Raw genomic sequence first — 114,535 nt, 5'->3', positions numbered from 1 at the left:
AAATTCTGGATGGCGGCAAGGCGGGAACGCTCGTTGCTGCAGGCGACGCCAGAGCGCTCGCAGCCGCCCTGTTACGCTTCCTTGAAAACCGTAAGCCCTTTGGCGAAAAGGCGACGGTCGGAAAGCAGCGCGTCAACGCCGTCTACGACATCGTCACCATGCGGCAGACCGTGTCCCGCATCGTGGCAAAGGTTGCGGCGGCATGACGGCCATGAGGATGGATGTGTCCGGCGGGCTGCATGGAAAAAACTGGGGCAGAATTCCCGGCTGGCTCACCGCGCTGGCGTTGATCGGCCTATTCGCGGTCATCGGCAATTTTACCGGCGGGCTTGGCAGGCCGCTGTTCGTTGCCGGTTGCATCGGCGTGGCAATCCTTGCCTGGCGCAACGGCATTGCCTCGCATTTCCAGGCAAGCCTCGTGCTGTTTGCCTTTGCGCCGTTCGTCAGGCGGGTCATCGACAACGGCGCCGGCTACGATGAACTCGGCCTGGTGCTGATCGGACCACTGATGGCGCTTCTCGTGCCCGTCGTCGAACTGCGCCATATCGTCAACCGCAAGGAAAGCTTCGACAGCCGTCTCGGTCCTCTCGTGCTTGTCTGTGGCTGCATCGTCTATGCCGGCGTGCTGTCTCTCCTGCAGGGCAAGATGAACGATGCGGCGAGCGGCCTGCTGAAATGGATGACACCGGTGCTTTACGCAGCCGTGCTGACAATCCGCGCAGACCGCGACGAGATCCTGGATGCCGCCGTGCGCGCCTTTTTCGTCATCCTGCCGATCACCGGCCTCTACGGCATTCTCCAATATGTCGATCCCCAGCCGTGGGACCGCTACTGGATGCAGTTCGCGCCCATCCTGTCCATCGGCGATCCCGTGCCCTATGGCGTCCGGGTATTCTCGACGATGAACAGCCCGGCGAGTTTCGCAAGTTTTACGGCGGCAGGCCTCCTGCTCGTTGCCTTCCTGCGCACAGGGTGGATTTCGTTGTTCGTCGCCGCGCCGTCGATCCTCGCCTTGTTGCTGACGCTCTACCGCACCGCTTGGCTGTCGCTGATCCTGGCCCTGATCTTCTGCCTGGCCTTTACCAGCACGCGCCTGAAGGCGCAGGCGATCGCCATCTTCCTGGTTCTGGCCGGCGCCATTGCCGTGACCATTCCGCCCTTTTCGGATGTCATCGGAGAGCGCCTGGCAACACTCGGTCAAGGCAGCCAGGACGGCTCGTTCCAGGAGCGCCTGATGCAATATTATACCCTTTGGATGCAGCCGGACAGTTCGGTGATCGGCAACGGCTTTACCGTCACCGATGTCGGCTCGGCCGGCCAGATGCCGATCGACGGCATGATCATTGCCTGCTGGATAACGATGGGGATCGTCGTCGGCATTCTGTGCCTCTGCAGCTTCGGCTGGGCGATATCGAACGCCGTCATGCGGTCCCTCGTGCAGCGCTCGCGCCAGGCGGTCATGATCGGGGCAATGGCGATGGGCAGCCTGCTGCAGATCCCTTTGGCCAATATCACGGCGGCCGAGGCGGGGTTCCTGTTCTGGAGCTTCGTCGTCCTGATGCCGCTCGATCCGCGCCCCGGCGAAACGCGCAGTGGCCCAGCTTCATGACGAAAACAGAACAGGAAAACGAGCCAGCACCGGCGGCAGAGCCTTCGATCAAGAAGGTCGCAGCGAGGCTCTCGAGCGGTGCCTTGTTCAGCAAGACCCTCGGCTTCGTACGCGAGGTCTTCATGGCGCATGTGGTCGGTGTCGCAGCACTCGCCGACAGCTTCCGAAGCTCGATGACGATCATTCTGCTGCCGCTCGCCTTCCTGCAGAACGAGAGCGTTCCCGCAATCCTCATTCCGCGCATGCAGGAGGCGGGGCGCAATGGCGAAGCCGCCCGCCGTCTGGCAGCGATGACCGTCGCTCTCTCCGCCATCGGTGCACTGCTGATGGTGCTCACCATCGTTATCGCCGATTTCCTGGTGGATACGATGATGGCAGGCGTTTCGGCTGCAGATCAGCAGGAGACGATCTATTTCGTGCGGATCATGGCGTTCTCGATGCCGGCCTCCGTGGCGATCAATTGCCTGGCAGCGGGCGAAATCGCCTTCGGCAAGACACGCGTGACCAATGCGCGTGCCGCCATGCTCAACATCGGCGTGATGCTCGGCCTCTGCATGCTGGTGCTTACCGGCAAGGGCCAGATGCTTGCCATCGCCTTCACCTTGTCTTTCAACGGCCTTGCGATCTGGGCGATCTGGGCTTTGTGGCGCGAGGGGAACCTTGCCCTTCGCGAGCTCAGCGTCGCCGACATCCGGACCGAGACAAACATCTTCCTCGGCCGCCTCGTGCCGTTCCTGCCGCTGCCGGCGGCCGAACAGACGAGCATCTGGCTCGAGCGGCTGCTTGCCTCAAGGCTGACGACCGGCGCCATCGCATCCATGGATTATGCGCGTACACTGACCGACAGCGCGCTGCTGCTCGTCAGCCAGCCCATAGGGCTCGCGGTCCTTTCCCACGGTGGAGACGGCAAGCTGAAGGAGCAGGCGGAGGCGATTACGCGTTTCGTCGCCATCGTGATGATGCCGGCCTCGGCTTTCATCTTCGTCTTTGCGCCCGATATCGTCCGCATGATCTTCCAGCGCGGCGCCTTCAATGCGCTTGGCGTCGAATTGACCAGCGAGGCATTGCGCGGCATTTCCATCGGACTATGGGCATCGACGCTTGGATGGATCCTGCTGCGGCTGTTGAACCGGGCCAACCGCAGCACGCTTGCCGCCGGCATCCTCGTCGCCTCCTACCTTGCCAATATCGGCATCAATGCCACCTCGGCGGCGCTGCAGCACACGCATACCTACGGGACCTTCTTCCTGGGGCTCGGCGAGACTGTCCGCAGCCTCGTCATGTGCACTACCGTCATCATCGCACTCGGCACGCCGATGTCGCTGTTCAAGCTGCTGGCACGGGGGCTCCTGCCGGTCGCGCTGATGGCCTTTGCGGGCAAGGAGATCATCGGCTTTTTCGACGGCGGACTTGCGCGACTTGCCTGCGGTATCGGGGTCTATCTCGTCGCGGTCGTGTTTGCTGCCGCCTTGCTCGCCCCGGAAATATTCGGGAAGCTCTACCGTTCGATAATGTCAAGGAAAGGAACGCCGCCTGATGCCTGACAGCGCTTTGTCGCCTCCATCGTTTTCCTCGTCCATGCTGGCTGCCATGGCGCGGTGGATCGATGCCATGCGCAGTGCGCGGGGCTGTTTCTTCACCTTTCACCGGGGCGCGCCCGCCGCGATGTGGCCAACCCTGCCAAACCGCAACTTCTATCTCGATCTCGATTTTCTCGATGCGTTGCTGAGCTATCTGGCAGCCAGCCGACGCAAGGTGGTGACGATCGAGGAAGGGTTGACGCTGGCGAGAGACCCTCTGACACGCAATAGCTTCGTCAATTTCTCCATCGACGATTGCTACCGCGACACCTACGAGACGGTTGTCCCGCTGTTTCGCCGGCACGGCGTGCCGATAACGCTGTTCGTGACGACCGGAATTCCGGACGGGACCCTCCCGATGTGGTGGATCGGTCTCGAGGAGACGATCCAGCAGAGGGATTACATCATCGTAGACGGCAGCCGTGTTGCGACGGAGACGGCACAGTGCAAAGTCTTGGTGTTCGAGGACTTGCAGAACAGCTGGAGTGGCCGCGAGGCCAACACCCGCTACGAGACGTTCTGCCATGAGAACGATGTCGACGTCGCGGCGGTGCATCGGCGGCATGCGATCACCTGGGACATGCTGTCGGAGCTGGCGAAGGATCCGCTGGTGGAAATCGGCTCGCACACTCTGTCCCATCCCCGGGTTTCCGCACTTTCGCCAGAGGATGCACGGCGCGAACTGGCGGAAAGCCGCACGCGCCTGCGCGAAAAGCTCGGCGTTCCCGTTGCCCATTTCGCATTCCCCTATGGGCGCGTGAACGACTGCGGTCCGCGCGATTTCGAGATTGCCCGCATGTCAGGCTACGAGAGCGTCGCGACGACCACGAAGGGCGTGCTCAAGGCTGGCGACGTTCCATATGCCTATCCGCGCGTCACCCTGAATGGCGCTCACCGCAACCTGTTGATACCGGAGCTTCATATCGCCGGCGCGTCGGCAGCCGCCGCGAGGATGCTCGGTCGTGTCTAAGGAGAAACTGAGGGTCATCTCTATCGCCCATACCGGCGTTTCGCGCGCGGCCGGCCGCTTGCGTTATGCACCGTTCGAAGGTCGAAGCGATCTCGACGTCCACCTGGTCGTGCCGAGCCGCTGGAAGCAGTTCGGTCGCAGCCTGTCCGCCGATCCCGGTGGCGACCCCGGCGTGACCACGCATGTCCTGCCGATCCTGTTCCCTCATGCCGGGCCGTTCAGCTGGTACCTGCACGTCTATCGCGGCCTCGGTCGTCTCATCCGGGAAACGCAGCCTCACGTCATCCACCTCTGGGAGGAGCCCTGGAGTTTCATCGCGCTACAGGCCCGCATACTGAAGGGCGATGCCGCGCTCGTACTTGAGGTTGACCAGAACATCCTCAAGCGGCTGCCGCCGCCCTTCGAGGCGATCCGCAAGGATGTGCTTGGCCACACCGCCCATCTCCTGTCCCGCAGCAGCGACGCCACCGTGGTGGCCCAGGCAAGGGGCTATCGCGGGCCGGTGAGCACGATCGGCTACGGTGTCGACCAGCAGGTCTTCAGGCCGATGCCCGCAACAGGCGATGCCTCCGGATCGTCGCGGCTGGTCCTCGGCTATGTCGGCCGCCTGATCGAGGAAAAAGGCATTCACGATGTTCTTGATGCCATGGCCCTGACGAAAGCTCCGGTTTTACTGAAACTGATGGGCGAGGGGCCCTTCGAAGGCGAATTGCGCGCACGGGCAGAGCGGCTCGGTCTCAGCGACCGCCTGACTATCCGCCCATGGGACAATCCCGAAGGCGTTGCCGACTTCATCCGTTCGCTGGATGCACTTGTGCTCATGACGCATATGACCCCGGCGGTGAAGGAACAGTTCGGGCGAGTCATCATCGAGGCGCAGAGCTGCGGGGTTCCGGTGATCGGCGCGCGCTCGGGAGCCATTCCGGATGTTGTCGGCAAAGGCGGATGGATCGTGCCTGAGCGGGATCCCGGTGCGATTGCCGAGCTTTTGACGCATATCCATCAAAACCCGCAGGCCAGGTTCGACAAAGCGGTTGCGGGGCTCGAAAATGTGCGCAACTCGTTCACCTACGAGGCAATCGCCGACCAGCTCCATTCCGCCTGGAAAGCTGCAGCGGCAGCCCGCCGCCATCGCTGAAGCCTTCAGCGCGTGACAAGTGCCATGTATGTCTCGCCACCGGGAAGGGCTTCGAAGACGTAGCGGTCACCGGAAACTTCGTGGGTCTCCCGAAGACCGTCCCAGCCCCAAAGCTCGATCCGGCGCGCGCCTTGTGGCAGGTCGATGGTCCAGCGACCACCCGAGATATCCGTCCATCCGCGCAGGTTGTGCCATACGAACAGATCCGACTTCGGTCCGGTCAGATGCATCGTTCCGCTGTGGTAGGGATCGGAGGCAACGATGGTCATGTCGCCGGCAATGCCGAGAACACGCTGCATCACCTTGGAGCGCTCCTCCGGCCGCCAGGGTGACTCGCTTGCCGCCATCGCGTAGCCTGGCCCATCGACGCGCGCGGTATCGCCGATATTCCACGGGAATGCGAAGACGGTGACGGGCTGGCCCTTCGCGCCGACGACCCCAAAATTGTCCCAGAAAGCCGTCAGGAAGAGTTTGGCCGAGAGTTTCTCATCCCCCCAGCCTTCACTGCGGGAGATGTTGAATTCCGTAGCGTAGAAATTGATATCGCGCTTCAGGCCCATGTTGGACTTGATCTTGTCGAAGCAGGTCTGCGCGGAAAATTGACGGCCTTCCGTCAGGGGGTACCAGCGGTCGTTGTAATAGGTGTGCAGGTCGAGGCCATCCAGCTTGCCGTTCTCCAGCAGGTCGGCGATGGCCGGACCGTAGCCCCTGAGCGTGGCGTCGCCGTCGATATTGCAGGCGGCAAACCCTCCGGGAACGACTTTGAGCGTCCTGTCGATCGAATGGATGCCGTCGGCCAGTCCTGCGAGCGCGTCGTGATAGTCCTTCTTCGGGATGGTGTTCTGCACATCCGGTTCGTTAATGGCGGCAAAGATCGTTGCGCCGAAATCCTTGATGCCGTTTTCGCGGCCCCAATCGCCGTTCGGACGGAACCGCCGGGCATACTCGGCGCCGGCACGGAACCAGTCGCTGTAGGCGCCGACCGGCTGCGGCGGATCGATGTACTGGTAACTGCCCTCGTATTCCAGAAGCATCACCGGCGTTATGCCCTTGTGAAAGGCTTCCATCATGGCGGCGTCGAAGTCGTGCGGCGTGGGAATGCGCTTAAGATCCCGCCAGCCGTAGGAGTTCATCCGCCCAAGGCGGGCACCGATCGCATGCAGGCCCTCGTAAAGCGGGGCCGTCGCCTCTCCTGTCAGATGCGTGACGATGTTGCCGCTTCCCGTTCGCCACCGCAGCGTTCCCTCGGCGGCAAAAGCTTGCCCGGCGATAGACGCCAGGACGAGGCTGACGCAGCCTGCCCAGCAGAGGAAAGCCCGAGGCAATCGGCTCATGCATATTTCTCCCGGAGCACGTCTTCGGCAAGGCTCACATAGCGCCGGCTTATCTCATTCCAGCTGTAGCTGTCTGCCGTGGCAATTGCACCTGCCTTGAGTGTCTGGAGGCCGCTTTCGCCGGAAAAAACGAGGGCAAGCTTCCTGGCGATGTCGTCCCGGTCGCGGTCGATGCCGTAGCCGTTGACACCGTCCTTCAGATACTCCTCGATACCACCGACACGGGTTGCCAATACGGGCACGCCACAGGCCATTGCCTCCATGCAGACCAACGAGAAAGTCTCGTAGGCCGTGGGCAGGACGAAGGCGTCGGCAGCGGGGTAGATGCGCTCCATATCACGGCGTTCGCCGGCAAAAACGATACGGGATGCGAGGGACCCTGCCATGGCGACATAGGGTTTGCGATTGTCAGAGCCGACAACGAGGAGCCACAGGGTCGGATCGTTCAGCGTCTGCATGGCCTGTATGACGTAGGCGAGGCCCTTGCGGCTGAATTCGTGGCCGACGAACAGCAACAGTCTGGCGTTATCCGGAATTCCGAACTCGGCACGCAGCGCATGGCCGCCTCTCGGTTCCGCCCTGAACTTGGACAGGTCTATCCCGTTCGGAATGATGGCGATACGGTCCGATGGAACCCTGTAATTGTCCATCAGCTCGTGCTTGACGCGGCCCGACACGGCCACATAGCGGCGATACCTGAGGCCGCCGATCATCAGCCTGTCGCGGACGGCAACCCAGGCATGGATCGGGTTGAGGAGCCAGCTCCACTGCCCGGCACGTCGCTTTTCCTTCAGGTTCTCGGCATTGACGGCGTGCACCACCAGGATGTCGCCATAAAACGTATCGCCATGGCTGATCAGCACGCTTTCTCTTTTGGGCAGGTTCGCAAAATTGGCCGCGATCGTGAAGATCGGCACGACCACCATCCGCCCGGCATGGCGAAACAGCCCCCGCTTCGGGAGGCGTGCGAGCCAGGGCACAATCGGCCGGAGCTTGACATTGGCAGGGGGAAATTGCGGCGTCGTCGATGCCACGACCGAGTTTACCTGGCCGAGCTGGCCAAAGGCGATCGACAGGTCCCAAGCGACCCGTTCTGCACCCCCCACGGTGTTGAATTCCTGGATGATTTGGACAATCTCGAAGGTCATGGGTGTGGTGGTGCCTGTCGTTTGTCAACGCTTTATTGAGGATAACGTAATAGAAGCCTTATCTAATCATTAACCTTCTCAGATCGCTTGTCGACAGCTTAAGTCATTGATGGTTAATGCCAAAATTTTTTCCCGACATGATACATTTCGGGCTATCCACTGTATTTCTGTTGTATTTTTGCATCGATAGGCAGTCGTAATGTTCACTTTCGGCACGCCTCCAGTTCGTCCGAAGTCATTTCTGGCAAGGTGGCGGTGATCTCTTTCGCCGCCCTAGATTGTTTTGGCGCCGTATCACAGAGTTTTGATCGGGGCTCTCATTTTTGCAGCGATGGCGGCGCTCGGACGTTGGCGATAGGGTATGCACGCATCGTCGCCAGCAGGCCGGTGTCCTTTGCATTCCGTCGCGTGTGCCATCGACAAGGATGCAACTGTCGGCGTTGTCATTGGTTCAGTTGGTGCGGAATTGACCGGCGAGTGCTGCCGGCGCGAAAATGGGAGAGAGAAATGGAATATCGGCAACTCGGCCGTTCGGGCCTGAAAGTCTCGACGATCACGATGGGCACCATGACCTTTGGCGGTGTCGGCTGGGCGAAGACCGTCGGTGATCTCGGCGTCAACGAGGCGCGGCGCCTCGTCGATATCTGCGTCGATGCCGGCGTCAACCTGATCGACACGGCCGACGCCTATTCGCAAGGTGTCTGCGAGGAAATTCTCGGCGAGATCATCGGTGGGCCCCGCAAGAACGATGTTCTGGTCGCCACCAAAGTGCGCTTCCCGATGGGCGACGGCCCGAACAGCAGCGGCCTCTCCCGCCAGCACCTGATCGCCGGTTGCGAAGCCAGCCTCAAGCGCATGAAGACCGATGTCATCGACCTCTATCAGGTCCACGAATGGGACGGGACGACGCCGGTCGAGGAAACCATGGAGGCGCTGGATACGCTCGTGCGTCAGGGCAAGGTCCGCTATATCGGCTGCTCCAACTTTTCCGGCTGGCACATCATGAAGGCGCTTGGCGTTGCCGAGCGTGATCGTTACCAGCGCTTTGTCAGCCAGCAGATCCACTACACGCTGGAAAGCCGAGACGCTGAAAACGAACTCATCCCGATCAGCATCGACCAGGGTCTCGGTATCCTGATCTGGAGCCCGATTTCCGGCGGTCTTCTGTCAGGCAAGCATCGCCGCAATCAGGCAGCTCCCGAAGGTACGCGCCAGTTTGCCGGCTGGACCGAACCGCCGATCCGCGACGAAGACCGCCTCTGGAATATCGTCGACGCGCTGGTCGAAATCGGCGACAGCCGTGGCGTGTCTGCCGCCCAGGTGGCTCTTGCCTGGTTGATCGGCCGCAAGGGCGTGACCTCCGTCATCATCGGCGGCCGCACGGAAGCGCAGTTCAGGGACAACCTTGCTGCTGCCGAACTCAAGCTTACCGACGAGGAGCGGGCAGGGCTCGACAAGGTCAGCCAACCCTGGCTGCAATACCCCTACTGGCACCAGAAAAACACCGCCACCGATCGCCTGAGCGAAGCCGACCTCAGCCTGATCGCGCCCTATCTGCAGGACGCATGATGATCACGACATCAGACCCCGGATAGGGTCTGCGCAAACTGCCGGTCAGGCGGGCTCGTCGAGCCGCACGAGGTGACCGGCAGATACTTCGCGGTAGCTGCGTACAGGCGGCTCATAGCCGATGGCACGGATCGGGCTTCTGAGCTCATCCGTCGACATATCCCGCTTGATGCCCCGGCGCGAGGGATCGGGGACTGGAACCGCCGCGATGAGTTTCTTCGTATAGGGATGCTGCGGGTTTTCGAACACCGCCGCGCGCGGTCCGATCTCGACGATCTCACCCAGATACATCACGGCGACGCGGTGACTGACGCGCTCGACAACCGCCATGTCGTGGGAGATGAACAGGAAGGCGAGGTGCAGGCTCTGCTGCAGGTCCATCAGCAGATTGCAGACCTGCGCCTTGATGGAGACATCGAGCGCCGAGACGCTCTCGTCGGCGACGATGACCTTCGGATCGAGCGCCAGGGCACGGGCGATGCAGATGCGCTGACGCTGGCCGCCGGAAAACTCGTGCGGGTAGCGGCTCATCATGTCGGCCTTCAGGCCGACACGTTCCAGCAGGTCGGCCGCCTTGTCGCGCGCCTGGGCGCGGGTAGCGAGGCCGTGCTCGATCACGGGCTCAGCGACGGCAAAGCCGATGGTCAGCCGGGGATTGAGGCTGGCGAACGGGTCCTGGAAGATCATCTGGATGCTGCGACGCATCTGGCGAAGGGCCAGTGAATCCAGCTTCATCACGTCGTAGCCGTCGAGATGCACCTCTCCGCCATCGGGCTCTATGAGACGCATGATGGAGCGCCCGGTGGTCGACTTGCCGCAACCGCTTTCGCCGACAAGCGACAGAGTTTCGCCCTGAAAGAGATCGAACGAGACGTTTTCCACCGCATGGATGGCGCCGGTCTTTCGCCCCAGCAGGCCGCCATGGATATCGAAGCGGGTGGTGAGGTTCTTGACGTCGAGGATCGGCGTCTGGCGGCGATCGACGGTGTCTGCCACCTCGCCCGGTTGCTGGAGGACACCGGTGGCCGCATCGACGACGGGGAAACGCAGCGGCCAGGCCTTGTCCGTCATCGAACCGAGGCGGGGGACGGCGGAGAGGAGAGCCCGGGTATAGGGATGCTTGCCGCGATGGAAGATATCGTCGGTCGCGCCGCTCTCGACCGCTTCGCCGCGATACATGACGATGGTGCGGTCGGAAATTTCGGCGACGACGCCCATGTCGTGGGTGATGAAGAGGACGGACATGCCTTCCTCCTCCTGCAGGATCTTGATGAGGTCTAGGATCTGCCCCTGGATCGTCACGTCGAGCGCGGTGGTAGGCTCGTCGGCGATCAATAGCTTCGGCCTCGAGGCCAGCGCCATGGCAATCATCACTCGCTGGCGCATGCCACCAGAGAACTGGTGCGGATACTCATTGAAGCGCGAGGCGGCGTTGGGAATGCGCACCTTTTCGAGGAGGCGAATGGTCTCTGCCTTTGCCTCGGCCTTCGAAATATCGCCGTGGCAGGTGAGTGCTTCCGAGATCTGGCGGCCGATGGTGAAGATCGGATTGAGCGAGGTCATCGGCTCCTGGAAGATCATCGCGACGTCCTTGCCGCGAACGCCTCTCATTTCCTTGTCGGACAGTGAAAGGATATCGCGGCCTCCAAGCAGGATGCTGCCCTCGATCCGGCTGCTGTTGGCAGCAAGCAGGCGCATGATCGACAGCGAGGTCACACTCTTGCCCGACCCGCTTTCCCCGACAATCGCCACGGTTTCACCGGGCATGACATCGAAGGAGATGTCGCGGACGACCGAACGCCACTGGCCATCGACGCGAAAAGAGGTCGTCAGATGGGAGACTGACAGCACCGGCACTGCACCGGTCATGGTCTTCTCAGCGGCTGTATCGGTCATGGAGTACCTCGATATCTGCTATGGGCGGCCGAGTTTCAAACGGATTTCGGCGAGGTGGCAAAGGAGGCCGACGATAGCCCGGCGGCCTTGCGCTCGGCCTCCATCCGCGCAATTTCCGCATCGATTGCGCTGCGGTCGATCATGCCGCTCGGGTTCTCCCGGGTTGGCGCGGTTTCGGCGACGGGCAGGTAGCGCTCCTTTGCCACGGCGTAGAGACGCCGCAGTTCGGCGAGCGGTTCGGCGTGGTCGTCGACGCGGATGTTGAGCCAGGCATAGTCCTGGTCGCGGTAAATCACGAGCGCTGCAGATTGCTGCCCGCGCTTGTCGCCGCCGGCGTCTTCGCCGGCCTGCATCGCTTCCAGCAGCCCTTCGGCCAACGGCGCTCCGGACGTCTTCTTGAATGTCTCAAGCGTTTTGGCGATCACCTGCGGGCCGGACAGCATGTTGCCGGCAACGGAAACGTTCTCGTCGACGAGATGGCCGGCCCAATCGATGCATTTTCCCCCGGTAAAGGCTGCGTTGCGGCCCTTGCCGTCGATCAGGTGCAATTGACGCTGCTCGTGGCCGTCGTCGCGATTTGTGAGTGCAGCAATGGTCTGCTGCGGCGTCTTGCCCTCGGCCAGCATGATCAGGCCGTCCGTTCCATAGAGCGGGCTCGAGAAAGCCTGCGTCGCGATGGCGCCGACACCCCCGCGTATATGAGGCACGATGCTGCCGACCGCGAAAAAACGCGTGGCGACGGCGATGGCGAGGTGGCCGGTTTCGGGATCGCGGGTAACGATGGACCAGGTCATATCAACGCCCCACTGCATAGGCTTGCATTAGCCGCGGTGTGGCCGCTGCCCGGAGCAAGCCGCAGGCGTCGCGTCCGGCCGCAGTCAGCCGGCCAACGGTCCACTCGTCCGCAACCGTCAACCGGTGACCCTTGGCGCGCAGGGCTTCCAGCACCTCCGACCCGAAATTCGCCTCCACCGTCAAACCGCCTGGCTCGCGGGTGCGGGGATAGAACGAGCTCGGAAAATGGGTCGTGTGGAACAGCGGCGTGTCGATCGCCTGCTGCAGGTTCATCTTGTGGTGGACGTAGTGCAGGAAGAACACCAGCTGCCACTGGTCTTGCTGGTCGCCACCGGGCGTTCCGAAAGACAGAGCCGGGCGGCCCTCGTGGAGTGCTATCGACGGCGTCAGGGTGGTCCTCGGCCGCTTGCCGGGTGCAAGCGACGAGGGCAGCCCAGGCTTCAGCCAGAACATCTGGGCCCGGGAATTGAGGCAGAAGCCGAGGCCCGGAATGGTCGGAGACGATTGCAGCCAGCCGCCCGAGGGTGTCACGGACACCATGTTGCCCTCGCGGTCGATCACGTCGATATGCACGGTGTCGCCGCGCTTTTCGGTCAGATGCGACATGGTCGGCTCGTAGACGGCGCCCGACTTGGCAGCCGAGTTATCCAGCATGGCCATCGTCGCGTCCCACTGGGCCTCGAAACCCACAAGCTTGCCGGGGCGCAGGTCGATCGAGGCTTCGGGTGCGATCAGCTTGCGACGTTCCGCAGCATAGGCTTCCGACAGGAGGTGGTCGAGCGGTACGTCGCAGAAATCGGGATCGCCGTAGTAGACCTCGCGGTCGGCAAAGGCGAGCTTCATCGCCTCGGTGACGGTGTGGACGAAATCGGCGCCCGCCGGGTCCATCGCGGCGATATCGAAGCCTTTCAACAGCGACAGCGCCTGCAGGAAGACGGGTCCCTGACCCCAGGTGTCGGTCTTTGCCACCGTCCAGCCATGATAGTCGAACGTCTGCGGCGCCTCGACGGTCGCCGACCAGCCGGCCATGTCTTCGCCGGTCAGTACGCCCTTGTGCCTTGTTCCGCTCGCGTCCATCACCGCATTGTTGCGCACGTAGCCATCGATCGCCTCGGCAATGAACCCTTTGTAGAATGCGTCTCGGGCAGCATCGACCTGCGCCTCGCGGCCGCGCTTGCTTTCCGCCTCGGCGATAACCCGGCGCCATGTTTCGGCCAGTGCCGGCTGTCGAAAATTCGAATGTGGCTCCGGATGAGAACCGCCGGGAAGCCAGTGGGCATGGGATGTAGGCCACTCCGTTTCGAAGAATTGGGAAAGGCCCTTGATGGTTGCCGAAACCCGGGGAAGGACTGGATGGCCATTTTCGGCGTAATAAATAGCCGGCTCAAGAACATCGCGGACGGTCATCGTGCCATAGTCGCGCAGCATTAGCATCCAGCCGTCGAAGGCGCCCGGAATGACGGTCGATAGCAGCCCATCGCCGGGAATGAGCGTCAGGCCTTCACTCGTGTAGTGCTCGATGGTGGCGCCGGCCGGGGCGGGACCCTGGGCGCAGATCACCTCCACCTTGCCCTTCTTCTTCGAATAGATCAGCGCCGGCAGATCGCCGCCTGGACCGCACAGATGCGGTTCTATGATCTGCAGGACGAAACCGGTAGCAACAGCGGCGTCGAATGCATTGCCACCCTTTTCCAGGATGCTCATACCGACCGCCGAGGCGATCCAGTGGGTGGATGTGACAACACCGAAGGTGCCGAGGATCTCGGGGCGCGTGGTAAAAGCGTTCATGGCAAAGTCCTTTGAGAGTAATCAGGAGTCGCGCGGGTCGAGGGCATCGCGAAGTCCGTCGCCGAGAAGATTGAAACCGATAACGACGAGGAAGATCGCCGCTCCAGGCCACATGGCCATCCACGGCGCCTGGCCGAGAAAGTTCTTGGCGACGTTGAGCATGGAGCCCCAGCTCGGTGCCGGCGGCTGCTGGCCGAGGCCGAGGAATGAGAGGCTCGCCTCGGCAATGATTGCCGTCGCGATGGTTAGGGTGGCCTGTACGAGGATCGGGGCGAGCACGTTGGGCAGGATGTAGCGGGTGATGATGCTGAAGTGACGAAGACCGATCGAGCGGGCGCCTTCGACATATTCCTCGGTCTTGACGGCCATCACCTGGCCGCGCGTCAGGCGGATGAAGACGGGCATGGCGGAGAGGCCGATGGCAATCATGGCGTTGGTGAGGCTTGGTCCGAGGAAGGCGGCAAGCGCGATGGCCATGATCAGGAAAGGCATGGCGAGAAACGCTTCCGTCACACGCGAGATGATCATGTCGATCCAGCCGCCGAAATAGCCGGAGATAAGGCCGAGCGGCACGCCGATGACGACTGCGATGGCCACCGAGAAGATGCCGGCCATCAGCGACGCCCGCGCGCCCCAGATCATGCGCGAAAGGATGTCGCGACCGATGTCGTCGGTGCCCAGCCAATGGGCCGCTGAGGGTGCCTTGCGGATGGAAGACCAGCTGGTGGCGATAGGATTGGGGATGGGCAGGAGGGGTGCTGCAATCGCCATGACGACAAAGAACAGGATGATGACAAGCCCAATGAGCGCGCCCTTGTTGGCTTTGAGCTTGCGCCATGCGCGGTTGGTCGAGCGCGGGCTGGCGGTTGAAACCGGGATGGAAGCGACGGGGTTGATCGTGCTCATAGGGCGGCCCTTAGTCTCGGATTGAGAAGGACGGAAAACACGTCGGCAACGAGGTTCATGAAAATGAAGCCCACGGCGGTGCAGAGCACCACGCCCTGGACGACCGCATAGTCGCGGTTGAAGACGGCATCGACGATCAGCTTGCCGAAGCCGGGAATGGTGAAGATCTGCTCGGTCAGCACCGCGCCCGCCAGCAGTTCGCCGAACAGCAGGGCACTGACGGTGATGATCGGCAGCAGCGCATTGCGAAACGTATGCTGCAATACCACGGCAGATTCCTTGAGACCCTTGGCGCGCGCCGTTCGGATGTAATCGGCGCTGAGCACGCTCAGCATGGAGGATCGTGTGTGGCGCATCAGGGTTGCCGCCAGCGCATTGCCCAGCACGAAGGCGGGCATCAGCATCGTCTTGATCGATTGCAGCGGATCGTCGAAGAAGGGCTGGTAGCCGGAGGCCGGCAGCCAGCCGAGCTTTACCGAAATCAGCAGGATCAACATGATGCCGAGCCAGAAATTCGGGATCGACAGGCCGCACAACGCGACGATGTTGGCGAAAAAGTCGATGATCGTGTTGCGCTTGACGGCCGCGAGGATGCCCATCGGAATGCCGATGACGACGGCAAAAATCATCGACATGACGGCCAGCTGCAAGGTCACCGGCAGTTTCTGGGCGACCAGGGTGAGGACGGGCTGGTTGGTGCGCAGCGAGATGCCAAGGTCGCCCTTGAGCACCGCGCCCAGCCAGTACCCGTATTGATAGACGACGGGATCGTTCAGCCGGTATTTCTCACGCAGGAATTCTATGACCTGCGGGTCCCGCTCTTCGCCCGCCATGGCAAGGACGGGATCGCCGGGCAAAAGCTTCTGCAGCGAAAAGACGAAGATCGAGATGATGATGAGCGTCGGTATGGCGACGAGCAGTCTCTTTCCGATGTAGGTGTACATGGCCGATCCCAACCTTTTGCATCGGCCGCGCGAGAGTTCCCCGCGCGGCTGGCTCGATTAGCCGCTCTTCTTGACGCCGACCATGCGGATCATGCCATCAGGCGAGGGGACAAAGCCGGTGACGGCCTTGTTGTAGGCCCAGATCCAGGCGGAATGGCCGAGATAGATGATCGGCAATTCATCGTTGAGGATGGCGAGCGCCGCATTGTATTTTTGCTTGCGGACTGCGGCGTCTTGCGACTGGCGAGCTTCGACCAGCAGCTTGTCGACCTCGGGGTTGCTGTACTTGGAATCGTTCAGTCCGGCGCCGGTGGTAACGAACTGCTGGATGTTACCATCCGGATCGGCCCGTCCCGACCAGTCGGAGCGGCTGAGCTGATAGTTTCCGGCCGTCTGGGCATCGAGCAGGGTGGCGAATTCCGTCGGCTTCAGCGTTACGTCGAAGCCGGCTTCGGCGACCATCGACTGGATGATCTGCATCATCTGCAGGGTGACGGGATCGTTGGTGACGGCGATTTCTACGGGCACGCGCTCAAAGCCGGCCGCCTTGATCAGGGCTTTGGCCTTGTCCACATCGCGGGCGGGCACCGGGATATCCTTGTCGAACCAGGGGCTATTGGGCGAAAACGGCTGGTTTCCGGCCAGCGCCGTGCCGTCAAAGACGATCTGCATTGCCGCCTCCCGGTCGATGGCAAGCGAGAATGCCTGGCGCAACCGCTTGTCCTCACCCATCGGGTTCTTGGCGCGCGGACCGTTGCCGATGTTGGCGTAGATGCCGAGCCAGCCCGTGCCGACGGCGTCGGCATAGGCGAGCTTGGGGTCGCCCTTGACCGTCGCCACATCGGTGGCTGAAACGCGCTCGATCATGTCGAGATCGCCCGAGCGCAGATTGGCGAGGCGCACTGTCGTGTCCGGGATCGGAAGATAGGTAATCTTGTCGATGAAGATATTGTCCTTGTTCCAGTAGTCCTGGAACTTCTCAAGCACGATGCGGTCCTGTTGCACCCGCTCGACGAACTTGAACGGGCCGGAGCAGACGGGATGATCTCCGAATTTTGCACCGGCGGCCTTGGCGGCTGTGGGCGACACCATCATGCCGGCGCGGTCGGAGAGCTGGGCAAGCAGTGTCACATCCGGCGCTTTCAGCGTGAACTTCACCTCGTATTCGCTGGTTGCCTCGATGTTGGTGACGGAGGAGAGTTCGCTCTTACGTCGCGATTCCGGCATCGTCTTGTTGCGCTGGATATCGTCTACGACAGCCTGGGCGTTGAAGGGTGTGCCGTCGTGGAACTTGACGCCCTGGCGTAGCGTCATCGTCAGCTCCTTGCCATCAGCCGACCACTTCCAGGCTGTCGCCAGCTGCGGAACGAACTCGAGCTTCGCCGTCACATCGACCAGCTTGTCGCACAAGGCCGTATAGACGATGCGGCCGACGAAGGTACGGGATTGGGCGGGGTCGAGCACATCGGCGTCGTCCTGCAGCCCGATTTTTAGCTCGGCACCGAGCGCCGGCAGGGCGCAGAGGGTGCCGATGGAGAGGAGCGATAGAAATTTGGCGATTTTCATTTTTGTTTCCCCTGTTTATGGCGCGGTCCGGTCAAGGCCGGATCCATCTGTGGTATTCTCAATGCTGCCTCAGGCATCCTCTTGCCGCAGTGCCGGCAGTTGGGCGTCGAAGGAGGTGACGCGGATCAGGCTTTCCTGCAGCAGCAGAAGGTGCTGTCGCATCGCTTCGGCAGCGCCCATCGGGTCGCGTGCCGCGATCGCGTCGATGATGGCCCGATGCTGATCGTGGGTCCGCTCCCGCGTGCGGCTGTTGCTGCGGGCCAATTCGCGAATGGTTTGCCACGCTTCGTCCTGGCGAACGTGATTGATAAAGTCGAAAATTGTCAGGAAGAACTGGTTACCGGCGCTCTGGGCGATCAGCCGGTGCAGGGCGCCGTCCCACAATTCCCGACCGTCCGCATCGTCGCTGCGGTAGATCTTTTCCGCCAGTTCGTACATGCGCCTGATCGAAATGTCCTTGGCGCGGATCGCCGCAAGCTGGGCCAATTGCGGTTCGATCCGCAAGCGGACTTCCATGATTTCCGTAATATCGGTGCTGGCGACGATCGAGCCGACGTGCTCGCTCCAGCCATCGGGGCGCGGTCCGGCATAGGTGCCGGATCCCTGCTTGCGCCAGATCAAACCCTCTGCCTCCAGCACCTCGAGAGCCCTGCGCAGGGCGCGACGGCTGACGTCGAACTGTTCCGACAGCGCCCGCTCGGTGGGCAGCTTGCCGTCTGCATCGAGCTCGCCCGAGTGCAGCAGGCCTCTCAGCCGTTCCAGAGCATAGGTCGAATTTTCCGGCAGGTTGCTTACGGTCATATTCCAGCTCAAGGCGAACCAATGTTTGATTGGTTCCATTCAAGCCACGTTGCAGCGAGGCGTCAAGCGCTTTTTTGTGCATCCATGAAATTGCATAATTATTGGGCTAAGCGCTTAGGCCGCAAATGTGCCCGAGCCGGGTCGGCTCAAGCGTGCTGCCGGGATCGGCTGCCCCGGCAGATGCTGCAGCGCGCTTGGATGGGCGCACGGTGCAAATGACTATTTGTTTTAAAAGACCGAGCCTACTTCCAGCTCTTGCCGTCGGCAGCGGCGCAGCCGTATGGGGGCAGGTTGTTGGAAAACGTCGTCTTCAGGCGCGCGCAGCCCCAGGCGTTGATCGGGGCGGGCATGGAGGAATTGAGCGTGATGCCGACTTCATCATAGGGGCTGTCGGTGTTGGTGACGTAGCGATACCAGCGAAAACCGACCGTCGCGACCAGTGCGATGACGATGACGAGGATCAGGCGAACCAGCATTTTCATAATCTTTTCCTTGCTTCAAAACGCCGCCCTCTAGCAGCCTTGTCGGCAAAGCAAAAGCGTTTGTATCGAACATCGAGGGAACGGCGGCTCCGGCGCCGACAGGCCGGAGCAAGGCCAATAGGCGATGAAATGCTTGGAATTGCCGGTGAAGCGCCTCATCTGGCACATTGTTAAAATAAGATATGCTTTCTTCTGTAATCGATAATCGACAGGTGTTAGCTTGTGATCAGACGCATTGGAGCGTCAGCTTGAACAGATTTCCCATGACAAACTCAACAGAGCAAGAGCGCCTCGAGGCGCTATACAATCTCGGGCTTCTCGATACGCCAGCCAGTGAAAATTTTGATCGCATAACGCGAATGGCAAGCAAAATTTTCAACCTACCGATCGCTGCCGTATCACTGACAGACGTCGATCGGCAATGGTTCAAATCCCGCGTCGGCGTCGATCACGACTCCATTCCTCGGGATCGCGCGCCGTGCGCGCAAGTGGCGGAATCCAAGGACCTGTTGGTCATTCCGGATATGGCAGGGGACAGTTGCTACCGGGAAAGCGTTCTTGGCAAAAGCGGCATTCGCTTCTATGCCGGCGCCCCTTTGATAACGCGCGAGGGGCACGGCCTCGGCGCCCTCTGCGTCCTTGGAACGGAGCCGCGCACCGCGACGGAGGAAGAGCTTTCGGGCTTGCGGGACCTCGCCGCGATGGTAATGTCGCAAATCGAACTGCAGCATTCCATCGGCCGGATCGACCCGATCAGCGGTCTGCCAAACCGGGTGCAGTTCTTCGACGACCTTTCCGACCTCGTACTGGACGATGCCAGCGGGCTTCAACGTTTTGCCGTTCTGGTCGATCTTGCCGATAGCGCGCAGATCGATACGCTCGCGCGGGTGATGGGTCCGGCCCATGTCGACACCTGCATTCGGGAGGCCGGACGGATCATCCGGTTGTCCCTCGGCCACGCAAGAACCACCTATCACGTGTCATCGACGCAATTCGCTTTCATCGCTCCGAAAGCGGTCCGAAAACAAAAATATCTTGCCAGACTTGGCGTTATGCTGGCGCAGATCGAAGCTGGATTGAGCCTCAGGTTCGTGATGACGCCGGTGATGGGTGTTGCGCCGTTTATCGCCAGAAAAATCATCCCGGCGGAACTTTTGCAGCAATTGAACAGTGCCGCCCAGGATGCACGTAGCACCGAGGCCCGGGTCAGCCTTTTTTCGGCCTCCAGCCACGCCAAGCACGAACGCGCCTTCCGGTTGCTGGAGGATTTCGGCACGGCTCTCGATTCAGACAATCAATTGTCGGTCGTGTTCCAGCCGCGCATAGATCTTGCAAGTGGTCGCTGCGTGGCGGCCGAAGTGCTGTTGCGCTGGCGCCACCCGGACTTTGGCGCCGTCTCGCCCGGCGAGTTTGTGGCGATCGTCGAGCATTCGCCGCATGTGCGGAAAATGACAGCCTGGGTTCTGGATGCCGCCCTTCGCCAGACAAGGGCCTGGAAGGACACCGGCCTGCATATGCCGCTGTCCGTCAACGTCTCTGCAGCCAATCTGGAAGAGGAAGACTTTGCCGAGCAGGTCGGTCTTGCTTTGCGTCGCCACGAAATTTCGGTTGAGATGCTGGAGCTGGAGGTGACGGAAAGCTCGATCATGAAGGACGCGGCAAAGGCAATGGAAAAGCTGCGCTCTCTGGCGGAGGCCGGCATCCGTCTCTCCATCGATGATTTCGGCACCGGCTACAGCAGCTTGTCCTATCTCCAGCTGCTGCCGGCAACCGTCGTCAAGATCGACCGGTCCTTCATCAGAAACCTGGAAGACGGAACGCGCGAGCGCAACCTCGTGCGATCGATGATTTCCCTCAGCCACGACCTCGGCTACCGCGTCGTCGCCGAGGGTGTGGAAACCAGGAAAGCCCGGGACATTCTTGCCGGCATCCATTGCGACGAGGCGCAGGGCTATCTCTTTGCAAAGCCGCTGAAGCCTCGCGAGTTCGAACGCTGGCATGATTCGCAGCAGAAGAGTCTGGCTGCCACCGGCGACACTTATCGGTCGGCTTGAGGCAAGTCCCTGATGTCAATTGCACCCTTGGATGGCGCGGCGCCGCGCCGGTGTTTCTGCCATGGTTGTGACGCGATCCCTAAGGGCGCCCGGATCGTCACGGAGGCCGCTAAGTGTTTGTGTTTTCACTTCTTGTCAATTTACGATATTCCACCACTTTGGAGGTTCTGCTAATTTCTGCAGGGCTGGCTCCGACGGGGCCATGTGACAGAGTGGGGATCAAGGGTGACGGCTTCGTTCGAAGGTATTTCTGGGCTGGCTCTGGAAAAGATGGATGACACGACGTTCGACAGCCTCGCATTCGGGGTGGTCGGCCTCAATGCAGACGGTATCGTCGAACGCTATAATGCGACGGAATCATCTCTTGCCGGACTTCGTCGGGAAACCGTCCTGGGTTCGGACTTTTTCGATGAAATTGCCCAGTGCATGAATAATTTTCTGGTCGCGCAACGGTTCGAGGACGAAGATCAGATCGACGACATCATTCCTTATGTCCTGACATTGCGTATGCGTCCCACCCCTGTTCGGCTTCGCCTGCTGAAAGGGTCGGATTTGGCGCTGAGATACATTCTGATACTGCGCTGATCGGGCACCGTCATGGAACAGTCGCAAGAGATCGAATACGAAAAGCTTCTGCAATTCGTCTACGCATGTCCCGTCGGCCTTGTCGACATGGCGCGCGACGGCGCGATAAACCTGATGAACCCGCTTGCCATGAAACTCGTCATACCGCTGGCGACAGACGGCATCATGACAAACTTGCTGACGGTGTTTGAAAACACGGCTCCCGAATTGCGCTCGCTGATCCAGGATTTTGCCGGCAGGCGGGGAACGATTTGCGATAACCACCGCATTTACGCTGGGCCGATAGCCGCCGACAAGCCCGACGAGCAGCGCATCCTGAACTGCACCATCGTCAAGCTGAAGGACGAGCGTTACGTGGTGACGCTAACCGATGTGTCGCTTCAGGTCCGCCAGGAGCGACGGCTGAGGGAAGCCGAGACGTGGTTCGGGTCGTTGCTGGAGGGTGTCAAGGATTTCGGCGTCGCATCGCTTGGTACGGATGGCGTGATCGATGCGGTAAATTCCACCCTTCTGGAGCAGACCGGCTTTGACGCGTTCGAGTTGGAGGGGATGCCGATTGGCGATCTGGTCGAGCCGCAGCCGGGCGGACAGGGGGCCTATATGGACCGTCGCCTCGAACACGCACGAAGGGACGGCTGGCATATCGACGAAGGCTGGGGCCTGCGACGCGACGGCGAGCGTTACTGGTGCCAGAGCCTCATCGCCGTATGCGCCGACAAAACGGCTGGCAGCGACACGTCGATCCAGGGATACACCGTCATCATGCGCAAGGTGGAGCGGCGTGACACGGATATGCTGGAACTCAAGCGGCTGTTGCGAACCGACCACCTCACCGGCGCCTACAACCGCGGTGCGTTCTTCGAAGCTGCCGAAAAAGAGTATGTGCTAAGTCGCGGCTCCGGACGATCCTTCGCCATCCTCATGTTCGACATAGACCACTTCAAGCTGATCAACGACAGCTACGGCCACAGCGTCGGCGACGATGTGCTGCGTTCGGTGGCCAACGCATGCCAGACAATGATGCGGCCCGGCGACACGTTTGCGCGCATCGGCGGCGAGGAATTCACAATCCTCCTGCCCGACACGTCTCTGGAGGAATCGGTCGAAATCGCCGAGCGCGTCCGGATCGCCATTGCCTCCGTGCCCGTGAGTGTCGGAGATTCGCTGCTGAAGGTTACGGCAAGCTTCGGCTGTGCAGCCGGTCCCTTGTCAGTCGGAAGTGCGGCAGCACTGCTTGCCGCTGCCGACGGAGCGCTCTACAGGGCCAAGCGCGCGGGCCGCAACCGGACGGAATCCGCACCTATGAAAACCGTGTTGGCCTGATCCTCATGCTCAGCCGCGCTGCGACTGCCCGCGTTCTGCAAAGCCTGATCGAGGCGGAGGTGAAGAGCGCGAGAAACCGGTCAAGCGGAGCCCGCAGCGTGAGAGCCTCCACTGCGGGGTCATGGTCCGAGGACCTGTCCATGGGGCGCGACGACAACGCAGGCCTTGGCTTGGATTCGCTGGAAATGATGATGGTCGGGTCTGCCATCAACGAGATGTTTCACCTCTACGAAGGCGAGCAGGATCTCGATCCGACCGCAATGGACACGTTCGGCGATTGGCTCGATGCTATCGAGGCCGCCTGGGCGGACGGTGTTTCGAAGATGACCTTCCTGACGTCGGGCTCGACAGGCCTGCCGAAGAGATGCGTGCATGGCGCTGCTGTGCTGAACGGGGAGGCTGGATTTCTTGCCGGCCTTTTCACCTCGCGCCGCCGCATCATTGCGCTCGCACCGGCGCATCACATCTACGGTTGCCTGCTGACTGCCTTCCTCGCCGACCGGCTTTCTGTGGATGTCATCTCCGGCGCGACCGCATCTCCACGATTTCTGAACAACGGGCTGTTGCCGGGAGACCTTGTCGTCTCCTTCCCAGACAGGTGGGCGGCAATCGATCGCACTGTCTCCACCTGGGTCGCCGACGTCGAAGGTGTCGTGTCTACCGCGCCATGCCCCGCTCCGCTGATGACGTCCCTGATCGATCGCGGGCTTGGCGGCATGACCGAACTCTACGGATCGAGCGAGACGGCGGGGATCGGCTGGCGCCGGCATCCATCCGACCGATACACCTTGATGCCGCACTGGAGTTTCGAAAATGACCGCGGGGAAGTCGCTGCGGGCGTGAGGCTGCGCGGTTTGGACGGAGCGGTCCATGATGTTCCCGACACCATCGAGAGGATAACCGACCGGGCGTTTACCGTCGGCAGCAGGCGCGATGGCGGCTTTCAGATCGGTGGAATAAATGTCTGGCCGCAGCGTATCGCGGCCGTGCTGGAGCAGCATCCCAAGGTACAGGCGGCGTCGGTGCGCGTCGCGCAGATGCCGGCCGGCGCTCGCCTGAAGGCGTTCGTCGTGCCCGTTTCGAGCTGTGCCGAAGAGGAACTTTCATCCGATCTCGAGACGTGGTGCAGGCAGCGGCTTTCAGAAGTGGAATGCCCACGCATCTGGACGTTCGGCGCCACGCTGCCCGTTAATGAATTCGGCAAGGCGGCGGACTGGCGCAACTAGGGCCGGTGGCTGAGAGGAAGATGCTTCTCTCGTGCCCGGTAGAGACTCTCGCAGCAATCCCGTGACGAATTCACGGATTGGTCGCGGCGTGCGTGCCTGATGCAGCGGTGTCGGCGGGCGGCGCGGTGGCGAGGATCTGCGAGGCATTGTTGTCGTCCGATGTCGGTCCTGCGAGCCACCATCCGATGGCGGCTGATGCCACCATCAAGGTGCCCGCAACCAACCATTTCGATTTTCGCCTATCGTTTTCGGGCTTTGCGCCCTTGCCGGTGTCCATGGGGTCGTCCTTTCCAGAATTTAGATGCTGATGATAACGGGGCTGCTTGCCAGCGGCTGATTGCGCCCGCTGAGCGCTTCGACGGATACCCGCAATAAGGGGCGTTCATCGATGCCTTTATCACTGACGAAAGAGCTGTGGTCGCCTGAGGCTATGCTGCCGCCGACCCATAGCGACCACATCACTTTCGTCAAGAGAACATCCGTCAGTGCCGCAGCTTTCTTGAGGACGTCAAGCAACATCGGTGCCGGGAACAAGACAGCGCCGGCCACGGCAGCGACAATCACGGTGCTCAACAGGATCCGCGCCGAACTGCGCTTGCGGTTACGCGGCGCTGCCCCGTTGTTGCGCCGCAGACCGCACTTGGTCATTGCCATCGGTTGGTCCTTTGCAGATCTTAACAGCCGGGTCTGTCGCTGGCAGAGGCGTTGGCCGTCGGGTGGGGAGGGACATGCCTCAGCACTTCGCCGAGCGATTTCGCCAAGCCCTTCAAGATATCGGGCGGGACATCCTGGAGGGCATCGACATAGGCGCTGGTGGTGGAGGCCTGCAGATGCCGCAGGTTTTCAGCGCCCTTTTCGGTGAGCGAAAGCCGGCCGTTCTCATCGGCAATGCTGCCGCCGTCGCACAGCGACCACATGACTTCAGTCAACAACTCGTCCGTGACCGACGCCGTTCTCTTCAGCGCATCAAAGGTCGTGCGGCCAGAGATGACGAGATGGCGGAGCACGCTGAGTTCGACAAATGTGAATTTGTCGTCCGAGAAGGCCGACGGGATGGTGTCGCAGACAACGCCGGCAACCAACGCGGTTATCCGGTCAAGGCCGATGGCGACGTCAAGCACGGTTCCTTGGTCCAGTTCAGTCATGGTTGGCTCCTGCAAAAGCGGTCGTCTATGTCCGCGGGCCCTTGTCGGTACCCGCATATCCCGCGCCGATTGCAACGTTCAAAGACACGTAATCGGTGGCGCTCTGCTGGATTGCGGCAGCCAGGCTTTCCTTTGCGGTCGCAAGCGAAAGCTGGGCGTCGATGACGTTCAACAGAGACGACGCGCCGTCCTTATAGCTATCGGTCGAGAGTTGCAGAGCCTCCTGGTAGGAATTGACCTGGGCACGCAGGGCGGAGATCGTCTGTGCATCGCGACGAACAGCCGAAAGTGCATTCTCCACGTCTTCGACGGCGGTCAGCACGGTGGACTTCCATGTCAAATAGTCGGCTCGAGCGTTGGATTCGGCGATCTTGACATTGGCGCGTAGCGAACCGCCGTCGAGGATCGGAAGATTGAGCGTCGGCCCGAACGACCATGAGGTCAGGCTGCCATGCGATCCGCTGGATGTGACATAGGAGGGCGAAATCGAGCCGCTGAGCGAGATGCTCGGATAGAGCTTGGCTTCGGCGACGCCGATCTGGGCCGTCGCTGCTGCGAGGTCCCGTTCTGCCTTACGGATGTCCGGGCGGTTGCGGATGAGGTCGGCGGGAACGCCGGTGGCGACATTGCCGCGGAAGACAGGTTGCCTGCCCCCACTGCGCATGTCGGCAATGACGGTTGCCGGGGGCATGTTCAGCAATGTCGCGATGTGATGGACCTGCTGTCGGTAGCTGATTTCGAGGCCCGGCGCTTCGGAAAGCGTCGAATTGACGAGACCTTCGGCCTGTACCACGTCCAGGCGCGAGGCCGCTCCCGCAACCATCTGGAACTTTGTCAGCTCCAGCGTCTTGCGGCGGGAGGCGAGACTATCGGCAGCGATGGAAATGCGCGCCTGATAATAGCGGGCATTGATATAGCTTGTCACCAGATCCTGGAGATAGGTCAGCCGCGTGACGTCGACCGTGGCGTAGGCGGCGTCGAGCGAGTCGAGTGCCCCTTCGCGGGCGCGGCGATACTGGCCGAAAAGATCGAGCAACCAGGATGCCGTCAGGTCGCCGGCAGTCGAGTTCGTGGTGGCCAGCTGGGTGCGTAGCTTGCCTTTTTCGCCGCTGGTGGTGTTCGACCCATCGGCCGAAAGGCTGGGAAGGGCGCCGGCACCGGCAACCGTGACGTCACCCTGGGCGGCGACCGTGGCCTCGATCGACGACAGGATCGATACGTTCTGGGCGAGGCCGGTGGCGACAAGGCTCTCGAGCTTCTTGTCGTGATAGGCCGACCACCACTGGCGGCCGGCGATGTCTTCGTTGGCCTTCGTGGTCCCTTCCGAGAAAGTAGGAGGCAGCGGCATCACCGGCGGCTTGTGATCAGGACCGCTCACGCAGCCGGCGAGAAGAAGGAGGATGGCGGGGGAGGCCGCGCGGGGAAAAATCATGAAGCTATCTCACGAATTGATCGAACCGAACCGTTCGGTTCGACTCTCGAGTATAGAGTTTGGTTTGATCCGACAAGGTCGGCGCGTTGGCATTTTCCGCCCGTGCGTCTGGTGTCTGGGTTAGCGGGGCAGCAATCCGTTGAAAATCATGTCGAAATGCGCCGCGAGAGAGGTCTCCCTGTCGAATGCGCGTCGATCGTCGAAGATCAGCCTGAAAACCATGGCCAGCATGATGGGAGACATCACGACTTCGGCCGTCGAGGCAGGTCCGGTCTTGAACTCGCCGTTGCGCTGGCCCTCATCGATGATGGACTGGGCAAAGCTTATCAGCGGTTCGATGAACCGCCTGTGATTCTCGTCGATCACGTGGGGAAAGCGCGTGCCTTCTGCAATCACAAAGCGCAGGAGTTCCCGCATCCGCCGGCTCCCGAGAAAATTGTCGTAGAGGATCTCGATCAGCGTCCGCAGGCGATTTTCACAGTTTCCCTCGAGCTTCCTACCGCTTGTCAGTATATCTTCAAAAGGCGTGGAGATGTGGTTGATCATGGCTGAGAACAACTCCTCCTTCGTTTCAAAATAGACGTATATCGTCCCCTTCGTAACTCCGACGCGTTCCGCAATGTCTTCAACCCGCGTGGCAACATAGCCGCGCTCGACAAACTCTTCGAAAGCAGCATCGAGAATTTGCTTCGGCCGCCGTGCTTTTTGCTCGGCACGGGTGATTTTTACTTCATTAGTCATTTGTATGTCTCTCTGCTTAACTGTCTGTGGAAATTTGGTGCAAAAATCCATTGACTGTTGAGTCAGTCAATTATATCAAGCGGAGACTGATAACAAGAGGCCACTTCATGAAAAGCGTTTTTAGCATCGCGCTGCTGGCTTCGGCTGCCGCCGTGCTGTGCTCCTGCGACAAGCAGCAGAGCAGCGAGGCCAAACCGAAGCTGGTGGAGACGGTCGTCGCTTCAACCGCGCCAATTGCCGCGAGCAATTCCATTACCGGCGAGATAGACGCACGCGTCCAGAGCGACCTTTCGTTCCGGGTGAGCGGACAGATTATCGAGCGGCTCGTCGACGTCGGTTCGGCCGTCAAGGCTGGACAGGTTTTGGCAAGGATCGATCCCGCCGAGCAGAAGGCCGATCTGGCGGTGGCAAAGGCCACCCTTGAATCGGCGCAGGCCGTAGAGACGCAAGCTCAGCTCGCCTACCAGCGCCAGCTCAACCTCTTCAAGACGCAGGTGACCACCAAGGCCTCGCTCGACCAGGCGCAGGAGACGCTACTGACGGCACAGGGGACCACCAAGTCCGACCAGGCCTCGCTCGAGACAGCGCAGGACGCTCTCTCCTATACAGAGTTGCGGGCTGACTCCGATGGCGTGATCACCGCAAGGAATGCCGAAGTTGGTCAGGTCGCCCAGGCAGCATCCGCGGTCTTCACGCTTGCGCATGACGGGCCGCGCGATGCCGTGTTCAACGTCTACGAGTCGCTTTTCCTGAAGAACAAGCCCGTCGACAAGGTCACCATCACGCTGCTCTCCGACCCGACCCGCCATGTCGAGGCATCGATACGCGAGATCTCGCCTACGATCGATTCCACGACGGGGACCATCAAGGTCAAGGTTGGCCTCGAAAATGCTCCGACGATGCCACTGGGAGCACCGGTTGCAGGAACGTTCCGCTCACAGGCCGAGCCGATGATCGAGCTTCCATGGTCTGCAATGGCCTCCAAGGCCGGGCATACGGCTGTCTGGGTGGTCGACCCCGCATCCTCGAAAGTTTCCATCCGTCCCGTCGATGTCTCCACTTATGGAACGGGGAAATTCGGCGTCATCAAGGGCGTCGCGCCCGGCGACATCATCGTCGTCGATGGCACCAAGTTCCTGCGTCCCGACCAGGTCGTTTCCTACGGTAAAGGCGCCGCCCAATGAATTTCCGTCATTACGTCTTACCCATTCTCGGGCTGGCCATGCTGACCTCCTGCGAAAAGCAGGAAGCCCACCAGGAGCCCATCCGTCCGGTGCTCTCCATCGTCGCCAAGTCCTCGGAGGCGTCCACGCTTTCGCTGCCGGGCACGGTGGAAGCCAGGATCGAGACGCAGCTCGCCTTTCGCGTGCTCGGCCGGGTCATCGCCCGCAACGTCAGCGTCGGCGACCTCGTCAAAAAGGGTGATGTCGTCGCCGCGATCGATCCGATTTCGCTCGAACTTGCGGTCAGGAGCGCCCAGTCCGATCTGGCAAACAGCCAGGCAACGCTTGCCAACGCCGCGTCCAGCCAGGAGCGCCAGCGCGCTCTTGCGGCCAGCAAGTCGGGAAGCCAGGAATCGCTCGACGAGGCGGTTCAGGCCTATAAGAGCGCCATTGCCGGTGTCGGTAAATCGCAGGCCAGTCTCGACAAGGCGCAGGAACAACTCGGCTACGCCAAGCTGCATGCCGAGTTCGATGGCGTCGTGACGGCAACCTCGGCCGAAGTCGGCCAGGTGGTTTCCGCCGGATCGAGCGTCGTGACGATCGCTCGCCCCGACCAGCGCGATGCGGTGATCGATATCCCGGAAGCAAGCTTCGGCAAGCTCACCGTGGGAGCCCCGTTCCAAGTGGCGCTGCAGCTCGATCCGACCGTGGTCGCCAAAGGCGTGATCCGCGAGGTCGCCCCAGAGGCCGAGTCGCTGACCCGCACAAGCCGAACGAAAATCACGCTCATCGACCCGCCCGACGCATTTCGCATCGGCTCGGTGATCACGGCGTCGGCGACCATTCCTTCCCAGCCGTTCATCGTGCTGCCGTCCTCGGCCATTCTGCTGAAAGACGACAAGCCGAATGTCTGGCTCGTCGATACGGCTGCGGCCAAGGTCTCCCTTCATCCGGTGACGCTTGACGGACCTGTCGTCGACGGCGGCTCCGTGAAGGTCACGGGCGGCATCAATCCTGGCGCACGCGTTGTCGTCGCCGGAGTTCATAAACTGAGCGACGGCCAGGCTGTCCGGATCGATCAAGGTGAAAATCCGTGAAAAAATTCAATCTTTCCGACTGGGCGCTCGAGCACCGTTCGCTCGTCTGGTATTTCATGATCGTCTTCGTGATCGCCGGTGTGTTTTCCTACATCAATCTCGGCCGCGAGGAAGATCCGAACTTCACGATCAAGACGATGATCATCCAGGCCCAGTGGCCGGGTGCATCGGCCGACGAGATGAGCCGGCAGGTCACCGACCGCATCGAGAAGAAACTCGAGGAACTGGATGCGCTCGACGTCACGCGTAGCGAGACCACAGCCGGGCAAAGCACCGTCTTCGTGGATCTGCTCGATACCACCAAGGCCAAGGATGTTGCGGGGATCTGGGTCAAGGTTCGCAACATGATCGCCGACATCAAGGGCGATTTCCCTTCCGGTGTCACGGGACCGACCTTCAACGATACATTTGGCGACGTTTACGGCAACATGTACGCCTTCATGGGCGACGGCCTGACCCAGAGGCAGCTGCGCGATCTCGTCGAGACCGCCCGCTCCAGGATCCTGACCGTCCCGAACGTCGGAAAGGTCGATGTCATCGGGGCGCAGGACGAAGTCGTCTACCTGGAGTTCTCGACCCGCAAGATCGCAGCATTGGGGATCGATCGCCAGTCGATCATCGATACGCTTTCCAACCAGAACGCCGTCACCCAGTCCGGCTTCGTCGATGCCGGGCCGGAGCGGATCGCGTTGCGCGTCGGTGGCCAGTTCACGTCTGAAGAGAGTCTGAAATCCATCAATCTTCGTGTCAACAACCGCTTCTTCCCACTCTCGGACGTTGCCACGATCAAGCGCGGCTATGTCGACCCACCCTCGGCCCTGTTCCGCTACAACGGACAGCCGGCAATCGGCCTCTCGATCGGCATGCGCGCCGGCTCCAACCTCCTGGAGTTCGGCAAGGGTCTCGATCAGAAGATGGATGCCATCATCGCCGACTTGCCAATCGGCGTGGACGTGGCACGCGTTTCCGATCAGCCGGCAGTCGTCGACGAAGCGGTATCGGGCTTCACACGTGCGCTGTTTGAAGCCATCGTCATCGTTCTTGCCATCAGCTTCATCAGCCTTGGCGCCCGCGCGGGCCTGGTGGTGGCGATCTCGATCCCTCTGGTGCTGGCGATCACCTTCCTCGTCATGTCCTACAGCGGCATCTCGCTGCAGCGAATTTCGCTCGGCGCGCTGATCATCGCCCTCGGATTGCTGGTGGACGATGCGATGATCGCGGTGGAAATGATGGTTGCCCGCCTCGAGGAGGGCGACGACCTGAAGACGGCCGCGACCTATGTCTACACTTCGACGGCTTTCCCGATGCTGACCGGGACATTGGTGACTGTGTCCGGATTCATTCCGGTGGGCTTGAACAGCAGTGCTGCCGGCGAATTCACCTTCACCCTGTTTGTCGTCATTGCAGTTTCCCTGGTGGTCTCCTGGATCGTCGCCGTGGTGTTCACGCCGCTCCTCGGCGTCACATTCCTGCCAAAGACCTTGAAGTCCCACCACGACAACAAAGGTCGCGTCGCACGCACGTTTTCCTGGTTGCTGCGGCTCGCCATGCGCTTCCGCTGGATCACCATCGGCCTGACCGTGATTGCCTTTGCACTCTCCGTCGGCGGCATGGGCATCGTGCAGCAGCAATTCTTTCCGTCGTCAGACCGCCCGGAACTCGTCGTCGACTGGAACCTGCCGCATAACAGCTCGATCTCCGAGACCAACAGGCAGATGGCGCAGTTCGAGAAGGAAGCGCTTGTCGGCAACACCGATATCTCGCACTGGACCAGCTACGTCGGCCAGGGCGCACCGCGCTTCATCCTGTCCTTTGACGTCCAGACCCCCGACGTGTCGTTCGGCCAGATGGTGATCGTGACCAAGAGCGTCGAGGTGCGCGACCAGGTGCGCACCAAGCTGCAGGCCTATCTGAACAAGACGTTCCCAGGCACCGACGCATTCGTCAAGCTGCTCGACATCGGGCCTCCCGTCGGAAAGCCTGTCCAGTATCGTGTCAGCGGCCCGGACATCCAGCAGCTGCGCGACATCACCCAACGGTTTGCCAGCATCGTCGGCAACCACCCGCTGCTGAGCAACATGACCTTTGACTGGAACGAACCCTCGCGCGTGGTGAAGGTTGACGTTCTCCAGGACAAGGCCCGCCAGTTGGGCGTGACATCCGCCGATATCGCCACTGCGCTGAACAGCGTCGTGCAGGGGTCTTCGGCCACGCAGATCAGGGACGATATCTACCTGATCGACGTCATCGGCAGGGCTCAGGGTGCTGATCGCGGCTCGATCGAGACGTTGAAAAATCTTCAGCTCCCCGGTACCAGCGGCAACTCCGTTCCCCTGTCGGCGGTTGCCAACTTCCACTATGAGCTGGAACAGCCGGAGATATGGAGGCGCGACCGTGTGCCGACAATCATCATCAAGGCAGCGGTGGTCGGTCCGACGCAACCTGCGACCATCGTCCAGGATCTGAAGGGGAAGGTCGACGAATTCCGCAAGACGCTCCCTCCCGGCTACAGCATCGTCGATGGCGGCGCCGTCGAGCAGAGCGCAAAATCGCAAGGGCCGATCGTTGCCGTTGGACCGCTCATGCTGTTTGCCATGGCGACTATCCTGATGCTCCAGTTGCAGAGCTTCAGCCGGCTGTTCCTGGTGTTTGCTGTCGCTCCGACCGCATTGATCGGCGTGGCATCGGCACTGCTCATCAGCAACTCGCCCATGGGCTTCGTGGCGATCCTTGGCATCCTGGCGCTGATCGGCATCCTTATCCGCAACTCAGTCATCCTGGTGGTGCAGATCGAGCACCTCAGAAGCGAGGGGCGGCCTCCATGGTTTGCCGTCATCGAGGCGACCGAACATCGTATGCGGCCGATCATGTTGACGGCGGCGGCGGCCACCCTAGCTCTCATCCCGATCTCCCGCGAGATCTTCTGGGGACCGATGGCTTACGCCATGATGGGCGGCATCGTCGTCGGCACCGTCCTGACGCTGCTGTTCCTGCCGGCACTCTATGTGGCCTGGTTCCGCATCCGTCGGGAAGAAGAGCCGGCCAGGCACGAGCCCGCCGCCGGATAACCGACTTGTCTGCGAGCGCCGGTGTTTTCGTCGGCGCTCACCTATCTCACGAATGATGCCGTTGAGAACGGTGTCGCGCCAACAAGGGCCGTGCCTTCATGATGTTTCCAGACAGATCGTACCGCCGCGCGGTACAATTGACGGTCGTAATGGCTATAGGCCTTTCCGGCTGTGCGTCCCGGCCATCCGCCGCCGTTCTCGACCCAGCCCGGCTGACCAATCTTCCGCAGAAACGCATCGTTCTCTTGACTGCGACAAACCGCAACGCGCTCGGGCCTTCAAAGGGTTACGGGGTCAACTGGTCCGAGACCGTCGCCTATCAGAGCTATGAGATGTCGGTGCCGCCAGCCCATAAGGTCTCGGCGATCGAGTACCCCACGGATCGCCCGGATCCGCAGAAGCAATTCGTGGTGACGAAACGTCAAGACCTGTCCGAGGGCGATTTCACCGCCGCTGCGGCTCGTTCCGTCGGCAGCGACGGAAGCGTCGAAGTCTATGTTCATGGCTACAATAATTCTTTCCAGGAAGCGCTTTATCGGGAAGCACAAATGATTACCGATTCAGGGCTCGACAGTCCCATCATGTTTTCTTGGCCGTCGCAGGCATCGGTCGTCGGATATGTGGCTGACAAGGACGCTGTGCTCTATTCCCGGCATGATCTTGAAACTGTCGTCAAAGCCCTTTCATCGGCAGACAAAGTCAAGCGCATCGTTCTTTTCGGCCACAGCATGGGCGGCTTTCTCGTCATGGAGGTTGTGCGCCAATTGAGGCTCGAGCATCGTGAGGACGTCATCGCCAAGTTGCAGGTGGTGCTTGCCTCGCCCGACATCGACCTCGACGTCTTCAAGTCGCAGATGAAGGAGATCGGCAAACTGCCTTCTCCGCTCACCCTGCTGATCTCCAAGGACGACCGCGCCCTTGAGGTATCCAGCCTTCTGGGTGCTGAGCGACCGCGGATCGGACGGCTGGATATCAGCGATCCGATTATTCAGCAGGAGGCCGTCAAGAACCACATCCGGGTCGTCGACCTGAGCTCCCTGAAGGCCACCGACGGCGTGGGACATGACAGGTTTGCATCGCTTGCCCGATTCGGTCGGCAGCTTGAAATGCTGGACAGAAAGCCATCGGCTGCGCGGGTTGGCGCATTCGTCTTCGACGCGGCAGGCTTTGCGGTATCGAGCCCGTTCAAACTGGCCTCGAGCGTCGTGACGCCGCGGTAACGTCGCTGCGGGCGGGCACCTCATTTGAATAGGAGGTCCTTGTGGACGCTGCTTATGTTTCGGCCTTTTTCGGCCTGGCTGGTGCATTGGTGGGTTCTGTCACGTCATTCACCACGTCCTGGATCACCCTGTCGTCACAGGTGAAAGAGAAACGGCGCGAGGCCAATCGCACCCGTCGTGAGGCGCTTTTCGAAGGGTTTTTGTCGGAGGCTGCCAGATTATATGGTGATGCTCTCAGTCACGAGAAGGACGATATAGGCGATATCGTCATGATCTATGCGATCCTCGCCCGCATGCACCTGGTGGCGTCAAAGGCTGTCACCGACGCCGGCGAGCGGGTCATGGACGCCATCGTCGGCGAGTACATGACGCCGAACCGGAGCCTGTCAGAGCTCCGTCTTCTTGCTCGCAGCGGTCATATGAACGTCCTCGAAGAGTTCGCTGCCGCGTGTCGCAAGGAGCTGGATGCTTTCTAGGGCCGCAAATCCGAAAACGCGATTGCGAGGCCGCCTATGCTTCAAGCAGCGCGACATGCGGAGCGGCAGTTTTCGGTATCGAGCCTGAAAGCCGCGGATCGGCGATGATTTCGACCATAAATTGAAACGGCTTAAAACCAGACCTACAGTAAAATGCGTAAGCTGATGGATGATCGAAGTGGCAGGTATGCAACCATAGGCGATCGATGTCCCTCGACCAGGCGGCGTTCAGCGCACTGGCCATCAGGTATCGTCCGCCACCTCGGCCGATAGCGCTGGCCACAAGCCCGCAATAGACGATTTCGCACTGGCCCGCTTCGCGAAAGTCGAGTTCAAGGAAGCCGATCTTCTGCGAACCGGCTTCGAGATAGTAGGTCTCGACATCGCGATCCGCGAGGGTTGCGGTGAGTTCGTCGTCCGGCATCTCGAGACGCGATACCCACAGCCAGTTTTCGCCGACCGCTCGGTATAGTGCACGATATTCGCCGAGGGACGGCGATTTCCAGCGCTGAAATGACATGCCGTCTTGCTCCGGGACGCTGATTTCCGGGCGCTGGCGCATCTCCAGACACGTGACGACGCTTGCAATCTGGCCAGGCGATACGGTCGAGTAGCCAGGCGGCAGCGGCGGCTTCAGTTCCATCAGTCATATTCCTTGTCGCGTACGGGGTAGAATGCGCTGCCCGTTAAAATTAACCTTAATTGATGATGAACAAAGTTTTGGCTAAGTCCCATGGATACCATAGGGCATTATAGGAAGTGATCACCGGGACGCCAGCGCGTTTCCAACAGCATCGAGGTCTCCATGAGCCGCCGTGCAAATCATTATGCCGAACTGTCAGGCCGCATCGTGTCGGCAGCGAAATTTTGCGAATTCCTTGACGCGGGGGGACGGGTGATGACGGGGGAGGACAGCAGCGGCTGGCGCGATGTCACGGCTGATGTCTTGCACAAGGAACGCATCAAGGTGCGAGAGCTCGAACGTATCCGCTCGCTTCTCTACTCCGACATGGTCCGAAAGGACAATGAGCCGAGCTTTATGATGCACTGACGTTGACAGACGCAAGCCCCCAGTGAATGGGGGCTCGGAACGAGCATGCGGCTGGGACGTCGCATTATTGTCCGGTTGCACCCAGCTGCGATCTGAACCGGGTTCCCGAATGTCCGGTCCTGGCGCGCGCGCGAAACTGCAGAATCTCTGCTCCGTCAACTGATGCCCGCGTTTTCATCATCATTTCGTATTCCGCAACAGCCTTGCACCACGTTTCGTGATCCCTGCCGTTCGGTCTGCCGGCCTCCTCCCAGAGGGCGTAAGCGCGTTTGCTGATCCATCCGTCCCTGTCGATATTCATCCTCTCCTCCTCCTTGGCCAGAATCAACCAGCAACTGTGGTTTCAGTTCCCGGAGGACTGGGGAACCATTGGGCAGAACACAGGTTGGAGCTGTGTAATTGCTGTGGACACGATGGAGGTAAGAGATGGCCAACCCGGACAACCCAAGCAAAGCCAAGGCTGCCGATGTCGAAAAAGACGCCGCCGGCCAATACCGCAAGCTCATCAAATCAAGCGACAACAATGGTGTCGCAAGTGCCAAGCCGCGTGTCCTCACGGGCTCGGACGACGCCACGGTCAACAAGGCACCCGATGGCAAGGAGCGGAAGAAAGACTGGGAGCTGAACTATGACCCCGCCGACATGAACGAAGGTAAGTTCAGGGGTTAACGGCTGGGTTTGGGGCGCTTGCATTCGCCAAGTTGCCCGGACCGGACGGAGGCAGCGATGCGTTCGATTGCGCACACTGGTATTCACCCGGTTACAATATTGACCCGGTTTCGGCCGCTAGCCTTGGCGAGGTACAAGTGTTGGTCCGCAATGGAAAACAGTTCGTCGTACGAAGCGGGGCGTTGGAAGGTGACGCCTCCGACGCTCACCGAAAGCGGGTTTGTGTCGTTTCCGGCGGGAAACTGGGCGTTTCGGATTGTCGACCGAATACGCTCGGCGATCTTGGATGCCTCCGTCACCGCCGCACCTGGCAGAAAAACGCCGAACTCCTCGCCGCCAACCCTGCCGACAAGGTCCGCTGGTCCGAGGCAAAGCTTAATGCTCTGCGAGATGATCTTCAGAGCTTCGTCGCCCTTTTGATGCCCGAAAGTATCGTTGATAGCTTTGAAATGGTCGGCGTCTATCAAGAGGAGTGAACCGGAACGCAGCGTAACCTGCTCCTCGGCTCTTGCCAGATAGCTTTCGACCAGAAGAGTGAATGCGCCTCGGTTTAGGACCGCTGTTAAGCTGTCTGTCGATGCTGTGATGGTCAGTTCGCGGTGGGAGATTGCGAGTTGCTGAACTTTCCTCAACAAGAGAAAAAGCAATGGGCCAGCCAAGCATACGGGCAGAAGGATATCCACGACAAGCGAGCGGTTTATTGCCTCGTCCGTCAAGTTCACGAAATTGAACGAGTCAACGAACACCGAAATGCCTACGCACGCCAGTGTGATGGAGATCGTGCCAGCGATGACCCGCGTCCAGCCGGTTGGCGTCCAGTCCAGTTTCATTCAGAAGTCCTAGTACAATTTCGGCAAGGCGGCATTTATTCGGCAAGGATATATGCATCATAGCTTTAATTCATTAAGCAAATTTGCAGGCCGACGTTGAGCTATGCCCGCCATCACGGTGTGGCTGCGTGCGTCAGAGGGATTATCGAGCGACCGCAGCACCAGAGTTTTTTTAAACATCAGAAGCAATGGGAACAGTCGGCATCCCTTCTATCCGTCAGCATCAATCCGCATTCAAAAAGTCGAGGAGTTTGCTCGCTCGGTGGTGTTTGTAACACTGGCCAATCACAGCGCTAGTGGCAACGTCCAACGTAGCAAACAGCTGCGACGTGCCACTACGAACATCGTGTCCCATGTTGTGGTGTAGCTCCGGCTGTCGCCGTGCCTTCCGGACAGAGCCGGGAATGGATCAGCTTGCGTCTGGCAGGCTGATGAGCGGATCATCGCTCATTGTGGCGATGGTCTCAAGTGACATGTATCGGGATCGCTGAACGACCCACTCGTCATTCTGCTCAAGCAGTAAGGGCACCGACCAATCTGACGATGGCATCGTGTTGGGGAAGATGCCGACGACCTCAGTGCGCCGTTTGATCTCACCATTGAGGCGCTCGATCGGGTTTGTCGAATGAAGCTTTGCCCAATGCTGTCTGGGAAAGGTCATGTAGGCGAGCCACGTCATGCTCAGCGCTATCGATGATATTGGACATTTTCGACACCTTCGACCTGATCTGGTCGGCGACATTGCGCCACTGGTGCTTGCAGCTTCGGGAGTGTCGTGGGCAAGGGCCGTTGCGATGAAGGCGGACACGACACGCCGTCCGCTCTTTCCGGCATTGGCCAGGGCGTTACGCACGAAGTGGAAGACGGCACCTCTGCCAAGTGGCGGAGAGCACCTTCGACGCGGCTGCCTTGATACCCTCGTGCGCATCGGAGACGGCCAGCTTCACGCCCCGCAGGCCCATCAGTGGTATCCTTCAGGTTGGCTGTAAGCAACCCGACCCTAACGGAAAATACTGGCGCCTCGTCAGCGGCACCACGGTGGGGGACACGATCGCTACGAATGTGGGTGTGGGTTCGCGCCTCAGCGACGCCCGTCAGCGCAAGTGCTTTAAAATGCCATGGTGATCCCCCGCATCCACGCGGGGCGTGATAAATTCCTCCCAATATTGGTCTGCTTCCGGTGGGTCCAAGCCCTCGTCTCTGCTTATTGTTTCACCATCTTCCATTAATCGGCCTACGCCGCCTCGCGATCTGTATTCTTTTGCAATTTCTAGGTCTCGTTCTTCGGACATCTGAATCTGCTCCGCAATGATGGAATTTCCGCCTTGTCGAGCGAACGCTCGGCACGTGGTAGAGTGATGAAGGCCGTTCGGCGAGTGCATCGCGCTCGGCTCAACGTCTAGAACGCGCTAAGCCCAACGGGCGAAGGTCTGATGGGTTCCGGCTTAAATACAAAAACAAGCCCGGCCGTAGAGGTAGCCAAAACACCGAGCTTTCGGGTCGGCTAGCACTATGGGCGCCATCCAAACAGCGATCGTGCCCGATTTCTGTCCTGGTGATAAGAAAATTCAACACGGCCTTTCAGGTGGATCATCCTCCTTCGGTTCAGTGCGTGTCACCTCTCCGGCATCGATCTGAAGCGAATGAGGTGTTTGTGTCCACGAATCTGAGATTCAAGAACGTTTGCATCTTCCTGCTCAGCGTCACCCTCGGCATGAGGAGGCGATCACCTGTCTGAGGCGCCCCGTCTGGAAGTCACATGTCGATACCGAACCCGGGATCGAAGGTCTGGTAGCATTCCTGGACGAGGTAACCATGGGGGTTGGCCAGAATCCGCGTCGATCCCACGACGTGGTCCCGCCTGCTATGCAGGCGACGTGGAGCTAAATTTCGGGTCGCGGCCGGCTGCCTTCATGTATCCCAAGTTCCAGGCGTCAGCCGCCGATAGCGGGTCTGCCCGCTGCCGGTCCTCGCCCGAACGCTGGCTCGGCGCGTTGAGAGGCAAGAGCACGAGGCTGCCGTCGCCGCCCTTGCAAACGCTGTCTTCGAGGAACCGTCGGCTGACACCGTGCTTCTGGACCGTGTGAACCGGATGCAAGGGATTGAACGGCAGCTTGGAATCCTTAGGCAGCCTGTACTCGTCAAGCTCCGCCGCCTTGTCCTCCAGAGTATGCAAGTTTTCGCTTCCCTTGTCGTGACGGCAATCTCGATGCTAACCCCGCAGGAAGGCGCGGCAGGACGCGTGGTTCCCGGCGCAGAAGCCGACCGGCATGCGGAGTGCCACGTTCCCGTCCAGAAGTCGAAGACTTGGAAGGGCGCCGATTGTCAAAACGTCCCCAGCGACCACACAGGACCGGGCAAGCCCTTCGACAGAAGACTTCAGCTAAGGGCCAAATGCTCCGCGTGCAGGATGACATTTGTGAACGCCTATTGAGAAGAAGCACGCCGCGCGGCGGCGCAAGAGCGATTTGTTGCACAGCACAACATTTCATAACTTTACAAAAAAATATAAATATGTGAAGTAAACGCGGTCGATAACGATGCGAGCGTAGTCCAGTGACCCAGTTGAAATTCGCCACCCGCCTCAATTCATTTGCTTCCCGGCCGCAGGCGGAATGGCCGGACCTTTCCGGCAAGCCAACCGTTTCGCAGATGGTCGCCCGGGCCGCGAAGGTGAAGGGCCTGACGGATCTGGATCTCAACTACCCCGACCACGTTTCGGAAAATCCCCGCGAGCTGGCCAAAAAGATCAACGATCTCGGCCTTTCCATCAACGGCTTTGCTATGCGCTACTATACCAACCCGGCTTTCAAGATCGGCGCTTTCACCAATCCTGACGCTGCGGTCCGTCGTGAAGCGATCGAACTGACCAAAAAAGGCATCGACGCAACGCGTGAAGCCGGTAGCAACCTGATGACCATCTGGCTTGGCCAGGACGGTTTCGACTACGCGTTCCAGGCCGACTACGCCACGCTGTGGAAATACGAATTGGACGGTATTCGTGAAGTCTGCGAGCATGACAAGGATTGCCTGATCAGCATCGAGTACAAGCCGAACGAGCCCCGTTCCTATAGCTTGATGCCCGACTGCGCGACGACGCTGCTGGCGATCAAGGACGTCGACATGCCAAACCTCGGCGTCACGCTCGACTTCGCCCACGTGCTCTATGCCGACGAGCAGCCGGCCTTCGCGGCAGCATTGATCGCCCGCTACAGCCGCGTGCTCGGTGTGCACCTGAACGATGGCTACGCCAAGCGCGACGACGGCCTGATGGTGGGCGCGGTACATACGCTGCAGACCATCGAGCTGCTGCGCCAGATCCGCAAGGACGGATATGACGGCGCCATCTATTTCGACACGTTCCCAGACATGACCGGGCTCGATCCGGTTCACGAATGCGAGGTGAATATCCAGACCGTGCAGCGGATGCTGAAGGTCGTGGATCGCCTCGAGCAGGACAATCGCCTGTCCGGCGCGATTGACCGACAGGATGCTGTTTCCGCTCAAGCCGTCATCCAGGAATTGATGTTCGGCGCGGGAGCATAACGCAATCTCCGCAGCGCAGACGCTGCTGTTTCCATTTCATATTCGGGAGGAACCGATGAAGACTTTTCTGAAAACCACGCTTGCCGGCGGTTTGGCGGCGACCTTGCTGTTCAGCGCCGCCATGGCACAGGAACTGGCGCCCTTGAATTCGGACACCGAGAAGGACCGCATCGACTGGTCGCAGCTCGATGCGAAGCTAGGCCCGCTGCCCAAGCCAGCCGCTGGCACCAAGGCTGGCGCCGTCTCCAAGACGCTGACCAACGAATACTGGCGCTCGCTCGGCGATGGCTACAAGAAGTTCGGCGAAAAGATGGGCGTTTCCGTCGCCTACCAGGCAGCCCAGAGCGAGGGTGACCAGCTCGGCCAGTTGACGATTGCCGAAGGCTTGATTACGCAGGGCTTCAACGTGCTGCTGGTATCGCCCCAGACCGATGCCAACCTGCAGCCGGTAATGGAGCAGGCAAAAGCGGCCAATGTTCCAGTGGTCAACGTCAACGATGCCGTCATTCCACAGGCGGAACACTATGTCGGCAACGTCCAGCGCGATAACGGCGCCCGCGTCGCCAAGTGGTTCATCGAGAACCGCCCTGAAGGTGGCAAGGTTGCCATCGTCGAAGGCCAGGCCGGTGTCTACGCTGCCGTGCAGCGCACCGACGGCTTCAAGTCGACGATCACCCAGAACGGCAAGTTCCAGGTGGTTGCCAGCGTTCCAGGCAACTGGGATCGCCAGACGTCCTACGACGCTGCCACCAACATCCTGCAGCAGCATCCCGATCTGATCGGCTTTTATGCCAACAATGACGGCATGGCGCTCGGCATCGTCGAGGCCGTCAAGTCGGCCGGTCTCCAAGGCAAGGTCGCAGTCTTCGGCACCGACGGCATTTCAGACGCCTACAAGTCGATCAAGGCCGGTGAACTCACCGGAACTGTCGACAGCTTCCCGGTTCTGACCGGCGAAGTCGCGCTGGAAACCGCGCTGCGGCTCGTTGCCGGCCAGAAGGTTCCGCGCGTCGTCGCGACGCCCCAGGCCCTGATCACCAAGGACAACATCGCACGCTACCAGGGTGACGACACCGCCATCCGCGCCGTCCTGATGGAAGACGCGGCCAAGGCTCCCTGACATTCAGCAGCCAGTTATCCGACGCCGGCCAGCAATGGCCGGCGTCTCCGAGTACAAGAGGTGCCGAGACATGACGCAGACGCCCAGACTAAGATTTGAATCCATATCCAAGTCGTTCCCCGGCGTCCTTGCCCTGTCGGACATATGCTTCGATGTTCCGCCGGGCGAAATCCACGGGCTTCTCGGGGAAAACGGCGCCGGCAAATCCACGCTTCTTCGTATCCTGTCCGGCGTGTTCCGGCCAACCAGCGGCAGCGTGTTCGTTGATGGCGAGGCGGTCTCCTTCCGTAACCCTTCCGACGCCCGCCTGGCCGGCATTGCCATGATCCACCAGGAACTGCAGCAGGTGCCGCATCTCAGCGTCGCCCAGAACATGTTCCTCGGTCATCCCCTGACCTCGGCCGGCGGCATTTTCGTCGCACGGCACGAGCAGGAGCGCAGAGCCGCGGAAGCGCTGGCGATGATCGACCCGACCATCGATCCGGCAGCGCCGATATCCACGCTGAAGGTCGCCCAGCGCCAGATCGTCGAGATCGGTCGTGCGCTGCTCGACCGCGCCAAGATCATCGCAATGGACGAACCGACTTCGAGCCTGACACCCAGCGAGTTCGAAAAGCTCGCCGAGGTCATCGCCAATCTTGCCGCGACCGGCGTCTCGATCATCTACGTCTCGCACAAGATGGACGAAGTGTTCCAGATCTGCCAGGGCGCCAGCGTCATGCGCGACGGCAAGCTGGTCGGTCGCGTCGATATCCGCACGGCATCCCACCAGGATGTCATCACCATGATGGTCGGCCGCCAGCTGATGCAGGAAAAGCATGTGTCGCATGCCACGACCACGGTGAAGCTCGAGGCCAAGAGCCTGTCTTCGGCGACCAAGATTAGCGATGCCTCGTTTCGGTTGCACCGCGGCGAAGTGCTCGGCGTGGCCGGGCTCGTCGGCTCCGGACGCACCGAACTGCTGCGCCTGCTCGCCGGCGTTGACCGTATCATCTCGGGCTCGGTCGAAATCGACGGGAAGCCGCTTCCTCTGCGCAGCCCGCGCGACGCCATCGCTGCCGGCATCGGCCTTGTGCCGGAAGAGCGCAAGCGCGAAGGCATCATTCCCGGTCGCTCGGTGACCAACAATATGGCGCTTGCGTCCTTGGGCAGCTTTTCAAAGGCGGGTATCATCCGCAATGGCAAGCTTCGGGCGACCGCGACCGACCTGCTGCGCCGTGTCAACCTGCGGCCTTTCCAGCTGGACCGGCCCATTCGGCTATTCAGCGGCGGCAACCAGCAAAAGGCGATTATTGCGCGCTGGCTGGCGGCCAAATCGCAGATATTGTTGTTCGACGAACCCACGCGCGGCATCGATGTCGGGGCGAAGTCGGAAATCTACCAGCTGATCGAGGCCCTGGCCGCCGACGGTCACTCGATCATCGTTGTCTCCTCCGAGCTGCCAGAAGTCATTCGTCTCTCCGACCGGGTGCTTGTCATGCGCGAGGGGCGGATTGCCGCCGAGATCGAGCGCGCCGATCTGTCCGAAAGCGCCATCGTCGCCCATGCCATTCCCGGCGTCAGTCAATCCCCCATGTCAGCTCCGGCTGCGTGAGCGCTGAAAAGTATAGGAGCTCATCATGAACCATACGTCACCCGCCGATGCGACAAAGCTTTCCTCCGGTTTCGGCCGCTTCTCCTTTTCGCTGCGTGACGCCGGCACCCTAATCGGACTGATCGTCATTCTGGCGGTGTTTGCAGCGATCGTCCCGGGCTTCATCTCCGAACGCAACCTCGTCAATATCCTGCAGCAGTCCAGCATCAATGCCTGCCTCGCGCTCGGCATGACCCTGGTCATCATCTCTGGCGGCATCGATCTTTCGGTGGGCCCGACGGCTGCCATCGCGGCTGTGATATCGGCAACAATGCTGCTTTCGGGCGTTCCGATCCCGCTGGCGATCCTTGCCGGCATCGGCATCGGCGCCGTCTGCGGTTTCATCAACGGCGTGCTTGTCGCCTATGTCGGGCTGCAGCCGTTCATCGTCACGCTGGGTACGCTCAGCACCTACAGGGCGATTGCGTTGATCTACACGGGCGGCAATCCCGTGCTCGGCATTCCTGTCGGCTTCCGCAGCCTGTTCAATGGCAACCTCCTGGGCTTGCCGACGCCTGTCTGGATCGTCGCAGTCGTGGCAGTTGCGGCATGGATCCTGTTGAAGAAGACGCCGATCGGCGAATATCTCCTGGCCGTTGGCGGCAACGAGGAAGCAGCCTACGTCGCCGGCGTCCCCATCGCCCGCACCAAGATCACCGCCTATGTCATCTCCGGCGCGCTTGCGGCCCTGGCTGCCCTGATCCTTGTCGGCCGCCTCGGTGCTGCCGAACCGATCCTCGGCAATCTCTGGGAACTCGACGCGATTGCGGCCTCTGCCATTGGCGGCGCTTCGCTGATGGGCGGCAAGGGGAGCGTGCTTGGGACAATCCTCGGGGCGATCATCCTCGGCGCGATGCGCAACGGTCTTACCCTGATGAATGTGCAGGCCTTCTATCAACTGCTCGCCACTGGCCTTATAATCCTTGTCGCAATGATGATCGATCGCGCCACAAGGGGACGAGGATGAATACCGAAAGCTTCGATACTAAGGCTGTTGGCCCACGCATCCGAATGATGATGCCGCTGCTGACGCCACTCGAAGCAAAGGTCGTCGATACCGTCTTTGCCCTCCGTGACTTCAGCGACAGCACGTCGCTGAAGCAGATCGCCGACGATGCCGGCGTCTCGGAAGCCATGGTGGTGAAAATCACCAAGAAGCTCGGATTTGCAGGGTACCGTGATTTCCGCACCGCCGTTAGCCAGTACAACCGCCAGCCGACGGCGGAGATGCATCAGGAACTGTCGGCAGACGATACGTCTCAGGAAATTGTCCAGAAGGTGTTCCGAACATCCATCAATGCGCTTGAGGAAACGCTGTCGATCCTCGACATGGAGGCGTTCGATCGGGCCTCCGACCTCATACACCGCGCAAGGCAGCGCGATTTCTACGGCGTCGGCGGATCGGCACAGATTGCCCGGGATGTTGCGCACAAATTCCTGCGGATCGGCGTGCGGGCGAATATGTTCGACGACAGCCACATGATGCTGATGTCGGCCTCGTTGCTCGGCGACGGCGATATCGCCATCGGGTTTTCCCATTCGGGAAATACGACGGCAGTGATCGAGGCGATCCAGCTTGCGCGCCGCAACGGCGCGCGGACGATTGCCATCACCAACTACAATTCTTCTGCCCTGGCGCAATCTGCAGACGTGGTGCTGTGTTCGACCGCCCAGGGTTCGCCGCTGATGGGTGAAAATGCTGCAGCCCGCATAGCGCAGCTGAATATCCTCGACGCCATCTTCGTGTCGGTCGCCCAACGCGATTATCAGGCTGCCGAACGAAACCTCGACCGGACCATGTCCGCAGTTACATCCAAACGGAAAGAGCGACCTTTATGACGTCTTTGCCCCTCGTGACCGTGTTCGGAAGCCTGCATTACGATATCGCCGTCAATGGACCTGCGCGACCGCGCAAGGGCGAAACCATCACAGGCGTATCGTGGCACCCGAAGAGCGGCGGTAAAGGGGGCAACCAGGCAGTGTCTGCCGCCCGCACCGGCGTTGCGACCGCCATGATCGGCGCTGTCGCCGATGACGATTTCGGCCATGCGCTGCTTGCCAACCTCGAGCGTAAAAAGGTCGACGCCCGGTTCGTACGGCGAAAAGCGTCGCTGTCCACCGGCATGAGTGTCGCGATCTTCGACGCCGAGGGCGACTACGGTGCCGTCATCGTATCCGGCAGCAATCTGACGCTGGGCGATGACGATATCGCCGCTGCTGCAAACGTGCTGCAAAAGACAACGGTCCTTGTCCTCCAGAACGAGGTGCCGGATGCGGCCAACGTCGCTGCAGCGCGGGCCGTCAGCAATGCGGGCGGCCTGGTGCTTCTCAATGCAGCCCCGGCGCGCGCCCTGTCGGACGAGCTCCAGTCTCTTGTCGATGTCATCGTCGTCAACGGGATCGAGGCGGAAATGCTGGCAGGCGTGCCGGTGGTCGAGACGCTGGAAGGCGCTCTCGCCGCCGCGCGGCTCTTGTCGAAAAGCTTCCGGCAGGCGGTGGTGACCGCCGGCGGAGCAGGGGTTGCCTATGCCGACGCCGATGGCAAGGAGGCTTTCATGGCCGCCCTGCCGATCAAGGTCGAGAGCACCCACGGTGCGGGCGACGAATTCATCGGCGTGCTGGCCGCAGGCATGGCGTCGGGCAATGACATCGAGATCGCGCTGCGTCACGCCAACGAGGCGGCCGCTTTGCTGGTCTCGACGCCTGAGAGCGAGCGGGGCTAGATGACGCCCTTGGTCAGGATGAAGCAGCCGTAAGGTCCGGGATCGGACGTCCTGACGATGGCAAAGGCGCGCTTGGCGACATCATAGAACGCAAATCGCTCCAGCGCCTCGACGGTGATGGGTCGGCCTTCCGCCGCATCGAAGACTGCCTGCATCGCCGGAAAGATCGGCATCTGACCGTCGGGATCGCCGACCACCTGCATGCGCTTGACGGGGGCATCGACGAAAGTATCCAGCGGCATCAGCGTCAAAATTGCTTCAGTCGCCCGCGCCAGACCGCATCCCGATATGTTCAGCAACTGGCCATGGGTCGTCTGCCGTGCGATCGTCTGGGCCGGATGGTTGATATCGCAGACGACAAGCGTATCGCCGTGACCCATCAGCATCAAAACGTGGATGAGTTCCGCGCTGATGACCGGATCTATGCCTTTGAGCATGGCTGTTCCCTCCCGAAAAAGCTTTCCATGACTTCACGAAGTACACAATAATCGTGATGCATGCAATCCGGCCCCAGTGTGCACCGCAGTGAAATCCAGTTTATCCATTTTCCTGCATCTGCAATGAGGTTATGATCGAAAAAAGAACCTTTTCAATAGAGATATTTAGGCAATAAACTCAAGTCACCAAAACTTTACACTTTACAGTTCGAATTTTACATGTGAAGTTTTTACCATGTGATTGAGCCTCCCAGGGCAGACTGCACGGGGCGGGTGTCGGTGATCCGGCACTCGCCACCGCAGGTAGCGGAGGCCGATAGCATGCTGCGGGGAGAGCGCGGGCGCAATGGGCAGGAGATTTGTTTTTGGCATCGATGAATATCGTCAATGTCGGTAAGGCCTACGGTAGCCTGAAGGTTATCCACGGCGTTTCCGTTGAAATCCCGGACGGCGAATTCGTCGTTCTGGTCGGGCCGTCCGGCTGCGGAAAATCGACCTTGCTGCGCATGGTCGCTGGCCTTGAGCCCATCAGCTTCGGTGACATCGAGATCGACGGGAAGGTGGTGAACAATCTGCCACCCAAGGATCGCGACATCGCCATGGTGTTCCAGAGCTACGCGCTCTATCCCCACAAGACCGTGGCCGACAATATGGGTTTCGCGCTGAAGATGCGCGGCGAGCGCAAGGTAGATATCGACGCCCGCGTCCGCAAAGCAGCCGAAATCCTCGATCTTGTGCCCTATCTTTCCCGCTATCCGCGCCAGCTTTCCGGCGGCCAGCGGCAGCGTGTGGCCATGGGACGCGCCATCGTGCGGGATCCCAAGGTGTTTTTGTTCGACGAGCCGCTCTCCAACCTCGATGCCAAGCTGCGCGTCCAGATGCGCGCCGAGATCAAGGAACTGCAGCGCCGCCTTGCGACGACGATGATCTACGTGACCCACGACCAGGTGGAGGCCATGACCATGGCCGACCGCATCGTCGTCCTCCGGGATGGCAGGGTCGAGCAGATCGGCTCGCCGCTGACGCTTTACGACAAGCCAGCCAACACTTTCGTTGCCGGCTTCATCGGCTCGCCGTCGATGAACCTCGTCAAGGGCCATATCCGCTCGGGCGCAGCGCCGTTCTTCGAAACCGACGAGGGCATCCGGCTGCCGCTCTCCGGGGCACCGGCAGCGTCCGATGGAAAGCCTGCCTATTACGGGATCCGACCGGAGCATTTCGTGCTCGGCGGCGACGTCAGGGCTGATCTCACCATTGTTGAATCAACCGGCTCCGAAACGCAGGTCTTTGCACGGCTCGGGCAGCAGAAGATCATCGGCGTCTTTCGCGACCGCGTTGAGGCTGCACACGGCCAGCCCTTTGCGATGACGCCCAATCCGGCGATGGTGCATCTTTTCGATGCGCAGAGCGGCTTGCGTCTCGACTGAGTTTTCAGGAATGCGCTCCGAGGGGGGAGCGCCAGACGCCACGATGCGTGGCAACTTCACGGGAGGAGAGAGAAATGAAAGTTGGCGATTACGAGCGAATGATGGCCATGGCGCTGAGCCGCCGCGCCATTTTGAAAACCAGCGCGGGCCTTGGGGCACTTGCTGCCGCTGGCAGCGTGCTTGCACCATTCGGCAATGCCTTTGCGGCCGACGCGTCGCTGCGCTCGCAGATCCTGCAGGTGCCGGGTGTCGGCAAGGGGTCGCCGACCGATGCCGACTGGCAGAAGGTCGGCCAGATGTGCCTCGATGCGACCAAGGCCAACGTCAAGCAGGGTGAGTTCGCCGGTGTCCAGCTCTCCTTCATGGGGCTCAACAACCAGAACCTCCACAACCTCCTCTTCCGCGGCTTCCTGAAGCCCTGGGAAGACTATACCGGCGCCAAGATCACCTGGATCGACCTTGCGCAGGCCGACTATAATCCGCGCCTGCAGCAGGCGATTGCCACCGGCACCGTTGACTTCGACATTCTCGAAATGGGCGCACCGTTCGAGGGTGACGTCTGCGGCAAGGGCCTTGCCTCCGTCATGCCCGACTGGGTCAAGGCGCAGATCGACATGGACGATTACGTCGACTATCTAAAGGCGCCGGTTGGCACCTGGGATGGCAAGACCTACCGCGTCTCCGTCGACGGCGACTGCCACAACTTCAACTACCGCACCGACTATTTCACCGACGCCGACCTTGCCAAGGCTTGGAAGAGCGAAGGCCATGAAGGCGAGTGGGGCGTGCCGAAGACCTGGCAGAAGGTCCAAGAAGTCACCAAGTTCCTGAAGGGCAAGAAGATCGCCGGCGCCGATGCCATCGGCTACCTCGATGCGCCCAAGGCCTGGGGCGGTTTCGGCTTCTACTTCCTCGGCAGCCGCGCCACCGCCTATGCCAAGCACCCGGACGACAAGGCCTGGCTGTTCGACATCGACACGATGAAGCCACGCATCAACAACCCGGCCTGGGTGCGCGCAATCCAGGACGTGGTCGATGCGTTGCCGTCCGAATCGGGCGACCAGCTGAACGCCGATCCAGGCACGACGGCCTTCCAGCAGTTCCTTGCCGGCACCGGCTCGATGATCTCCTGGTGGGGCGACGTCGGCCAGAGCGCGCAGACCAGCGACAGTTCCGTTGTCGGCACGACGGTCGCCTTCGACATCCTGCCCGGATCGGACGATGTCTACAACGCCAAGACCGGCACATGGGACAAACTCGCCAGCGGGCCGAACTATGCGCCGAACATGGCCTATCTCGGCTGGGGCGTCTACGTGATGGCCCGGGTGGACAGCGACGAGAAGAAGAAGAAGGCCGCCTGGAGCGCTGCTGCCCATCTCGGCGGCAAGGACTTGGCACTCTGGACCGCCGCCTATCCTTCCGGCTTCCAGTGCTACCGCAAGAGTCAGTTCGACATCAAGGAATGGGTCGCGGCCGGCTACGAGGAGGCCTACATCTCCAACTACCTCGCCTCGCAGTCGAAGTCCTACAACCACCCGAATGCGGCAATCGAACCCCGCATTCCCGGCATCTTCCAGTACTACAGCGTTGCGGAAGATGAGCTGGCCAAGGTGTTCGCCGGTCAGGTGAAGCCTCAGGACGGCGCCGATGCGATCGCGGCGGCGTGGGAGAAGATCACCGACCAGCTCGGGCGCGAAAAACAGATCGCGCTCTACAAGGCCTCGCTCGGCGTCTGATTTCGCCGGAGAATCCTACCCCGTCAGGCGCCGCTGCGTGCGTTGCCTGACGGACTGCCGGACCGGAGTCCGGCCGGCTGCAGAATTTGTCCGGGTTAGCCAGGGATGTGCTTATGTCGCATGCGAATATGCCGGTTATCGGCACGATCGAGCCGGTGGGGGCGCCAAGCCCGTCCGCGCGGCAGGGCCGCCTTCTGCTGATCGGGGCGAGCGTCCTGCTTGTGGCCGTGCTCCTCCTGCAGATCCTCGATGCGTCCGGCGTGACGGCCATTGGGCTCGTCAGCTGGCGACCGCTGGTCTATGCCTATGTCGTCTGGTCGGTGGCGCTCTGTGCAGCCCAGGTGATGATCCGTGGCGAAGCCGGACAACGGGCCGCATTCGTGCTTCCGGCCGTCCTGTTCACCGTGGCGATGGTGATCTTCCCGACGGTTTTCGGGCTCTACATCGCCTTCACCGACTGGAACCTCAGCGCTGCGAACGGCAGACAGTTCAACGGCCTCGACAACCTCCGCACCCTGTTTGCGGATGCCTATTTCTGGAATGCGCTGCTGAACATGGTCTACTATGTTCTCTCCGTGCTGGTGCAGTACACGATCGCCTTCGGACTGGCGCTGCTGCTCAATGCCGAGATCCGGGCTCGCAAGTTTTTCCGCGTCGCGTTCCTGCTGCCACTGATGCTGAGCCCGGTTGCCGTCAGTTGGATGATCGGCAAATCGCTGATGGAATATCGCTTTGGCCCGGCGGCAACGCTGGCGCGTCATCTCGGCTGGGAAAATCCCGCCTTCTTCTCGACCCCGGCGCTGGCCCGCGCCTCGATCATGGCGATGGATGGATGGGTTTCCATCCCGTTCATGATGATCCTGCTTTTGGCTGGCCTCCAGGCCCTGCCATCCGAGGTCAAGGAAGCGGCCAAGGTGGATGGCGCCTCGGGCTGGCAAAGCTTCAAGGAAATTACCTTTCCGCTAATGCTGCCGGTCAGCCTGACGGTCGTCATCCTGCGCGTCATCTTCGAACTCAAGCTCGCCGATATCGTCATCAATGTCACCGCGGGCGGGCCGGGCGGCGCCACCGATACGGTCTCGAGCTTCATCTTCCGCGAATACCGGGATCGCTCGAATGTGGGCTACGGCACGATGCTCGCGGAATTCTACCTCGTCGTCATCATCATCTTCGTCTCGCTGATCCTGAAATTGGCGAGCCGGTGGATGCAACGTGCAAATTGAGGGCAGACCGATGTCGACAAGCCAACCCCTTCACGCGCCCACCGAAAGGCAGCCCGGCCTCTGGGCCCGGCGCCCGGCGTATCTTACCAGCAGCCTTCTGATCTATGCCGCACTGGTGTTCTGGGCATTCATCTCACTCTTTCCGATCTACTGGACCATCACCACGTCGTTCAAGACAGCTGTGAATGTGACGCAGGGCAATATGATCCCCTTCGTCGACTTCACCCCGGACTGGAAAGGCTGGCGCTCGCTCGGCCTGTCGCCGGACACGATCTTCGTGCAGTCGACCGTGCGCGACGAGTTCATGATGCGGTTCCTGAACAGCATCATCGCATCGTCCGGCGGGGCACTGCTTGCGGTCATCATCGGCTCGCTCGCCGCCTATGGGCTCAGCCGGTTTTCCTACCGGTTTCTCTGGATGCGCAACAAGGATATCTCCTTCTTCTTCCTGTCGCAGCTGATCCTGCCGCCGGTGGTTCTCGCCATGCCTTTCCTCGTGCTCTACAAGCACCTGATGCTGCTCGACACGCTGGTCGGCCTCATCCTCATCTATACGCTGATGGTGCTGCCGATCGTCATCTGGATCATGCGCGACCAGTTCGACACGATCCCGGTCGAGCTGGAACAGGCAGCCCTGGTCGACGGCTGCTCCATCTGGGGCGCCTTCGTGCGCATCGTCCTGCCGATTGCGTTGCCCGGCATGGTGGCGGCTTTCATCCTGTCCGTCATTCTCTGCTGGAACGAATATTTCTTTGCAGCCCTGCTGACCAGTTCCAGCGCCAAGACCCTGCCGGTCATGGTGGCGAGCCAGACGGGGTCGCAGGGGATCAACTGGTGGTCGATGGCCGCCATCTCGACCGCCGCGATCCTGCCGCTGATCCTCATCGGTATTTTCCTCGAGCGCTACATCGTCAAGGGCCTGACGGCAGGTGCCGTCAAGTAACCGGTTTGCGTCGAAGCTGGCAGTTGCGAGACGGGCGATAGGACGGATATGATCCGGCGCAGACACTGAACGTCGACAAGGGGTGGTCATGGTGGGAACAGGCGTTACGATCCTCGGCATCTTTGTGGCCGACACAGCTTATCTGGCACACCGGATGCCGGATGTCGGCGAAACCATCAAGGGCAGCGGCTTTGCCGTCGGCCCCGGCGGAAAAGGCTCGAACCAGGCGGTCGCGGCCGCCAAGGCCGGTGCCGAGGTCTCGTTCATCTCCAAGATCGGCCGCGATACATTCGGCGATCTTGCGCAGAAAACCTATGCCGATGCCGGGGTTAAGCCGCTGCTGGTGATCATGGACGACGAGCCGACGGGCGCGGCCTTCATCTATGTCAACGACAGCACCGGCGACAACGCCATCATCGTCTATCCGGGCGCTGCCGGGACCATCGGGGTCGATGATGTCGAGGCGGCGCGCGAGGCGATCCGCCAGTCGGCCGTGTTTGTCACGCAACTCGAGCAGCCGGCCGTCGCCGCCTTGCATGCCCTTGCGATTGCCCGCGCTGCCCGCGTCACAACGATCTTCAATCCGGCACCCGCCGAAACTTTTCCCGAGGCGATGCTCGACCTGTGCGACTATATCATCCCGAACGAGACGGAGGCTGCAGCCCTCGTCGGCTTTTCCATCGACACGATCGCGGATGCGAAGCGGGCCGGCGAAGCGCTGGTCGCGCGCGGTGTCGGTGCCGCCGTCATTACGCTCGGCGGGCGTGGCGTCTATTACCATGACGCAGGCACATCCGTGCATGTTCCGGCCATGAACTACGGACCGGTGATCGACACAACGGGCGCAGGCGATGCGTTCGTCGGCGGTTTTGCTGCCGCGATATCGCGCGGTTCGGCGCCGCTCGATGCCGTCAGCTTCGGCTGCGCCACCGCCGGCATCGCGGTGACGCGACGCGGAACGGCGCCCGCCATGCCGACGCGCAGCGAGATCGAGGCGCTGCTTGCTTCGACAAAGTAGATGCTGGTGTAACGTCCCGTAGTCCAGGCCGCAGCCTCAGGATCTGACTGTGGGCCCAGTCCACTGCGCGCGGGAAAACTCGCGCGTGAAATGCTCGATCACGGCCTTGACCCTGAGAGGCCGCAAGGGGCTGGGCGGAGTGACGAGGTAGAGACCCAGCGATGTCGCCGACCACTCCGGCAGGCCTGTTTCGAGCTTGCCCGCCTCGAGGTCGCGCCACACCATGAAATCCGGCTGCAGGGCGAGGCCTTGGCCGGCCAGCAAGGCGGGGTTCAAGATGTCGACATTATCCGTCCACATGGAGACCGGCGGCGCGACGATCTGCTCGCCAAGGACGGGATGCGTGAATTTCCAAACCCCTCTGGAGGGGCCGCCCGTATAGGCAAGCGCCCGATGGTCTGCAAGCTCGCCGGGAGTTTTGGGGCGTCCGTATCTGTCGAAATAGTCCGGCGACCCCACCAAAAGGATCCGAACGGTGGCAAGGCGTCTGGCAAGCAGCGACGAATCCTCCAGGCTGGCGATGCGAAGTGCGAGATCGTAGCCCTCGGCAATCAGATCGACCTTGCGATCGCTCAGTGAGAATTCCAGCGTGATCTCCGGATAGGCTTTTAGAAGGGGCGGCAAGGTCGCCCCGAGATACGCCGTGCCGAACGACAGCGGTGCGCTGACCCGCACGAGGCCGCGCGGCATATCCGTCTGCTCCGACGCCTCTTCTTCCAGCGCCCGGGCCTCATGAAGGATGCGGGTCGCACGTTCGAGCGACGACCGCCCGGCCTGGGTGACCGAAAGGCGCCTGGACGTGCGGGCGAACAGCGAGAAACCCAGCCGCTGTTCCAGCCGGGAAATCGCCTTTGAGACGGTCGGGTTCGACAGGCCCAGCTCTTCCGCCGCCCGCGAAAATGAACCGAGTTCGGCGACTTTGGCGAAGATGGCCCAGGCTTCAAGATCGGGGAGTCGCGTTTTCATTGTCATTTCAGGAAACAATATGTTTCCAATGTTTCTATTTCGTCAAGTCGAAATCAAGGTCATCTTCAGGGTGTCGGAAAAACGCGGTTCCTAACCAGCCGCCCGGCCGCCAACGACCCGAGCACATCATCATCTGAAACCCCAACATTGGAGACGACCATGCCCACGATCACCACACAGGACGGAACCGAAATCTTCTACAAGGACTGGGGTTCTCGGGATGCCCAAGTCATCATGTTCCACCACGGCTGGCCGCTCTCCTCAGACGACTGGGATGGGCAGATGATGTTCTTCCTCGACAAGGGATACCGGGTCATCGCCCACGACCGCCGCGGCCATGGACGCTCCTCGCAGATCGGCACCGGCCACACTATGGACACCTATGTTGCCGACGTCATGGCGCTCACCGATGCCCTCGACCTACAAGATGCCATCCATGTCGGCCATTCCACGGGTGGCGGCGAGGTTGCCCGCTATGTGGCCAATGCCAAGGCCGGGCGCGTCTCCAAGGCTGTCCTTATCAGCGCTGTTGCGCCGATCATGGTCAAGACGGACCGCAATCCGGATGGCGTGCCCATGGATGTCTTCGACTTCGTTCGCGACCAGACGGCCACCAATCGTTCGCAGTTCTTCTACGATTTCACGATGCAGTTTTTCGGCTACAATCGCGAGGGTGCCGATGTGAAGGAAGGCGTCCGTCGCAACTGGTGGCGGCAGGGCATGATGGGAAGCGTGCTCGCCCACTACCAGGGCATTGCGGCCTTCTCGGAGACCGATTTCACCGAAGACCTAAAGAAGATGGCAGTGCCGACGTTGGTGATGCATGGCGAGGACGACCAGGTCGTGCCGTTTGCTACGACCGGCAAGATCTCGGCTTCGATCGTTCGGGGCGCCGTCCTCAAATCCTATGCCGGTTATCCGCACGGCATGCCAACGACCCATGCCGATGTCATCAATGCCGATCTGCTGGCCTTCGTCCGGAGCTGATCCCCGATGCCATCTTGGGTCCTTCTGAGCCACGATGGCATTCCAATCCTATCAAGGAAATTTCCCATGTGCATGCAAACGACAAGAGCTCGGGCCCTGCGACTGACTGTGGCTGTGGCAATGCTTGCCTTGCCGCCCTTAGCGGCTTTTGCTGACGACGCCGGCGTTGCCGTAGGTCCGCAATACGACACGACCCACGTCTATCTCGACGTTGGTGACGTCGATCGTTTCATTGCCAGCTTCACGGCGACATTTGGCGGCACATCGACGAAGCAGGTGGTCGCGACGGTAACGCCGACGCCGAGCTCCACGACATCGCAGCTGATCCAGACACCGGCAGGGCTGGTTTCTCTTTTCGGCTTCAAGACGCCGATACCCTATCCATTCGGCACCGAGCGGACCGGCTATCTGGTCAAGGATCTCGACAGCGCCATTGCCGCGGCCCGGAAAGCAGGCGCCGCCGTCGTTGTCGACAGTTATCCCGATCCGATTGGCCGGGATGCCATCGTTCAATGGCCGGGTGGCGTCAACATGCAGCTTTACTGGCATACCAAGGCACCTGCCTATGCGCCGCTTCAAACCGTTCCCGAAAATCGCGTCTACCTGTCTCCAGACGTTGCGGATGTCTTTGTCGCGGATTTCGTAAAATTCTCGCAAGGCAGGGTAGTGTCCGATACCAGTGACGCGGCGGGTACCGACATCGGCCGTGACCGCGCCGGCACGTATCGCCGCATCCAGCTGGAATCGGCCTTTGGAACAGTGACGGTGCTGGTGACCGATGGTCATCTGCCTTACCCCTTCGGCCGGGAGACGACAGGCTACGAGGTGACCGACCTTGAGGCAACGCTTGGGAAAGCGACGGCATCGGGTGCGACAATCCTCGTGCCGCCATTCGCAGCCAACGGACGGGAGGCAGCGATGGTGGAGTTTCCAGGAGGCTATATCAGTGAAATACACAGCGTTGCAGAACGATAGGTTCGACCGGTTAAGAAAGCCTCCGCACGAGCACGGACACCGGCCCGCAGCGCTTCTCCGAAAGCGAGATCAGCAAGCTCATGATCGACAAGTTCGAGCAGCTCGGTAGGCGGCTTTCGAAAAGCACATGCGAGACGAGGACATCCGCCTCGGCCGCGTTCAGGAGCTCACCAGGTCGCTAAAGGGTCCTGCCGAAGAGCAGCCGGTCTGCGACCCGGTCTCGAAGCAGAGCAGGTCCGAAAGGGTCGATTGCGTGCGCTCGATCTGGGACGAGAGGGCCGCGTCCTTCCTCACATACATATAGAGGAACAGCTCCTGGCGCGGGAGCAGCATGGTGATGCCGTCCAGACCCCCCAAGGCGTGCTCCGCCAGGCTCACGAGGGCGCGCACCATGTCGCCCGCAACGGGCAAGTTCCAGGCTCAGACCGAACCCTTACTATAAAGATCCTGTCATTGCAAAACCGAGGGTCAAAGGAGGGGGTATGTCAGAAAAGGTAACCCGTGCCGTGAAGGGCAGGGCGTGCCTATGGCCATTGTCCGGCGAGGAGAGGCTCAAACGCGCTGCTTCCTTTCCAACCCGCTATCTGCCTCTCGATCGGTACCCTTTTCTGCTCCCCAGTGTAATTATGTTGAAAGTTTATGGGCCATCCTTAGGCTGACCAGCCGAGTCGTCTGTTTTGAAATTTTTTGGAGGAGGTTTTCATGCGGTTGCTTTTGCCTGTTCTCTCGATTGCCGGATGCCTGATCGGCATACCCGCGTCTGCTGTCGATCTGCCGGCGGCGGCGCCCTCGGACCGTCCGTTGAAAGAGTTCGTGACCTCGGTCGAGAAAGACGGATCGATCATCTTCCGCTTGTATGCGCCGTCGGCCAAATCCGTGTCTGTGGTGCTGGGGACCGGCGATCCAATGCCAATGCAGCGTAGCGACACCGGCGTGTGGTCTATGCAAAGCGAACCGCTGAAGCCCAATCTCTATGAATACTACTTTAACGTCGACGGGTTCCGCAGCATCGATACCGGCAGCAATGCGCCCAAGCCGCAGCGGCAAGTCAATAGCAGCCTCATTCTGGTGCCCGGCAGTATTCTCGACACCCGCAATGTCGCACACGGCGATCTAAGGCTCGTAACGCTGCATTCGAAGGCTCTGAACTCCGAGCGGCAGATGTATGTCTATACGCCGCCCGGCTACAGCGACGCCTCCAAGCGGCTCCCCGTGCTCTATCTTTATCACGGCTTCGGCGACACCGCCGCGTCCTGGATTAGCCAGGGCAGGGCGCCGCAGATCCTCGACAATCTCATGGCGGAAAACAAGATCCGGCCGATGATCGTCGTTATTCCGGACACGGAGACCGATGTGGATGAGGCCATCGCCGAGAATTTCCCCGCCGCAGACCGGCGCAAGACATTCTATCCCGTCAATGCTGAGGCAGCGGACCGCGAGCTGATGGAAGACCTCATTCCCTATATGAAAAGCCATTACCGGCTTCGCAACGACGCCGACGGCCGGGCCGTGGCCGGTCTGTCGCAGGGCGGATACCAGGCGCTTGTCTCGGGCTTTTCGCATCTCGGCACCTTCGGCTGGGTGGCGACCTTCAGCGGCGTGTCGACCACGACTGTGCCTAACAAGGCCGTTGACGATGCCTTGAACGATCCTGCCAGGATCAACAGGAACCTGCGCAATTTCACCGTCACGGTCGGCACCAAGGATCAGGTGACCGGCAAGGACATCGCCGGCCTCAAAGCGACATTGGACAAGAACAAGATCGCTTATGAATACCACGAATATCCTGGCCTGCAGCACGAGATGGATGTGTGGCGGCCGTCATTCGTGACGTTCCTGGAGAGGCTGTTCAGGAAATAACGACCTGCAGACTTTCGGGCACGAATATCGAAACGGAGGGCATTGTCCGGCGGATGACGGAATGTTGAACGAGATACCTCGCTTTGCGGTGCGAGGAAAAATGCAAATGTCTGCTGCGTAAAGATCGCATTCAGTCTTTTTTGCTAATCTGGCGTTAGTAATTGGCGCCGGCGCGGTCATTCGCCCGTCTCCATGGGCGATTGTCTTGCGTACGGGTTCTCATGCGTTCATTCATTTTGTCAGCAATCGTCTCGGCCTGCGTGCTTTTGTCCGGCTGCACATCGCGTTCGGCGCCCGAGGCTGCCGCCGCCGCCGTCCCCTCACAGGAGACGACGGGTTCGATCACCCGACCATCGGCCGTGGTGCCGCCGGCCAATGTCGGGCAGTCCGCGCCGAAAGTCGTGGCCGCGCGCGGCCAGTCGAATTTGGCAGGGGCAATGCCGGAACCATTGGGCTTTGCCTCTCCTTCCGGCAACATCGGCCTGCCAGTGCCGGGCTCGCGGCCCGCGCTCCAGGTGGCGATGGCGATGCCGGAGATGCCTTCCGCCGCACGCTCCGCCGGGCAGATCTACGGCCATCGGTTCAGGGATGCCAAGCCGATGAATTTCGGGCGATCCAACCCGCGCAAGCTCGAGGTCCACGGCGTCGACGTTTCGCGCTGGCAGGGCGATATCGACTGGGACCGGCTGCGCACGCAAGGGGCGAACTTCGCCTATATCAAGGCCACCGATGGCGGCGACCATCTAGACCCGATGTTCAAGACCAACTGGCGCAAGGCCAAGGAAGCCGGCGTGCGCCGCGGCGCCTACCACTTCTTCTACTGGTGCCGCACGGCCGGCGAGCAGGCAGACTGGTTCATCCGCAACGTACCCCGCGAGGCCAATGCGCTGCCGCCCGTCATCGATGTCGAATGGAACGGCCAATCGGCCTGCAAGCAGCGGATTTCACGGGCAAAAGTGCTCGAAAAGATCCAGGTCTTCGCCGAGAAACTGGAGCGCCATTATGGCCGCCGGCCGATCATCTACACAGCGCCGGATTTCTATCGCGACAACCTGCAGGGCGAACTGCTGGATTATCCCTTCTGGCTGCACTCCGTTGCCGCTCATCCGTCGGAACTCTATCCCGGGCGCAAATGGCTGTTCTGGCAATATTCCGGCTCCGGCCTGACGGACGGCGTGCGTGGCAAGATCGACCTCAACGTGTTCCACGGCAGCGGCGGCGAGTGGCAGAACTGGGTCGCGTCGCGCTGAGCGTCACCGGCGCCCCGTGGCGTCGGCATGCTCAGAAGTCGGCAACCTTGCCCCAGACCGATTTGCTCAACCGCGCGGGGTCGTAAGGTACCGGGTCTACCAGCGGCGGCGTTCCGGCAATGATATCAGCCACCAGATGGCCAGCGCCCGGTCCGATGCCAAAGCCATGGCCGCTGAGGCCGGCCGCGAGGATCAGCCCGGGGAGGCTCGCAATTTCGCCGATGGCGGGAACCCCGTCCGGCGTGCTGTCGATGTAGCCGGCCCAGGCGCTCTCTTGGCCGATATCCTTTAGTCCCGGCAGAAGCTTTCGGGCCCGCCGCAGCGTCTCGTCGATCTGCGATTGATCCGGCGTCGGGTCGAGAACGCGATTGCGCTCCATCGGGGTGGGGGCATCGAGCCGCCATTTCGTGACGCTCTCGTGTCCTGATCGCCATCCCTCGGCCCCGCCCAGCGCCAGGCTGCGGCGGCGCTTGGCAAACATCGGCACGAACTCGCGGGCAAAGCGCACCTGTTGCGCCGTCGGATCGACACGCGCCCGGCCGCTGATGGCCAGCGTGTAACCGCCATTGCCCCGGCGCGTCACCGAAACCTCGGCAGTGTGAAGCGCATCTGGAATGCCTTCGGCGCCCGGTCCCACCGACAGAATCGACGACCGGACCGAGGCTTGCGGAAAGCGGATGCCGAGCTGGCGGCAGAAGGAGGAGGCCCAGGCGCCGCCGGCCAGCACAACGGTCTTTGTTCGGATGGTGCCGGCCTCTGTGATCACGCCGCTGACGCGCCCGGCCTCGGTTTCAACGCCCCGCGCAGTACAGAGCTGGTGGACGGAACCGCCGGCAGCGATGATGCCGCGTGCCACGATCGGTGCCGCACGGGCCGGGTCGGCGATGCCGTCGCTCGGCGAAAATACGCCGCCTTTCCAGCGCTTGCCGGTGGCCTGTCCGCGCTGTGTGGCCTCTTCGGCAGTGAGCACGTGCGTCGTGACCCCGACGGTTGCCGCAAAATCGCGCCAGCGGGCCCAGCCGGCTATCTCGGCTTCGTTGTCGCTCAGATAAAGCAGCCCGCACTTGGTGAAGCCGACGTCCTCGCCGAGATCGCCGGCAAGCTTGTCCCACAGGGCGAGACTTTTCGTCGCCATCGGCAATTCGCGGGCATCTCGATTTTGCTGGCGGCACCATCCCCAGTTTCGGCTGGATTGCTCCGCGCCGACGTAGCCCTTTTCGACAAGTGCGACGCGAAAGCCGCGACGGGCGAGATAATATGCCGAGAAGACGCCGACGACGCCTCCGCCGATAACGACGACATCCGCTTCCGCAGGCAAATCCGGTGTTGTCTCGATCTTGAAAAGCGGCGCGGGCATGCGATTTCTCCAATGAAGACATAATTATAGCCAGAGACTTGCGCTAGCGTTTGCCGCAGAGCATGGCCAATCAGCATTTCATGGCGAGACTGCCATCGCTGGAAGATTATTCTGCTCAACTTGTCAATTGCGCGATTTGCAGGGTGAGAGCGGCCTTGCCCGGCTTGATGCATTTTTCATTCCGCATAATATGCTGTGGCAAGCGCGGTGAATGAGCACCGGACGGCATGGAGCGCTGATGAAACTCGACCGGATCGACATCAAGATTCTCTCCGAACTGCAGAAGAACGGCCGCATCACCAATGTGGAGTTGGCGGATCTGGTCAACCTGTCGCCCAGTCCCTGCCTGATGCGGGTCAAGAAGCTGCAGGCGGAAGGCTATATCGTCAGCTACTCGGCACAGATCAACGTTGCCAAGCTCGGGCAGACCCTGACGGTCTTTACGGAAGTGACGTTGAAGAACCATCGGCAGATCGATTTCGCCCGGTTTCTGGCGGCCATCGAGAAGGTCGACTCCGTCATCGAGTGCCATCTGGTCTCGGGCGGATACGATTATCTCATCAAGTTCGTCACCGGCAGCATCACCGAATACCAGACGATCATGGAACGCCTCATCGACATGGATATCGGCATCGACAAATATTTCAGCTTCGTCGTGCTGAAATCGCCGATTACCCGGTCGCATATGCCGCTGACCAGCCTTTTCCCGATGTAGCCGGCCGCCGATCTCAGCGCTTTGCAAAGGCCGCAACAAGTTCAGGGTCCCGCTCGAGGCCGTCGAGCCAGGTGGGATCGAGCTTCGGCACCGAGGAATAGAGCAGCCGCGAATAGGGATGTCCGCCGGAATTGCCGAAGTCGGACGGCGCGATCTGTTCGATCTTTTCGCCGGCATACATCACTGCGATCTCGTCGCAGATCGCCTGCACGACCGAGAGATCATGGCTGATGAAGATGTAGGACAGCCCGAGTTCGGTCTGCAGCTCTTTCAGCAGATCGATGATCGCCGCAGCCACGACGGTGTCGAGGGCCGAGGTGATCTCGTCGCAAAGAATGAGTTTGGGCTCGGCAGCCAGCGCTCTTGCCAGATTGATGCGCTGTTTCTGCCCGCCCGACAATTCGGCAGGTCGCCGGTATTTCACGCTGCGCGGCAGATGCACCATGTCGAGCAGCTGATCGATGCGGGCTTGCCGCTGGCCCTTCGCCATGCCGTGATAGAAGGCAAGCGGTCGCTCCAGAATGTCCGAGATCGATTTGGACGGGTTGAGCGCGGTGTCTGCGAATTGGAAGACGATCTGCAGCTTGCGCAATTCGTCGCGACGGCGGCTGGCAGCGTTTGGTGCAAGTTCCTTGCCGTCGAAAATGATATGGCCGGACGCCGGCGACAGGATGCCGGCAATTGCCCGGGCCAGTGTCGACTTTCCGCAGCCGGATTCCCCAACGATGCCGAGGTTCTGGCCGTAGTCGAGTTTCAGGCTGACGGATTTCAGCGCCAGAGCCAGCGGCAATCCATTCGGCTGGATCGGGCCATAGCCGGCCGACAACCCATCCACCTCCAGCAGCGGCTGTCGCGCCGCCTGCTCTACTGGGGCCGGTGGGATCCGCAGGGTCGGCTTGAAGGCTGCCACGAGTTGGCGCGTGTAGGGGTGCTGCGGCGATGCCAGGATTTGCGCCGTTTTGCCGATTTCCTGGATTTCACCTTCCTTCAGAACGACGATGCGATCGGCGATCTGGGCAACGACGGCGAGGTCGTGGGAAACATAGACGCCGGCAAGGCCGCCCTTTTTCATGACCGACTTGAAGGCCCTGAGCACGTCGATCTGGGTCGTGACATCGAGCGCCGTTGTCGGTTCGTCGAAGATCACCAGCTTCGGATTGCCGATCAGCGCCATGGCGGCCGAGAGCCGCTGCAACTGGCCGCCCGAGACCTGGTGCGGATAGCGCGCGCCGATGGTCTCTGCTTCGGGCAGGGCCAGCGCCTTGAACAGTTCGACCGCCCGCGAGCGGGCCTGGTCGATGGGCATCAGCTTGTGGATGCGCACGACCTCGATCACCTGATCCATGATCGTCTGCGCCGGATTGAAGGCTGCGGCAGCACTTTGCGGCACGTATGCGACTTGCGTGCCGCGCAGGCTGGCGAGGCGCTTTTCGGGCAGGCCGGCCATGTCGTTGCCGGACAATAGGACCGAACCGCCGCTGATGCGGCAGCCCGGACGCGTATGGCCCATCATCGTCAGGGCAATCGTCGTCTTGCCCGAGCCGCTTTCGCCGATCAGCGCGACGATCTCGCCCTCGGCGATATTGAAACTCACATCGCGGATGATTGCCACGGTGCGGTTGGCATCGGTCTTTGCCTCGACCTCGAGATTGCGGACTTCGACAAGGTTTGCCATCACATGCTCCGGTCTCTGATTTTATGCGGCAGGTTGTCGATCAGAAGATTGACGCTGATGGTGAGGCTGGCGATGGCGATCGACGGAAAGATCACCGCAGGGGCTGCAAAAGGCAGGCCGCCGATGTTTTCGCGCACGAGCGCGCCCCAGTCGGCGTTCGGCGGCTGAACGCCGAGGCCGAGGAAGGACAGGCCCGAAAGCAGCAGGACAATAAACACGAAGCGCAGGCCGAGATCGGCAAGCACGGGACCGAGGATGTTCGGCAGGATTTCCGAACCGATCAGGTAGATGGTCTTCTCGCCGCGGGCCCGGGCGACAGTGACATAGTCCATCGTATTGATGTTGACGGCGAGCGCCCGGCTGAAGCGATAGGCGCCTGGCGTGTAGATCACGGCCAGGGTGACGATGAGCACCGGTATGGAGGAGCCGACAGCGGCAACGACGACGAGCCCGAAGAGCTTGCTCGGAATGGAGCTCAAGGCGTCAAGAAAACGGGAGAGGCACGTGTCGAACCATCCTCCGGCAACGGCGGCACTCATGCCGAGCGCGACGCCGGTGAAACAGGCGACAGCCACGGCGGCAAGCGATATGCCCACAGTGTAGCGCGCGCCCATCAGGATACGCGACAGGATGTCTCGGCCGAGATAATCGGTGCCGAGCAGGAATTTTGCCGAGATCGGTCCGAAGTAGTCGTAGTCGACGATATCGCCGATAGAATAGGGGATGAGCAGGGGCGCGAAAATAGCGACCAGTGACCAGGCGAGGATGATGGTCAGCCCGAGGACGCCGACGATGTTGAAGCGGTAGCCGAAACGTGCCGGGGATACGGGGAAATTTGCCATGGTCAGCGCAGCCTCGGGTTGGACATGATGGCGATGATGTCGGCAATCGTGATCAGGATCAGGTAACCGAAACAGAAGATCATCGAACAGGTCTGGATGAGCGGGAGGTCGCGCGTCGCCACCGCATCCACCATCATCTTGGCAATGCCGGGATAGTTGAAGATCGTCTCAACGATGATGACGCCGCCGAGCAGGTAGGACAGCGACAGCGCGACGGCATTGACGATCGGTCCTAGCGCGTTGGGAAGCGCGTGCTTCAACACGATCCGCGTTCGCGAGGCTCCTTTCAGAAGCGCCATTTCGATAAAGGGCGTTCCGAGCGTCTCGATCACCGCTGCCCGCGTCATGCGGATCATCTGCGCCGAGATGACGAAGCTCAGCGTGATCACCGGCATGGCAAAGACCCGCAGAAGCTCGCCGAAGCTGTGGACCTCGTTGGCGAAGGAGAGCGCCGGAAGCCATTTCAGATAGACCGCGAAGACGAGAACGGCTGAGGTCGCGACCATGAATTCTGGCACGGAGATCACCGCGATGGTCACCGTGGTGACGATCCGGTCAAAGATCGAGCCCCGTGCAATCGCCGAGGTTATGCCCAGTGTCAGGGCCAGCGGCACGGAGAACAGGGCAGTGGCAGTCGCCAGTTTCAGCGTGCTGAGGAAGCGTGGACCGATCAGCTTTGCGATGGGCATGTTGTTGGCATAGGAAATGCCGAGATCGCCGGTGACGAAACCGCCGAGCCAGTGAATAAACCGGTAGAAGGCAGGGTCGTCGAGATGCATCGCGGTCCGCAGACCTGCCACGGCTTCCGGTGTCGCTGCCTGACCGAGAAGGATCTGGGCGACATCGCCCGGCAGCATCTCGGTTGCGAAAAACACGGTGAAGGACACGATCAGCAAGGTGACGACAGCCACGAGCAATCGGTTGATCACCAACACGAGGACGTGGAGGTTCATGGGCGCTCCGCAGGGGGACGGTGCTTTCAAAGCACTGTAGCATGGAGGGGGGCCGGAGACACGATTGATCTCCGTCCGGCTTCATGGCGGTGCTAGGCCTCGAGCCAGACATACTCCGCGAACGCATATCCCATCATGCCGCCGAGCGGATTGGATTCCAGCCCCTTGAGCTTGGAGGAAATGGCGTCGACATTGGAGATGAAGGCAGGGATTGCGGTGCCGGCTTCTTCCGCGATCATCACCTGCATCGCATTGTATATTTCCTTGCGCTTGGCCTGATCCAGCATGCCGCGTGCTTCGATCATCATCGTGTCGAACTTGGGCGACTTGTACTGGCTCTCGTTCCAAGGGGCGTCGGAGGAATAGAGGAGCGAGAACAGGATATCCGGCGTCGGGCGTGGATTGATGTTGCCGAAATGAATCGGCGCCTTCAGCCAGTAGTTCGACCAATAGCCGTCGGAGGGAACGCGCTGCACGTCGAGCTTCATGCCGATCTCGGCGCCGGCTGCCTGGGCGACCATGGCCATGTCGATCGACGAGGTGGCCGCATCCGAGGCCACGACGGGGATCGATTGTCCCAGCACGCCGGCCTTCTGGAAGTGGAACTTGGCCTTTTCGGGGTCGAAGGCTTTCGGTTTCAGATCGGCATTGTAATAGATGCTGGCCGGGGAAATCGGCTGGTCGTTGCCGATCTCGGCCAGGCCGCGCAGCACGGATTTCTGGATCTGCTCCCTGTTGAGCAGGTATTTCATGCCGGTGACGAAGTCGGCCTTGTTGCCCGGGCTCATGTCGAGGCGCATGTTGAGGTTGGTGTAGTTGCCCGATGTCGTCTTGGAGATGGCGACGGAGGGCTGGGTTTCGAGCAGGCGCATGGAGCGCGGATTGATCGAGGCTGCGAGCTGGATGTCGCCGGAAATCAGCGCATTGACGCGGGCGCTATCGTCGGAGATGGCGAAGAACTCGAAGCTGTCGAGGTGCGGGCCGCCCTGCTTCCAGTAGTTCTTGTTCTTGGTCGCAAGGGAGCGCACGCCGGGCTCGAAGACTTCGCAAACAAACGCGCCGGTGCCGTTTGCCTTGGAGAAATCGGTCGTGCCGTCGGCCAGGATCATGAAGTGATGCATGGCGAGAATGGTCGGCAGGTCGGCATTGGGGCTGGCGAGCGTGATCTCTACGGTGAGGTCGTCGACGGCCTTGAAACCGGTCATCTGCTTGGCGATCGAATTGACCTTCGATCCGACGGCCGGGTCGAGGTGGCGCTTCAGCGAGTAGACCACGTCGGCGGCCTTCAGCGTCTTGCCGTCGTGGAACGTGACGCCCTTGCGCAATTTGACGGTCCAGACCTTTGCGTCCGAGCTTTCGACGCTCTCGGCGAGTTCCATCTGCGTTACGCCGGCCTTGTCGAGGAATGTCAGCCGGTTGTAGAAGGCGCAGCAACGGACGTAGTCGGTCGACAGCGAGGCCTTGGCCGGGTCGAGCGTATCTGCCGTCGAAGCCGACCAGCCGGCTGCCTTCAGCGATCCGCCGGAAACAGGCGTGGCGGCAATCGCGTTATTGGCGCGGCCGAGAATCAGGCTGCCGGCAGTGGCGGCAAGGCCTCCGGCCATCATCATCTTCAGAAGATCGCGGCGGCTTGCACCACGGCGAATGGCGTTCTCGACCATGGCATCGTCGGAAGACGTCCAGTTTAAAAATTTATTGTCAGACATGCGCATTCCCCTTTTATTGATTGTGTGAAGGCATTGCCGTGTCCGTCCGGGGCTCGTTGAAGCCTCAGGCGGCGTTCGTCTGTTCCACGGCATCCGCAAGCGCTGCCATGGAGGTAAAGTGGAAATCCGGCTTGGTGAAGGCTACAGGCTCGATCGTTCCGCCATAGCCCTTCTGGGCGTGGCGTCGCTCGATCCAGCAGTTTGCTATGCCAAGCTGCCTGGAGATCCCGATGTCGTGATACTGGCTCTGCGCGACATGCAGGATGTCGGCGCGCGAGCCGCCTTCTGAAGTAATGAAGGCGAGGACATGCTCGAAAAATGCCGGGTCTGGCTTTTCCGTGCCCGTGTCGTCGGCGGTAAAACCCTTGAAGAACGGATTGCCGAGCGCTTGCGAAAAGCACTCGAACGCCCAGCGCTGGGCATTTGTCATGGCGATGAGCTTGAAGCGCTTGGCGAGGCGGGCCATTGCATCGGCGCTGTCGGGAAATGCCATCCACGTCTTTGCCGAGTCACGCAGCCGCTCACCCAACCGGGCCTCCGCCGGCAGTCCGAGCGCCGGTGCAATGACCATGTAGACACGCACGAGATCATCCGGGAAAAGCCCGACATCCGGCATGTAGCGGGCATTGCGATAAAGGCTGAGCGCCGTTTCGCCATCGACGGACTTGCCGTTTTCGGCGGCAATTTCCTGCAGGCAGCCGATCAGCCCGCCCTCGAAGTCGATCAGCGTGCCGACCACGTCGAAGGTCAGATATTTGAAGCTTTCAAATGTCTTTTCCAAGCCTCTAGTCCTTTCTCGGTGGACCCTTGGTCCTCCTCTGCAGCGTCCTAACAGAACGATATGCTGTGTGCATTTCAGGCGATACGACCTTGTTGAGACTGCCTGATCGCTTTGTTTGCGGCTTTTGACCGCCGGTTGAAGGACAGTGTCTCAGTTAACGGGCACCGAATGCGCTTAAAGACGGAAGTGCCACGGCAGAAAATTCCGAATATTCAGCCACCGCGGTATTTCGGCCCGCATGATTCTCGCTCATGGGGAACCGGTGATCTCACGCCATGGCGGCACGGATATCCGGATCTTCCAGCGTCTGGTCCAGCGTTTTGCGCGTACGCTCGACGATGGCATCGATTTCGGCCTCCGTGCAGCAGAGCGGCGGCGCATAGCCGAGAATGCCGTTGCCGAAGGCGCGCACGACCAGCCCGTTATCCCAGGCGCGGTCGAAGATGCGGCGCGACGGGTCCGCCGCTGCCGGCAGCGGGGTCTTGCGCTCCTTGTCGGTGACGAGTTCGAGCGCCGCCAGCATTCCGCGACCGCGGACCTCACCGACCAGCGGATGACTGGCGAGGCTGTGCAGGCCCTCCATCAGGCGGGCACCGGCCTTGCGGCCGTTGTCCAGCAACCCGCCCTCATAGAGACGCAAGACTTCGAGGCCGACGGCGGCGCTGACCGGATGGGCGGAATAGGTATAGCCATGTCCGACTGCAGCGCTGCCGGCGCCGTCGGCGATGGTCTGGTAGATCTTGTCGGTCATGAATACGGCGCCCATCGGCACATAGCCTGAGGTCAGCCCCTTGGCTACGGTCATGAAATCCGGAACGATGTCCTCCTCGCTGCAGGCAAACAGCGGTCCGGTGCGGCCGAAACCGGTGATGACTTCGTCGGCGATGAACAGAATGTCGAGTTCGGTGCAGAGATCGCGCATCGCCTTGATCCAGCCTTTCGGCGGCACGATGACGCCTCCGGACCCCTGGATCGGCTCGACATAGAATGCAGCGACGCGGTCCGCGCCGAGGACCTCGACCTTGGCACGCAGTGCAGCTGTCGATGCAGCAATGATCGCCGCATCGTCGCTGCCGACCGGGTTGCGATAGGCGTAATGCGACGGGATTTTATGCTGCCAGTCGAACGGGATGCCGAAGCCTGCATGAAACACCGGCAGGGCCGTCAGCCCGGCGCCGACCGTCGATGAACCGTGGTAGCCCTGTTCGACGGAGATGAACTGGTCTTTCGCGGGCGTGCCCTTGGCATGGTAATAATAGCGGATGAAACGCACCGTGCTGTCGATGGCATCGGATCCGCCGAGCGTGAAGTAGACATGGTTGAGATCGCCGGGCGTCCGATCGGCAAGTTCGGCGGCAAGACGGATGGCGGGTTCTGAACCGAGGCTGAAATAGCCGGTGGCGTAGGGCAGCTCGCGCATCTGCTGCGCGGCGGCCTCGACGATGCTTTCCTGGCCGTAGCCGGCATTGACGCACCACAGGCCGGCAAAACCATCGATAAGCTGATGGCCCGAGGCATCCGTGACCGTCGCACCCTTGCCGGATTTCAGAACCCTGACGCCGATTTTCTCGTGGGTCCTGTAGGACGCGACCGGATGGACGAGATGGGCGCGGTCGAGTTCGATGAGAGAGTTGCTCAGCATGGTCGTCTCCTGATTTAGCCAAGCGCCTGGCTTGCAAGGGCAAAGGTTTGAAACGCGGATGTCCCGGTGGAAGGCTTGGCGCCGCGCCGCATTGCGATGCCGCCGCCGACATTGGCAAGGCCCTGCGCCTCCAGCCACGATGCCAGACCGCAGGCCTTTGTGGTGTCGACCCGGACGAATTGCCCTTGGCGGGCTTCGATGAGACCGGCGATCAGGGTCTTGGCCTCGTCAGCATGTCCGGCCACCACAGGACCGATGACCTCGCCGTGACCGAACGCGCGCAGGGCGGCAAAGGCGGTGATCTTGCCGGCGGGGCGCAGGACGGCGATCCGGCCGGCCTGGTGCAGCGCCTTTATAAGGTCGAAGCGTTCGAGGCCGGAGGCTGACTGGTCCAGCGTTGCGCAATCGGCAAGGTCTTCGACACTTGCCCAGTCGAGGCTGGCTTCACCATTTCCAGCACCCAGGGCGCCCTGATGCTGGAGGATCCGGCCGGTCTCCTTGAAGCCAAGCTTGGTGTAGAGCGGCAGGCCTTCCTTTGTGGCGTTCAGGCGGCACTCGCGATCGCCACATTCAGCGAGCGCCATATCCATCAGCCGCCGTCCGATGCCACGGCCGCGCATCGCCTCGTCAACGATGACCATGTTGATGGTGGCGGCCGCAGCCCCGTAGAGGGTCACAAACGTGGTGCCGACCACGCGCCCGTTCTCGATGGCCACGAAGCCGACGCTGAGAAAGAGCACCATCGCCCAGTCTTCCAGGCGGTGCGGCCAGCCGGCCTGACGCGAGAGCGTCAGCGCGCCTTCGAGATGGTCGGCAGAAAACTTCACGATGTCGATGTGGCTAGGGTCGATGTGGCTGGGGTCGATCTGGTCTGGCGGCATTCTCTTGTTCCGGATAATCCTGTCCTGTCTTCATTGATAGCGCCGGCGTGCAGGTAGAACCTCCTGACCATGGGGTTGGCGGCAACATGTTTGCATCGTCTTTCCGGAGGGGCGCCGCATCTTATGCCGTGGGTCGAGCCGCGCCGGGCGACAGGGACGACCGGCCGGGACAGCCGGCGCAACTCTCTGCCAAACGGCTATTGAGATACGCAACAATCTGCTTTCAGTCACAGCAATTGCGGTCAACGACATATCCGGGACGCGACTATGATCGGGTCAACAAGGCGCCGGGCACTGGCGCCAATATCCCGTCACCAGCCCAAAACCAGTAAGGAATTTGAGAGCGATGTCCCAGTTTCGGCCCAAATACATCACCTTCGACTGCTACGGAACGCTGACCCATTTCCAGATGGCGGAGGCGGCCGAGAAGATCTATGGCGGCCAACTCGAAGCCGCCGCCATGAAGCAGTTCATCAAGAATTTCGCCGCCTATCGCCTCGACGAGATCCTCGGGGACTGGAAGCCCTACAACGAAGTCATCCACAATGCCGTCGAGCGCACCTGCAAGAGGAACGGCGTCGCCTTCAACGATGCGGATGCGCGCTCAATCTACGAGACAGTGCCGAGCTGGGGACCGCACGCCGACGTTCCGGCTGGCCTTGCCAAGGTTGCCAAGGAAATTCCGCTGGTTATCCTGTCGAACGCCATGAACGAGCAGATCATGTCGAACGTCGAAAAGCTCGGCGCGCCATTCCATGCGGTCTACACCGCTGAGCAGGCCAATGCCTACAAGCCGCGCTTCCAGGCATTCGAATATATGTTCGACATGCTCGGCTGCGGTCCGGAAGATGTTCTGCATTGCTCGTCGTCGTTCCGCTACGATCTGATGTCGGCCCACGATCTCGGCATCAAGAACAAGGTCTGGGTCAACCGTGGCCATGAGCCGGCCAATCCTTATTATGAATATACCGAGATCAAGGACATTTCGGGCCTGCCCGGCGTCGTCGGGCTCTGACGGGGATGGCGATGCAGTTCAAGTCCTACTGGCACGATACAGCGCCCGCTTTCGCGGCGGCCAGCAAAGGCCCGGTCGAAGGCCATTACGATGTGGCCGTGATCGGCGGCGGTTTCGGTGGCCTGTCGGCAGCCCGGCACCTGGCGAAGGCCGGGCTCAAGGTCGTCGTTCTCGAGGCGGCCCATGTCGGCGCGGGCGCATCGGGTCGCAACGGTGGACACCTCAACAACGGCATCGCCCACGGTTTTGCCTCTGCCCGGAAGGAACTCGGGGCGGAACGGGCGAAGGCGCTCTACCGCGCCTTCGACGCTTCCATCGATACCATTGAGCGCATCGTTACGGAGGAGGGCATCGACTGCAATTTTCGCCGTGCCGGCAAGCTGAAGCTCGCCTCGAAGCCGGAGCATTTCAAATCGATCGCCGCCAATTTCGAGCTCGTCAACCGAGACGTCGATCCCGACACGGCCCTGTTGACGGCGACTGACCTGCGGCACGAGATCGGCTCGAATGCCTTCCACGGCGCCATGCTGTCGAAAAAGAGCGCCATGATGCACATGGGCCGCTACGTCGCGGGGCTTGCAAACGCCGCCGTGCGCCATGGCGCGGTGATCTTCGAGAATGCCGCGGTGACGGACCGCAAGGTGGCAGGCGCCAGGCATACGCTGACCACAGCGCGTGGCAGTGTCACAGCCGATGCAGTCTTTGTGGCAACGGGTGCCTATACCTCCGGTCCCTTCGGCTTTTTCCGGCGCCGCATCGTCTCGGTCGGAAGCTTCCTGCTGGCCACCCGGCCGCTGACCGATGCCGAGGTCGCCGACGTCATGCCGGGCAACCGCACCTGCGTCACCTCGCTCAACATCGGCAACTACTTCCGCCTGTCGCCGGACCAGCGGCTGATCTTCGGCGGCCGTGCCCGGTTTTCTGCATCGTCGGATCAACGCTCAGACGACAAGAGCGGCGCCATCCTGAAGGCGAGCCTGCGCCAGATCTTTCCGCAGCTGGGTCAGGTCGAGATCGATTATTGCTGGGGTGGCCTCGTCGACATGACCAAGGATCGCTTCCCGCGCGCCGGCTTTGCCGACGGTGTCTGGTATGCCATGGGCTATTCCGGCCACGGAGCGCAGATGGCAAGCCACATGGGGATCGTCATCGCCGACGCGATCATGGGCAAAGCCGACCGTAACCCAGTCTCCGGTCTTGAATGGCCCGCTATCGCCGGCCATTTCGGCAAGCCATGGTTCCTGCCGATGGTCGGGCTCTACTACAAGACGCTCGACCGGTTCCAGTAAACCAAAGATCTCACGAACAGGGACGGAGAGTGATCTCCGCCCCTGTTTGCGTCCGTATCAGCCAAGTCCACCGATGTGGAAGCTCTTCATTTCGAGATATTCCTCGATCCCGCATTGTCCGCCCTCGCGGCCGATGCCGGATTGCTTGACGCCGCCGAAGGGCGCGACCTCCATCGAGACGGAGCCGGTGTTGAGGCCAACCATCCCGAATTCGAGCGCCTCCGCCACCCGCCATGAGCGTCGCAGGCTCTCGGTGTAGAAATAGGACGCCAGGCCGAACGGGGTGGCGTTGGCGATTTCGATGGCTTCCTCTTCGGTCTCGAACCGGAACAGAGGAGCGACTGGACCGAATGTCTCCTCGTTGGCCAGCAGCATGTCCGTTGTGGCGCCACCAAGCACGACAGGGACGGCATATTGCTTGCCATCTGGCATTGCAGGTCTCTCGGAAATGATGCGAGCGCCCTTGGCAAGTGCATCCTCGATATGGCGATCGATCTTGTCGATGGCCGCCTTGTTGATCATCGGTCCGATATCCACGGGTTCGCCGGCCCCCGGGCCGACCTTCATGACGGAGACCCGGGCCGCCAGCTTTTCGGCAAACGTGTCATAGATGCCGGATTGCACAAGAATGCGGTTGGAGCAGACGCAGGTCTGCCCGCCGTTGCGGAACTTGGACGCGAGCGCGCCGTCGATCGCCAGATCGATATCGGCATCGTCAAAGACGATGAACGGCGCGTTGCCGCCGAGTTCCAGGCTGAGGCGCTTGATGCTGTCGGCGGCGCCCCTCATCAAAAGCGAGCCGACGCGGGTCGATCCGGTAAAGGATATCTTGCGCACGATCTCGTTCGCCATCATCTCATTGCCGATCTCGGCCGGCATGCCCGTGACGATATTGATGACACCTGCCGGGATGCCGGCACGCTCGGCCAGCACGCCAAGGGCCAGCGCGGAAAATGGCGTGAATTCAGAAGGCTTGACGACCACGGTGCAGCCGGCCGCAAGCGCTGGAGCGACCTTGCGGGTAATCATGGCGTTCGGGAAATTCCACGGCGTGATGATGGCGCAGACGCCGACGGCCTCCTTCAGCACGATGATCCGGCGATCTGCCGTGGGCGATGGGACGGTCGTTCCGCCGACGCGGCGGGCTTCCTCGGCAAACCACTTGACGAAGGATGCGCCATAGCGGATTTCGCCCAGCGCTTCCGCCAGCGGCTTGCCCTGCTCGAGGGTCAGGATCATGGCGAGATCCTGCTCGTTTTCGAGGATCAGGCGGTGCCAGGCTTCCAAGAGCGCTGCCCGTGCCGCATGGGTCTTGGCCTTCCAGGGGGCGAAGGCTGCCCGCGCTGCTGCGATTGCCTCGCGTGTTTCATCGCCGCTGACATCGGGAACGTGCCCGATAATACCTTGCGTCGCCGGATTGGTGACCGGCACCGACGAACCGGAGGCAGCGTTGCGCCAGATGCCGTCAATGACGCATTGCTGCCGGAAGAGGTTGTTGTCCTTCAGAGTGTCCATTTTGGCGTTCCTTCTCGTCAGCAAAGCGTCGAAAGCACAGCGGCAGTGATCGCGTCGGTTTTGTCGCGGCCCGGCCTTGTGCCGATGCCGCTTGCGGTCGCAGTTTCGATGGCCTTGATGATCCCGGCTGCCGCGGCGGGCTCGCCGAGATGCTCCAGCATCATCGCTGCCGACCAGATGGTGGCAATCGGGTTGGCAATGCCGAGATGGGCGATATCAGGCGCCGATCCATGCACCGGCTCGAACATCGATGGCGCGGTGCGATCGGGATTGATGTTGGCGGAGGCTGCAAAGCCGAGGCCGCCCTGGATGGCGGCGCCGAGATCGGTCAGGATATCGCCGAACAGGTTGGACGCAACGACGACATCGAGACTGTCCGGTGCCATCACCATGCGCGCCGCCATCGCATCGATGTGATAGTTTTTCACCTCGACATCCGGATACTCGGCGGACAGTTGCGCCGTCACTTCGTCCCAGAACACCATCGAGTATTTCTGCGCATTCGACTTGGTGACGGAGGCCAGCATCTTGCGGCGCAGGCGGGCCTGCTCGAAGCCGAAGCGCAGGATGCGCTCGATACCCTTGCGGGTGAAGATCGACGTCTCGACGGCGACTTCGTCGGGCGTGCCGACATGCACGCGGCCGCCGGCACCGGAATATTCGCCCTCGGTGTTTTCCCGGATGCAGAGGATATCGAAGCCCGTCGACTTCAACGGACCCTCGACGCCCGGCAGAAGACGATGCGGTCGGATGTTGGCATATTGCACGAAGGCCTTGCGGATCGGCAGCAGCAGGCCGTGCAGCGATACGGAATCGGGCACCTCCGCCGGCCAGCCGACGGCACCCAGCAGGATGGCATCGTGTTTGCGAAGGGTCTCGATACCGTCTACGGGCATCATCGCGCCGGTTTCCTTGTAAAAGGCGCAGGACCAGGGGAAGGTCGTGCCCTTCAGCTTGAAGCCCGCCTGCTTCGAGGCTGCCTCCAGCACCTGCCAGGCGGCGTCGATGACGGGAACGCCGATGCCGTCGCCGGGGATCAGGGCTATGGAATAGGTCTTCATGGATTTTTCCTTTACAGGTCGATCAGGACGCTTTTGGATTTCCGATTGGCGAGGTAAGCATCGCGGCCGAGATCCTTGCCGATGCCGGAGCTTTTGTAGCCGCCTGTCGGAAGGATGTGGTCGCGCGAACGACCGTAGCGATTCACCCAGATCGTACCGGCCTGCAGTCGCTTCGTCACCCGGATTGCTCGCGACAGGTCGGTCGTGAAAACGCCGGCCGCAAGCCCGTAGGTCGGGTGGTCGGCGAGCGCCAAGGCCTCTTCCTCTTCTACGAATGTCTGGATCGTCAGCACCGGGCCGAAGATTTCCTCGGTCACGGCAGGGGAGGATGGGGTGACGCCTGCGATCAGTGTCGGTGCATAGAAATATCCGTCGCGCTCCAGCATCTTACCGCCACGCAGGCATTCGGCACCCTCGGCGACCGATGCCCTGACGATGCTGTCGATGCGGCCGATCTGGCGCTCGGAAATGATCGGCGAATATTGCGTCTTTTCGTCCCATGTCGGGCCTGGGGTAATGTCGTCCATGGCTGATGTCAGCGCATCGATCAGCTGAGCCGCCACCGACTGGTGGACGATCAGCCGCGATCCGGCGACGCAGGCCTGCCCGGCATTTGACAGGATGCCCTGCGCCACGGCCTTTGCGGTGCGGGCAATGTCGGCATCGGCAAAGACCAGCTGCGGGCTCTTGCCACCGAGCTCGAGCGTCATCGGTTTGATGCCCGTTTGAGCGATGTTGGCCATGATGGCACGTCCGGCCGCTGTCGAGCCGGTGAAGCTGATCTTGCCGATCTCCGGGTGGCCGGTGATTGCAGTCCCGGTCGTCGCGCCATCGCCGAGCACGATGTTGATAAGGCCAGCGGGCAGGCCGGCGCGCACCGAGAGCTCGGCAAGACAGAGCGTCGAAAACGGCGTGAGTTCGGATGGTTTGAGCACCACGGCATTGCCCGCGGCCAGTGCCGGCCCGAGTTTCCAGACGGCCATCGACAGGGGAAAGTTCCAGGGGGTGATCGCGCCGACCACGCCATAGGGTTCTGACATGATCATGCCGAGGCTGTCCTTGCTCGTCGGCACGAGGTCGCTGCCCTCCTTGTCGGCGAACTCGGCAAAGAAGCGGATCTGTTCGGCACTGATGGCGATATCGCCCCGGATGAGGTGGCCGACGGGGCGCGTCGAGGCGATTGCCTCAATCCTTGCCAATGTTTCCGCCTCGGCCTCGATCAGGTCGGCCCAGCGATGCATCATCCGCGTGCGTTCGCGCGGCCTCAAATCCGCCCAGCCGCTTTCCTTCAAGGCGCTTTTTGCGCCCTGAACGGCCTCGTCGACAAGATCAGCCCCGGCTATGGGGCAATCGGCGAACGCGGCGCCGTCGGAGGGGCGGTGCATGGCAATTTCACCCTTTGCCGCGATCATCCGCCCGCCGATGAAATGTCCGTGGGGAAGCTGCACGGAATCGGGATTGAAGCTCAGCGACATGGCATTTCCTCTGGGCGTTGGCAGACCACCGAAACTAGCGGTCATTGCCGCGCAGTTTGCGTCGACTGTGGCCCGGGCGGCGATGGAATCTCCCGTTTACCGGTGCGTTCGCAGCGCATTCTTCGGCGGCTTTGAGCGCGGCGATATCGTGCCGCGCGCACTGGCGAGAGATGCTGTCCCGCAGGGGAAAATTCAGTTGACGGTGACGTAGATCTTGCGGACGGTCTCGATCGTACGCCAGATGCCGACGAAGCCTGGCTTCATGACAAAACTGTCGCCGGCGCGATAGGTATAGGTCTCGCCGTCCTTCTCGACGATTTCAACAACGCCGGTGATGAGGTGGCAGAACTCGTAGGTCGTCCCCTTGATCGAATGGGTCTCGCCGGGGGTCGCTTCCCATACGCCGGTCAGCACGCTGTCGTCGCGCGAGGCGTCCTGCGGCCAGGTCTTGAAGGACGGATCGCCGGAGATCAGGCGCTCGGCCGTCGGCTTCGATTCGCGCGGAGCCGTGGTCGGGTTGGTGTCGATAAGCTTGAGAAGAGACATGCGTTTTCTTTCCTTTTTAGTGTCAGTAGCCGCGCTTGCGGTCGACGAGGCCGATCGGGTCCTTCCCGGCCTCGTGACGGTGGATGTTGGCGATGACGGCCTTGGCGGCAGTCTCGGGTTGGGTGACGCTGGCGATATGCGGCGTCAGGATGATTCTCGGGTTTTGCCAGAGGGGATCGCTGGCAGGGAGGGGTTCAGGATCGGTAACGTCGAGCACCGCACCGGAAAGGTGCCCGCTGTCCAGCGCGTCGATTAATGCCTGTTGATCGAGTTGCGGTCCGCGACCCGCATGGATCAGCGATGCGCCGGCCGGCAACTTCGAAAAGAGGTCCGTATTGAGCAAGCCCCGGGTCTGCGGCGTTAGCGGCAGGAGGCAGATCAGGATGTCGGTGCGCGCCAGAAATGCATCGAGCTGGTCTTCGCCGTGGAAGCATGAGACGCCTTCGATCTCACGAGGCGAGCGGCTCCACCCCGCCAGCGAAAAGCCGAATGGCCCGAGGCGCTCCAGTACCGCCTTTCCGAGCAGTCCGAGACCGAGCACACCGACACGCTGGTCCGGCGCCTGACGCACTGGGCGGGATTTCCAGACGCCCTGTTGCTGCTGTGCGAGATAGCCCGGCAGGTCCCGGTGCAAGGCCAGTACGGCGAGCGTCACATATTCCTGCATCATCCGCACGATCCCGTCCTCGACCATCCGCACCAGCTTGACGCTGTCCGGCAGGGCCTGAACGTCAAACTGATCCACCCCGGCGCCGATGGAAAACAGCACTTCGAGATTGGTGTAGCGCTTAAGGTCGTCGGGCGCGGTCCACGTCAGCAGGTAGCGCACATCTTCTGGAGCAACCGACTTCGCATCGGTAACAAACGGCAGACGAGGCAGCTCGCGGGCGAACTCTGCGGCAAATATCCGGGCGCGCGCTGCGTCCGAGTTGAATAGAAAGGCCATTCGATTGTCCCGCTCGTTGGTGTGGGAGGTGTCGATCAACTGCCAAGGCAATCTGTCGAGATCGCGCTCAGGCGCATGATCGCCGCCCGAGGTCTTCGATCATCTTCCGGCATGCGGCGAGCTCGCCCACTTCGATATATTCGTCAGCCTTGTGGGCGCGGCCGATATCGCCCGGCCCGCAGATGATCGCGTCCATGCCGGCGGCCTGGTATAGTCCGGCCTCGGTGCCGTAGCTGACGGCGGCAAGCGGCGGTTGTCCCGTCAACGCTTCCAGGAGGCCTGCCAGAGGGGCGTCGGCTGCAAGCGACAAGGCCGGATATTCACTGAGCAGGTCCCAGCGGGTGGTGAAGCCTTGCGTTTCCAGGGCGAGCAGGGCGGCCTTTATCGGCTGCAACAGTGTCGAGGGCGAAACGCCCGCTATGGCGCGCGCCTCGACATCGGCGGTACAGAAATCCGGGATGATGTTGACAGCCTGGCCACCGCTGATAACGCCGACCTGTAACGAGGAGTAGGGCGGCTCGAAGTTGCCGTCGAAAGGACCATTTGCGAGGCGTCCAGCGGAGGCGACTGCCTCGCCGAGCACTGATGCCATCGCATGGATGGCGTTTGCGCCGAGATCCGGACGCGAGGAATGGCCGGTGCGGCCGCGGATCTCGATGCGGACGGCAGCCTTGCCCTTGTGGGCGCGGATCGCACGCAGGCCGCTGGGTTCGCCGATGATGCAGCCCTGAGGTTTGGCGCAGAGGTCGGGCAGCAACCGAAGCAGATGCGGCGCGCCTCGGCAACCGGCCTCTTCGTCATAGGAGAAGGCCAGATGCACGGGCTGCGTCAGGGGCATGGCTGCCAGCGCCGGGAGGGCTGCGAGGGCGCAGGCGAGGAAACCCTTCATGTCGCTGGTGCCACGTCCGTAGAGCCTGTCTCTGTCTGCGCGCAGACGGAAAGGATTGGAGGTCCAACCCTGTTCACCGGCCGGTACCACATCCATGTGCCCGGAGAGAAGGATGCCCGGGACGTCTCTCGGGCCAATCGTCGCAAAGAGATTGGCGCGGTCGCCCTCCGGCCCCATCGCCACCGTCACGTTGGCGCCGCAGCTCTCTGCATGGCGACGGATCCACGCGACGATGTCATGGTTGGCAGTGCCGACCACACAGGGGAAGGCGACCAGCCGTTCAAGAATGTCCTGCTCATGCATCGCGCAACCGTCCCTCGTGTGTCGACCGCAGCATAGGGAGACATTCCGGCACGGGTCCCCCGAAGGTTCGTCCGCTGCAGCGCAAACTGCTGAAAAAGACCGTATTTGAAGCGAAATCTTCGGTGTCGAATGGCGGAAAATCGACAGTTCAAGATGGATGTTACGGGGTGGTGACGATTGTCGTCGCACGCCCGGCTCTCTATCTTGGAGTGCGGGCGACGGAGGGGGAATTGACCACAGAAGAAACGATGCGGCTGGAGTCCTTTGACCTGCAGCTTTGCGACATCGCCGGAACCGATCCCGAAAAGCTGCATGCGTTGTCGCTTGCCGTCGGCTGGCCGCACCGGGTGAAGGATTGGCTGATGCTGCGCGAGATCGGGTCCGGCGTGGTGGCGCAGGACGAGATCGGCCGTGCCATCGGCTCGGCCATGTGGTTTCCGCTGTCGGACGATTTTGTCACGGTCGGCATGGTCATTACCTCGCCGAGGCTGCAGGCGCATGGCCATGGCCGCTGGCTGATGGACCATGTCTTGAGACAAACCGGGTCGCGTCCGCTGCGCCTCAATGCGACACGGGCGGCGCGGCGGCTCTATCTTTCCATGGGCTTCACCGCAGAAAAAACCGTCTATCAGTGCCAGGGAACCGCGGTGCTATCTGGCGAGCCGCCGCTCTCAGAGCAGGCTATTCTGCGCGCTGTGACGCTGGACGATCTGGCGGAAATTGCAGCGCTCGACCGCGCCGCCTATGGCACCGACAGGGCAGCGCTGCTTGGCCGTCTGCTGCATGCTTCCAAGGGCGTGGCGCTGATACGCGGCGGCCGGATCGCCGCATTTTCCCTCGCACGCAATTTCGGCCGGGGCACCGTGATCGGTCCGGTCGTGGCCGTCGATGACGCCGATGCGATCGCCGTGACTGCCCCGCACGTGAAAGCCCATGCCGGCGCCTTCCTACGCATCGATACGCGCCAGGCGATGGGTGACTTTGCCGAGTTCCTGACGCAATCGGGGATGCCGGTCTTCGATACGGTCACCAGCATGTCGCTTGGCGGTCGCTGGTTGCTGGATCGCCCGGGCGATGAACCCCGCCCAACGATCTACGGACTGGTCAGCCAAGCCCTAGGCTGACCAACTCCGGCGAGGTCTAAAGCCTCTGGTTCTCAGGTGCCGGCATAGCCGACGACACCCTTGATGTCGGTAAACTCGTGGATGCCGAACTTGCCGTACTCACGGCCATTGCCGGATTGCTTGTAGCCGCCGAACGGTGCGGCGCCATCCCAGGCAGAATTATTGATACGCACAATTCCCGCTCGCAGCTTTCGTGACAGGGCGCGTGCCTCGCTTGCGTCCCCCTGGATGTAGGCGGCAAGGCCGTACGGCGTGTCGTTGGCAATGGCGACTGCCTCATCCTCGGTTTCATAGCCGATCATGACCAGCACAGGACCAAAGATCTCCTCCCGCGCAATCGTCATGTCGTTGGCGACCTTCGCAAAGACGGTCGGCTTGATGTAGTAGCCGACGTCCAGGTGATCCGGCCGATCATTGCCGCCGGCAATGAGCTCGGCGCCCTCGTTGATCCCCTTGCGGATGAGGTTCTGGATCTTGTCGAACTGCTGCTGGCTGACCACAGGCCCCATCGTCGTTGACGGGTCCGCCGGCGACCCGACGACGATTTCACCGGCGGCTTTTGCCGCTGCCGCGATGGCATCGTCCATCCGTTCCATCGGCACGAGCAAGCGCGTCGGCGCATTGCAGGACTGGCCGGAATTATCGAAGCATCGGCGCACGCCCATCATCACCGCCGCGCCAAGGTCAGCGCTTCGCAGAACGACGTTCGGTGACTTTCCGCCGAGTTCCTGATGCACGCGCTTGACGGTGGGGGCAGCTGCCGTCGCCACCGATATGCCCGCTCGGGTGGAGCCGGTAAACGATATCATGTCGACATCGGGGTGGCTGGCAAGGATCGTGCCGACTGTCGGGCCATCGCCGTGGATGAGGTTGAAAACACCGGCGGGAACACCTGCCTCGTGCATGATTTCCGCAAACAGGATCGCATTCAGCGGCGCGATCTCCGAGGGCTTCAGCACCATGGTGCAGCCGGTGGCCAGCGCCGGCGCGACCTTGGAGGCAATCTGGTTGATCGGCCAGTTCCAGGGCGTGATCATCGCGACGACGCCGATCGGCTCGTGGATAATGCGCGTGTCGCCTTGCATGTATTCCCAATCGAAGCTTTCGAATGCGCGGATTGTTTCTGCAAAAGGGGCAGCCCCAAGGATTGCCTGTGACTGGCGTGCAAGTGCTGTCGGTGCGCCCATCTCCCGCGAGATGACGTCGCCGATCTCGTCGTTGCGACGCGTGAGGACCTCGAGCACCCGCCTGAGCAGGGCAAGCCGCTGCTCTCTCGAAGTTTGCGAGAAGGATGGGAAGGCCTGCCTCGCAGCCGCTATCGCCCTTTCGGCGTCGGCAGCATTGCCCATTGCAATCGTCGCGAATGCTTGTTCCGTTGCGGGGTCGGTGACATCGATAGTGGCCTTACCGACGGGGTCCACCCATGCACCGCCGATATAGAATTTGTCCGTATTCTTCATCTCGTGCTCCCGCATCAAGCCGCCCCCGCAACCGGGAATTCCATAGGTCGCAGTTTAAGGCGGGCTGGCGGCAGGTCTTGCCGAAAGCTTGCCCGCTGCGGCCAAATCTGCCGATCGACGCCGCTGTTCAGGCCAATGGTTTCGACAGGGCCTCTATCCGCCAGAGGTCAGCTGCGGAGTTTCAGTTTGTCCCAGATCCTCACGAGGTCGGTCACGGACTTGACGTTCATCTTGCGCATGAGCTGGCCACGTCGCACCTTGACGGTGATTTCGCTGACCCCGAGCTGCCCGGCGATCTGTTTGTTGAGCAAGCCCTTAACGACCAGTTCCATGACAGCCTGCTCCGACGTGGTGAGGCTCTGCCAGAGCTCGCGCAGTTTTGCCGATACGATTTCCTCTTTTCGCTGCAGACGGTGTCTGTCTATGCCCAGCTGGATCGCATCAAGGAGGTCCTGATCGCGAAAGGGTTTCGTCAGGAACTCGATGGCCCCGTTCTTCATCGCCTTGACCGACATGGCGATATCGCCGTGTCCGGTGATGAAAATCACGGGCAGCGTAATTCCCATAGCCGTCATGCGTTGCTGGAATTCAAGGCCGCTTTGCCCGGGCATTCGAACGTCGAGGACGAGACAGCCAGGCGCGTCTGCTATCGGTGCGCTCAGAAATTCGTGTACGGAACCATAGGTCGAGACCGCCAGCCCCACGGATGCAAGCAGATCCTCCAGTGCGGTGCGCACGGATACGTCATCGTCGACCACATAGACGACCGGATCGTCCAAAATATCAATCTGGCCAAGCCCGGTCATGATTGATCGTCCTGCGCTGCCGGCAGGCTGAACTGGACGGTGGTGCCCATGCGCGGCGCTGATGTCACCGAGATGCGTCCGCCATGCGCTTCGATGATGGAACGACTTATGGAGAGGCCGATGCCCATGCCGCTTTCCTTGGTCGTCCAGAACGCCTCGAACAGATGATCGATTGTCGATTGCTTCATTCCGATGCCGGAATCGGCAACGATAAAGGTGGCGCCTGTCGCATCGTCATAGGACGAGGAGATGGCCAGCTCCCTTTTGAAGCTCGGGACATCGGTCATCGCTTCGATGGCATTCAGCAGCAAATTGCTGATCACTTGCTGTATCTGGATTTTGTCTGCCATGACCATTGCCATGTCTTGCGCAAGATCGAGCCGCAGTACGACGCTGTTGCGCTCGATCTCGTGACGGGCCATTTCGATTGCTTCCGCTGCGGCCGCGTTGAGGTCGAAGCTTTCCCGATGGGGCACGTCGTTTTTCGCCAGCCCTCTCACCCGCACGATGACGTCGCTGGCGCGCTTGGCATCACCGACAATTCGCTCGGCCGCCTGCCGCGCTCTGTCGAGATTGGGCGGCGAATGGTCCAGCCAGCGGCGGCACGCATCGGCGCTGGTCGTCACTGCGGCGAGCGGCTGGTTGATCTCATGGGCGATCGAAGCCGTCAATTCTCCCAGCCGTGTCAGACGTGCCATCCGGCCGAACTGCTCCTGCGCGTCATAGACTGCGGCTTGGGCAGCGACAGTCTTGAGGCCCAGATAGGTTGTGATGCCGATGGCGCATGCGCTGATGCCGCAGTTGAACAGTCCGGCCTCGAAAGACCCATGCCCGGTCAGGAGCAGGCTAACGACAGTCAGGCAAATGCAGAGGACTGCGAGCGCGATAACCCCCCGTGTCGAGAGAAATCCGATGGCGATCAGGATGACTGCAATATAAAAAACCGCAAAGGCGATTTCGAAGTCTGTCACCGTGTCGGCTATAAAGATCGATATCATCAGCAAGACGATGAACGCCGCCCTCAAACGTGGCCTTTTCTGCTGTTTCAAAAATATAGCGTGCATCATTGTCCGGCAGCCATGCCCAATTGTTCGCCCTATTATCGCGGCATTCTTCGTCGCTTAACGCTCAAGCCTTCAGAAAATCTCATGAATGCCGGGCGTGTGAAAAAGCGCGCGCCCTTTCACGCTCAGTAGACCACTTGTGTCCGATCGAACAGCCAGTGGTCAGATCAATTCTGCCGGATATACCATGGTATAGGGTTCCTATGCCTAAGCGTCGCCCCGCTAACCTCAATTCGGATGGCCCGGGCAGGCAAGCTATTCTATGTGTCATCCGTCCCGGTTGGGCGCGTCGAAAGCCCTGCATTCGTGCAGCAGACAAGGTTCGAGCCGTTTTCCCCGCAGTATGCGGTCGTCGGACCCGGGGGATGACAGCGATGTGATCTTCCGGGCAAGCATGCCGTCTTTCTGCAACCAACCTCGGATGGTCGCTCGACCGTCTGGCGATCGCAGTGGCTGCAACTGCCGCTTTTGGACGTTCAACGCATTGGCTCTCGAAACAGGAGCGACCCATGAAATTGCAGAAACTTGCGCCGCTCGCCATTCGCCGGTCGTTGATGCCCAGCCATTGGGATGTCATGGCGCTGCTCCTCGTCATTGGTGCCATCGTGCTCTTCGCCTATGGCGCAAGGGTGACGACAGTTCCGCTTTCGGCGCTCGACGTCGCGCCACTCTCGCTCGATCCCGCCAACCTGCCGATCTATGCCCTGCGCACTATTTTGCGGATGCTGCTGGCAATCGTGTTCTCGCTGGCCTTCACCTTCGTCTATGCCGCACTTGCTGCCAAAAGCCGACGGGCAGAGATGGTGCTGATCCCGATCCTCGACATCCTGCAATCGGTTCCGATCCTGGGCTTCCTGACCTTCACCGTGACGTTTTTCCTCAATCTCTTTCCCGGAAGTGTGCTCGGCGCCGAACTTGCCTGCGTGTTTGCGATCTTCACCAGCCAGGCCTGGAACATGACCTTCAGTCTCTATCAGTCCATGCGCAACCAGCCCAAGGATCTGGAAGAGGTTGCACGCGGTTTCCACCTGAGCGGATGGCAGCGCTTCTGGCGTCTCGACGTGCCATTTGCCATGCCGGGGCTCGTCTGGAACACCATGATGTCGATGTCCGGCGGCTGGTTTTTCGTCGTTGCCTCGGAGGCGATCACGGTCGGCAACACCACGATAACCCTGCCCGGAATAGGGTCCTATGTGGCGCTGGCCATCAAGCAGCAGAACATCATGGCGATATTCTATGCCGTCATCGCCATGCTTTGCGTCATCGTGCTCTATGACCAGCTGATGTTCCGGCCGCTGGTAGCTTGGGCCGACAAGTTTCGTTTCGAAACGACGACCTCGGGCGTCGCGCCGACATCCTGGATGCTCGACCTGTTAAGCAAGTCACGCGTCACGCGCATTGCCATGGCTCCCTTTCGCTGGATGTCGCGGCAGGTGTGGAATGTTCGCCTGCCCAACCTGGTGCCGGTTGGCTCGAAGGCGAGGGGCGTTGCACGATCGCGCGCGGTAGACTGGATCTGGATCGCTACCATCGTCGCTGCAGCAGCCTGGGGAGGCTTTCTCAGCCTAGACTATCTGCGCGCCAACATCGGTTGGTCGGATGTGGCGACCGCCGTTCTATATGGTTCGATCACGCTCCTGCGCGTCGTTGTCCTGATGACCATCGCTACTCTCATCTGGGTGCCGATCGGCGTATGGATCGGTCTCCGCCCTAAACTTGCCGAAAAGGTGCAGCCGCTGGCACAGTTTCTGGCAGCTTTCCCCGCCAACATCGCTTTCCCCGTCTTCGTGGTGGTGATCGTCCGGTTCGGGCTCAACGCCAACATCTGGCTGAGCCCGCTGATGATCCTCGGCACGCAGTGGTATATCCTGTTCAACGTTATCGCCGGCGCCAGCGCCTTTCCGAGCGATCTCAAGGAGGCCGCCCGCAGCTTCCACATTTCCGGCTGGCGCTGGTGGATCAAAGTCATCCTGCCCGGTGTCTTCCCCTACTACATCACCGGTGCCATTACGGCCTCCGGCGGGTCCTGGAACGCCAGCATCGTTGCCGAGGTCGCCAGCTGGGGCGATACCCAGCTGACGACCCCCGGCCTCGGTTCCTACATCGCCAATGCCACCGTGAACGGCGATTTCCCGCGTGTCGTCCTCGGCATTGTCGTGATGTGCACCTTTGTCACCCTGTTCAACCGCCTGCTCTGGAGGCCGCTCTACGCCTTCGGCGAACGCCACCTGCGGCTCGGCTGATACACCTCCTATCGTAAGGGACAAATCCTATGCTCGACCAAACCGCCAAGGCGTCGCTGATCGATATCCGCAAGGTCTGCCGCTCGTTCCCCAAGGCCAACGGCAATGATGTCGTCGTTCTCGACAATGTCGACGTGACCATCTCCCAAGGCGAGATCGTCGGACTGCTCGGCCGCTCCGGCTCCGGCAAATCGACGCTGCTGCGCATCATCGCGGGGCTGCTTCCGCCCTCGTCCGGCGAGGCCACGTATCGCGGCAACCCGATCGCCGGGCCACCCATGGGTATCTCGATGGTGTTCCAGTCCTTTGCGCTCTTTCCCTGGCTGACCGTGCTGCAGAATGTCGAGCTTGGCCTCGAGGCGAAGGGTGTCGACCGGGCGGAACGGCGATCGCTGGCCTTGGCTGCCATCGACCTGATCGGCCTCGACGGCTTCGAGAATGCCTATCCGAAGGAGTTGTCCGGCGGCATGCGCCAGCGCGTCGGCTTTGCGCGGGCGCTTGTCGTCCATCCGGACCTTCTTTTGATGGACGAGCCGTTCTCCGCACTCGACGTCCTCACCGCCGAGACATTGCGCACGGACATGATCGATCTCTGGATCGAGGGCCGGCTGCCCATCAAGTCGGTGTTGATGGTGACCCACAATATCGAGGAGGCCGTCCTCATGTGCGACCGCATCCTGGTGTTCTCGTCGAACCCCGGCCGGGTCGCCCGCGAGGTCAAAATCGACCTGATGCACCCGAGGAACCGCCTCGATCCGGCGTTCCGACAGCTGGTCGACAGTATCTATGCGCTGATGACCCAGAGAGCCGAGCCGCGAGCAACCGAAATGGAGGGCATTCCGGGAACCGGGATGGGCATGGTGCTCGAACCGGTGTCGACCAATATCCTGTCCGGACTGATAGAGGCGCTGGCAGGGGCACCCTATCACGGGCGGGCAGACCTTCCCGTTCTTGCAGAAACCCTGCAGCTCGAGGCGGATGAGCTCTTTCATCTCGGCGAAGCCCTGCAACTCTTGCGCTTTGCCCACCTCAGCGAAGGCGACCTCGTGCTCACCGAAGCCGGAACCAAATTCGCCCACCTCGCCACCGACGCCCGCAAGAGGCTCTTCGCCGAACATCTGGTCACCTACGTGCCGCTGATGGGCCTCATCAGGCGCGTGCTCGACGAACGCACCACCCACACAGCCCCGGCCGCCCGTTTCCGAAACGAGCTTGAAGACTATATGACGGCCTCTCGCGCAGACGAAACCCTCAGGACCATCGTTTCATGGGCAAGGTATGCAGAGCTGTTTGCCTACGACGAACGCAATGAGATGTTCAGCCTTGAAGATCCGGAGTGAAAAAATGGCATTCCGCCAAGTGCGCAAGTGTGACATTGATCATAACCTCAGCCTATCGCGACGATCAATAAATCCAACTTAAATTTATCGCGGTGTTGCGCTAAGTTCCGCCCCGACAGACGGGAACAGTCTTTTGAAAATTTCGGGTTTCATGCGGAATTTTCATACGAGCCCAAACTGTTGAAATTCGATGCTCCAACGCGGGCGCATTTTTTCGAGGAGAAAATCATGGACCATGAACCAGCCAGCGCTCAGGGCGCAAAATGTCCCGTAGCGCATGCGCCGGCGCCGAAAAGGCGCTCTAACCGCGATTGGTGGCCCAACCAGTTGGACGTCCAGATCCTTCACCACGGTGCCGGCCGCGCCGATCCTCTCGGCAAGGATTTCAACTACGCCGAAGAATTCAAGACACTCGATCTTGCCGCTGTGAAGGCTGATCTTCACGCGTTGATGACGGACAGCCAGGATTGGTGGCCCGCTGATTTCGGCCACTATGGCGGTCTTTTCATCCGCTTGGCCTGGCATAGCGCCGGCACCTATCGGATTACCGATGGCCGCGGCGGCGCCGGCGCCGGCCAGCAGCGTTTCGCGCCTCTGAACAGCTGGCCGGACAACGTCAATCTCGACAAGGCCCGACGTCTGATTTGGCCGATAAAGCAGAAGTACGGCAACAAGCTTTCCTGGGCAGATCTCTATATTCTGACCGGAAACGTGGCGCTCGAATCCATGGGCTTCAAGACCTTTGGTTTTGCCGGTGGCCGCGCCGATGTGTGGGAGCCTGAGGAACTGTTCTGGGGGCCGGAGGGCTCGTGGCTCGGCGACGAGCGCTACAGTGGAGAGCGGGAGCTGGCCGAGCCGCTGGGCGCGGTACAGATGGGCCTGATCTACGTCAATCCCGAAGGTCCGAACGGTAATCCCGATGCGCTTGCCTCCGCCCGTGACATCCGCGAAACCTTTGCCAGGATGGCAATGAATGACGAGGAAACCGTCGCACTGATCGCAGGTGGCCATACCTTTGGCAAAACCCACGGTGCAGGCGATCCTTCCTTCGTCGGCATCGACCCGGAAGGCGGCGAACTCGAGGCCCAGGGGCTTGGCTGGACCAGCAAGTTCAACACCGGCGTCGGTGCCGACGCGATCGGTAGCGGCCTCGAAGTCATCTGGACGCAGACGCCGACACAGTGGAGCAACCACTATTTCGAGAACCTGTTCGGTTTCGAATGGGAGCTGACCACAAGTCCGGCCGGTGCCAAGCAATGGGTCGCAAAGAACGCCGAAGCCTCAATCCCGGACCCGTTCGATCCGTCGAAAAAGCGTCTTCCGACCATGCTGACCAGCGATCTGGCGCTGCGTGTCGATCCTGCCTACGAGAAAATCTCCCGGCGCTTCCTGGAAAACCCCGCTGAGTTCGCCGATGCGTTTGCCCGGGCCTGGTTTAAGCTCACCCATCGTGACATGGGACCGAAGATCCGCTACCTCGGGCCGGAAGTTCCGGCGGAAGATCTGATCTGGCAGGACGTTATTCCAGCCGTGGACCACGTTTTGGTGGATGACGCAGACATCGCCAGCCTGAAGGCCAAGGTGCTTGCCTCTGGTCTTACTGTTCAGGAACTTGCATCGACCGCCTGGGCTTCCGCCTCGACATTCCGCGGCTCTGACAAGCGCGGCGGTGCCAACGGCGCCCGCATCCGGCTTGCGCCGCAAAAAGACTGGGAGGTGAACCAGCCGGCGCAGCTGGCGAAGGTTTTGGCAGTTTTGGAGGGCATCAAAGCCGACTTCGACAGGGCTCAGTCGGGTGGTAAAAAGATCTCTCTGGCGGATCTGATCGTCCTTGCAGGCTCTGCCGGTATCGAAAAGGCTGCCAAGGCAGGTGGTCACGATATCACAGTCCCCTTTACCCCCGGCCGCATGGACGCATCGCAGGAGCAGACGGATGCGGCCTCCTTCGCGGCGCTGCGACCACGCGCTGACGGCTTCCGCAATTATATCGCCGGCCGGCAATATATGAGGCCGGAAGAAGCACTGGTCGATCGTTCGCAACTGCTGACGCTGACCGCACCAGAGATGGCGCTTCTGGTTGGCGGGCTTCGGGTTCTCAAGGTGGGACAGCCGGAACATGGCGTGTTCACCGACAGACCGGAGACCTTGACCAACGACTTCTTCATCAACCTTCTCGACATGAACACGGTGTGGTCACCTGTCGAGGGTTCGGAAGGCGTATACGAAGGTCGGGACCGCAAGACGGGCGCACGGCGTTGGACGGGAACGCGTGTGGATCTGATTTTTGGTTCTCATTCGCAGCTCCGGGCGATTTGCGAAGTCTATGCGCAGTCCGATTCCGCCGAAAAATTCCTGCGGGACTTCGTCGCCGCCTGGACGCGGGTCATGAACGCAGACCGTTTCGATCTCAAGAAATAATAGCTGCGTATTCGTCTACCACGAAGGGGAAGGGCCACCGAGGCCTTTCCCCTTTGCGCTTTATGATGCGGTCGAGAGACACTTTGAACTGCCCGCGTCACATCATTTTGTTCCAGCATGACCTGCTCGGTCCGAAATCCGCACAGCGTTTTAGAAACAACATCACCGCGTCATCGCGAACACCGTCGATGATGCAGTTGTTCGCCGGCCGGCCACCTTCCCTTGTCGGACCGACACACCGCAGGGGACCGCTCCCGCAGACCCGTTGCAAGGCAGTGCAGCGCATTCCCAAGAACGCGGCATCCTCGGGGAAGGGAACCGTTTGTTCATAACGGGATCGAACCCTAATTTGCCCTGAACAGAGAACCCCAGGCCGATAGACAGTTCCCAAGACGAGCACAGCTATGCGCACTTGTCACACCCGCCGCCGAAATGCTGCCAACGACGCTTCACACACTGCAAGATCGGCTTTACCTGCTTGAGATTGCAGAGAGGCGTGACACACGGCGTGACAGTGCTCATTCACTCCCATTAAGCTGTGGAGAACGCCTTGCTGGTGGCACGCTATTTGTTAATATGCGAACATTCGTATGAGACATCCCATATAGAGCCTCCCATGCACCAGCGCCGGCTTGAAAAATTCTACCAGGCCAATCCAAGAGGTCTGAAGTCGGCTGCGGGCGAAGCGTCGGCTTCCGTGACCGGTACGGGCTGCCAGGACCCGGGTTTTGTCGGTGGATTGGATTCCCAGCTGACCGTTGAACAGGAGCGGCGGTTGCCGGTCTCACCAGGCAGTTCCCAGTAGGCAAATCCCTGACCGGCATGTTTATCGGACAGTCCCGAGCGGACCGGATTTTTTCATGATAGGTCTTCGGTAGCGCATGATTGCCGACATTGCGCCGTGTGTTAAAGATCGGCTCACCCACTCATGCTCGCTTGACGTATCCCACAGAGGGCTTACGGATCTGATCCGGCCTTGATGCAAACCAACGACCGCCCGTGCGGCTCGTTTCCTGTGCGGTGTGTAAGTGATGACGACTGTCGATAATGCGGTGCTGGCCACGGCTGAAGGCCAACGACTGCAGGAGATCAAGCGCGGTGTTGCCTGGCGGCGATGGGGCCCATATGTGTCCGAGCGTCAGTGGGGAACGGTTCGCGAAGACTACAGCGCCGACGGCGATGCCTGGAATTTCTTTCCGTTCGATCACGCCCGAAGCCGCGCCTACCGCTGGGGGGAGGACGGGCTTGCGGGCTTCTGCGACGAGAGCATGCGCTGGTGTCTGGGGCTGGCACTCTGGAACGGCAAGGACTCGATCCTCAAGGAGAGGCTGTTCGGGCTTGCAAACGCCGAAGGCAACCACGGCGAGGACGTCAAGGAAGTCTATCACTACGTCGACGCGACGCCGACCCATTCCTACCAGAAGATGATCTATCGCTATCCACAGGCGGCTTTCCCCTACGGACAACTCCGCTCCGAGAACGCCAAACGAACGCGGCTCGATCCGGAGTTCGAAATTGCCGATACCGGAATCTTTGCCGAGGGGCGTTATTTCGACGTGAGCATCGAATACGCGAAGGCGGGGCCAGACGACATCCTGATGCATATCGTCGTGGAAAATGCGTCGGATGAGGCTGCTGTGCTTCATCTGCTGCCACAGCTCTGGGCGCGCAACACCTGGTCCTGGTCGGACGATCCAAAGCGTCCGCGGCTGGAGGCGCAGGCGAATGGCGACGTGCTTGCCACCCGGACGGCTAAGAAGACGTGGCGCCTCAGCGTCGACCAGCCCTGCGAACTGTTGTTCTGCGAAAACGACACCAATTCGCCGTTCCTTTTCGGCTCTGAGGCCAGCGGGCGTTTCAAGGATGGGATCAACGATTTCGTCGTCTCCGGTGTCCAATCGTCCGTCGATCGCCAGAGCGGCAGCAAGGTCGCGGCACGACAGATCTTCGAGGTGCCGGCAAAGGGCAGGGTCTCCATGCGCCTTCGCTGGCGGGAGGACGGGCTTTCACCCGAGCCCTTCGGCGATTTTGACGCAATCGTCGAACTCCGGCGGCAGGAGGCGGATGCCTTCTATGACGCGGTGCAAAAGGATATTGCCCCGCAATCTGCCCGGGCGGTGCACCGCCAGGCCATTGCCGGACTGCTGTGGTCGAAGCAGTTTTATTTTCTCGATGTTCCCTGCTGGCTCGACGGCGATCCCAATCTTCCGCCACCGCCCGCAGAGCGTCGCAAGGCGCGCAACGCTGACTGGCGCCATCTTAACAATGCCGACATCATCCTGATGCCGGATGCCTGGGAATATCCTTGGTATGCCGCCTGGGATCTGGCTTTCCATTGTCTGCCGATGGCGCTGGTCGATCCGGATTTTGCCAAGCAGCAGCTGTTGCTGCTCACCCGCGACTGGTTCATGCATCCGTCCGGGCAGTTGCCGGCCTACGAGTGGAATTTCTCCGACGTCAATCCGCCGGTGCAGGCCTGGGCGGCCTTACAGGTCTATGAAATCGACCGCAAGCTGACCGGCATCGACGATATCTCGTTCCTCGAGCGCATCATGCACAAGCTGATGCTCAATTTTACCTGGTGGGTAAACCGCAAGGACTCGGACGGCCGCAATCTCTTTCAAGGCGGTTTCCTCGGGCTCGACAACATCAGCCCGTTCAACCGCTCGGAGGCGCTGCCTGACAATATGGTCCTCGATCAGGCCGACGGCACCGCCTGGATGGCGATGTATGCGCTCAACCTGATGAAGATCGCCATCGAGCTGGCGTTGAGCGATCCTGTCTATGAGGACATGGCGAGCAAGTACTTCGAGCATTTCCTGCTGATCGCCGGCGCCGTTGCGGATATTGGCGAAACCGGCGAGGGGCTGTGGAACGAGGAGGACGGCTTCTTCTATGACATGCTGCGCCACACGGACGGATCCTCTGTCCCGATCCGCATCCAGTCGCTGGTCGGCCTCATTCCGATCTTTGCCGTCGAAGTGCTGGACAACGATATTTTCGACAAGCTGCCGTCCTTTGCTGCCCGCTCGCGCTGGCTGCTGCAAAACAGGCCGAAACTTGCCTCCCTGGTTTCGCGCTGGACGGAGCACGGCGAGGGGGAGAGCCACCTTCTGTCGTTGCTGCGCGGTCATCGCTTGAAGGGGCTGCTCAGGCATATGCTCGATGAAAAAGAGTTTCTCTCCGATTTCGGCGTTCGATCCCTGTCGAAAATCTATGGGTCCAACCCTTACCGTTTCCAGGCAAAAGGCATTTCCATCGAGGTGCCCTATACGCCGGGGGAGGCGGAGAGCGGTCTCTTCGGTGGCAATTCGAATTGGAGGGGGCCGGTGTGGATGCCGGTCAATTTCCTCTTCATCGACGCGCTGCGTAAATTTCATAGCTATTTCGGGCCAGACTTCCTGGTGGAATGCCCAACCGGGTCAGGCGTTTTCATGAGCCTGGACGGGGTCGCCGACGAGCTGAGCAAGCGCCTTGCCCGATTGTTCGTACCCGAAGCGGAGAGCGGCGCTACACCCGCAGGCGACTCTATCCTGGGCTATCAGTTATTTTACGAATACTTCCATGGCGATACGGGCCGGGGGCTGGGCGCCTCACACCAGACCGGATGGACGGCGCTGATTGCCAACCTCATCTCCACGACCGGGCAAGCCCGATGAAAATAGCCGACGAACGACCGTTCGTCGTTCGCCGGCAAAAGGCGAAAAGATATTCTCGACAATCGGAAAAGTTTTGAATTTCCGGTGACAGGCGTTCGCTTCACTCAGCTTGGTAGCCGGGCAACAGGGCTTTTAATCGGCCCTTAACCATTTAATTGCATGATCCGCTTCATGAACTCCGTTTTGGTATGCGCAAACACGCCAGCGGCTAGACAAATTTGGGAGCCGAACATGATGAAAAGCTTGATTGGGGCTATTGCCTTGGCCCTGGCTGCGACGACGGCATTCTCTGCCGATCTCTATCAGCCGGAACAGGCCCCGCCGCCGGAAGTTGCCGTTGCGCAATCGAGCGGCTGGTATTTGCGCGGCGATGTCGGCTACGCCTTCAGCGACCTGCGCGGAGCCAACTATTTCCAGGGCTCGAACAGCAACATGCAGGACTTCGATTCTGCCAAACTCGATGACAGCTTCACGCTCGGTGGTGGCGTCGGCTACCAGATCAACGATTACCTGCGCACAGACGCGACGGTCGACTACCTGTTCAAGTCGGACTTCAAGGGCTCGACAAAGGGCGATTGCGGCGGTTGCGGACCGGATTTCTCGGCCGTTGCCGCGACGTCACGTGACCGCTCTTCTCTGACTGCCGTGAGCTTGCTTGCCAACGCCTATGTCGACATCGGCCACTACGGCGCCTTCACGCCTTACGTCGGCGGCGGTCTCGGTGGCACCTATATCAAGTGGGACAAGCTCCACAACACGTCTTGCTCGGATGCCGATTCGTCCTCCTGCGACGAAACCGTAACCCATAACGGCCGTGGTAGCTGGCGCTTCACCTACGCGCTGATGGCCGGTACCGCGATCGACCTGACCTGCAATCTGAAGGCCGATGTCGGCTATCGCTTCCGCCACATCGAAGGCGGCGACATGTTCGGCTTTGCCGAAAATGGTGGTCCTGGCTACGACAAGGGTCTGAACCTGCACGAAGCCCGCATCGGTGCGCGCTACAACTTCGGTGGCTGCCAGACGGCCAGCTACATGCCTCCGGCCGAAATCCCGGTCGCCCCGGCTGTCTACAAGTAAACAACTATCTTGATCGTCGAACGCAAAAGCCGCCCGGTCGCTCCGGGCGGCTTTTGCGTTGTCGGCGCCGGCGACCATCCACTGATACCAATCGGCAACAGGCTTGTCTTCGCGACGACGAAGCAAGGCCGATTAAACCTTCATTAACCACGAATTCCCTATGGTTAATGAAATCAAAACGGTTGGCAGATTCGCCTTGGCGCGCGTCTGGCTGGAATGCGGGCCTTGTGCCCGGTGGGGAGTGCTTGCGATGATCCGCTTCGATGCTTTGGCAGCGGCCGTGGTGATGACTGTAGCGGCGGCGGGTGGCGCCTTTGGCGGTGATATGCCCCCCGAGATCACAGTGCCCGAGGTCAGCGTCAAGGAGGCGCAAGGGTTTTACGGCCGTGTCGATCTCGGCTATGCGGTGCAAACCAGCCTGCACGGTACCCGGCTGCGCAGCTATGACGCCAGCAGCGACGGTTACGACAGCGAGCGTTTCGACAAGACCCGCTTTGGCGGCAACGATGTCACCGGTGGCCTTGGCGTCGGTTATCAGTTCAACGATCTCTTTCGTGCCGATGTCACGGGCGACCTGTTCCGCGGCGATTTCAGCGGCAGGTTTTCGACGGCTTCACCCTGTGCTGGTGGGGCAGGGGGAGCCGGATGTACCGGCAAGACCTCCGCATCCTTCAAGGCGGGCAGTCTGCTCGCCAATGCCTATGTCGATCTCGGAACGGTGGCCGGTTTCACCCCCTATGTCGGGGGAGGCGTCGGTGCAACCCGGGTAAGCTGGGGCGATGTCCGAATGACGAGCGCCTGCGTCGGCTGTGCCAGCGATGTCGCTTCGAGCGCGCGCTGCTCCGGCGATGCCGACTGGCGCTTCACCTATGCATTGATGGCAGGCCTTGCCTATCAGCTCTCACCGAACGTCAAGCTCGATCTCGGCTACCGCTACAGCCATGTGGCGGGAGGCGACATGTTCGGCTCTTCCGCCGCCAATACGGCCGCCGGTGCCACTGGCGCCATGGCCCGCCAGGAAATCCGCGTCGGATTGCGCGTCACCACCTGGTAGCCTTTATCAGGTCGCTGCCGCGGCAAAAGATCCTCTCGTCACGACAGCCATCTTGACTTGGGCCGTGTCCCCCTTGACCCACAGCGGCGGGCCACCCTTCCCCAACGAAGGAACGTTTTGTAAACACTAACCATCTGTTTTAGCGGACATAAACACTTTTTCTTTACGCTGGCGGCATGTGAGCTGAGGGGCTGTAGAGCTCGGAGCGCAGGGTATGACTAAGCAAGACGAAGAAGAATTCGCTCTCGCTGTGCGCAAGCTTCCACAGTCGGTATCTGCTTCACCAATGGAGATTGTTCCCCATGGTGCGGAGGCATCGCCGGCACTGTGACCTTTGGCATGAAGGCATGCGTCGAATGTGAAAAGCAATATGTGTTCGGTCACCCGGACTGGCACCCTGGCAAAGACCCTATCAGCTGGGCGCCTTTCCCTTTCTCCGAATTTATCGCTTTGGGCAGTGGAACCTCATTCATTCCAGACTCCACCCGAACAAGCGCCTTCTCGAAATCGAGTTCCAGCCGACCGAAGAATCGCTTGGTATGTGTGCCGAAGGGATTATAGGCAGCGGTGATTTGATTTGGGATGTGCAGTGCGGATTTCGCCGGTCCCGCAGAGCGAGCTTCACGGCTCCCCGTTCAGCATCCCATCCAAAATTCTCGTTCACGTCGGGTAGAGCAGCCTGGTCGCTCGTCAGGCCCATAACTTGGAGGCCGCAGGTTCAAGTCCTGCCAGCTTAAGCAAATGTTTTAGGTGACGTCCTACTTGTGGACAACGCATTCGTGCTTTCTAGGTATACCTTCCCGATGATTGCCACCGGTGACCTTGGCAATCTGCCCATGCGGGCATTTGCCATCGTCTGTATAGACGACTTCACCGGCCCTTAAGTTGCCGGTACTTGGCGCATTTCTAGCGACAAACGAAGATCCTGTTGAAATTATCAGTGCGAGCAACAGCACAAAACGAAGCGGCATCGCAGGCCTCTATTTTTATTTGGGCGCGGCGCGGGTTTGCGCGGCATCCACAGTAACACACGCATGCGATCGGCAGTCAATCTAAAGCTAGCAGAAGACTTACAAAATGCACAAGGCCTCGATCGGTGTTTGCTTAGTCGTTGCTATCGCGTTTGTGGCGTTCGGCGTGTTGATGCTTCTGGGCCGCGCTCGTTACCAGCCGCTAGGCCGCTTTATATGGAAGACACTGTGACAGTCAGCCCGTATCCACCCAAAAGCCTGGCTGCCGTCGACAATCCCGTCACCTTCATTCCGGCCCCTGATATTGCCGAATGGGTAGTGGCGCCAATCTTCAACGAAGCCTCGCGCGTCCACAATCCGGATCACGATCATCTGGCCGACGTCGTCGAGAACTCACGCAAAGGGGAAACGTGTCATCGGTCAATGCGAAGAGGGAAAGCCTCAGAGCGTCATGGGCAAGTGGTCCCGTGCTCGCGCCGAGCAGGTCATGGAATGGTTTGGGCAGATACCAGACTTCATCATCACGCTTGCTGCCAGCTATTGTGCCCAATGTGGCGACGCCAAACTGATGGCGCTTGTCGAGCACGAGCTTTATCCTGCAGCTTAAGATTTGGACGACTTCGGCCAGCCAAAGTTCAATAAGCAGACAGGCCGCCTAGTCTACATCATTCGAGGCCACGACGCAGAACAGTTCATCGGCGTTCTCGGCGGCTATGGAGCAGATGCTTCCGGCGTTCGCGAGATAATCAATGCAACCAACCGGCCGCCTGAGATTGCCCGAGCCCATATCGACCACGCATGCGGCACATGCAATCTGCGCGTGGCCTGAAACTGGATGGCGTCTTGATATTCCCATGAGCAAAGCAAAACTCACCCGCGAGCAGCAAACCTATGTGGCGCAGGCGCTCGCCTCCTTCGACGCGCTATCCTTAGTTGCCGCTGTTCTAAAGAGAGACTTTGGTATCGTCTTTTCGCCTCAGGCTGGCTGGATCTATGACCGGATCGCCGCGGCGTCCGGGAGCGTGCAAATTCTACCAAGACCTCGGTCAAACTCTCAGCGAAGCCGTGGCGATCATTGCTCGCTACGACTGCGTGAAGGATGCCAACCGCGAGACCCGCCGAGTTAGAAACAAGCGCTCTGAGACGGAAAGCCCGGACCCGGAGATACCGGAAGCCGGATTTCTCCCTTGGGACTATTATTGGGAGCTCCGATTATCTGAGGCTTCGGTCTGGTTCGGGCTAGCTTCGATCTCGAATCCCGAGCTTGTTAATTGGCTGCAGGTCACAGGCGTCGGGCTGATGCTCGAGGCAAAGAAAAACCCGAGGCGTTAACCTCGGGTCTCATGGGGTCGGCCTTCTTAGAAGCGCCGACTAAGCCGCCGAAGCCGGCTATGGACTCATACGATGATATTCCGAAGATGCGACAGGGGTATAGCGACCCATGTCGTGAGCGGTTTCAAGCCAACAACCGATCGCGTCCTGAACGTTCGCAGCGGCTTCCACGGCCGATTCGCCGTCAGACATGCAGCCGGGAAGATCTGGAACGGTAGCGATGTAGCCGCCGCCATCTTCTTTGGACAACGGCTCGATGATGATTTTATAATCGTAGCTTGCCATTTGGCAGTCCTGACAGCGTCGATGAACGCGATGAGTTTCTTGATGTATACAGCTTTTACGGGCCGTTTGAAACGTACGGTTAAAATCTCATTCTGAGAATGGTGTTTGACCTTGAAGTGGAAACCGTTGGTGGGCATCTCGCAAGCGATATCATGCTCGCGGCAAACCCCTTCAACATCCTGGATGCTCCAGTCGCCGTGCGGATTGACTCGCATCTTCTCAAGGCGTTTGGAGTTCCGTCTGAATTCGACGACCATCAACCGCCGCCGCCAACCGCAACGCCGCCGCCGTTTTTTTCTCGTTCGATGTGATCTTCCAAGGAATGACCGTAGTCGTCAAAAAGATCGAGGACGAAACTGTAGCCTTCCGAGGGGCCAACACGCCTTGGCTATTGCTCTTTTTCAAGGCCTCAAGTATTGATGACGGCGGGCCACCCTTCCCCAACGAAGGGCTTTCTATCTGAGAGGATAGCCTCATGACTGAGACCGCAAAGCCGGACATCCGTCCGCACAATACCCATTTTTCTTCTGGCCCCTGCTCGAAGCGCCCCGGTTGGTCGCTCGATGCTCTTTCCGATGCGGCGCTTGGCCGCTCGCACCGCGCAAAGGTCGGAAAGACCAAGCTCAAGCAAGCCATAGACCTTACCCGTGAAATTCTGAACGTACCGGCCGATTACCGTATCGGCATCGTGCCCGCCTCCGACACCGGCGCCGTCGAAATGGCGATGTGGTCGCTGCTCGGCGAGCGCGGCGTCGATATGGTGGCCTGGGAAAGCTTTGGCGCCGGCTGGGTGACCGATGTCGTCAAGCAGCTGAAGCTGAAGGATGCGCGCAAGATCGAAGCCGACTATGGCGAGCTTCCGGACTTGTCGACCATCGATTTCGACCGCGACGTCGTCTTCACCTGGAACGGCACCACCTCCGGCGTCCGTGTGCCGAACGCCGACTTCATTCCGGCCGACCGCAAGGGCCTGACGATCTGCGACGCCACCTCGGCCGCCTTCGCGCAGGACCTCGATTTTGCCAAGCTCGACGTGACCACCTTCTCCTGGCAGAAGGTTCTGGGCGGGGAGGGGGCACATGGGGTTATCATCCTCTCGCCGCGAGCCGTCGAGCGGCTGACGACGTATGTCCCTGCCTGGCCACTGCCGAAGATCTTCCGCATGACTTCGGGCGGCAAGCTGATCGAAGGCATCTTCACCGGTGAGACGATCAATACGCCGTCGATGCTCTGCGTCGAGGATTACATCGATGCGCTGCTTTGGGCGAAATCTCTCGGAGGCCTGAAGGCGCTCATCGGCCGGGCAGATGCCAATGCCAAAGTCATTGCCGACTTTGTCGCTGCCAACGACTGGATCGCCAATCTCGCGGTAAAGCCGGAAACAGCGTCCAACACATCCGTCTGCCTGCGTATCGTCGACAGGGATGTCTCGGCGCTCGACGAGGATGGCCAGGCTGCCTTCGCCAAGGGCCTTGTCGCGCTCCTCGAAAAGGAAGCTGTGGCATTCGACGTCGGCCATTACCGCGATGCGCCGTCCGGTCTGCGCATCTGGGCCGGTGCGACGATCGAGACATCGGACATGCAGGCGCTGATGCCCTGGCTCGCCTGGGCTTTCCAGACGCAGAAGGCAACGCTTTCCAAGGCCGCCGCCTGACCGAGCGATTCGGGCTCCGCCGAGAGGGCGGAGCCACAACATTTCATTGACTTCATCGCTGAACCCATTTTCAGGAGGCCATCATGGCACCTCGCGTTCTCGTATCCGACGAATTGTCGGAAACTGCCGTCCAGATTTTCCGCGACCGTGGCGTCGACGTCGATTTCCAGCCGCAACTCGGTAAAGACAAGGACAAGCTTGCAGAAATCATCGGCAATTATGACGGTCTCGCGATCCGCTCCGCGACCAAGGCGACGGAAAAGCTGATCGCTGCCGCCACCAACCTCAAGGTCATCGGCCGCGCCGGCATCGGCGTCGACAATGTCGATATCCCGGCCGCGTCCCGCCGCGGCATCATCGTCATGAACACGCCGTTCGGCAATTCGATCACGACGGCCGAACACGCCATTGCGCTGATGTTTGCCGTTGCCCGCCAATTGCCGCAGGCCGATGCCTCGACGCAGGCCGGGAAGTGGGAAAAGTCGAAGTTCATGGGTGTCGAAATCACCGGCAAGACGCTCGGCGTCATCGGTGCCGGAAACATCGGCTCCATCGTCATTTCGCGCGCCCTCGGGCTGAAGATGCACGTCATCGCCTACGATCCCTTCCTGTCCAAGGAACGGGCCGAGGAGATGGGCGTCACCAAGGTCGAACTGGAAGAGCTGCTTGCCCAGGCTGACTTCATCACCCTGCATGTGCCGATGACAGACAAGACGCGCGGCATCCTCAACAAGGAGGCGCTTGCAAAGACGAAGCCAGGCGTTCGCATCATCAACTGCGCGCGCGGCGGCCTGGTCGATGAGGCAGCCCTTGCCGAAGCCATCAAGTCCGGCCATGTCGCCGGTGCGGCCTTCGACGTGTTCGAGGTCGAGCCTGCCAAGGAAAGCCCTCTGTTCGGTCTGCCGAACGTCGTCTGCACGCCGCATCTGGGCGCTGCCACGACTGAAGCGCAGGAAAATGTCGCCCTGCAGGTCGCCGAACAGATGTCGGACTACCTGATGAAGGGCGCCGTTTCCAACGCCATCAACATGCCGTCCATCACGGCCGAGGAAGCACCGCTGCTGAAGCCGTTCATCCGTCTTGCCGACGTGCTTGGCGCCTTCGTCGGCCAGGTGACGGACGAGCCGATCAAGGAAATCGAGATCCTCTACGACGGCGTCACGGCCAACATGAACACCAAGGCACTGACATCGGCATTGCTGGCCGGCCTGATCCGTACCCAGGTGTCCGACGTGAACATGGTCTCGGCGCCGATCATGATCAAGGAAAAGGGCATCGTGCTGTCCGAGGTCAAGCGCGACAAGACCGGCGTCTATGACGGCTACATCAAGCTGACCGTCAAGACCGACGGCATGACGCGCTCGGTTGCAGGCACCGTGTTCTCGGATGGCAAGCCGCGCTTCATCCAGATCAAGAACATCAACCTGGACGCGGATGTCGGCCAGCACATGGTCTACATCACCAACACCGACGTTCCCGGCATGATCGGTTTCATCGGGACGACACTTGGGCAGGCCGATGTCAACATCGCCAACTTCCAGCTCGGACGCGATAGCCAGGGCGGCGATGCGATTGCGCTGCTCTACGTCGATGGTGCGATCAGCGCCGAGGTGCTGGCCAAGCTGACGGCGAACCCTGCCATCCGCCAGGCGCGGCCTTTGGTCTTCAACGTCGACTGATTTTCATATCCATCAGAATATAAAGCCGGCGCGAGCGATCGCGCCGGCTTTATGCGGTTTTGCGGCCAATCAAAGAATGCGACCGACAGACAGGTAGATGAGGCGTTTGATCTCTCGCCGCGCGCGGGTGGTCATGTCAAGGATGAGGGCAGTGAAGATGCTGAGAAACCCGAGCAGCACCATGCCGAGGCTGAGGACTGCCGTCGGGAGGCGCGGGACGAGTCCGGTCTCAAGATAAGTCATCAGGACGGGCACCATCAGCACGGTCGCAATGGTAAAGAACAAGAGGCCAAACAGGCCGAAGAACATCAGCGGCCGCTCTTCCTTGATGAGCTTGACGATCATCAGCAGGATACGGGCGCCGTCACGCACTGTGTTCAGCTTGCTGACCGAACCTTCCGGCCGTTCGCTGTAGGGTGTCGGCAATTCGGCGCAGGGCATGCGCAGTTCCAGCGCGTGTACCGCAAGCTCGGTCTCCGTCTCGAAGCCGCTGGACATGGCCGGAAACGATTTGACGAACCGGCGCGACAGGACTTTGTAGCCGGACAGCATATCGGAAAATTGCGGTCCGAAGATCCAGCGGACGATACCGGACAAAAGCCTGTTGCCGAACTGGTGGCCGGGTCGATAGGCACCGCTGAGTGTTGAGACGCGCGAGCCGTTGACGAAATCCAGCTCGTCTGAAATCAGAGCGTCAATCAGCATCGGGGCAAACAGCGCCGAGTAGGTGCCGTCACCATCGGCAAGCACGTAGATGTCGGCGTCGATATCTGCAAACATGCGACGAATGACATTGCCCTTGCCCTGCCGCTTCTCCACCCGGACGACGGCGCCGGCAGCACGGGCGATGGCGCCGGTGCCGTCGGATGAATTGTTGTCGTAGACATAGACGGCGGCACCCGGCAGCGACATCTGGAAATCGGCCACCACCTTGGCGATCGTCACGGCCTCGTTATAGCAGGGAAGCAGCACGGCGATCCGCTTCTGGCCGAAGGCTGCCGACGAGGGTTTGAATTCGGTGACTTCCAGCATTCGGCAGCTCCAGGACACAGAGGCTTTCCGTGCCAAAACTTGAAGCCAGCACGGGGCCTACAGTTCTAAAGGCGTGTCTTTAAGATTTGGTGCTGATGAGGGTAGCCGCGCCACTATTCCCGAACCGCCGAACGGGGATGGTTTATGAAATCTGAACGTGACTGAGGTGATATCTGCAAGCAACGGCTGTCTGCAGATTGGCTCGGAATGCAAATTTTGCAGCGCACCCTTTTCTATGCCGCACTGCACACTATTTTGGGGGCATGAAGGAATTTCTGGCAAAAGTTGACGATCAATTGAACTGGCTGCCCGGCTGGGTCGTCGGCTTCGTGCTGATCATTGCAGCGATCCTGTTTGGCCTCGTGGTCCACAAGCTGCTTTTCAACATGCTCACGCGGCTGGTCGCCACCTGGGATCTGTTCTGGCGGTCGCTGATCTCGCGCACGGAACGCCCGGCGCGTTTTGCCATTGTCGTCGCTGCGCTTGCTTTCGCGGTCTCGGTTGCGCCGTTGACCGAGGTCCAGGCGTCTTTGTTACGCCACGTCCTGCTCATCTGCTTCATCGCGCAGGTGGCCTGGATGAGCAAGTCGGCCCTGCACATCTGGATGATTGTCTACCTTCGGCGTTTCAAGCTCGATGCGGAGGACAACCTGCTTGCCCGCAAGCATGTGACGCAATCGAAGATCATGCAGCGCATCGGCGATCTCATGATCGTCATCGTGGCAATCGCCGCAGCGCTGATGACGTTTGAGCCGGTGCGTCAATACGGCGTCAGCCTGCTTGCCTCGGCCGGTGTCGCCGGCATCGTCCTCGGTCTTGCCTTGCAGCCGGTTCTGAAGAACCTGTTTGCCGGCATACAGCTTGCGATCACCCAGCCGATCCGCATCGACGACGCGCTGCTTGTCGAGGGCGAATGGGGCAATGTCGAGGAGATCACCTCGACCTATGTCGTGGTCAAGCTCTGGGACTGGCGCCGGATGATCCTGCCGCTCAGCTATTTCATGGAGAAGCCGTTCCAGAACTGGACACGCGAAAGCTCGTCGCTGATCGGCACTGTCATGATCTATCTCGACTACAGCGTGCCGGTGGCGGCGTTGCGCGCGAAGGTCGAGGCGATAGCGGCGGAATCTGCCTTGTGGGATCGGCGCGTGGTCAATGTCGCTGTGACTGATTTTCGCGAGACCGTGCTCGAAGTCCGCATTCTCGTGTCCGCATCGAGCGCCGGCCGGACCTTCGACCTTCGCTGCGAGGTGCGTGAAAAACTGATCGAGTTCATTCAGTCGGAACACCCGAAGGCACTGCCGCAGTTGCGCATGGACATGCGCGACCTGATGGCGCGCGAGGCGAACCAGTCGAGCCCTGCGGCGTAGGAATGCCCGCCGTTGTGGATGGATGCGATTTATAGGTCTCCGGTCGATGCTCGCGGTAGATCCAAGCGATAGTTTTCCTTAAAACACACAGTCGATTGCGTCGCTCAAGGCTGCAGTTCGAACCATTCACGGTAACGCTACGACAAAATCGAATTTAGGGCATTGCGTTTTGTCGCCCGGCGCCTCTATTCCGTCGTCTTTTCGGTGCCGTTCTTCGCACGTCTTTTTCGGTACTGGATGGTCTTTTATGAGGGCAGTGTTGCGTCGCTTTGCATCCAGCATGCTTGTTCATCTCCTGCTTGCGTCCGCCGCCATGGGCAGTTGGGCCTTTTATGCAAACCGCAGGTATCCGATGCCGCAGCCCCTGTCGGCCGGGCTCGTGCAGGGAATGCTGTCTGCGCTGCTCATGGTGATTCAGAAGTCGGCCATAGACGTGCTGGCAAGGCGCTTTCCTGGCAGTGCAGCGCTTTGGGCCCCACCGCTGATTACCGGCCTGGGTTCTGCAGCCGTTCTCATCCTGGTGCATCGTCTGGGCGGCACGCCGCGGATCGCACAGACCATTACCCTGCCGCTGATCGTTTCGACGAGCTACGCGACAATCTATACCTTTTGCATCGTTCGCGCGCGAGGCGAGACGCTGTGAGAACGAGAAAATGCTCTGTCAGCCGGCCGCCGAGCGGGCGGCTACCTGCGTTTGCGCTCCGGGCCTTGCGTGCAATGCCAATTCTTTCTATATCGTCTGCCAGAAACCGCAGATTTCCGGAGCCTCTTTTGGTCCGGCAAGCCAGATGTCGCCGCTCTGCGGGCATGGCGCGGAAGGTCACCAGAACGCGCGACAAGGGAACGGCAGGCAGACCGTGAATTCACTCGATTTCGACAAGCGTCCGGAAGATACCCGCATCGTCGTTGCCATGTCCGGCGGCGTCGACAGCTCTGTGGTGGCCGGCATCCTGAAGCGCCAGGGCTACGACGTGCTCGGCATCACGCTGCAGCTCTATGACCACGGAGCTGCCGTGCATCGTGCCGGGTCTTGTTGTGCCGGACAGGATATCGACGACGCGCGCCGGGTTTGCGAGACGATCGGCATTCCCCATTACGTGCTCGACTACGAGCAGCGCTTCCGCGACACCGTAATCAATCCCTTCATGGAAAGCTATGTGGCCGGTGAAACGCCGATTCCTTGCGTCTCCTGCAACCAGACGGTCAAGTTTGCCGATCTGCTGGCAACAGCAAGGGAACTCGGCGCCGACGCGCTGGCCACCGGCCATTACATCCGCTCGCGTCCGAACCCCTCTGCCGACAATCCCGGGCGCCGGGCGCTCTACCGGCCTGCCGACGCCGATCGCGACCAGAGCTATTTCCTGTTTGCGACCACGCAGGAGCAGATCGATTACCTGCGCTTTCCGCTCGGCGGTTTGCCGAAGGCCGACACCCGCGCTCTGGCCGAGGAGATGGGGCTTGTCGTTGCCAAGAAGGCCGACAGCCAGGACATCTGCTTCGTGCCGCAGGGCAAGTATTCCGACATCATTACCAAGTTGAAGCCGAATGCGGCGCTCGCCGGCGAGATCGTCCATCTCGACGGACGCGTACTAGGCGGCCACGAGGGTATTCTGCACTACACGATCGGCCAGCGGCGCGGCATCGGCGTTGCCACCGGCGAACCGCTCTATGTAGTTTTCCTCGACGCCCGCTCGCGCCGCGTTATCGTTGGCCCCAGAGAAGCGTTGGAGACGCACCGCGTTCACCTGCGCGATGTCAACTGGCTCGGCGACGAGGCGCTGGAAGTGGCCGCTGCGGGCGAGGGGTTCGCCTGCTACGCCAAGGTTCGCTCCACCCGCCAGCCGACGCCAGCCGTGCTGCACGTCAACGCGTCGGGCATCTATGTCGATCTCACGATCGGCGAGGCCGGCGTTGCTCCTGGACAGGCCTGCGCGCTCTATTCCGCACCGGGCGACAACGCACGGGTCTACGGCGGCGGCTTTATCGAACGATCTGAACGGGAGCCATCGGCCGAGGCGTCGCTCGCAGCCCTGCTGCGCCCGGCCTTCGCCGCCTGAGCCTTGCCACGCGCCCGGAACATTACCTGTTACTCGGCGCGTCGATTTTTGTCTCTGCCGCGCTTGACACTAAGGTGAAGGCGGTTTTATAAGCCGCTCAACCAAACGGACCTTTCGCCTCGAATTCAAGAGTGTCGCAAAGGTCTTGCGGCGGGGTAGCTCAGGTGGTTAGAGCAGCGGAATCATAATCCGCGTGTCGGGGGTTCGAGTCCCTCTCCCGCTACCAAAAATTCCTGATTTAAGTCAGAGCTTTAGCGGCTAAGGGGTGGCCTACGGGGCTTCTCCATGTTGCTTTCTTGTTGCAAGCAGCTTTCCTTGGTTTGCAGGCATTTCCACTGACACGCGGCGAATCCATGCGACATGGATCGCAACATGTAGCGGCAATATGTACCGCTAAGCCAAGGGCCAGTGCTGTGGGGTTATGGGGAACTGCGGCATGGTAAACTATCGCTTGACTACGGGAGCATTTAAAGGGGCTTTGATATGCGTGATCGCGTCGATCTCCTCGACACCGGCATTTGCCGATACCGTCACCGATGCATTTTTCATGTGTAAGGTTGTCGATGGAACTGGTTTAGCAACGGCCCCCTGTGAGGTCTCGGGCTGGAAGCAGACAGTAACAGCTTCTCTCGACATGAGCAGTGAAGATGCGCGTCAAGCATGTAAGATGCTCACCGATCTAGCACAAAAATATAACAAGCATTTTGAAGAAGGTAACTGGACCATTCAAATCAAATCGCCTTACAGCGGTGATAACTCGACAGCTTACTGCAATTTGCCGAAATGACCGGTGACCCGAGCCTCGTTCCGCCAAGCCGACATCGAACGAATCCTCCGGGCTGCCGCCAAGGTAGGGTCAACGGTGCAAATCGACATCCGGACCCTCGTCGTCACGATCCACCCAGCGAGAACGCAGTCAACTATTGAGCGTCCCTCCGGTCTTGCACCGGACGGCGTTGAGAACTGGAGTTTAAACGGTGATCCCGCACCCCGAACCAAAGCGCCTCGGTATGGTCGGGAGAACTGGGACGATTGGACTCGTTCGCGTTAACCGAGCAACACGGATTGCAACATACGGGAGGCTCTGCGACCTTCTACACCAAACCTTATTCCTACGATGGAGGAATGCCTTGGGCGATTCGTCTTGGACGTTGTGGTTGAGTATCTTTGGAGCGGTGACCGGCGGGGCTAGCATAGTCATATCAACCGCTGCTGCCTGGTTTTCGCGAAGGCAGGCCGTTGCAGCGGAAGGACCGCAGAAGCCATTCATCGAGGTTGTGAAAGCGGAGTGGGACAAAGAGATCGATGGCTGGTACCGGTTGGAAATACTGACGCGAAATGAAACCGGCAAGACTTGGCGAATGACGCGTGCAGCCGTTAAGCTACCCAGGCTCGCAAAGATAATTTCCATTGACAACATATCATCTTCAGATGCTGGTGGTCGCTACATGCCCATGCATCTCAGTTTGGTTGATCTGTCATCCATCGGAAACACTGCTCAACCTTCAACGAGGGTCGCGCCATATGGCACACGCTCAGACAATAATTACGTCGGCAGAAATGACACCTGCCTAGAAGAGTTTTTGGTTTACATCCCGCTCCGATCGCGGAGAAAGTCGGACATTCGCCTCTCCATATCGTTCATTCTCGAAGACAACACAGCAATTGCTCGCCCGAGATACATACAACTCGAAAGAAGAGTCGCTCCCAAAGCCATAAGGACAACCGTGTGAATTAGCAAAAGAGCCAGTTCGAACGTCTCAATATTCATTGCTGCCAACCTTTATCGTTTTTCTGTTTTCCGTCTTTAGGGTCACGAGCGCATCCATCGGCACCAGCTTGATCCGAAAGCTATTCCGCTGCTCTTCCGCCTGGCGATGCCGCCTGATCCGATCGGCCATGATGGCGGCCGTCCGGACCTCGTCACGGGTTGCCCCGTATTTCCGGCGAAGTACGCCGATCTGGACGTCAGTTAAGAAGCGGGGCTTGCCGAACGCAAGATGTTCGGCAATCACCAGCGTCATGGGGGAACCTCAATTGATGGCTCGGTCTGGGCCGACCGGCCGGTTCATCTCGATTGATGCAGTCCGCGTGCGTATGAAGAATTCCCTATTGAGGGCATCGCCCATCGGCTCACCAGTGACGGTCTGATGAACTACTGCGGCGTCGGTCATCATTTTCATGAACTGGTCTATCGAAATGAGTTGCGGCTCACGGAAGAAGCCAGTGAAGGCCTCCAGCATGGCGTCGGCTGCTTCATGCAGTGCAATGCTACTGAGGCGCTCAGCGGCCTCTCGGATGATCGACACAGGGCCGCCTGGCTTGTCGAAGTCGAATGTCACGAGGTCGCCCATCAGTTCTGCCCCTCCGATACAAGTTGCGCGGCAACCATCTGCTGAAGCGTGCCGCTGATGCTGCTCGCGATACCCTTGGAGTCCGTGGCGTGCGGCGCATTCACGTGGACGTCTCCGATGGTGACGCTGACGGGCTTGCTATTGCTGGTGTTGGCGGTGTTGTTGTTGACCGTTGATGATGCGTAACGAGCACTCGAAGCCCCCGCCAATACACTGTCGGCATATTCCTGACTTGCGGATGGCAGCCGTCCTACGCCCATCTTTCCGATGATGCCTTCGGCTTTAGCGCCCATCCAGGGCGACCATCCACCTTTCCGGACTTGAGCGAGGGCGAAATCTATTTTCTCCTTCCAAGTGCTGGAATTTCGCGCATCTAGGCCGGTGGCCTTGGTGAATTCGTCGCCAAGACCAGCATGAGGCATAGAGGGATTGATGCCGCCGTAATGAAGCTGAAACGGTCCGAAAGAAGATCCCCCATCGCCGCCACGGTCTGCTTTCGTTGGATCGAACCCTTTCAATCCTTCGTGGCCTGCTACGCGAAGCGCAATATTGGGATCAATTCCCAGCTTGCTTGCGGTCTTTCGGAAGTAGGCAACCACGTCAGCGTTCGAACCCGAGAGACTTGGCTCGCCCGATGCTGGCGCGCGCGGTACCCATCCGCCGCTTGGAGACTTGTCTGTACTGGGCTTGGCTGGAGTGCTGCCGTTATTGCCGCCTGAAAACCACGAAGTCAGTGTGTCCCACCATCCACCGCTGCTAGAAGTCCCGGATTGTCCTGCAATTGTGACCGGCATCGGGTTGCTTTTATTAACGGGCCGTCCATCAACGGTAGTTTCAGCTTTAGCGCTGATCTGCTGGGCGACTGTCTGGATCGACCCATCCCGATTTCGAGCGCTTGTTTCATCTTTGGCGTATGCATCGCGGTCTCCCGACATACGATGCCATCCCGCTAGGCCAAGAAGCAAACCCGCGGGATGGCAAAGCTGACCCGGCTCCGCCGAAAAGCAGCAGAGGCTGTCCAGTTGCGGCTGTTGTCTCGGACACCGGCCGCTGGTCCGCCCGTGCTGGAAAGGACCGCGACGGCCGCACAGGAGATTTATCATTCGCTGTCCACCTTTGCGGTGACGCTCTTCAGCATCACGCCCGTGTCGACCAAGGGTTTTTGGGAAGCACCATAATTGGTCTTTCCCGCCTCGACGCGAGCGGAGGCTTCCTTGATCAATTGGCCGAAAGGCATGTCCCGATATTTCGGCTGGCTGCGCATCCCTCTCAGCATGACGGTGACGGGGCTGAGAGCCGGCGCGTAGGTATCGATGATCGATTGCTGGATGTCGCCGATGATCCCCTCGCCAAGCTGCCCGAGGGCATTCACCGGGTCATTGCCGGTATTTTCCAGCGCCACGGCAAGCTTGTCGGCCCATTCGTTGCTGTGATCAGCTATTGCAGATCAAAAAAATGGCCTAGGCGGCGTCTTGCCGTGGCCGTATTCATCAAGGGCTGCGACCATCGCCACTGAAGTGCCATCCGGATACGATCCCCGCATCGCGATGAAGCGAACCTACAGACTGATGCTGGGCGCTTCGCATTACGATTTTGATATACCTTCGATGAGAAAGCGGAGCAGGTCTTGGAAACCATCGCGTGACGCCAACCCAAGGCGAAGCAAGTGACACCGCGAGAAAGTTGAAGGATACGTCGTTGAGCATCGAGAATCACGCGACCCGATTGAGATCGCTGGATGCCTTGATGCTCGACGAGAGGCAGCGGCTGGTTAGCCAGCTAGCCACTGTTGTTCGCAGCCCGACCGAAGAAGTCGCCCGCAGGCCGGATCTCGTCGGGCGGCTGCATGACACAGAGGTCGTGGCACGCTGTCGCTCAGCGGCGCCTCACTTGCCGGCAGCAGGTTTCCACCTCGCGACGTCAGCAAAGCCCGCAAGCGGCAGTTTGATGGCAATTGTCTTGCCCTCAACCGTAGAGACAGTGATGGTGGCAACAGATTTCACTTTCATGTCCTCGATCATCGCGGCATCCACGTTGCCTTCAACGATGCAGCCTTGCGGCGTGCACCGGCTCACCGGCATTGTCGTTGTATAGCCACCCTCGATGTCGATTTTGATCCCCGCCTTAAGGGAGATACCGAGGGGGACAGCCATCTGCATGGCTGTTACCTTTCCATCGGGGGTGGGGGCCAGGCTCATCACGAGAACGACCTGCTTGCCATCCGGCGACCGGACGCTCCCGGACGCCTGACAGATCTTTCCTTCCTTCTCGATGGATGCACATTGCTGCACCCAGGTCGGCTTGTCAGGAGACGCTGTGGTTGAGCGAGAACTGACGACATTGGGATCGGTTGACGGCGACGGCTTGTCGCGATTGGGGGCCATCGGGCGTCGGCTGATACCCTTGTTGAGGATCTCGCCACCCTGATCGCTGGCACTTCCATTGAGAATGGGGGCCCCTGTGGTCGACCGCTGTGCTGGCGTCGAAAACAGCGGGCCGGTCCCTTGCTGGGCCTGTGCGCCAGCAATACCAAGTCCCAAGAATGACGCGATCGCCAAGATTATTGGAATCCGGTGGATATTCGACCGCATGATTTTGAGCTCCTTGCTTCTTGCTTTGTCATTCATCGAATACATCAATTTGTCAAACGTTTCATGCCGATTGATCTTCAATACAGAAATGCATAATAGACACCTTTAATAATTCTCTTGGGAGAGGAATAATACGGTGGTTTTTTATAAGATTTTTCTTGTTGGCCTGTGCGTGTTTCCCGTTCTGACGGCGAAATGCGAAGCCCAAGCCTATCTTGATCAAGCGACGCCAGGTCGAGGGAGCGCCTACGTGGAGCAGGTACCGGCGACAGCACGTCCGATACCCCCAGTGATCGTGAGGCCGAGCGAAACAAGTCGTTTGGCAAGCCGTCCTCGCCCACACCAAGCGTCCGTTCTTCACTCCCACCTACCAAGTGTAGGTGATGGATCTGCTGCAGTTGTCAAAGTCGAAAGCGATAAAGAGGAATGGCCAACCGTTGGAAAAGGTGCCGTTACATTAAATTGAAATAAAGATATGAAATAGAAAGTTTGCGTGACAATAATTTTGACACACCTGGATAAGTTCCGGAATAGACCCAAAATTGAGACTCACAAAAATATTTGAATATTCTATGAGTGCCAGAAGCTGCAATCGTGGTGATCTCATTTTGGGCCGTTAAGTAAGCAAAATGCGAAGAAAGTACGATTCAGGAGTGTTTAGGCAAATATACGCATAAATTTGAATGTGTATGCAAGAATATCGATACTTGAAAATAACTTAGAATTGTCGTAAAATTGCCGGGGGAAGTATGAAGTTCAGGATTATCGCTGTGTCGGTCATGGGCTCCATGCTCCTTTCGAGCTGTCAGACAGGGCAGAAGCTCGACACTCCGGCTGCGGCTCTCACGTCGGCGACCAAAACCACCGCAAAGGTACTGACGCTTCCCGAGCCGGAAATGCCGGTCGATGTGGCTGTATATGATTTTCCGGATTTGACCGGGCAGGCCAAGCCAAACGACAGCTTCGCGGAGTACAGTCGTGCCGTTACTCAAGGCGGATCCGCCATTCTCGTCGACGTCCTAAAGAAGACGGGAACCGGTAATTGGTTTCGGGTCGTAGAGCGCACAGGTCTCAAGAACCTCGTCCAGGAGCGGACGCTCATTGAAAATACCCAGAAGTCTTACGGGCAAAAGGCCAGCCTACCGCCGGTGCGCTTTGCGGGTATCCTTCTGGAGGGTGGCATCGTCGGGTATGACTCCAACGAACTCTCCGGCGGGGCAGGGGCAAAGTATTTGGGTATTGGCGGGGATCTGAAATACCGCTCAGACGTGGTCACCGTCAGCCTTCGTGCGGTCAGCGTTCAGACGGGAGAGATTCTCGCGTCCACCACCACCACGAAGCAGATCTTCTCTGTGTCCGTCCAGGGTAGTGCCTACAAGTTCGCCACAGCAAATCAGTTGCTCGAGGTCGAGATGGGGCAGGCCCGGAATGACCCAGGTGCGCTTGCTGTGCGCGAGGGTATCGAATTGGCGGTCGTTTCGCTTGCCACCGAAGGTGTGCGCCAGGGGTTATGGCATCTGAGGGATCGCAGCCAAGAGATGCAGTTCATCACCTCCTTCCGGAAGAAATACGCCGACGCGCCGATTTCCGCTCAATGGTAACACTTTAGTTTAGGCTATAAAGTACCAAATTATGCCGCCCAGTATAGTGCTGGGCGGCGTCGCTGTTTGTAGTACGTAAAGAGCCTACAATAGCTTAAATAATATCAAATTTGAAAACGGTCGACCGGCAACATGTTGTAAAACAGATTACGGCTCATTTTTGGGCTCTAAAAATTCTAAGTTAACTAATTATGAACTCTTTTGTACTGGCGTCTTGTTAAGGCACGCATCGCGGTGCTAGTAAATATTTGTTAATGATTTTTAGAGAAAGCGCCGAATTGATGGCTGCTTCAGATGTGGGAGAAAATAATGAGAGTTTCAATCAGTAAGACTTCATTGCTAGCGGGCGTTGCTATCGCCGGGCTAGTCAGTGGTGCATCTGCAGCCGAATTGAAGAACAGCGCTTTCATTGGGCAGCTGAACGACAATAACTTTGCTTATCTTTCGCAGAGCGGCATTGTCGGTCAGGTTCCGACCGCAGGCAGCAACAGCGGCTTTATCTACCAGTACGGCAGCAACAACTTCTTTCTGCCGACAGTCGGTGGCATTCAAAGCGATGCCCAGGTCGGCCAGAACGCTCTCGGCGTCGAGCAGATGGGCAATAACAATTTCGTCGGCAACAACTTTCAGCAGCTTGGCAACAATGTTGGCGGGATCGGCCAGTTCGGGGACGGAAACGTTGTCGATACCTTCCGTCAGCAGGGCGCCAATCGGGCGATCATCTTCCAGGGCGGCGACAAGAACCTGGCGCGCACTGTGCAGGATGCAGGCGCGGCAACTAACGATTCCGGGATTGTGCAGATCAACCCCCAGGCCGGCACCATCGGCAACTTTGCCGAGAACGATCAACTCGGCCAGACCGGATCTTCGTTTGCAGGCGTAGTGCAGGTCGGGTCGCAGAACTCGGCCTACAACACGCAGACCAACGAAACCAACTCTTTCGCGACGATCGTTCAGGACGGTACGTCAAACCTTGCCGCCAACCAGCAGACCGGCATTGGCTTTGGAGCAGTTGAATCGCTCAAGCTCGGCGTGCAGACGGGTGGTGTCAATAACAAGGCCGCCATCGTTCAGTCCGGCACCGCCAACAGCGCGTTGAACGTTCAGGATGTTTACTCTATTCCGGGTCTGTCGATCAACGGCACGAATCTGACCGCTGGCATCTCCCAGAACGGGATCGGCAATGTGGGCGTGAACGCACAGCAAGGCAACAACAATGCTGCTTCGATCGTGCAGGACGGCGTCGGGTTCAATGTTGGCGCAAACACGCAGATCGGCCAGGATCTGAGCGCCGGAATCGCCCAGAGTGGCTTCTTTAACGTGGCCACCAACGCTCAGTTCTCGGGCAGCAGCAATGCGGGCATCATCCAGTCGGGTACGCAGAACACCGCCGCAAATAGCCAGATCACGACCGTCGGCAATGTGGTGATCGGGCAGTCCGGAGATAAGAACGTTGCTGCCAACAGCCAGCTTCGCGGTGGCACGACCACCTTTGCCAACAATGAAACGATCGGCCAGAGCGGTAATGGCAACCTTGCCATCAACGGCCAGACCGACGGTCTCGGAAACATCGCTGGCACCATCCAGGTCGGGGACGAAAACAGCGCCCTGAACATTCAGACCAGGGGCACGTCCATGGCGACCGCGATTGTCCAAAAGGGCAACCGCAATGGTGCGGTCGCTACGCAGACGGACAGCGACAACGCGGTTTCAGGCATCGCCCAGACAGGAAACTTTGGAACGGCGTCCAACATACAGGCAAATTCGGCTGGTGCTCAGGCTTCGATCATTCAGGGCGGCCAGACCAACGGCGCCGCGAATTTGCAGACGAGCAGCGCTGGCGCGTCTGCCGGGGTCCTTCAGACCGGCAACAACGGAACAGCTGTCAACATCCAGAACCTGTCGGCAGCAACAGCTGTAATCGCGCAGTCCGGCACGGGTGATCAGGCCGGAAACCTCCAGGATGCATCGAGCGGCGCCAGTGCCCTGATTGTCCAAAGCGGAAACAACGACACCGCCAACAACATTCAGGTTCAAGGTTCCAGCTCGTCGGCAGCGATTGCTCAGTCCGGCTTGTCGGACACGGCGTCTAACCTGCAGACGAAGGGCACCCTCGGTTCGACCGCCGTCATCGTCCAGACCGGCGACTACGGCAAGGCTGCGAACATTCAGTCAGCGTCGACAACATCCAACGCGGTAATCCTGCAGGATGGTCGTGACAATGTTGCCGCCAACTCGCAGAGCTTGACGACGGGCTCGAACGCTCTGATCGTTCAAGGCAATGGCAATTCCAACAGCGCGACAAACCTTCAGGACAACGTTTCGGGCTCCAGCGCACTGATCGGCCAGACGGGCTCCAACAACGCTGCCGCAAACGTCCAGCAGGCAAAAAGCGCCAATGTGACGGCAGCAATTGCCCAGAACGGCAGCAAGAACACGGCGACCAACACCCAGGGCGAAACCCAGGTCGCGTCCATCGTTATAGCTCCGTCTTTCGATCGAACAGAGCAGCAGTCTCGGATTGGACTGAAAAACGACGTTGTCAATCGGCAAGGCCCCTTCACTATTGGCCTTTCAGGCTCGCCCACGGTCCTGACAGGTGCGGGATCGGCGCCTGCCGTCGACTCCCAGGCTGTGATCGCCCAGAACGGGAACGGCAATACTGCTGGAAATACTCAGGTCGGCAGACTGCTTGCGCCCGCAAGTGGTGTGGCCAGTCTCACAACGACGCTCTATTCGGCTACTCCCACGACCTCTTTGGGGAAACAGGTTAAAATTCCATTTTTTGGGACGTTCCAAACCTACAATCTGACTTGGAACCAGGCCTCGACCACATCGACGTTCAGCACCAATTTTCAGAACCCACTCGGTGAGTTGAGCGTGCCGACGGTGGCATCCAGCGCTGGCATCGTCCAAAGCGGCGATGAGAACACGGCCTTCAACTTCCAGACGGTCACCGCCGGGTCTTCGGCCGCCATTGTCCAAGTCGGCAAGGCGAACACCGCCATCAACGCTCAGACGACGTCAATTGGGGCACTCGCAACCGTCATCCAGGGTGGCAATAACAATGCGGCGATCAATACGCAGAAGGGCGCCTATTTCTCCGCTGCCGGTCTCATTCAGTCCGGTGACAACAACTTTGCAACGACGACCCAGGTCGGAAGCTTGGGCAACGCGTCGCTGACCTATCAGAACGGTAGCAACAACGTTGCCGTGACGACCCAGTCGAACACTGTCGGGAGCCAATCGCTCATCCTGCAGAACGCCAACCACTCTCTGGCGCTCGTGGATCAGACCGGCGCCGGTCGCAATGGTTCGCT

104 protein-coding genes, 2 tRNA genes and 2 pseudogenes (2 of these 108 only partly in view) are annotated in these 114,535 nt (G+C 60.4%); 59 read left to right on the top strand and 49 right to left on the bottom strand.

All coding sequences use genetic code 11. The features are described from left to right. The 5 genes in view from J5274_RS19135 to J5274_RS19115 are tightly spaced (each overlapping or abutting the next) and all read left to right on the top strand, a layout consistent with a single transcriptional unit that may run on beyond the window. Positions 1-206 carry the 3' end of a glycosyltransferase family 4 protein gene (locus J5274_RS19135; RefSeq protein ID WP_209187948.1) on the top strand. The gene continues 928 nt to the left of window position 1, outside the view, so 206 of the gene's 1,134 nt are visible here — the last part of the coding sequence; its start codon lies off the left edge, out of view; its stop codon occupies positions 204-206. Beyond that, positions 203-1,609: an O-antigen ligase gene (locus tag J5274_RS19130; protein WP_257625718.1), complete on the top strand. Its 1,407-nt coding sequence runs from the start codon at positions 203-205 to the stop codon at positions 1,607-1,609. The genes J5274_RS19135 and J5274_RS19130 overlap by 4 nt, the downstream gene beginning before the upstream one ends. Further along, positions 1,606-3,153 (top strand): lipid II flippase MurJ, encoded by a 1,548-nt coding sequence (locus tag J5274_RS19125; protein ID WP_219275502.1) that lies wholly within the window; start codon positions 1,606-1,608, stop codon positions 3,151-3,153. The genes J5274_RS19130 and J5274_RS19125 overlap by 4 nt, the downstream gene beginning before the upstream one ends. Beyond that, positions 3,146-4,159 carry a polysaccharide deacetylase family protein gene (locus J5274_RS19120; RefSeq protein ID WP_219275501.1) on the top strand — a complete coding sequence of 338 codons (1,014 nt, stop codon included), beginning with the start codon at positions 3,146-3,148 and terminating at the stop codon, positions 4,157-4,159. The genes J5274_RS19125 and J5274_RS19120 overlap by 8 nt, the downstream gene beginning before the upstream one ends. Then, on the top strand, positions 4,152-5,297 hold the full coding sequence (locus tag J5274_RS19115) for a glycosyltransferase (protein ID WP_219275500.1): 1,146 nt from the start codon (positions 4,152-4,154) through the stop codon (positions 5,295-5,297). Before J5274_RS19120 ends, J5274_RS19115 begins: the two co-directional genes overlap by 8 nt. 5 nt (positions 5,298-5,302) lie before the next feature. On the opposite strand, the gene J5274_RS19110 is transcribed toward J5274_RS19115, so the two are convergent. Both J5274_RS19110 and J5274_RS19105 read right to left on the bottom strand, forming a co-directional pair. Continuing rightward, complete coding sequence (locus J5274_RS19110) at positions 5,303-6,631, bottom strand: hypothetical protein (protein ID WP_257625717.1); 1,329 nt, start codon at positions 6,629-6,631, stop codon at positions 5,303-5,305. Next, positions 6,628-7,779: a glycosyltransferase family 4 protein gene (locus J5274_RS19105; protein ID WP_224128836.1), complete on the bottom strand. Its 1,152-nt coding sequence runs from the start codon at positions 7,777-7,779 to the stop codon at positions 6,628-6,630. The genes J5274_RS19110 and J5274_RS19105 overlap by 4 nt, the downstream gene beginning before the upstream one ends. Positions 7,780-8,286: 507 nt before the next feature. Between J5274_RS19105 and J5274_RS19100 the strand changes: the two genes are divergently transcribed. Next, positions 8,287-9,348, top strand: coding sequence for an aldo/keto reductase (locus tag J5274_RS19100; RefSeq protein WP_209187944.1), 1,062 nt, complete (start codon positions 8,287-8,289; stop codon positions 9,346-9,348). 45 nt (positions 9,349-9,393) lie between these two features. On the opposite strand, the gene J5274_RS19095 is transcribed toward J5274_RS19100, so the two are convergent. The 8 genes from J5274_RS19095 to J5274_RS19060 form a co-directional block, all read right to left on the bottom strand. Continuing rightward, entirely contained in the window at positions 9,394-11,244 is a 1,851-nt protein-coding gene (locus tag J5274_RS19095; RefSeq protein ID WP_247749793.1) for an ABC transporter ATP-binding protein, read from the bottom strand. A gap of 35 nt (positions 11,245-11,279) precedes the next feature. Beyond that, a complete protein-coding gene (locus J5274_RS19090) occupies positions 11,280-12,038 on the bottom strand; it encodes a DUF1028 domain-containing protein (RefSeq protein WP_219275499.1) in 759 nt (252 codons plus the stop codon). Between the two features lies 1 nt (position 12,039). After that, complete coding sequence (locus J5274_RS19085; protein ID WP_142831319.1) at positions 12,040-13,827, bottom strand: gamma-glutamyltransferase family protein; 1,788 nt, start codon at positions 13,825-13,827, stop codon at positions 12,040-12,042. Positions 13,828-13,848: 21 nt separating this feature from the next. After that, a complete protein-coding gene (locus J5274_RS19080) occupies positions 13,849-14,733 on the bottom strand; it encodes an ABC transporter permease (RefSeq protein WP_219275498.1) in 885 nt (294 codons plus the stop codon). Continuing rightward, positions 14,730-15,677 carry an ABC transporter permease gene (locus J5274_RS19075; RefSeq protein ID WP_219275497.1) on the bottom strand — a complete coding sequence of 316 codons (948 nt, stop codon included), beginning with the start codon at positions 15,675-15,677 and terminating at the stop codon, positions 14,730-14,732. The genes J5274_RS19080 and J5274_RS19075 overlap by 4 nt, the downstream gene beginning before the upstream one ends. Positions 15,678-15,734: 57 nt before the next feature. Then, positions 15,735-17,243 (bottom strand): ABC transporter substrate-binding protein, encoded by a 1,509-nt coding sequence (locus tag J5274_RS19070; protein ID WP_219275496.1) that lies wholly within the window; start codon positions 17,241-17,243, stop codon positions 15,735-15,737. Positions 17,244-17,312: 69 nt separating this feature from the next. Further along, positions 17,313-18,044 (bottom strand): FadR/GntR family transcriptional regulator, encoded by a 732-nt coding sequence (locus J5274_RS19065; RefSeq protein WP_209184744.1) that lies wholly within the window; start codon positions 18,042-18,044, stop codon positions 17,313-17,315. A gap of 242 nt (positions 18,045-18,286) precedes the next feature. Next, positions 18,287-18,526 carry a hypothetical protein gene (locus tag J5274_RS19060; protein ID WP_142831314.1) on the bottom strand — a complete coding sequence of 80 codons (240 nt, stop codon included), beginning with the start codon at positions 18,524-18,526 and terminating at the stop codon, positions 18,287-18,289. A gap of 263 nt (positions 18,527-18,789) precedes the next feature. Here J5274_RS19060 and J5274_RS19055 point away from each other — a divergent pair, with 263 nt between their 5' ends. The 4 genes from J5274_RS19055 (at position 18,790) to J5274_RS19040 (ending at position 23,714) form a co-directional block, all read left to right on the top strand. After that, positions 18,790-20,580 carry a bifunctional diguanylate cyclase/phosphodiesterase gene (locus J5274_RS19055; RefSeq protein ID WP_209187938.1) on the top strand — a complete coding sequence of 597 codons (1,791 nt, stop codon included), beginning with the start codon at positions 18,790-18,792 and terminating at the stop codon, positions 20,578-20,580. A gap of 225 nt (positions 20,581-20,805) precedes the next feature. Further along, complete coding sequence (locus tag J5274_RS19050) at positions 20,806-21,165, top strand: PAS domain-containing protein (RefSeq protein ID WP_202617198.1); 360 nt, start codon at positions 20,806-20,808, stop codon at positions 21,163-21,165. Between the two features lie 12 nt (positions 21,166-21,177). Next, a complete protein-coding gene (locus tag J5274_RS19045; RefSeq protein WP_142831312.1) occupies positions 21,178-22,488 on the top strand; it encodes a sensor domain-containing diguanylate cyclase in 1,311 nt (436 codons plus the stop codon). 98 nt (positions 22,489-22,586) lie between these two features. Continuing rightward, a complete protein-coding gene (locus J5274_RS19040; protein ID WP_219275495.1) occupies positions 22,587-23,714 on the top strand; it encodes a hypothetical protein in 1,128 nt (375 codons plus the stop codon). 70 nt (positions 23,715-23,784) lie between these two features. On the opposite strand, the gene J5274_RS19035 is transcribed toward J5274_RS19040, so the two are convergent. From J5274_RS19035 to J5274_RS19015, 5 genes are all read right to left on the bottom strand, one after another. Beyond that, complete coding sequence (locus J5274_RS19035; protein WP_143123244.1) at positions 23,785-23,991, bottom strand: hypothetical protein; 207 nt, start codon at positions 23,989-23,991, stop codon at positions 23,785-23,787. A 20-nt stretch (positions 23,992-24,011) separates the two neighbouring features. After that, positions 24,012-24,368 carry a hypothetical protein gene (locus J5274_RS19030; protein WP_142831309.1) on the bottom strand — a complete coding sequence of 119 codons (357 nt, stop codon included), beginning with the start codon at positions 24,366-24,368 and terminating at the stop codon, positions 24,012-24,014. A gap of 20 nt (positions 24,369-24,388) precedes the next feature. Continuing rightward, positions 24,389-24,859: a hypothetical protein gene (locus tag J5274_RS19025; RefSeq protein ID WP_219275494.1), complete on the bottom strand. Its 471-nt coding sequence runs from the start codon at positions 24,857-24,859 to the stop codon at positions 24,389-24,391. 25 nt (positions 24,860-24,884) lie between these two features. Next, positions 24,885-26,291, bottom strand: coding sequence for an efflux transporter outer membrane subunit (locus J5274_RS19020; RefSeq protein WP_142831307.1), 1,407 nt, complete (start codon positions 26,289-26,291; stop codon positions 24,885-24,887). A gap of 120 nt (positions 26,292-26,411) precedes the next feature. Further along, the gene (locus J5274_RS19015) at positions 26,412-27,032 is read right to left on the bottom strand and encodes a TetR/AcrR family transcriptional regulator (RefSeq protein ID WP_142831343.1); all 621 of its coding nucleotides are present in this window, start codon (positions 27,030-27,032) and stop codon (positions 26,412-26,414) included. Positions 27,033-27,139: 107 nt separating this feature from the next. On the opposite strand from J5274_RS19015, the gene J5274_RS19010 reads away from it, so the two are divergent. The 5 genes from J5274_RS19010 (at position 27,140) to J5274_RS18990 (ending at position 34,056) form a co-directional block, all read left to right on the top strand. After that, positions 27,140-28,216 (top strand): efflux RND transporter periplasmic adaptor subunit, encoded by a 1,077-nt coding sequence (locus J5274_RS19010; RefSeq protein ID WP_142831306.1) that lies wholly within the window; start codon positions 27,140-27,142, stop codon positions 28,214-28,216. After that, on the top strand, positions 28,213-29,292 hold the full coding sequence (locus J5274_RS19005; RefSeq protein ID WP_142831305.1) for an efflux RND transporter periplasmic adaptor subunit: 1,080 nt from the start codon (positions 28,213-28,215) through the stop codon (positions 29,290-29,292). Before J5274_RS19010 ends, J5274_RS19005 begins: the two co-directional genes overlap by 4 nt. Beyond that, the gene (locus J5274_RS19000; protein WP_142831304.1) at positions 29,289-32,360 is read left to right on the top strand and encodes an efflux RND transporter permease subunit; all 3,072 of its coding nucleotides are present in this window, start codon (positions 29,289-29,291) and stop codon (positions 32,358-32,360) included. Before J5274_RS19005 ends, J5274_RS19000 begins: the two co-directional genes overlap by 4 nt. Before the next feature lie 149 nt (positions 32,361-32,509). Then, positions 32,510-33,580, top strand: coding sequence for an alpha/beta hydrolase (locus tag J5274_RS18995; RefSeq protein WP_244615468.1), 1,071 nt, complete (start codon positions 32,510-32,512; stop codon positions 33,578-33,580). Between the two features lie 41 nt (positions 33,581-33,621). After that, positions 33,622-34,056 carry a hypothetical protein gene (locus J5274_RS18990; RefSeq protein WP_209207270.1) on the top strand — a complete coding sequence of 145 codons (435 nt, stop codon included), beginning with the start codon at positions 33,622-33,624 and terminating at the stop codon, positions 34,054-34,056. 34 nt (positions 34,057-34,090) lie between these two features. Here J5274_RS18990 and J5274_RS18985 read toward each other — a convergent pair whose 3' ends face one another. Next, positions 34,091-34,699, bottom strand: coding sequence for a GNAT family N-acetyltransferase (locus J5274_RS18985; RefSeq protein ID WP_142831301.1), 609 nt, complete (start codon positions 34,697-34,699; stop codon positions 34,091-34,093). 162 nt (positions 34,700-34,861) lie between these two features. Here J5274_RS18985 and J5274_RS18980 point away from each other — a divergent pair, with 162 nt between their 5' ends. Beyond that, entirely contained in the window at positions 34,862-35,107 is a 246-nt protein-coding gene (locus tag J5274_RS18980; protein ID WP_142831300.1) for a hypothetical protein, read from the top strand. A 64-nt stretch (positions 35,108-35,171) separates the two neighbouring features. Here the strand turns inward: J5274_RS18980 and J5274_RS18975 are convergent, their stop codons facing one another. Continuing rightward, positions 35,172-35,408 carry a DUF2934 domain-containing protein gene (locus tag J5274_RS18975; RefSeq protein WP_209229613.1) on the bottom strand — a complete coding sequence of 79 codons (237 nt, stop codon included), beginning with the start codon at positions 35,406-35,408 and terminating at the stop codon, positions 35,172-35,174. 125 nt (positions 35,409-35,533) lie between these two features. Here J5274_RS18975 and J5274_RS18970 point away from each other — a divergent pair, with 125 nt between their 5' ends. After that, positions 35,534-35,776, top strand: a complete 243-nt coding sequence (locus J5274_RS18970; RefSeq protein WP_219275493.1) for a hypothetical protein — start codon at positions 35,534-35,536, stop codon at positions 35,774-35,776. Between the two features lie 83 nt (positions 35,777-35,859). On the opposite strand, the gene J5274_RS18965 is transcribed toward J5274_RS18970, so the two are convergent. From J5274_RS18965 to J5274_RS18955, 4 genes are all read right to left on the bottom strand, one after another. Beyond that, positions 35,860-36,606 (bottom strand): GGDEF domain-containing protein, encoded by a 747-nt coding sequence (locus tag J5274_RS18965; RefSeq protein WP_142831297.1) that lies wholly within the window; start codon positions 36,604-36,606, stop codon positions 35,860-35,862. A gap of 409 nt (positions 36,607-37,015) precedes the next feature. Next, the gene (locus J5274_RS18960) at positions 37,016-37,414 is read right to left on the bottom strand and encodes a transposase (RefSeq protein ID WP_257625715.1); all 399 of its coding nucleotides are present in this window, start codon (positions 37,412-37,414) and stop codon (positions 37,016-37,018) included. 37 nt (positions 37,415-37,451) lie between these two features. Beyond that, a complete protein-coding gene (locus J5274_RS28875; RefSeq protein WP_257625714.1) occupies positions 37,452-37,568 on the bottom strand; it encodes a transposase in 117 nt (38 codons plus the stop codon). Between the two features lie 902 nt (positions 37,569-38,470). Continuing rightward, a complete protein-coding gene (locus J5274_RS18955; protein ID WP_219275492.1) occupies positions 38,471-38,782 on the bottom strand; it encodes a hypothetical protein in 312 nt (103 codons plus the stop codon). A 389-nt stretch (positions 38,783-39,171) separates the two neighbouring features. Between J5274_RS18955 and J5274_RS18950 the strand changes: the two genes are divergently transcribed. The 6 genes from J5274_RS18950 (at position 39,172) to J5274_RS18925 (ending at position 45,628) form a co-directional block, all read left to right on the top strand. Then, entirely contained in the window at positions 39,172-40,152 is a 981-nt protein-coding gene (locus tag J5274_RS18950; protein ID WP_161990991.1) for a sugar phosphate isomerase/epimerase, read from the top strand. A 55-nt stretch (positions 40,153-40,207) separates the two neighbouring features. After that, positions 40,208-41,272, top strand: coding sequence for a substrate-binding domain-containing protein (locus J5274_RS18945; RefSeq protein ID WP_142831294.1), 1,065 nt, complete (start codon positions 40,208-40,210; stop codon positions 41,270-41,272). Between the two features lie 70 nt (positions 41,273-41,342). Next, positions 41,343-42,866 carry a sugar ABC transporter ATP-binding protein gene (locus tag J5274_RS18940; RefSeq protein WP_219275491.1) on the top strand — a complete coding sequence of 508 codons (1,524 nt, stop codon included), beginning with the start codon at positions 41,343-41,345 and terminating at the stop codon, positions 42,864-42,866. 25 nt (positions 42,867-42,891) lie between these two features. Further along, positions 42,892-43,872 carry an ABC transporter permease gene (locus J5274_RS18935; RefSeq protein ID WP_161991074.1) on the top strand — a complete coding sequence of 327 codons (981 nt, stop codon included), beginning with the start codon at positions 42,892-42,894 and terminating at the stop codon, positions 43,870-43,872. Continuing rightward, positions 43,869-44,744, top strand: a complete 876-nt coding sequence (locus J5274_RS18930; RefSeq protein WP_142831292.1) for a MurR/RpiR family transcriptional regulator — start codon at positions 43,869-43,871, stop codon at positions 44,742-44,744. The genes J5274_RS18935 and J5274_RS18930 overlap by 4 nt, the downstream gene beginning before the upstream one ends. Beyond that, positions 44,741-45,628, top strand: coding sequence for a ribokinase (locus J5274_RS18925; RefSeq protein WP_219275490.1), 888 nt, complete (start codon positions 44,741-44,743; stop codon positions 45,626-45,628). Before J5274_RS18930 ends, J5274_RS18925 begins: the two co-directional genes overlap by 4 nt. Here the strand turns inward: J5274_RS18925 and J5274_RS18920 are convergent. Continuing rightward, positions 45,625-46,065, bottom strand: coding sequence for an RbsD/FucU family protein (locus J5274_RS18920; RefSeq protein WP_209187922.1), 441 nt, complete (start codon positions 46,063-46,065; stop codon positions 45,625-45,627). The genes J5274_RS18925 and J5274_RS18920 overlap by 4 nt on opposite strands. A 365-nt stretch (positions 46,066-46,430) precedes the next feature. Between J5274_RS18920 and J5274_RS18915 the strand changes: the two genes are divergently transcribed. From J5274_RS18915 to J5274_RS18895, 5 genes are all read left to right on the top strand, one after another. Continuing rightward, positions 46,431-47,492: an ABC transporter ATP-binding protein gene (locus tag J5274_RS18915; RefSeq protein ID WP_219275489.1), complete on the top strand. Its 1,062-nt coding sequence runs from the start codon at positions 46,431-46,433 to the stop codon at positions 47,490-47,492. A gap of 74 nt (positions 47,493-47,566) precedes the next feature. After that, positions 47,567-49,228 (top strand): sugar ABC transporter substrate-binding protein, encoded by a 1,662-nt coding sequence (locus J5274_RS18910; RefSeq protein WP_219258626.1) that lies wholly within the window; start codon positions 47,567-47,569, stop codon positions 49,226-49,228. 113 nt (positions 49,229-49,341) lie between these two features. Then, entirely contained in the window at positions 49,342-50,451 is a 1,110-nt protein-coding gene (locus J5274_RS18905; protein WP_374113756.1) for a carbohydrate ABC transporter permease, read from the top strand. 10 nt (positions 50,452-50,461) lie between these two features. Then, entirely contained in the window at positions 50,462-51,394 is a 933-nt protein-coding gene (locus J5274_RS18900; protein ID WP_219275488.1) for a carbohydrate ABC transporter permease, read from the top strand. Between the two features lie 91 nt (positions 51,395-51,485). Beyond that, the gene (locus tag J5274_RS18895; RefSeq protein ID WP_219275652.1) at positions 51,486-52,412 is read left to right on the top strand and encodes a ribokinase; all 927 of its coding nucleotides are present in this window, start codon (positions 51,486-51,488) and stop codon (positions 52,410-52,412) included. Positions 52,413-52,448: 36 nt separating this feature from the next. On the opposite strand, the gene J5274_RS18890 is transcribed toward J5274_RS18895, so the two are convergent. After that, positions 52,449-53,378: a LysR family transcriptional regulator gene (locus tag J5274_RS18890; protein WP_143123236.1), complete on the bottom strand. Its 930-nt coding sequence runs from the start codon at positions 53,376-53,378 to the stop codon at positions 52,449-52,451. Between the two features lie 159 nt (positions 53,379-53,537). On the opposite strand from J5274_RS18890, the gene J5274_RS18885 reads away from it, so the two are divergent. Beyond that, the gene (locus tag J5274_RS18885) at positions 53,538-54,365 is read left to right on the top strand and encodes an alpha/beta fold hydrolase (RefSeq protein WP_142831285.1); all 828 of its coding nucleotides are present in this window, start codon (positions 53,538-53,540) and stop codon (positions 54,363-54,365) included. A gap of 72 nt (positions 54,366-54,437) precedes the next feature. Then, on the top strand, positions 54,438-55,340 hold the full coding sequence (locus J5274_RS18880) for a VOC family protein (RefSeq protein ID WP_219275487.1): 903 nt from the start codon (positions 54,438-54,440) through the stop codon (positions 55,338-55,340). A 201-nt stretch (positions 55,341-55,541) separates the two neighbouring features. Here the strand turns inward: J5274_RS18880 and J5274_RS18875 are convergent. Beyond that, positions 55,542-55,751, bottom strand: a pseudogene (locus J5274_RS18875) (Fic/DOC family N-terminal domain-containing protein); the annotation flags it as partial. Positions 55,752-56,042: 291 nt separating this feature from the next. Between J5274_RS18875 and J5274_RS18870 the strand changes: the two are divergent. Both J5274_RS18870 and J5274_RS18865 read left to right on the top strand, forming a co-directional pair. Beyond that, positions 56,043-57,200 (top strand): esterase, encoded by a 1,158-nt coding sequence (locus J5274_RS18870; protein WP_219275486.1) that lies wholly within the window; start codon positions 56,043-56,045, stop codon positions 57,198-57,200. A 221-nt stretch (positions 57,201-57,421) separates the two neighbouring features. Then, positions 57,422-58,450 (top strand): GH25 family lysozyme, encoded by a 1,029-nt coding sequence (locus J5274_RS18865; RefSeq protein WP_219275485.1) that lies wholly within the window; start codon positions 57,422-57,424, stop codon positions 58,448-58,450. 31 nt (positions 58,451-58,481) lie between these two features. Here J5274_RS18865 and J5274_RS18860 read toward each other — a convergent pair whose 3' ends face one another. Further along, a complete protein-coding gene (locus J5274_RS18860) occupies positions 58,482-59,807 on the bottom strand; it encodes an FAD-binding oxidoreductase (RefSeq protein WP_219275484.1) in 1,326 nt (441 codons plus the stop codon). Positions 59,808-60,045: 238 nt separating this feature from the next. Here J5274_RS18860 and J5274_RS18855 point away from each other — a divergent pair, with 238 nt between their 5' ends. After that, complete coding sequence (locus J5274_RS18855) at positions 60,046-60,522, top strand: Lrp/AsnC family transcriptional regulator (RefSeq protein ID WP_111218735.1); 477 nt, start codon at positions 60,046-60,048, stop codon at positions 60,520-60,522. Positions 60,523-60,535: 13 nt separating this feature from the next. Here J5274_RS18855 and J5274_RS18850 read toward each other — a convergent pair whose 3' ends face one another. The 7 genes from J5274_RS18850 to J5274_RS18820 all read right to left on the bottom strand — a co-directional run bounded on the left by J5274_RS18850 (position 60,536) and on the right by J5274_RS18820 (position 69,002). Then, entirely contained in the window at positions 60,536-62,197 is a 1,662-nt protein-coding gene (locus tag J5274_RS18850; protein ID WP_219275483.1) for an ABC transporter ATP-binding protein, read from the bottom strand. After that, the gene (locus J5274_RS18845; RefSeq protein ID WP_219275482.1) at positions 62,197-63,039 is read right to left on the bottom strand and encodes an ABC transporter permease; all 843 of its coding nucleotides are present in this window, start codon (positions 63,037-63,039) and stop codon (positions 62,197-62,199) included. The genes J5274_RS18850 and J5274_RS18845 overlap by 1 nt, the downstream gene beginning before the upstream one ends. Positions 63,040-63,041: 2 nt before the next feature. Continuing rightward, entirely contained in the window at positions 63,042-63,992 is a 951-nt protein-coding gene (locus tag J5274_RS18840; protein ID WP_219275481.1) for an ABC transporter permease, read from the bottom strand. Between the two features lie 92 nt (positions 63,993-64,084). Then, complete coding sequence (locus J5274_RS18835) at positions 64,085-65,698, bottom strand: ABC transporter substrate-binding protein (protein WP_209187915.1); 1,614 nt, start codon at positions 65,696-65,698, stop codon at positions 64,085-64,087. A gap of 64 nt (positions 65,699-65,762) precedes the next feature. Further along, a complete protein-coding gene (locus tag J5274_RS18830) occupies positions 65,763-66,479 on the bottom strand; it encodes an HAD-IA family hydrolase (RefSeq protein ID WP_219275480.1) in 717 nt (238 codons plus the stop codon). A gap of 268 nt (positions 66,480-66,747) precedes the next feature. Further along, positions 66,748-68,121, bottom strand: coding sequence for an aspartate aminotransferase family protein (locus tag J5274_RS18825; RefSeq protein ID WP_142831276.1), 1,374 nt, complete (start codon positions 68,119-68,121; stop codon positions 66,748-66,750). Between the two features lie 14 nt (positions 68,122-68,135). Next, a complete protein-coding gene (locus tag J5274_RS18820) occupies positions 68,136-69,002 on the bottom strand; it encodes a GNAT family N-acetyltransferase (RefSeq protein ID WP_257625713.1) in 867 nt (288 codons plus the stop codon). A 346-nt stretch (positions 69,003-69,348) separates the two neighbouring features. Here J5274_RS18820 and J5274_RS18815 point away from each other — a divergent pair, with 346 nt between their 5' ends. After that, complete coding sequence (locus tag J5274_RS18815) at positions 69,349-70,017, top strand: haloacid dehalogenase type II (RefSeq protein WP_143123229.1); 669 nt, start codon at positions 69,349-69,351, stop codon at positions 70,015-70,017. Between the two features lie 11 nt (positions 70,018-70,028). Further along, complete coding sequence (locus tag J5274_RS18810; protein ID WP_219275479.1) at positions 70,029-71,306, top strand: FAD-binding oxidoreductase; 1,278 nt, start codon at positions 70,029-70,031, stop codon at positions 71,304-71,306. Between the two features lie 57 nt (positions 71,307-71,363). Here the strand turns inward: J5274_RS18810 and J5274_RS18805 are convergent, their stop codons facing one another. Genes J5274_RS18805 through J5274_RS18795 form a run of 3 tightly spaced genes read right to left on the bottom strand, consistent with a single transcriptional unit; the run spans position 71,364 to position 75,357 of the window. Then, the gene (locus J5274_RS18805) at positions 71,364-72,821 is read right to left on the bottom strand and encodes an NAD-dependent succinate-semialdehyde dehydrogenase (protein WP_219275478.1); all 1,458 of its coding nucleotides are present in this window, start codon (positions 72,819-72,821) and stop codon (positions 71,364-71,366) included. 17 nt (positions 72,822-72,838) lie between these two features. Continuing rightward, entirely contained in the window at positions 72,839-73,882 is a 1,044-nt protein-coding gene (locus J5274_RS18800; protein WP_219275477.1) for a tartrate dehydrogenase, read from the bottom strand. Positions 73,883-73,893: 11 nt separating this feature from the next. Further along, positions 73,894-75,357 carry an aldehyde dehydrogenase gene (locus J5274_RS18795; protein WP_219275476.1) on the bottom strand — a complete coding sequence of 488 codons (1,464 nt, stop codon included), beginning with the start codon at positions 75,355-75,357 and terminating at the stop codon, positions 73,894-73,896. On the opposite strand from J5274_RS18795, the gene J5274_RS18790 reads away from it, so the two are divergent. Then, on the top strand, positions 75,341-75,568 hold the full coding sequence (locus tag J5274_RS18790) for a hypothetical protein (RefSeq protein WP_142831270.1): 228 nt from the start codon (positions 75,341-75,343) through the stop codon (positions 75,566-75,568). The genes J5274_RS18795 and J5274_RS18790 overlap by 17 nt on opposite strands. On the opposite strand, the gene J5274_RS18785 is transcribed toward J5274_RS18790, so the two are convergent. The 3 genes from J5274_RS18785 to argE form a co-directional block, all read right to left on the bottom strand. Then, positions 75,550-75,903 (bottom strand): cupin domain-containing protein, encoded by a 354-nt coding sequence (locus J5274_RS18785; protein ID WP_111218673.1) that lies wholly within the window; start codon positions 75,901-75,903, stop codon positions 75,550-75,552. The genes J5274_RS18790 and J5274_RS18785 overlap by 19 nt on opposite strands. Positions 75,904-75,925: 22 nt before the next feature. Next, positions 75,926-76,849, bottom strand: a complete 924-nt coding sequence (locus J5274_RS18780; RefSeq protein WP_219275475.1) for a glyoxylate/hydroxypyruvate reductase A — start codon at positions 76,847-76,849, stop codon at positions 75,926-75,928. A gap of 67 nt (positions 76,850-76,916) precedes the next feature. After that, positions 76,917-78,041, bottom strand: coding sequence for an acetylornithine deacetylase (argE, locus tag J5274_RS18775; RefSeq protein ID WP_219275474.1), 1,125 nt, complete (start codon positions 78,039-78,041; stop codon positions 76,917-76,919). A 248-nt stretch (positions 78,042-78,289) separates the two neighbouring features. Between argE and J5274_RS18770 the strand changes: the two genes are divergently transcribed. After that, positions 78,290-79,165 carry a GNAT family N-acetyltransferase gene (locus tag J5274_RS18770; RefSeq protein WP_219275650.1) on the top strand — a complete coding sequence of 292 codons (876 nt, stop codon included), beginning with the start codon at positions 78,290-78,292 and terminating at the stop codon, positions 79,163-79,165. Positions 79,166-79,197: 32 nt separating this feature from the next. Here J5274_RS18770 and J5274_RS18765 read toward each other — a convergent pair whose 3' ends face one another. The 3 genes from J5274_RS18765 to J5274_RS18755 all read right to left on the bottom strand — a co-directional run bounded on the left by J5274_RS18765 (position 79,198) and on the right by J5274_RS18755 (position 82,429). Next, positions 79,198-80,625 (bottom strand): aldehyde dehydrogenase family protein, encoded by a 1,428-nt coding sequence (locus J5274_RS18765; protein WP_219275473.1) that lies wholly within the window; start codon positions 80,623-80,625, stop codon positions 79,198-79,200. A gap of 167 nt (positions 80,626-80,792) precedes the next feature. Beyond that, entirely contained in the window at positions 80,793-81,431 is a 639-nt protein-coding gene (locus tag J5274_RS18760; RefSeq protein WP_219275472.1) for a response regulator transcription factor, read from the bottom strand. Further along, the gene (locus J5274_RS18755) at positions 81,428-82,429 is read right to left on the bottom strand and encodes a sensor histidine kinase (RefSeq protein WP_257625711.1); all 1,002 of its coding nucleotides are present in this window, start codon (positions 82,427-82,429) and stop codon (positions 81,428-81,430) included. The genes J5274_RS18760 and J5274_RS18755 overlap by 4 nt, the downstream gene beginning before the upstream one ends. A 575-nt stretch (positions 82,430-83,004) precedes the next feature. On the opposite strand from J5274_RS18755, the gene J5274_RS18750 reads away from it, so the two are divergent. The 7 genes from J5274_RS18750 to J5274_RS18720 all read left to right on the top strand — a co-directional run bounded on the left by J5274_RS18750 (position 83,005) and on the right by J5274_RS18720 (position 95,026). Next, entirely contained in the window at positions 83,005-84,738 is a 1,734-nt protein-coding gene (locus J5274_RS18750) for an ABC transporter permease subunit (protein WP_209187903.1), read from the top strand. Between the two features lie 29 nt (positions 84,739-84,767). Further along, positions 84,768-86,078, top strand: a complete 1,311-nt coding sequence (locus J5274_RS18745; protein ID WP_209187902.1) for an AAA-associated domain-containing protein — start codon at positions 84,768-84,770, stop codon at positions 86,076-86,078. A 228-nt stretch (positions 86,079-86,306) separates the two neighbouring features. After that, positions 86,307-88,496, top strand: a complete 2,190-nt coding sequence (katG, locus tag J5274_RS18740; protein WP_219275470.1) for a catalase/peroxidase HPI — start codon at positions 86,307-86,309, stop codon at positions 88,494-88,496. Positions 88,497-89,527: 1,031 nt separating this feature from the next. Further along, positions 89,528-92,155, top strand: coding sequence for a glucosidase (locus J5274_RS18735; RefSeq protein WP_219275469.1), 2,628 nt, complete (start codon positions 89,528-89,530; stop codon positions 92,153-92,155). 231 nt (positions 92,156-92,386) lie between these two features. Further along, positions 92,387-93,235, top strand: a complete 849-nt coding sequence (locus tag J5274_RS18730; protein WP_143123218.1) for an outer membrane protein — start codon at positions 92,387-92,389, stop codon at positions 93,233-93,235. Between the two features lie 250 nt (positions 93,236-93,485). Continuing rightward, positions 93,486-94,289: an outer membrane protein gene (locus J5274_RS18725; protein ID WP_219275468.1), complete on the top strand. Its 804-nt coding sequence runs from the start codon at positions 93,486-93,488 to the stop codon at positions 94,287-94,289. A 666-nt stretch (positions 94,290-94,955) separates the two neighbouring features. After that, positions 94,956-95,026, top strand: a tRNA-Met gene (locus J5274_RS18720). Positions 95,027-95,047: 21 nt separating this feature from the next. Here the strand turns inward: J5274_RS18720 and J5274_RS29385 are convergent. Beyond that, positions 95,048-95,260 carry a DUF6719 family protein gene (locus tag J5274_RS29385; RefSeq protein ID WP_374108590.1) on the bottom strand — a complete coding sequence of 71 codons (213 nt, stop codon included), beginning with the start codon at positions 95,258-95,260 and terminating at the stop codon, positions 95,048-95,050. A gap of 355 nt (positions 95,261-95,615) precedes the next feature. Between J5274_RS29385 and J5274_RS28870 the strand changes: the two genes are divergently transcribed. From J5274_RS28870 to J5274_RS28855, 4 genes and pseudogenes are all read left to right on the top strand, one after another. Beyond that, positions 95,616-95,867: a putative metallopeptidase gene (locus J5274_RS28870; RefSeq protein WP_307877648.1), complete on the top strand. Its 252-nt coding sequence runs from the start codon at positions 95,616-95,618 to the stop codon at positions 95,865-95,867. 3 nt (positions 95,868-95,870) lie between these two features. Beyond that, positions 95,871-96,089, top strand: a complete 219-nt coding sequence (locus J5274_RS28865; RefSeq protein ID WP_244615462.1) for a putative metallopeptidase — start codon at positions 95,871-95,873, stop codon at positions 96,087-96,089. Beyond that, positions 96,010-96,204 (top strand): annotated as a pseudogene (locus J5274_RS29285) (hypothetical protein); the annotation flags it as partial. The gene J5274_RS28865 and the pseudogene J5274_RS29285, both read left to right, overlap by 80 nt. 49 nt (positions 96,205-96,253) lie before the next feature. Beyond that, positions 96,254-96,592 carry a hypothetical protein gene (locus J5274_RS28855; protein WP_257625750.1) on the top strand — a complete coding sequence of 113 codons (339 nt, stop codon included), beginning with the start codon at positions 96,254-96,256 and terminating at the stop codon, positions 96,590-96,592. A gap of 57 nt (positions 96,593-96,649) precedes the next feature. On the opposite strand, the gene J5274_RS18705 is transcribed toward J5274_RS28855, so the two are convergent. Further along, positions 96,650-96,877 carry a type II toxin-antitoxin system HicB family antitoxin gene (locus tag J5274_RS18705; protein ID WP_142831258.1) on the bottom strand — a complete coding sequence of 76 codons (228 nt, stop codon included), beginning with the start codon at positions 96,875-96,877 and terminating at the stop codon, positions 96,650-96,652. A 98-nt stretch (positions 96,878-96,975) separates the two neighbouring features. Here J5274_RS18705 and J5274_RS18700 point away from each other — a divergent pair, with 98 nt between their 5' ends. The 3 genes from J5274_RS18700 to serA all read left to right on the top strand — a co-directional run bounded on the left by J5274_RS18700 (position 96,976) and on the right by serA (position 100,210). Continuing rightward, entirely contained in the window at positions 96,976-97,188 is a 213-nt protein-coding gene (locus J5274_RS18700) for a hypothetical protein (RefSeq protein WP_153816491.1), read from the top strand. Positions 97,189-97,352: 164 nt separating this feature from the next. Then, complete coding sequence (locus J5274_RS18695) at positions 97,353-98,531, top strand: phosphoserine transaminase (RefSeq protein ID WP_209187894.1); 1,179 nt, start codon at positions 97,353-97,355, stop codon at positions 98,529-98,531. A gap of 83 nt (positions 98,532-98,614) precedes the next feature. Next, on the top strand, positions 98,615-100,210 hold the full coding sequence (serA, locus tag J5274_RS18690; protein WP_209187893.1) for a phosphoglycerate dehydrogenase: 1,596 nt from the start codon (positions 98,615-98,617) through the stop codon (positions 100,208-100,210). Between the two features lie 69 nt (positions 100,211-100,279). Here the strand turns inward: serA and J5274_RS18685 are convergent, their stop codons facing one another. Beyond that, a complete protein-coding gene (locus J5274_RS18685; protein ID WP_219275467.1) occupies positions 100,280-101,242 on the bottom strand; it encodes a glycosyltransferase in 963 nt (320 codons plus the stop codon). Between the two features lie 263 nt (positions 101,243-101,505). On the opposite strand from J5274_RS18685, the gene J5274_RS18680 reads away from it, so the two are divergent. From J5274_RS18680 to J5274_RS18655, 6 genes are all read left to right on the top strand, one after another. Further along, positions 101,506-102,612 (top strand): mechanosensitive ion channel family protein, encoded by a 1,107-nt coding sequence (locus J5274_RS18680; protein ID WP_209187891.1) that lies wholly within the window; start codon positions 101,506-101,508, stop codon positions 102,610-102,612. Positions 102,613-102,964: 352 nt separating this feature from the next. Beyond that, positions 102,965-103,255, top strand: coding sequence for a hypothetical protein (locus J5274_RS18675; protein WP_374113755.1), 291 nt, complete (start codon positions 102,965-102,967; stop codon positions 103,253-103,255). Between the two features lie 214 nt (positions 103,256-103,469). Next, complete coding sequence (gene mnmA / locus J5274_RS18670; RefSeq protein WP_219275465.1) at positions 103,470-104,669, top strand: tRNA 2-thiouridine(34) synthase MnmA; 1,200 nt, start codon at positions 103,470-103,472, stop codon at positions 104,667-104,669. A 149-nt stretch (positions 104,670-104,818) separates the two neighbouring features. Further along, a tRNA-Met gene (locus J5274_RS18665) sits at positions 104,819-104,895 on the top strand. Between the two features lie 210 nt (positions 104,896-105,105). Beyond that, the gene (locus tag J5274_RS18660; protein ID WP_219275464.1) at positions 105,106-105,456 is read left to right on the top strand and encodes a hypothetical protein; all 351 of its coding nucleotides are present in this window, start codon (positions 105,106-105,108) and stop codon (positions 105,454-105,456) included. Positions 105,457-105,826: 370 nt separating this feature from the next. Beyond that, complete coding sequence (locus tag J5274_RS18655; protein ID WP_219275463.1) at positions 105,827-106,402, top strand: hypothetical protein; 576 nt, start codon at positions 105,827-105,829, stop codon at positions 106,400-106,402. Between the two features lie 27 nt (positions 106,403-106,429). Here the strand turns inward: J5274_RS18655 and J5274_RS18650 are convergent, their stop codons facing one another. The 5 genes from J5274_RS18650 to J5274_RS18630 all read right to left on the bottom strand — a co-directional run bounded on the left by J5274_RS18650 (position 106,430) and on the right by J5274_RS18630 (position 109,650). Next, on the bottom strand, positions 106,430-106,693 hold the full coding sequence (locus tag J5274_RS18650; RefSeq protein ID WP_219275462.1) for a hypothetical protein: 264 nt from the start codon (positions 106,691-106,693) through the stop codon (positions 106,430-106,432). A gap of 9 nt (positions 106,694-106,702) precedes the next feature. After that, complete coding sequence (locus tag J5274_RS18645) at positions 106,703-107,023, bottom strand: hypothetical protein (RefSeq protein WP_219275461.1); 321 nt, start codon at positions 107,021-107,023, stop codon at positions 106,703-106,705. After that, positions 107,023-107,958: a hypothetical protein gene (locus J5274_RS18640; protein ID WP_219275460.1), complete on the bottom strand. Its 936-nt coding sequence runs from the start codon at positions 107,956-107,958 to the stop codon at positions 107,023-107,025. The genes J5274_RS18645 and J5274_RS18640 overlap by 1 nt, the downstream gene beginning before the upstream one ends. 164 nt (positions 107,959-108,122) lie before the next feature. Further along, positions 108,123-108,425 carry a hypothetical protein gene (locus tag J5274_RS18635; protein ID WP_219275459.1) on the bottom strand — a complete coding sequence of 101 codons (303 nt, stop codon included), beginning with the start codon at positions 108,423-108,425 and terminating at the stop codon, positions 108,123-108,125. A gap of 484 nt (positions 108,426-108,909) precedes the next feature. After that, complete coding sequence (locus J5274_RS18630) at positions 108,910-109,650, bottom strand: invasion associated locus B family protein (RefSeq protein ID WP_219275458.1); 741 nt, start codon at positions 109,648-109,650, stop codon at positions 108,910-108,912. Between the two features lie 713 nt (positions 109,651-110,363). Between J5274_RS18630 and J5274_RS18625 the strand changes: the two genes are divergently transcribed. Both J5274_RS18625 and J5274_RS18620 read left to right on the top strand, forming a co-directional pair. Continuing rightward, positions 110,364-111,215 carry a CsgG/HfaB family protein gene (locus J5274_RS18625; protein WP_209188273.1) on the top strand — a complete coding sequence of 284 codons (852 nt, stop codon included), beginning with the start codon at positions 110,364-110,366 and terminating at the stop codon, positions 111,213-111,215. Positions 111,216-111,524: 309 nt separating this feature from the next. Next, a protein-coding gene (locus J5274_RS18620; RefSeq protein ID WP_219275457.1) for a hypothetical protein crosses the window boundary here: on the top strand, positions 111,525-114,535 show its 5' portion. It continues 196 nt past the right edge of the window; only the first 3,011 of its 3,207 coding nucleotides appear in the window; the start codon lies at positions 111,525-111,527; its stop codon lies beyond the right edge, outside the window.

The organism is Rhizobium sp. L51/94, from assembly GCF_019355555.1.
Classification (GTDB): Bacteria; Pseudomonadota; Alphaproteobacteria; order Rhizobiales; family Rhizobiaceae; genus Rhizobium; species Rhizobium rhododendri.
Note: the sequence above shows the minus strand (reverse complement) of the source record. Positions and strands in the feature narration are given on the sequence as shown.

What these genes read in the sequence shown, in the direction of transcription:
- J5274_RS19130 (WP_257625718.1), top strand. Translation starts at nt 203, where the DNA reads ATGACGGCCATGAGGATGGATGTGTCCGGCGGGCTGCATGGAAAAAAC.
- J5274_RS19125 (WP_219275502.1), top strand. Translation starts at nt 1,606, where the DNA reads ATGACGAAAACAGAACAGGAAAACGAGCCAGCACCGGCGGCAGAGCCT.
- J5274_RS19120 (WP_219275501.1), top strand. Translation starts at nt 3,146, where the DNA reads ATGCCTGACAGCGCTTTGTCGCCTCCATCGTTTTCCTCGTCCATGCTG.
- J5274_RS19110 (WP_257625717.1), bottom strand. Translation starts at nt 6,631, where the DNA reads ATGAGCCGATTGCCTCGGGCTTTCCTCTGCTGGGCAGGCTGCGTCAGC.
- J5274_RS19105 (WP_224128836.1), bottom strand. Translation starts at nt 7,779, where the DNA reads ATGACCTTCGAGATTGTCCAAATCATCCAGGAATTCAACACCGTGGGG.
- J5274_RS19100 (WP_209187944.1), top strand. Translation starts at nt 8,287, where the DNA reads ATGGAATATCGGCAACTCGGCCGTTCGGGCCTGAAAGTCTCGACGATC.
- J5274_RS19095 (WP_247749793.1), bottom strand. Translation starts at nt 11,244, where the DNA reads ATGACCGATACAGCCGCTGAGAAGACCATGACCGGTGCAGTGCCGGTG.
- J5274_RS19090 (WP_219275499.1), bottom strand. Translation starts at nt 12,038, where the DNA reads ATGACCTGGTCCATCGTTACCCGCGATCCCGAAACCGGCCACCTCGCC.
- J5274_RS19085 (WP_142831319.1), bottom strand. Translation starts at nt 13,827, where the DNA reads ATGAACGCTTTTACCACGCGCCCCGAGATCCTCGGCACCTTCGGTGTT.
- J5274_RS19080 (WP_219275498.1), bottom strand. Translation starts at nt 14,733, where the DNA reads ATGAGCACGATCAACCCCGTCGCTTCCATCCCGGTTTCAACCGCCAGC.
- J5274_RS19075 (WP_219275497.1), bottom strand. Translation starts at nt 15,677, where the DNA reads ATGTACACCTACATCGGAAAGAGACTGCTCGTCGCCATACCGACGCTC.
- J5274_RS19070 (WP_219275496.1), bottom strand. Translation starts at nt 17,243, where the DNA reads ATGAAAATCGCCAAATTTCTATCGCTCCTCTCCATCGGCACCCTCTGC.
- J5274_RS19065 (WP_209184744.1), bottom strand. Translation starts at nt 18,044, where the DNA reads ATGACCGTAAGCAACCTGCCGGAAAATTCGACCTATGCTCTGGAACGG.
- J5274_RS19060 (WP_142831314.1), bottom strand. Translation starts at nt 18,526, where the DNA reads ATGAAAATGCTGGTTCGCCTGATCCTCGTCATCGTCATCGCACTGGTC.
- J5274_RS19055 (WP_209187938.1), top strand. Translation starts at nt 18,790, where the DNA reads ATGACAAACTCAACAGAGCAAGAGCGCCTCGAGGCGCTATACAATCTC.
- J5274_RS19045 (WP_142831312.1), top strand. Translation starts at nt 21,178, where the DNA reads ATGGAACAGTCGCAAGAGATCGAATACGAAAAGCTTCTGCAATTCGTC.
- J5274_RS19035 (WP_143123244.1), bottom strand. Translation starts at nt 23,991, where the DNA reads ATGGACACCGGCAAGGGCGCAAAGCCCGAAAACGATAGGCGAAAATCG.
- J5274_RS19030 (WP_142831309.1), bottom strand. Translation starts at nt 24,368, where the DNA reads ATGGCAATGACCAAGTGCGGTCTGCGGCGCAACAACGGGGCAGCGCCG.
- J5274_RS19025 (WP_219275494.1), bottom strand. Translation starts at nt 24,859, where the DNA reads ATGACTGAACTGGACCAAGGAACCGTGCTTGACGTCGCCATCGGCCTT.
- J5274_RS19020 (WP_142831307.1), bottom strand. Translation starts at nt 26,291, where the DNA reads ATGATTTTTCCCCGCGCGGCCTCCCCCGCCATCCTCCTTCTTCTCGCC.
- J5274_RS19015 (WP_142831343.1), bottom strand. Translation starts at nt 27,032, where the DNA reads ATGACTAATGAAGTAAAAATCACCCGTGCCGAGCAAAAAGCACGGCGG.
- J5274_RS19010 (WP_142831306.1), top strand. Translation starts at nt 27,140, where the DNA reads ATGAAAAGCGTTTTTAGCATCGCGCTGCTGGCTTCGGCTGCCGCCGTG.
- J5274_RS19005 (WP_142831305.1), top strand. Translation starts at nt 28,213, where the DNA reads ATGAATTTCCGTCATTACGTCTTACCCATTCTCGGGCTGGCCATGCTG.
- J5274_RS18995 (WP_244615468.1), top strand. Translation starts at nt 32,510, where the DNA reads ATGGCTATAGGCCTTTCCGGCTGTGCGTCCCGGCCATCCGCCGCCGTT.
- J5274_RS18985 (WP_142831301.1), bottom strand. Translation starts at nt 34,699, where the DNA reads ATGGAACTGAAGCCGCCGCTGCCGCCTGGCTACTCGACCGTATCGCCT.
- J5274_RS18980 (WP_142831300.1), top strand. Translation starts at nt 34,862, where the DNA reads ATGAGCCGCCGTGCAAATCATTATGCCGAACTGTCAGGCCGCATCGTG.
- J5274_RS18975 (WP_209229613.1), bottom strand. Translation starts at nt 35,408, where the DNA reads ATGAATATCGACAGGGACGGATGGATCAGCAAACGCGCTTACGCCCTC.
- J5274_RS18970 (WP_219275493.1), top strand. Translation starts at nt 35,534, where the DNA reads ATGGCCAACCCGGACAACCCAAGCAAAGCCAAGGCTGCCGATGTCGAA.
- J5274_RS18965 (WP_142831297.1), bottom strand. Translation starts at nt 36,606, where the DNA reads ATGAAACTGGACTGGACGCCAACCGGCTGGACGCGGGTCATCGCTGGC.
- J5274_RS28875 (WP_257625714.1), bottom strand. Translation starts at nt 37,568, where the DNA reads ATGGGCCTGCGGGGCGTGAAGCTGGCCGTCTCCGATGCGCACGAGGGT.
- J5274_RS18945 (WP_142831294.1), top strand. Translation starts at nt 40,208, where the DNA reads ATGAAGACTTTTCTGAAAACCACGCTTGCCGGCGGTTTGGCGGCGACC.
- J5274_RS18940 (WP_219275491.1), top strand. Translation starts at nt 41,343, where the DNA reads ATGACGCAGACGCCCAGACTAAGATTTGAATCCATATCCAAGTCGTTC.
- J5274_RS18935 (WP_161991074.1), top strand. Translation starts at nt 42,892, where the DNA reads ATGAACCATACGTCACCCGCCGATGCGACAAAGCTTTCCTCCGGTTTC.
- J5274_RS18930 (WP_142831292.1), top strand. Translation starts at nt 43,869, where the DNA reads ATGAATACCGAAAGCTTCGATACTAAGGCTGTTGGCCCACGCATCCGA.
- J5274_RS18925 (WP_219275490.1), top strand. Translation starts at nt 44,741, where the DNA reads ATGACGTCTTTGCCCCTCGTGACCGTGTTCGGAAGCCTGCATTACGAT.
- J5274_RS18920 (WP_209187922.1), bottom strand. Translation starts at nt 46,065, where the DNA reads ATGCTCAAAGGCATAGATCCGGTCATCAGCGCGGAACTCATCCACGTT.
- J5274_RS18910 (WP_219258626.1), top strand. Translation starts at nt 47,567, where the DNA reads ATGAAAGTTGGCGATTACGAGCGAATGATGGCCATGGCGCTGAGCCGC.
- J5274_RS18905 (WP_374113756.1), top strand. Translation starts at nt 49,342, where the DNA reads ATGTCGCATGCGAATATGCCGGTTATCGGCACGATCGAGCCGGTGGGG.
- J5274_RS18900 (WP_219275488.1), top strand. Translation starts at nt 50,462, where the DNA reads ATGTCGACAAGCCAACCCCTTCACGCGCCCACCGAAAGGCAGCCCGGC.
- J5274_RS18890 (WP_143123236.1), bottom strand. Translation starts at nt 53,378, where the DNA reads ATGAAAACGCGACTCCCCGATCTTGAAGCCTGGGCCATCTTCGCCAAA.
- J5274_RS18885 (WP_142831285.1), top strand. Translation starts at nt 53,538, where the DNA reads ATGCCCACGATCACCACACAGGACGGAACCGAAATCTTCTACAAGGAC.
- J5274_RS18880 (WP_219275487.1), top strand. Translation starts at nt 54,438, where the DNA reads ATGCAAACGACAAGAGCTCGGGCCCTGCGACTGACTGTGGCTGTGGCA.
- J5274_RS18870 (WP_219275486.1), top strand. Translation starts at nt 56,043, where the DNA reads ATGCGGTTGCTTTTGCCTGTTCTCTCGATTGCCGGATGCCTGATCGGC.
- J5274_RS18865 (WP_219275485.1), top strand. Translation starts at nt 57,422, where the DNA reads ATGCGTTCATTCATTTTGTCAGCAATCGTCTCGGCCTGCGTGCTTTTG.
- J5274_RS18860 (WP_219275484.1), bottom strand. Translation starts at nt 59,807, where the DNA reads ATGCCCGCGCCGCTTTTCAAGATCGAGACAACACCGGATTTGCCTGCG.
- J5274_RS18855 (WP_111218735.1), top strand. Translation starts at nt 60,046, where the DNA reads ATGAAACTCGACCGGATCGACATCAAGATTCTCTCCGAACTGCAGAAG.
- J5274_RS18850 (WP_219275483.1), bottom strand. Translation starts at nt 62,197, where the DNA reads ATGGCAAACCTTGTCGAAGTCCGCAATCTCGAGGTCGAGGCAAAGACC.
- J5274_RS18845 (WP_219275482.1), bottom strand. Translation starts at nt 63,039, where the DNA reads ATGGCAAATTTCCCCGTATCCCCGGCACGTTTCGGCTACCGCTTCAAC.
- J5274_RS18840 (WP_219275481.1), bottom strand. Translation starts at nt 63,992, where the DNA reads ATGAACCTCCACGTCCTCGTGTTGGTGATCAACCGATTGCTCGTGGCT.
- J5274_RS18835 (WP_209187915.1), bottom strand. Translation starts at nt 65,698, where the DNA reads ATGTCTGACAATAAATTTTTAAACTGGACGTCTTCCGACGATGCCATG.
- J5274_RS18825 (WP_142831276.1), bottom strand. Translation starts at nt 68,121, where the DNA reads ATGCTGAGCAACTCTCTCATCGAACTCGACCGCGCCCATCTCGTCCAT.
- J5274_RS18820 (WP_257625713.1), bottom strand. Translation starts at nt 69,002, where the DNA reads ATGCCGCCAGACCAGATCGACCCCAGCCACATCGACCCTAGCCACATC.
- J5274_RS18815 (WP_143123229.1), top strand. Translation starts at nt 69,349, where the DNA reads ATGTCCCAGTTTCGGCCCAAATACATCACCTTCGACTGCTACGGAACG.
- J5274_RS18810 (WP_219275479.1), top strand. Translation starts at nt 70,029, where the DNA reads ATGCAGTTCAAGTCCTACTGGCACGATACAGCGCCCGCTTTCGCGGCG.
- J5274_RS18805 (WP_219275478.1), bottom strand. Translation starts at nt 72,821, where the DNA reads ATGGACACTCTGAAGGACAACAACCTCTTCCGGCAGCAATGCGTCATT.
- J5274_RS18800 (WP_219275477.1), bottom strand. Translation starts at nt 73,882, where the DNA reads ATGAAGACCTATTCCATAGCCCTGATCCCCGGCGACGGCATCGGCGTT.
- J5274_RS18795 (WP_219275476.1), bottom strand. Translation starts at nt 75,357, where the DNA reads ATGTCGCTGAGCTTCAATCCCGATTCCGTGCAGCTTCCCCACGGACAT.
- J5274_RS18785 (WP_111218673.1), bottom strand. Translation starts at nt 75,903, where the DNA reads ATGTCTCTTCTCAAGCTTATCGACACCAACCCGACCACGGCTCCGCGC.
- J5274_RS18780 (WP_219275475.1), bottom strand. Translation starts at nt 76,849, where the DNA reads ATGGCCTTTCTATTCAACTCGGACGCAGCGCGCGCCCGGATATTTGCC.
- argE (WP_219275474.1), bottom strand. Translation starts at nt 78,041, where the DNA reads ATGCATGAGCAGGACATTCTTGAACGGCTGGTCGCCTTCCCCTGTGTG.
- J5274_RS18770 (WP_219275650.1), top strand. Translation starts at nt 78,290, where the DNA reads ATGCGGCTGGAGTCCTTTGACCTGCAGCTTTGCGACATCGCCGGAACC.
- J5274_RS18765 (WP_219275473.1), bottom strand. Translation starts at nt 80,625, where the DNA reads ATGAAGAATACGGACAAATTCTATATCGGCGGTGCATGGGTGGACCCC.
- J5274_RS18760 (WP_219275472.1), bottom strand. Translation starts at nt 81,431, where the DNA reads ATGACCGGGCTTGGCCAGATTGATATTTTGGACGATCCGGTCGTCTAT.
- J5274_RS18755 (WP_257625711.1), bottom strand. Translation starts at nt 82,429, where the DNA reads ATGATATCGATCTTTATAGCCGACACGGTGACAGACTTCGAAATCGCC.
- J5274_RS18750 (WP_209187903.1), top strand. Translation starts at nt 83,005, where the DNA reads ATGAAATTGCAGAAACTTGCGCCGCTCGCCATTCGCCGGTCGTTGATG.
- J5274_RS18745 (WP_209187902.1), top strand. Translation starts at nt 84,768, where the DNA reads ATGCTCGACCAAACCGCCAAGGCGTCGCTGATCGATATCCGCAAGGTC.
- katG (WP_219275470.1), top strand. Translation starts at nt 86,307, where the DNA reads ATGGACCATGAACCAGCCAGCGCTCAGGGCGCAAAATGTCCCGTAGCG.
- J5274_RS18735 (WP_219275469.1), top strand. Translation starts at nt 89,528, where the DNA reads ATGACGACTGTCGATAATGCGGTGCTGGCCACGGCTGAAGGCCAACGA.
- J5274_RS18730 (WP_143123218.1), top strand. Translation starts at nt 92,387, where the DNA reads ATGATGAAAAGCTTGATTGGGGCTATTGCCTTGGCCCTGGCTGCGACG.
- J5274_RS18725 (WP_219275468.1), top strand. Translation starts at nt 93,486, where the DNA reads ATGATCCGCTTCGATGCTTTGGCAGCGGCCGTGGTGATGACTGTAGCG.
- J5274_RS29385 (WP_374108590.1), bottom strand. Translation starts at nt 95,260, where the DNA reads ATGCCGCTTCGTTTTGTGCTGTTGCTCGCACTGATAATTTCAACAGGA.
- J5274_RS28855 (WP_257625750.1), top strand. Translation starts at nt 96,254, where the DNA reads ATGACCGGATCGCCGCGGCGTCCGGGAGCGTGCAAATTCTACCAAGAC.
- J5274_RS18705 (WP_142831258.1), bottom strand. Translation starts at nt 96,877, where the DNA reads ATGGCAAGCTACGATTATAAAATCATCATCGAGCCGTTGTCCAAAGAA.
- J5274_RS18700 (WP_153816491.1), top strand. Translation starts at nt 96,976, where the DNA reads ATGGTGTTTGACCTTGAAGTGGAAACCGTTGGTGGGCATCTCGCAAGC.
- J5274_RS18695 (WP_209187894.1), top strand. Translation starts at nt 97,353, where the DNA reads ATGACTGAGACCGCAAAGCCGGACATCCGTCCGCACAATACCCATTTT.
- serA (WP_209187893.1), top strand. Translation starts at nt 98,615, where the DNA reads ATGGCACCTCGCGTTCTCGTATCCGACGAATTGTCGGAAACTGCCGTC.
- J5274_RS18685 (WP_219275467.1), bottom strand. Translation starts at nt 101,242, where the DNA reads ATGCTGGAAGTCACCGAATTCAAACCCTCGTCGGCAGCCTTCGGCCAG.
- J5274_RS18680 (WP_209187891.1), top strand. Translation starts at nt 101,506, where the DNA reads ATGAAGGAATTTCTGGCAAAAGTTGACGATCAATTGAACTGGCTGCCC.
- J5274_RS18675 (WP_374113755.1), top strand. Translation starts at nt 102,965, where the DNA reads ATGCCGCAGCCCCTGTCGGCCGGGCTCGTGCAGGGAATGCTGTCTGCG.
- J5274_RS18660 (WP_219275464.1), top strand. Translation starts at nt 105,106, where the DNA reads ATGGTAAACTATCGCTTGACTACGGGAGCATTTAAAGGGGCTTTGATA.
- J5274_RS18650 (WP_219275462.1), bottom strand. Translation starts at nt 106,693, where the DNA reads ATGACGCTGGTGATTGCCGAACATCTTGCGTTCGGCAAGCCCCGCTTC.
- J5274_RS18645 (WP_219275461.1), bottom strand. Translation starts at nt 107,023, where the DNA reads ATGGGCGACCTCGTGACATTCGACTTCGACAAGCCAGGCGGCCCTGTG.
- J5274_RS18640 (WP_219275460.1), bottom strand. Translation starts at nt 107,958, where the DNA reads ATGTCGGGAGACCGCGATGCATACGCCAAAGATGAAACAAGCGCTCGA.
- J5274_RS18630 (WP_219275458.1), bottom strand. Translation starts at nt 109,650, where the DNA reads ATGAATGACAAAGCAAGAAGCAAGGAGCTCAAAATCATGCGGTCGAAT.
- J5274_RS18625 (WP_209188273.1), top strand. Translation starts at nt 110,364, where the DNA reads ATGAAGTTCAGGATTATCGCTGTGTCGGTCATGGGCTCCATGCTCCTT.